The organism is Klebsiella sp. K5-45 (assembly GCF_030128605.1).
Lineage (GTDB): Bacteria > Pseudomonadota > Gammaproteobacteria > Enterobacterales > Enterobacteriaceae > Klebsiella > Klebsiella quasipneumoniae.
Genome location: NZ_JAKUZW010000004.1, coordinates 339,965 through 455,307 on the forward strand (window position 1 = coordinate 339,965; position 115,343 = coordinate 455,307).

A 115,343-nucleotide genomic window follows, 5' to 3' on the forward strand; every position below is an offset into this window, starting at 1 on the left:
ATTTCCTTCAACAACTTACTAGTAAACGAGAAGTTGGCTTTCGTGAATATAAACGTCGCAGATTTGTTAAACGGGAATTACATCCTGTTATTATTCGTTGTACTTGCATTAGGACTATGCCTGGGAAAACTGCGTCTCGGCTCAGTACAACTTGGTAATTCCATTGGCGTTTTAGTCGTTTCTCTATTATTAGGTCAGCAGCATTTCGCGATTAACACCGATGCCCTTAATCTCGGCTTTATGCTGTTTATTTTTTGCGTCGGCGTGGAAGCCGGTCCTAACTTTTTTTCGATTTTTTTCCGTGACGGGAAAAACTATCTGATGCTGGCGCTGGTGATGGTCGGCAGCGCGATGCTGATCGCCATGGTGTTGGGTAAAGTGTTCGGCTGGGATATCGGGCTCACCGCCGGTATGCTGGCGGGGGCGATGACCTCCACCCCGGTGCTGGTGGGCGCGGGGGACACTCTGCGCCATTTCGGCCTGCCCAGCGATCAGCTGGCGCAGTCGCTTGACCATCTGAGCCTCGGCTATGCCCTGACCTACCTGGTTGGTCTGGTGAGCCTCATCGTAGGCGCCCGCTATATGCCCAAGCTGCAGCATCAGGATCTGCAGACCAGCGCCCAGCAAATCGCCCGCGAGCGCGGCCTCGATACCGATTCCAAACGTAAAGTTTACCTGCCGGTGATCCGCGCCTATCGCGTCGGCCCGGAACTGGTGGCGTGGGCGGATGGCAAAAATCTGCGCGAGCTGGGCATTTATCGCCAGACTGGCTGCTATATCGAACGCATCCGCCGCAACGGCATTCTGGCCAACCCGGACGGCGACGCGGTGCTGCAGATGGGCGACGATATTGCGCTGGTGGGCTACCCGGACGCGCACGCTCGCCTCGACCCGAGCTTCCGCAACGGTAAAGAGGTGTTCGACCGCGATCTGCTCGACATGCGCATCGTCACCGAAGAGATTGTGGTTAAGAATCACAACGCCGTCGGCCGCCGCCTGGCGCAGCTCAAGCTCACCGACCACGGCTGCTTCCTGAACCGGGTTATTCGCAGCCAGATCGAGATGCCTATCGACGACAACGTGGTGCTGAACAAAGGCGACGTGCTGCAGGTCAGCGGCGACGCCCGCCGCGTGAAGACCGTAGCCGACCGCATCGGCTTTATCTCCATTCACAGCCAGGTGACCGACCTGCTGGCCTTCTGCGCCTTCTTTATCGTCGGCCTGATGATCGGCATGATCACCTTCCAGTTCAGCTCCTTCAGCTTCGGCATCGGCAACGCCGCCGGCCTGCTGTTCGCCGGCATCATGCTTGGCTTCCTGCGCGCCAACCACCCAACCTTCGGCTATATCCCGCAGGGGGCGCTGAACATGGTGAAAGAGTTTGGCCTGATGGTGTTTATGGCCGGGGTCGGGCTCAGCGCCGGGGCCGGGATCAATAACGGGCTGGGCGCCGTCGGCGGCCAGATGCTGGCGGCAGGGCTTATCGTTAGCCTGGTGCCGGTGGTGATCTGCTTCCTGTTTGGCGCCTATGTGCTGCGCATGAACCGGGCGATGCTGTTCGGCGCCATGATGGGGGCGCGCACCTGCGCCCCGGCGATGGAGATCATTAGCGATACCGCGCGCAGCAACATTCCGGCGCTCGGCTATGCGGGCACCTACGCCATCGCCAACGTGCTGCTCACCCTCGCCGGGACGCTCATCGTGATCATCTGGCCGGGGCTACAATAAATTTTTTGCGAAAAAAGCCGCCACAGGTAGAACTTTTTCTCAGGGCATCAGTCATAAGTAATGCCACTGCTTTTCTTTGATGTCCCCATTTTGTGGAGCCCATCAACCCCGCCACTTCGGTTCAAGGTTGATGGGTTTTTTGTTGCCTGCGTTTAGCCATTCCGGGTGAAACGCCGCCTCAGCACTCCTCTTCCTGCGCCCTCTCCCCCGCCAGCTGCCCGACCATCATGCGGATCGCCGCCTTCGACAGCGGCGCGCGGTCGGTGACAAAGTGCAGGGTCATCCCTTCAATAAAGGCGTCGAGGCCGCGGGCGGTGTCAGGGGCAAACCACTGCTCCAGCGTCTGCTGGCTGCGCCGCATCCAGTTCTGCATCACCGCCTTCAGCGCTGGCTGGCTGCTACAGAACGCATACAGCTGGTACATCAGCTCCATATTGCGCGCCGTGGTCACCTGGGCGCTGAAGATCAGCTCCGCGATGGCATCGCAGGCTTGTTGCCGGTTCGCTACCCCGGCGAAGCTTTGCTGATACTGCGCCGACATCTCGGCGGTAAACAGGCTGAACGCCTCCTCGATCAGCGCCTCGATGCCGCTGAAATAGTAGGTCAGCGACCCCAGCGGCACATTCGCGCAGGTGGCGATTTTACGGTGCGTCACCGCATGGACGCCGTGCGCCGCGATGGTGTCCAGCGTCGCCTGCAGGATGCGCTCGCGGCGCTGCGGATCGTTCGGTCTACGGGCCATGATTTTCCTCTTCCGGTTTATGTACAAATGTACACATGCTTGCTACTGTTGTCTTCATTCTTCTCCTTTAAGGCGTTTACGGATGACGACGCAATCTTCGCGCAGAGCGCTCCAGCTTCGACTGTGGGCGCTGTTTATGTTCTTTTTCATCCCTGGCTTATTAATGGCCTCCTGGGCCACCCGCACGCCGGCGATCCGCGATCTGCTGGCGCTTTCTACCGCAGAGATGGGCGTCGTGCTGTTTGGCCTGTCGGTGGGGTCGATGAGCGGTATTCTCTGCTCGGCGTGGCTGGTGAAGCGCTTTGGCACCCGCAAGGTCATCCGCACCACCATGTCCTTCGCCGTACTCGGCATGCTGGTGCTCAGCCTGGCGCTGTGGCTTGCCTCCGCCCCGCTGTTCGCCTTCGGTCTGGCCATCTTTGGCGCCAGCTTTGGCTCGGCAGAGGTCGCCATTAACGTCGAAGGCGCGGCGGTTGAGCGGGAGATGAATAAAACGGTGCTGCCGATGATGCACGGCTTCTACAGCTTTGGCACCCTGTTCGGCGCCGGGGTGGGCATGGCGGTGACCGGGTTCGGCCTTCCCGCCGCCCCGCATATCCTGGCGGCCGCGCTGGTGGCCATCCTGCCCATCGCCATTGCTATCCGTGCCATTCCGGAGGGTACCGGTAAAAATGCCGCCGAAGCCGCCCACGGCGAGGCGAAAGGTCTGCCGGTATGGCGCGATGCGCAGCTGCTGCTTATCGGGGTTATCGTCCTGGCGATGGCCTTCGCCGAAGGCTCAGCCAATGACTGGCTGCCGCTGCTGATGGTGGACGGCCACGGCTTTAGCCCCACCTCCGGCTCGCTGATCTATGCCGGCTTCACCCTCGGCATGACGCTGGGCCGCTTTACCGGCGGCTGGTTTATCGATCGCTACAGCCGGGTGACGGTGGTTCGTGGCAGCGCGGTGATGGGCGCTCTGGGCATTGGCCTGATTATCTTCGTCGACAACCCCTGGGTGGCGGGCATTTCGGTGCTGCTGTGGGGCATTGGCGCCTCGCTCGGCTTCCCGTTGACCATCTCCGCCGCCAGCGATACCGGTCCGGATGCCCCTAAGCGCGTCAGCGTGGTGGCGATTACCGGGTATCTTGCTTTCCTCGTCGGGCCGCCGCTGCTGGGCTTCCTCGGCGAGCATTTCGGCCTGCGCAGCGCCATGATGGTGGTGCTGGGCCTGGTGATGGTGGCGGCGCTGGTCGCCCGCGCGGTGGCTAAGCCACAGTCTGAACCCGTTATGGAGAACAGCTAATGAGCATCAAACTGATTGCGGTGGATATGGACGGCACCTTTTTAAGCGATGCCAAAACTTACAACCGGCCGCGCTTCCTCGCCCAGTATCAGCGGATGCGCGAGCAAAACATTCGCTTCGTGGTCGCCAGCGGCAACCAGTACTACCAGCTGATCTCCTTCTTCCCGGAGATCGCCCACCAGATCGCCTTCGTGGCGGAAAACGGCGGCTGGGTGGTGAGCGACAATGAAGACGTCTTCAACTGCCAGCTGCCGGTTCACCATTTCAACGCCGTGGTCGACCATCTGCAGACGCTGCCGAATATCGAAATCATCGCCTGCGGGAAGCGCAGCGCCTACACCCTCAACCGCTACAACGACGCGCTGAAGACGGTGGCGGCGAAGTATTATCACCGCCTTGAACTGGTGGATGATTTTAACCATCTCGATGACACCATCCTCAAATTTGGTCTCAACGTGCCGGACCGCCTGATCCCGGAGATTCAGCCGAAGCTGCACGCGGCGCTGGGGGACATGGTGACCGCGGTAGCCACCGGCTACGGTAGCATCGACTTAATTATCCCGGGGGTGCACAAAGCCAACGGCCTGCGTATTTTGCAACAGCGCTGGGGTATTGAAGATCACGAGGTGGTGGCGTTCGGCGACAGCGGCAACGATATCGAAATGCTGCAGCACGCCGGATTTGGCTTCGCCATGGCCAACGCCCGGGAAGACGTCAAAGCCGTCGCCCGCTATCACGCGCCGCACAATAACGAAGAGGGTGTTCTGCAGATTATCGATAAGGTATTGGATCGCGAAGCGCCATTCGCCTGATAAGACCCGGATGCGAGCGCATCCGGGTTTTCAACCGGTTATCCCTGCTGCGAATTGCCGACGCTTTTATCTTTCAGGAAGTAGATCATCAGCCCCAGCCACAGTACCCCGCCCAACAGGTTAAACAGGCTGAACAGCCCGTTGCCGCCGAGCTCGTAAGCATGTTTGCTGAGCTCGATGCCGACGGTGAAGATCAGCATCTGCAGCATCCCCATCGCCGCCGAAACCGTGCCTTTGCTCATCTCGCTGGCGAACAGGGTTAAGCGCACCAGGCCGGCGTTCGCCAGGCCAATCCCGAAGGCGTAGAAGCTCAGACCGGCGGTCATCCACAGATAGGCGTGGGAAGAGACCACCGTCGCCGCCGCGGAGAGGAGCAGGCCAAACACGATCGGCCAGCCGCCCATGATAATCAGCGAGCGCACGGTACGGCGCGAAGTCAGGCGCGCCAGCACCAGGTTGCCGGCAATCAGCGCGCCGAAAATCGGCACCTGCAGCATGCCATACTCATAGCTTGTCGCCTGTTCGCCGCTGATAATAATCACCGGCGACTGGGCGATCCACGCCAGCAGCGGCAGGCTGACAAAGCCGGTAGCCAGCGCGCCGGCGACGAAGCGCAGGTTCTTTAGCACCAGCCGATAGTCGCGGCCCAGCTCTTTGACCGACAGCTTTTCACCCAGTCGCGTCGCGGTTTCCGGCATCGCCCGCTGCAGGCCGACAAACGAGATAGCCGCCAGCACGGCGAACAGCACGAACATCATCTCCCACGGCAGGATATGCACCCAGGCGGCGCCCACCAGCGGCCCCAGCAGCGGGGCAATCAGCGCCACGTTGGCCATCAGGGCGGTGATTTTAATACACACCGCCTCCTCAAAGGACTCCTGGATCGCCGCGTAGCCGACCGCGCCGATAAAACACAGGCTGATCCCCTGCAGGAAGCGCAGCAGGGTGAACTGTTCAATGGTCTGCGCCAGCAGCGTCGCCAGGCAGGTGACGATAAACCACACCACCCCGGTCAACATCACCGGACGGCGGCCAATACGGTCCGACAGCGGCCCCAGCAGCCACTGTAGAAACATGCCGCCGGCCAGATAAGCGGTCATCGAGGTGGGTACCCACTCGTTGCCCACCTGAAACTCCTGAACCACGGCCAGCATACCCGGCTGGATCATATCGTTGCCGATATAGGTGGAAAACTCGTACAGCACCAGACATAGCGGGAACAGCAGCGCCTGCCTTCCGAGGCGGCGACCTGAAAGCGAATAATTTTGCATGAAATCTCTTATCTATCAAAAATCGCGCAAAGTGTAATGAAACTCCCGGCGCGGAGATAGTGAATTGTGGGTGACACCGCACAATATTGCGAGTTGCGCGCCAGCGTCAGGGCTCGCCTTAGCAATTCACTCTGCGTATATATTCCGTTTATGTTTCAGCCATGTGACAAAGGATATACTGACGCTTTTCAGGGGGTTAGCGCCGCACCTCAGAAGGCGACATTTCTTAACAACCTGATATTTAAGACAATGCTGCTTTATCTCCGCACCGCTTTTATTTAGGGTAAGCGGCTTATTTGCTATCGGACCAACGAGCCTGGAAGTCTATGCTGGAAAATATTAACTACGCGCTGTTCGCCCTGCTCAACGCGACCCCGGCCTCGCCGCAGTGGGCCATTGAGGTGGCGATTTTCATCGCTAAAGATCTGATTCTGATCGTGCCCCTGCTGGTGGTGACCTTGTGGCTGTGGGGGCCTGCCCAGCGGCAGATGGTGTTTAAGCTGATGCTGGCGCTGAGCATCAGCCTGACCGTCTCATGGGCGATCGGCCACCTCTATCCGCACGATCGGCCGTTTGTCGCTGGCGTGGGCTATAACTTCCTGCACCACGCGGCGGACGATTCCTTCCCCAGCGACCACGGCACCGTCAGCTTTACCTTTGCCCTGGCCTTCCTGTTCTGGCACCGCGTCTGGTCCGGCGCCCTGCTGATGGCCCTTGCCGCCGCCATCGCGTGGTCCCGCGTCTATCTCGGCGTCCACTGGCCGCTGGACATGGTCGGCGGCCTGCTGGCCGGGATGTGCGGCTGCCTTGGCGCGGCGCTAATCTGGCATACTGTCGGCTCGGCGCTGTACCGTCAGCTGCAGCGCCTCTATCGCCTCTGCTTCTCCCTGCCGATCCGCAAAGGCTGGGTGCGCGGCTAAACGCCGACCGTCGTGGCGGCGACCGCGTGACTAACCCGCAAGCGACAGGTAAAATCCCGCTAACGCCCTGCCTCCGCAGGGCGATTTTAGCGCAGAGGGAATATGGAAACTCGCCGTGACGAACGCATCAGTCAGCTCATTCAGGCACTCAAGCGCAGCGATAAGCTGCATCTGAAAGAAGCGGCCTCCCTGCTCGGGGTGTCGGAAATGACCATTCGTCGCGACCTCAACGGCCACAGCGGTCCGGTCGTGCTGCTCGGCGGATACATTGTGCTGGAGCCGCGCAGCGCCACCCATTACCTGCTCAGCGACCAAAAAACCCGGCTGGTCGAGGAAAAACGCCGCGCCGCCCGCCATGCGGCCGCGCTGCTGGAGGCCCATCAGATGGCCTTCTTCGACTGCGGAACCACCACCCCGTGGATCATCGACGCCATTGACGACGCCCTGCCCTTCACTGGCGTCTGCTACTCCCTGAACACCTTTCTGGCCCTGCAGGAAAAGCCCCAGTGCCGCGCGGTCCTGTGCGGTGGGGAATTTCATGCCAGCAACGCGATTTTTATGCCGCTGAGCCTTGAGGATACCCTCAGCCATCTGAGCCCTGACATCGCCTTTTACTCGGCGGCGGGCATTGACTGCGAGCAAGGGGCAACCTGCTATAACCTGGAGGAACTGCCGGTCAAGCACTGGGCGATGCGACACGCGCGCTACCACGTGCTGGTGGTAGACCACAGCAAGTTTGGCAAAGTGCGTCCGGCGCGCATGGGGGCGTTAGCGAAGTTTGACGTGATCGCCAGCGATATCTGCCCGGATGATGAGCTGGTGGCGCTGGCGAAGGCACAGCAGATCTCCCTGCTGTATTGAAGCGTCACTATAGAAGCGTAACTGACCGCGCCCCGCCGGGCGCGGTCATGGCATCAGGAGAACCAGCTGCCGAACCAGCCGTGCAGTTTCATCAGTACGAAGTCGATCATCCGGCTGAAGAAGCCGCCCTCTTTCACCGGCTCCATGACGATCAGCGGGCGCTGCTCGATGGTTTTATCATTCAGCTTAAAGTCGATAGTCCCGACCACCTGCCCCTTCTCCAGCGGCGCGGTAAGCTGCGGCTGGTTTAAGGTGTAGCTGGCTTTCAGGTTTTTCAGCTGCCCCTTCGGCAGGGTGATAGAGCCCGCTTCGCCAGCCCCCAGTTTCGCTTCGCTGCTGTCGCCAAACCACACGCGCTGAGTGACGAAGGTGGCATCCGGTTTAATCGGCGTCACGGTTTCATAGAAGCGGAAGCCCCAGGTCAGCAGTTTTTCTGACTCGTTAAAACGAATGCGGTCGGTTTTGGTCCCCAGCACCACGGCAATCAGACGCATATCGCCCTGCGTGGCCGAAGAAACCAGGTTATAGCCGGCCCCGGCGGTGGTCCCGGTTTTCACGCCATCGGCGTTGAGGTTGGTGCTCCACAGCAGACGGTTACGGTTTGGCTGACGAATTTTATTAAAGGTGAACTCTTTCTCTTTATGTACCGCGTACTCTTCCGGTACATCGTGGATCATCGCTTTGGTCAACAACGCCATATCGCGAGCGGTACTGAACTGCCCCGGCGCATCAAGGCCGTGAACGGTCATAAAGGTGGTGTTGGTCAGCCCCATTTTTTTGGCGTAGCCGTTCATCAGGCTGACGAAAGCGTCCTGGCTGCCCGCCACGTAGTCCGCAATGGCAATGCTGGCGTCGTTACCGGACTGAATGATGACCCCTTTGTTCAGATCTTCCACGGAAACCTGCATGCCGGGCTTGAGGAACATCACCGATGAGCCGCGCAGCGCCGGGTTGCCGGTCGCCCAGGCATCGCGCCCGACGGTCACCATATCGGTCAGTTTAATTTTTCCCGCTTTTATCGCCTGCCCCACCACGTAGCTGGTCATGATCTTCGTCAGACTGGCCGGGTCGAGTTTTTCATCGGCATTGCCTTCGCTCAGCACCTTCCCGCTGGCGTAGTCCATCAGGATCCAGGCGCGAGCGTCAATCGAAGGGGCGTCGGGGAGTTGTTCTGCAGCCTGCACCGCAGGTGCGACAAGAAATAACAGCGCGCAACCTGCCGCGAGGCCGCGAAGGGAAAAAGCGTCATGCATCATAAGAGCCACCCAAGTATCCTTTCCAAACAAAATATGCCGCGCCACTCTGACCGCGCCGCAGCAACCGGTGAGTAAAGCGTACAAATGACCTTAAAGAAACAGCGAGTTGGTAAAGTTTTTAAAGTTTACGCAATAACATGCCGCCGTGCTTTAATCAGAACAATTTTTTTGATCGTGATTGCCTAAATATTAACTTTATCCCAACATGATCGCCGATCGCGCTGCAACGGCAGTGAAACAAACTCAGGAGCGAAAATGATTACACTGTGGGGACGTAATAATTCGACCAACGTGAAGAAAGTGCGCTGGGTGCTGGAGGAGCTGGATCTTCCGTATGAGCAGATCCTCGCCGGGCTGGAGTTTGGTCTCAATCATGACCCGGAATATCTGGCGATGAACCCCAACGGGCTGGTGCCGCTGTTAAAGGACGATGCCACCTGGGTGGTGTTGTGGGAATCAAATACGATTATTCGCTACCTTGCCGCCCAGTATGGCGTTGACCGTCTGTGGCTGGCCGCGCCGGCGCAGCGCGCGCAAGGCGAAAAGTGGATGGACTGGTCCAACGGCACCCTCTCTCCCGCCCATCGCCCGGTGTTAATGGGCCTGGTGAGGACGCCGCCGGAGCAACGCGACCCGGCGGCCATAGCCGCGGGGATCAGCGCCTGCGAAGCGCTATTCGCCATGCTGGATGACGAACTGGCCAAAATGCCGTGGCTCTCTGGCGAGCAGTTCGGCCTTGGCGATATTGCCGTCGCCCCCTTCGTCTACAACCTGTTGTCGATCCTCGACAGCTGGCAACCGCGGCCCCATCTGCAGCGCTGGTATCAGCAAATTAGCCAGCGTCCCGCCTGGCGCGAAGTGGTGCAGATCCCGGTCACCTGACGCTACTTCTCCGGACTCAGCCGCAATAGCTCGCCGTTAGACTCGTCGGTTAACACATACAGATAGCCGTCGGGTCCCACGCGAACGTCGCGGATGCGTTTCCCGCGCGCCTCCAGCAGGCGCCCCTCCTCGCGGACCTGGTTGCCGTCCACCGCCAGAACAATCAGCGACGTCTCCTTCAGCGCGCCGATAAACAGCTTATGTTGCCACTGGGGAAAGGTCTGCGCCGCGTAGAAGGCCATCCCGCTTACCCCGGGTGAGACCGGCCAGACATACAGGGGAGGCTCGGTTCCCGGAACCGTTTTGCCCCTGGCCTCCGGAATGGGCAGGCCGCTGTAGTTAATGCCGTGCGTCGCCAGCGGCCAGCCGTAGTTTTTTCCCGCCTGCGGGATATTAATTTCATCCCCGCCGCGCGGGCCGTGCTCGTTCAGCCACAGCGCCCCGCTCCACGGATTTATCGCCATTCCCTGCGGGTTGCGGATGCCGTAGGCCCAGATCTCCGGCCTCACGTCGGCCCGGCCAACAAAGGGATTATCCGGCGGCACACCCCCGTTCTCCGTCAGGCGGACCACTTTTCCCTGCAGCTTGTCGAGATCCTGAGCGGTGGGACGCTGATTGTTCTCCCCGAGGCCAATAAAGAGATGCCCTTTGCCGTCAAACACCAGCCGGCCGCCAAAATGATTGCCGACGGAGAGTTTCGGCTGCTGGCGAAACACCACGGTGAAATTCGTCAGTTGGGTGGCATCCTGGCTCAACTGCCCGTAGCCCACCGCGGTGCCCGCTTTGCCGCTGGCGTCGCTTTCCGCATAGCTTAGCCACACCCGCCGCGACTGCGCGAAATCCGGGGCCAGCGCCACGTCCAGTAAGCCCCCCTGGCCGTTGGCCCACACCTGCGGCACGCCGGCTATCGGCGCCGACAGGCCTTTACCCGGTTGCCAGCGCTTGAGCTCGCCGCCACGCAGGGTGATCAACATGCCCTGGTCGCCGGGGAGAAATGCCAGGCTCCACGGATGGGCCAGCCGGTTCTGCAATACCTCCACCCGCGCCGCGGCCTGGCTCAGGGCCGGCAGCGACAGGGCGCTCAATAGCAACAGCAGCGGGATCGGACGCATGGCATTCTCCTTTCGTCAGCTCTGCGCTAAAGGGTAGCCAGCGGGGAAATTTGCGCGGGGATTTTTACATAACCTTTAACAGGGGAAGCATCCACTTCCCCTGGGTTTCAGCCGATCAGGCATGAGGAATTGGCGACAATTTATTCAATTTATGAATATTTGAAGTCAATCCTGTCAGACAGCGTTCTAGCTTCTCTACGTTAACAGCGATGTACAGCGGACAATCATGATGCCCGCTCATCAGGCATACTGCAGCGGCGGCGACGGACTCGCCGGCCAAACGAAGGGCATCCTTTTCCTCCGGTGAAATGACATGCTGCAGGCGCGGCGCCTGGGCACGCATTTCACGGCAAAGCTCAAACAAGTTTTCACGCAGATGGTCATTTTCGCTGACTGACATGTAGCCTTTGGCCTTCCGCAGCTGCAGATAGGCGTCAATATCGATATTGGCGTTAATGAGCTTCTGCAAAAGGTGGCGGTATAGTCTGTCAACGGTCATCACGGTTCCTCCTCTGTCGTCCTTTACCCTATCCATAATACGGTTATTTTTTGTACAAAATGATGCGCCAGGTCAATTATTCCCAAGACTTTAACACCCTTTACAATTTGACAACCTTGCCGCTTTGTCAGGTCTATAACAAAAATAATGTCACACGATCACATTTAATTTCGCAAAGAAACAAAATCGCCATAATCGCCATTAAGTGGCCAAAATAGTGCTGCAATGATCACATTATATCGCAGACGCTATTGCACGATCGTAAGACAGAATGCCATAACAAATCATTAATGTAATACGTATAACATTTAATAAAAACAGCGACCGCGGCCGCGGTTCGCTGATAATCTCTCTGCCCGTTTGCAAGGAACTGAACCATGACGCCCGGTAAAAGAAACTACCTTCTGTTGAGTCTATTCGATTTCCTCTACCTGTTCGCCTGGTCGTCGACCATGGCTTTCTTTGTCATTTGGACCACCCAGCATCTTGGCATCAGCGCCACGAAGACCGGCCTGCTCTACTCGGTCAACGCCTTTATCGCCCTGCTGATGCAACCTTTCTTCGGCTTTATCTCCGACAAGTTCGGCCTGAAAAAACGGCTTATCTGGCTGCTGGTCGCCCTGCTCCTGCCGGTGGGCCCCTTCTTTATCTATGTTTACGCGCCGCTGCTGGTGCACAATTTCTGGTTCGGCGCGCTGCTGGGGGGGATCTATCTGGGGATCATCTTTAACTCCGGCTGCGGGGTGATCGACTCTTACATCGATAAGATTTCCCGTCGCTACCAGTTCGAATACGGTCGGGTGCGGATGTGGGGCTCGTTAGGCTGGGCAGCGGCGGCCTGGATTGTGGGTAAATATATCGACAGCAATCCTAATCTGGCCTTCTGGCTCGCCAGCCTCGCCATCGTCATCGCCGCCGTCTGCTTTATGCTGACCAAAATTGAATTAACCGACGCTGATGTGGCGCGAAGCGAATCGCTGAAGGTCTCCCATGCCCTCGAGCTGGCGAAGAATGGTCAGTTCTGGATGCTGCTGCTCTTTACCCTGTTCGTCACGCAGATTTATGACACCTACGATCAGCAGTTTGCCCAGTACTTCTCGCAACAGTTCCCGACGCCGGAGGAAGGCAACCGCTGGTATGGTATCCTCGCCTCCATTCAGGTGTGCGGCGAAACGCTGTTCTTATGCCTGATGCCGTGGTTTGTTAACCGGACCGGCGCCAAGTGGGCGCTGATCATTGCCGGGCTGATCATGTCGGTACGTATTGTTGGTTCGGCGGTGCCTCTTGGCCCGGTGTGGATTGGCGCAGTAAAAATGATGCATGCCCTGGAGAAACCGTTAATTCTGGTGTCGGTCTTTAAATTCATCGCCGCCAACTTCGACCACAAGCTCTCTTCGACAGTCTATTTACTGGTGCTGTTTGTCGCCTCGATCGCCACCGCCATTTACTCCCCGCTGGCTGGCTATCTGTACGATACCATTGGCTTCGCCGACACCTATCTGATCCTCGGCGGCATCGCCGGGCTCTTTACTTTGATCTCTGTCTTCACGCTGCAGGATAAGCGCGAGCCGAAAAAGCCCGGCGCCGCCCCCTCCGGAGCCGTCACCCCGGCGCAATAAGTCTCTGCCCGGCAGCAACGCTGGGCGTGAATCGCCGCCTGCGCGCACGGCTTGCCGGAAGCGTTTCCCGCCCCTCTGCTCCGGGGCGTGCGGGATCCGCTTTAGCGGCAGGGGCATGAAAGGCAGGGCTGGGTGCGCTTTTTCACCATTAACCGTGACGGAGCTATACTCTTTTTCGCAAAGATCTGTAGAATTCCTGCCCTGACCATTCCAATAATTGAACACTTTTTAAGCTATGAGCAATGTCACGCACCAGCCGAAAATCGGCTTCGTCTCCCTGGGCTGCCCGAAAAACCTCGTGGACTCAGAGCGTATCCTGACCGAACTGCGCACCGAAGGTTATGACGTCGTCCCTACCTACGACAACGCCGATATGGTGATCGTTAATACCTGCGGCTTTATCGACAGCGCTGTGCAGGAATCGCTGGAAGCGATCGGCGAAGCGTTGAAAGAGAACGGCAAGGTGATCGTCACCGGCTGTCTCGGCGCAAAAGAGGATCAGATCCGTGAAGTGCACCCGAAGGTGCTGGAGATCACCGGTCCGCACAGCTATGAGCAGGTGCTGGAGCACGTCCACCACTATACGCCAAAGCCGAAGCACAACCCGTTCCTGAGCCTGGTGCCGGAACAGGGCGTTAAGCTGACGCCGCGCCACTACGCCTACTTAAAAATTTCTGAAGGCTGCAACCATCGCTGCACCTTCTGCATTATTCCGTCCATGCGCGGCGACCTGGTGAGCCGTCCGATTGGCGAAGTGCTGGCGGAAGCCAAACGCCTCGCTGACGCTGGCGTGAAAGAGCTGCTGGTGATTTCGCAGGACACCTCCGCCTACGGCGTCGACGTCAAGCACCGCACTGGTTTCCACAACGGTATGCCGGTGAAGACCAGCATGGTCAGCCTGTGCGAAGAGCTGGCGAAGCTCGGCATCTGGGTGCGCCTGCACTATGTCTACCCGTACCCGCACGTTGACGATGTGATCCCGCTGATGGCAGAAGGCAAAATTCTGCCGTACCTCGATATTCCGCTGCAGCACGCCAGCCCGCGCATCCTGAAGCTGATGAAGCGTCCAGGTTCCGCTGACCGTCAGTTGGCGCGCATCAAGCAGTGGCGTGAAATCTGCCCGGATCTGACCCTGCGCTCCACCTTTATCGTGGGCTTCCCGGGGGAAACGGAAGAAGATTTCCAGATGCTGCTCGACTTCCTGAAAGAGGCGCGTCTCGACCGCGTCGGCTGCTTCAAGTACAGCCCGGTTGAAGGCGCCACCGCCAATGAGCTGGCGGACCAGGTGCCGGAAGAGGTGAAAGAGGAGCGCTGGAACCGCTTTATGCAGCTGCAGCAGCAGATCTCTGCCGAGCGTCTGCAGGAAAAAGTGGGTCGCGAAATCCTGGTGCTGGTGGATGAAGTTGATGAAGAAGGCGCCATTGGCCGCAGCATGGCCGACGCCCCGGAAATCGACGGCGCGGTCTACCTGAACGGCGAAACCGGCGTCAAGCCGGGTGACGTGGTGCGGGTGAAAGTCGAGCACGCCGACGAATACGACCTGTGGGGAACCCGGGTCTAGTCCAGCTTCCCGGATAGCGGCTTAGCGCATTCCCCGGCCTACGGGGTCCTCCCGTAGGCTCCCCCCCAGGCCCGCGCAAGCGCAGCGCTGCCGGGCAAGCGTTGATGACCTTCCAGGCAACCCTGTTGCGCCGTTATTTTGCCGGGTGGCGCTACGCTTACCCGGCCTACGTTCGTACGACCTGTCGTTAATTTATTCACCATTGTTGCTGAAACTGCCGGGGCTGGCGGCCTCAACATCGCTGAGACGTTCCCGGAAGGCCGGGGCAGCCAACATGGATGCGGGCTGAGGGCCGTGTTTTGCACGGACGCTGCCTCGGCCCGACCCGCAGCCTGCAGGGATAAGTCGAAGGCACCACGCAGTGGCGATGTTGCTGGCCGGAGCCCGGGGTACAGGGGCGGCGGCGACTGGCCGCCCCCTGTGCGCTCCCTGCGCTATGAGAGACATAACGCAGAAGATTAACCGGGAGCGCAATGTGCGCTGAAGCCACAAATAATATAAAGCACCGCACGGCGGTGCTTTCCCTCACCCTACCCCTTTAACTTCGGATCCAGCGCATCGCGCAGGCCATCCCCCAGCAGATTAAACGCCAGCACGGTCACGAAAATCGCCACCGCCGGAAACAGCGCCACGTGCGGGGACATCACCATATCCGCCCGCGCCTCGTTGAGCATCGCGCCCCACTCCGGCGTGGGCGGCTGCGCGCCGAGACCGAGAAACGACAGACTGGCCGCCGAAATAATCGATACCCCAATGCGCATGGTGAAATAAACCACGATCGACGACACCGTCCCCGGCAGGATGTGGTGGAAGAGGATGGTGGCATCGCTGGCGCCAATGCTGCGCGCCGATTCAATAAAGGTCTGCTGCTTTAATACCAGGGTGTTGCCCCGCACCAGCCGGGCGAAAGCCGGGACCGAGAAGATCGCCACGGCGATAATCACGTTGGCCATCCCGCTGCCCATGACGGCGACCACCGCGATCGCCAGCAGGATCCCCGGAAAGGCGAACAGCACGTCGCACAGACGCATAATCAGCCGGTCCCACCAGCCCTCATAGTAGCCGGCCAGCAGCCCAAGCACCGTGCCGATGGCCGCGCCAATCAGCACCGCCAGCACCCCGGCGGCCAGCGAGATCTGCGCCCCCACCAGCACCCGGCTGAAAATATCGCGCCCCAAAGAGTCGACACCGAACCAGTGCACCAGCGAAGGCCCCTCGTTAAGCCGGTCGTAGTCGAAATAATTTTCCGCATCGTACGGCGCTATCCATGGGGCGACGATGGCCACCGCAATCAGCAACAGCACGAAAATACCGGCGCCCATGGCCACCGGCTGACGCCGAAAGCGCCGCCAGAACTCATGCCAGGGGGTATGGATTTCGCCGGGCCTGATGCCCGGCATGGCGTTCAGCGCCGCCTGCCTTCTCCAGTTAAGCAATCGCACCTTACTTATACCTGATAGCCGGGTTTATGGCCGCGTACAGCACATCCACCACTAAATTGATAAGAATAAACTCCAGCGAAAAGAGCAGCACTTCCGCCTGAATCACCGGGTAATCGCGCATTTCTACCGAATCGACCAGCAGTCGCCCCAGCCCGGGCCAGTTGAAGACCTTCTCCACGACGATCGAGCCGCCGAGCAGGAAACCGAACTGCAGCCCCATCATGGTGACCACCGGGATCATCGCATTGCGCAGACCATGCTTGAGCACCACCCGCGTTTCGCTCACCCCTTTCGCCCGGGCGGTACGCATATAGTCTTCATGCAGCACATCGACGAACGACGCGCGGGTAAAGCGCGCCATCACCGCCGCCACCGCCGCGCCGAGGGTCAGCGACGGCAAAATATAGTGCCGCCAGCTGTCGGCGCCCACCGTCGGCAGCCAGCCCAGCTCAACCGAAAACACCTGCATCAGCAGCATGCCGAGGGCAAAGGCCGGAAACGAAATACCGCTCACCGCCAGCGCCATTCCCAGACGGTCAGGCCAGCGATTGCGCCACACCGCCGCCGCGATCCCCGCCGCCATGCCAAACAGCACCGCCCAGCTCATGCTGGCCAGCGTCAGCCACAGGGTGGGCATAAAGCGGCTGGCTATCTCACTGGCAACGGGACGCCGCGAGGCCATGGACATGCCAAAATCGCCGCGCAGCACGTTGGTGATGTAGTGCCAGAACTGGACGTGCAGCGGCTGGTCAAGCCCCAGCTGCTGGCGCACCATCGCCACCACCTGGGCATCGGCCTCTGGTCCGGCAATCAGCCGCGCCGGGTCGCCGGGCAGCATATGGACGAAGAGAAACACCAGCACCGCGACGATTAGCAGGGTGGGGATCAGCCCCAGCAGGCGCTTAATCACATAGTTGAGCATCGTACCTCCACAACCCGCCCCGCGGAAAAACCGCCCTCCGCCCACTAGCGCCGGAGGGCATCATCTCGACCTTCACGGTGTTAAATCTGCCTGTTCGAAGCTGAAGCCGGTGTCCGGCTGGATATAAAAGCCGGTGAGGTTCTTGCTGTGGGCGGAGACCAGTTTCTCCACCACCAGCGGCACCCACGGCGACTCTTTCCAGATAATATCCTGCGCCGCTTTGTAGAGTTTGGTTTTCTCTTGCGGATCGGTGGTTTTCAGCGCCTCGCTCAGCGCGCTATCAACCTGCGGGTTGCTGTAAAAAGCGGTGTTAAACAGGGTCGGCGGCCAGTTTTGGGAAGCAAACAGAGGCGACAGCGCCCAGTCGGCTTCGCCAGTGGAGGCGGACCAGCCGGTATAGAACATCCGTACCCCGCTCTCTTTCTGCCCTTTACCTTCCACTTCCGCCGCCCGCTGACCGGCGTCCATCGCCGTCACCTGCGCCTTTATGCCCACCTGCGCCAACTGCTGCTGGGTAAACTGCAGCACTTTCTGCGCGGTGCTGTGGTTATGTGACGACCACAGCGTAGTGCTAAACCCGTTGGGGTAGCCGGCCTCTTTTAGCAGCTGGCGCGCTTTCGCCGGATCGTAAGGCCACGCGGGGTAGCTCTGAGCGTAGGCAATCGATGGCGGCACCACGCCGGTCGCCGGGGTGGCATAGCCGGCAAACGCCACCTTGACCAGCGCCTGGCGGTTGATGGCGTAGTTGATCGCTTCGCGCACCTTCGGATTATCGAACGGTTTCTGCGTCACGTTCATGCTGATGTAACGCTGCATGATCGACGGACTGGCCACCAGCTCCAGTTTGCTGTTTTTCGCCAGCAGCGGCGCCTGCTCATAGGGGATCGGGAAGGCAAACTGCGCCTCGCCGGTCTGCAGCATCGCCGCCCGGGTATTGTTATCGACCACCGGTCGCCAGGTAATGGAATCCAGCTTCGGCAGCCCCGGCTGCCAGTAGCCATCGAACTTGCTGACCTTCACGAAATCGGTCTGGTTCCAGGTATCGAGCTTATACGGCCCGGTGCCCACCGGGTGGAAGCCGATATCCTTGCCATATTTTTTCAGCGCCGTCGGCGAAATCATCGCTGTCGCCGGATGGGCGAGAATATTAATAAACGCCGAGAACGGCTGTTTAAGGATGATTTTCACCGTGGTCGGATCAACCGCCTCGGTGCTGGCGATATTTTTATACAGGTTATAGCGCTTGAGATGGTTTTCCGGGTTGCTGGCGCGGTCGAGGTTAGCCTTGACCGCCTCGGCGTTAAAGTCGGTGCCATCCTGGAATTTCACCCCGCTGTGCAGCTTGATGGTGTACACCAGGCCATCCGGCGACACGGTGTAGCTCTCGGCAAGGACATTTTGCAGCTTCATCTCTTTATCAAGGCCGAACAGGCCTTGATAAAAGGACTTCGCCACCGCCTGCGACAGAGTATCGTTAGCATCATAGGGGTCGAGCGTCGTGAAGTTAGACCCGACCGCCACCACTACATCTTTGGCAGCAAAAGCGGGGGCGCTCGCCAGGGCCGCCGCGATACTCAGCGCCAGCCACCATTTGCGTGAAACAGGTTGTGTCATCGTGTTCTCCTGAAAAGGTGCGTTATGTGTTGTTATGTTCTGCCCAGCACGTCGGCGGCGTCGCGGGCGACGAAGTGGCCCGGCCCAACTTGCTGCAATGGCGGGCTGGCGATCTCCTCGCCCCGCTTATAGATATTGCCCGGGACGTCATCAGACAGCAGGACCCGCTGCGGATGACGGTAGGCCGGGTCGGCCACCGGTACGGCAGCCATGAGCTTACGGGTATAGGGGTGCTGCGGGTTTTCAAACACTGCGCCGCGCGGGCCGATTTCGACAATCCGGCCGCGATACATCACCGCCACGCGGTGGCTGATGCGCTCCACCACCGCCATATCATGGGAAATAAACAGAAACGCGATGCCCATCTCGCGCTGCAGGTCGAGCATCAGATTGATAATCTGCGCACGAATGGAGACATCCAGGGCCGACACCGACTCATCGGCAATCACCACCTTCGGATTCAGCGCCAGCGCGCGGGCAATGCAGATCCGCTGCCGCTGGCCGCCGGAAAAGGCGTGGGGGTAGCGCCAGGCATGCTCCGACTGCAGCCCCACGCGCTTCAGCAGCCAGGCGACCCGCTCGCGCGCCGCCTCCCTGTCCAGCAGGCCATGCACCCGCAGCGGCTCCATAATCGAATCGCCGACCGTCTGGCGCGGATCGAGCGAGGCGTAAGGATCCTGAAAAATAAACTGAATATTGCGCCGCAGGGACTGCAGCTTGCTGCCGGAGAGGGTATCGATCCGCTGACCGTCGAAGGTAATGGTGCCACCCTGAGTCTCAACCAGCCTCAGCAGCGCCCGGCCGGTGGTCGACTTGCCGCAGCCGGACTCCCCCACCAGAGAGAGGGTCTCTCCCGGCCAGAGATCAAAACTCACCTTCTCCACCGCATGCACTTCGCGCGTCACGCGATTGAGCAGCCCGCCGCGCACCGGGAAACGGGCCACCAGATCGCGCACCTGCAGAATCGGCTCCCCCGCCACCACCGTGTCTGGCGTTTCTGTCTCCGCCAGCGGCTGCCCCGGCAGCGGAAAGCGGCGCGGCAGATCCCGACCGCGCATCTCACCCAGCCGGGGGACCGCCGCCAGCAGGGACTGCGTATAAGGGTGCTGCGGTGAACGGAAAATCTCCTCGACGCTGCCGGTCTCCACCGCCTCGCCGCGATACATGACCAGCACCCGATCGGCGATATCGGCCACCACCCCCATGTCATGGGTGATAAAGATTACCCCCATCGCCATCTCCTTTTGCAGGACGGCGATAAGTTGCAAAATTTGCGCCTGGATGGTGACATCCAGCGCCGTGGTCGGCTCGTCGGCAATCAGCACCGCCGGCCGACAGGAGAGCGCCATGGCGATCATCACCCGCTGGCGCATGCCGCCGGAGAGCTGGTGCGGATAGCGTGAGAGCATCTCTTCCGCCTGGGGAATACGCACCTGGTCGAGCATCTTTTTTGCCGCGCGCAGCGCCTCTTCGCGCCCCAGCCCCTGGTGCAGACGCAGGGATTCGGCGATCTGCTCGCCGATGGTGAACACCGGGTTCAGCGAAGTCATCGGCTCCTGAAAAATCATCGCCAGGTCCGCGCCGCGTACCCGGCGCATTTCGGCCTCCGATTGCTCATTGAGCGCGATCACCTGCCGGTTGCGCCGTCGCAGCCACAGCCCCTCGCTGCTCACCTCGCTGCTGGCGGCGTCAAGCAGACGCATCAGCGCCAGAGCGGTGACCGATTTTCCCGAACCAGACTCCCCGACAATCGCCAGCGTCTCGCCGCGGCGCAGGCTGAAGGAAAGCTGACGCACGGCCTGCACCTCTGGCGCATCCTGCTGGCGAAACGCCACGTTCAGGTTGCGCACCACCAGTACTTCGCAGGTATCCGTTTCGTGAGTTTGCGGCACTCTCCCTCTCCCTTGTTCTATTCGCGATAAATGCCAATGGTCGGCGTATCGCCGGCATAGCACCAGGCGCGGTACATGCCTTCGCTGTTAAACGGTAAAACGACGTTGCCTTCGCGATCGACGGCAATCAGTCCGCCGCTGCCGCCGAGGGCCGGCAGCTTCTCCATCACCACCCGCTCGCAGGCAGAATAGAGACTGAGCTGACCGTACTCCATCAGGGCGGCGATATCGTAGGCCGCCAGAGTACGCATAAAGACTTCGCCGGTGCCGGTGCAGGAGACCGCCACGATGGCGTTGTTGGCGTAGCACCCCGCGCCCGGCAGCGGGCTGTCGCCAACGCGTCCGGGCAGTTTGTTGGTCATGCCGCCGGTGGAGGTCGCCGCCGCCAGATTGCCGGCCAGATCGAGCGCCACCGCCCCGACGGTGCCCATTTTCTGGCGTTCGTCGAGCGGAGCGGCATGGTGGTCAAGGATGATCTCCCCACCCGCTTTCGCCTCCTGCAGCTGCAGCAGGCGCTCGGGGGTGGAAAAGAGATCGTTATCGACGCGCGCCATTCCGTGGGAGAAGGCGAAATTTTCCGCCCCCTCACCGATCAGCAGCACGTGCGGGCTCTTCTCCAGCACCAGACGCGCCGCCAGCACCGGATTACGTAAATGTTTGACCCCGGCCACCGCCCCCGCCTGCAGGCTGTAGCCGTCCATCACGCAGGCGTCCAGTTCGTGGGTTTGATCGTGGGTAAATACCGAGCCGATCCCGGCGTTAAACAGCGGACACTCCTCCAGCAGACGGACGGCCTCGGTCACGGCATCCAGCGCACTGGCGCCCGCAGCCAACATTTTCTGTCCGCTTTCGACGATAGCCGACAGCGCCGCCACGTACTCCCGCTCCCGCTCCGGCGTCATCTGCGCGCGAGAAATCGCCCCTGCGCCGCCGTGAATTGCTATAACCGCCTTGCCCATTTCGCCAGTCCTTAACGATGAAGTGGATAGCCCCCGCCCTGTCGTAGCGCGTCGCGGCGCCGGTCACGTCAGGAATAAGGGTATTGATATCATTATATTGCTGAATGTCTTATACAATTTTTGAATATAGAAAGAGCGGCGGGCGATGTAAAGCCTCGTACCCAGGTGGCATACAGCCCGCGCCGCTTTTCTGCCATAATAGGCGTTTTCGCCGTTTTGCCCGCAGGAGTGACCCATGGATTTTACCGCCGGACTGATGCCGCTCGACACAGCCCTCACCCAGATGCTCGATCGTATTACGCCGCTGAGCGCCACGGAAACTGTACCGCTGTTGCAGGCCTTCGCGCGCGTTACCGCCCATGACATTATCTCCCCGCTGGATGTCCCCGGCTTTGATAACGCGGCGATGGATGGCTATGCCGTCCGGTTGAGCGACCTTCGCGACGGCGCGGCCCTGCCGGTCGCCGGGAAGGCCTTCGCCGGCCAGCCGTTTCACGACGCCTGGCCCACCGGCACCTGTATCCGCATTATGACCGGCGCGCCGGTGCCTGCAGGCTGCGACGCGGTAGTCATGCAGGAAGAGACTGAACAGACCGACGCCGGCGTGCGCTTTACCGCGCCGGTGAAAGCCGGGCAGCATATTCGCCGCCGCGGAGAAGATATCGCCCACGGCGCGGTGGTCTTCCCGGCGGGAACGCCGCTGACGGTAGCCGAGCTGCCGGTGCTGGCCTCGCTGGGCATTGCCGACGTCGAGGTGGTGCGCAAGATTCGCGTCGCGGTCTTCTCGACCGGCGATGAGCTGCAGCTGCCGGGTCAACCGCTCGGCGACGGCCAGATTTACGATACCAACCGTCTGGCGGTGCATCTGATGCTCGAACAGCTGGGCTGCGAGGTCATTAATCTCGGCATTATTCCTGACGATCCGGCGCAACTGCGTGAGGCCTTTATCGCCGCCGACCAGCAGGCCGACGTGGTTATCAGCTCCGGGGGCGTCTCGGTGGGCGAAGCCGACTACACCAAAACCATTCTTGAAGAGCTGGGGGAGATCGGTTTCTGGAAGCTGGCGATCAAGCCGGGCAAACCCTTCGCCTTCGGCAAGCTCAGCAGCAGCTGGTTCTGCGGCCTACCGGGCAACCCGGTTTCCGCCACCGTCACCTTCTGTCAGCTGGTGCAGCCGCTGCTGGCGAAGCTCTCGGGCAAGTACGGCCCGCTTCAGGCAACCCGCCTGCGGGTACGCGCCGCCACACGACTGAAAAAGTCGCCGGGCCGCCTCGATTTTCAACGCGGTATTCTGCAGCGCAACCCGGACGGCGAGCTGGTGGTGACCACCACCGGCCATCAGGGCTCGCACATTTTCAGCTCTTTCAGCCTCGGCAACTGCTTTATCGTGCTGGAGCGCGAGCGCGGCCACGTTGAAGCGGGCGAATGGGTTGACGTCGAACCGTTCAGCCATCTGTTTGGGGGGCTGTAATGGCCGTGGAGCTGAGCGATGAAGAGATGCTGCGCTATAACCGGCAGATTGTTTTGCGCGGTTTTGATTTTGACGGCCAGGAGCGGCTAAAGGCCGCTCGGGTGCTGGTGGTCGGCCTCGGCGGGCTTGGCTGCGCCGCCGCGCAGTATCTGGCCGCCGCCGGGGTGGGGCAGCTCACCCTGCTCGATTTCGACACCGTCTCGCTCTCCAATCTGCAGCGCCAGACGCTGCACAGCGATGCCACCCTCGGCCAGCCTAAGGTGGATTCCGCCCGCGAGGCGCTGGCGCGCATTAATCCGCACGTTCATCTGGTGCCGCTCAATGCCTTACTGGACGAACCGGCGCTGGCGGCGCAGATTGCCGGGCACGATCTGGTGCTCGACTGCACTGACAACGTCGCCATCCGTAACCAGCTCAACGCCGGCTGCTTCCGCCACCAAACCCCGCTGGTTTCCGGGGCGGCGATCCGCATGGAGGGGCAGATCAGCGTCTTCACCTATCAGCAGGGCGAACCCTGCTACCGCTGCCTGAGCCGCCTGTTTGGCGAAAATGCCCTCACCTGCGTCGAAGCCGGCGTGATGGCCCCGCTGGTGGGCACTATCGGTTCTCTGCAGGCGATGGAGGCCATTAAGCTGCTGACTGGCTACGGCACGCCCGCCAGCGGAAAAATCGTGATGTACGACGCCATGACCTGCCAGTTTCGTGAAATGAAGCTGATGCGCCACCCGCAGTGCGAGGTATGCGGCTCGCACTAATCCCCCTACCGGCGACGAGAGTCGCCGGTGGTTTTATGACCGCTCTCGTTATTTTCTCCCCTCTGACTTATCCCCATCCCGCTTGTTGATTTGCGTCAATATAACTTTCATTCGAAAGTGTTTTTATATTCATACGCAAAAAAGAGGGTAAGCCATGATCTTCAATATCCAGCGCTATTCCACCCATGACGGCCCAGGGATCCGCACCGTCGTCTTCCTGAAAGGCTGCTCGCTGGGCTGCCGCTGGTGTCAGAACCCGGAGAGCCGCGCCCGTAGCGAAGATCTGCTGTATGACCCGCGGCTGTGCCTGGCCGGCTGCGAGCTGTGCCAGCAGGCGGCGCCGGCGGTTATCACCCGCACCCTCGATGGCCTGATCATTCACCGGCAAAACGTTAACGACAGCCATATCGCCGCGCTGCGCGACTGCTGCCCCACCACCGCGCTCACGGTGTGCGGCGAGGAGAAGAGCGTCGAGGAGATCATGGCGACGGTGCTGCGTGATAAACCATTCTACGATCGCAGCGGCGGCGGCATCACTCTTTCCGGCGGCGAACCCTTTATGAACCCAACGCTGGCGCAAGCGCTGTTCGAAGCCAGTCATCAGGCAGGCATTCACACCGCCGTGGAAACCTGCCTGCACGTGCCGTGGAAATACATTGAACCGTCTTTACCCTTTGTCGACCTGTTTCTCGCCGACCTGAAGCATGTCGACGAGGCCGTTTTCCGGCAGTGGACCGACGGCAGCGCCCGCCGGGTGCTGGACAACCTGCAGCGTCTGGCGCAGGCGGGGAAAAACATGATTATTCGCGTGCCGCTGATCCAGGGATTCAACGCCAGCGAAGCCGACATCACCGCCATCACTGATTTTGCCGCCGACCGCCTGCGGGTCAGCGAAATCCATTTCCTGCCCTACCACACGCTGGGAATGAATAAATACCAGTTACTCAGTCAGCCCTACACCGCACCGGATAAACCGCTGGATGCTCCCGAGCTGCTCGCCTTTGCGCAGGATTATGCGCGGAGCAAGGGGCTAACGGCGATCTTACGAGGATAACCTTATGACGACTCTGAAACTCAACACCCTCAGCGCCCGCATCCAGGCCCATAAAATGGCGCTGGTGCATATTGTCAAGCCACCGGTCTGTACCGAACGCGCCCGCCACTACACCGAGATGTATCAGCAGCATCTTGATAAGCCAATCCCGGTGCGTCGTGCCCTGGCGCTGGCGCATCACCTTGCCGAGCGCACCATCTGGATCAAGCACGATGAGCTGATCGTCGGCAACCAGGCCAGCGAAGTGCGCGCCGCGCCGATCTTCCCGGAATACACCGTCAGCTGGATCGAAAAAGAGATCGACGATCTCGCCGACCGCCCCGGCGCCGGCTTCGCGGTCAGCGAAGAGAACAAGCGCGTGCTGCATGAAGTGTGCCCGTGGTGGCGCGGCCAGACCGTACAGGACCGCTGCTACGGCATGTTTACCGATGAGCAGAAAGCGCTGCTCGCCACCGGCATTATTAAGGCAGAGGGCAATATGACCTCCGGCGACGCCCACCTGGCGGTCAACTACCCGCTGCTGCTGGAGAAAGGCCTGGACGGCCTGCGCGCGAAAGTCGCCGAACGCCGGTCGCGCATCAATCTGACGGTGCTGGAAGACCTGCACGGCGAACAATTCCTGAAAGCGATTGATATTGTGCTGGCGGCGGTCAGCGACCACAGCAAACGCTTCGCCGCGCTGGCGCGCGAGATGGCGACGGCAGAATCCCGTGACGCACGCCGCGAGGAGCTGCTGACGATTGCCGAAAACTGCGACATCATCGCCCATGAGCCGCCGAAGACCTTCTGGCAGGCGCTGCAGCTGTGCTACTTCATTCAGCTGATCCTGCAGATTGAATCCAATGGCCACTCGGTCTCGTTTGGCCGCATGGACCAGTACCTCTATCCGTACTACCGCCGCGACGTTGAGCTGCAGCAATCGTTGGATCGCGAACAGGCCATTGAGCTGCTGCACAGCTGCTGGCTGAAGCTGCTGGAGGTTAACAAGATCCGCTCCGGCTCGCACTCCAAGGCCTCGGCCGGCAGCCCGCTGTATCAGAACGTCACCATCGGCGGCCAGAACCTGGTGGATGGCCAGCCGCAGGACGCGGTCAACCCGCTGTCGTATGCCATCCTGGAATCCTGCGGTCGTCTGCGTTCGACCCAGCCGAACCTCAGCGTGCGCTACCACGCCGGAATGAGCAACGATTTCCTCGACGCCTGCGTTCAGGTGATCCGCTGTGGCTTCGGTATGCCAGCGTTTAATAACGACGAAATCGTGATCCCGGAATTTATCAAGCTGGGTATTGAGCCGCAGGACGCCTACGATTATGCGGCCATCGGCTGTATCGAAACCGCGGTCGGCGGCAAATGGGGCTATCGCTGCACCGGCATGAGCTTTATCAACTTCGCGCGGGTGATGCTGGCGACGCTGGAAGGCGGCCGCGATGCCACCAGCGGCCAGGTGTTTCTGCCGCAGGAGCACGCCCTGTCGAAAGGCAACTTCGCTAACTTCGACGAGGTGCTGGCCGACTGGGACCGCCAGATCCGCTACTACACCCGTAAGTCGATTGAGATTGAGTACGTGGTCGATACCATGCTGGAAGAGAACGTCCACGATATTCTCTGTTCGGCGCTGGTGGACGACTGCATCGAACGGGCGAAGAGTATCAAGCAAGGCGGCGCGAAATATGACTGGGTGTCCGGTCTGCAGGTGGGCATCGCCAACCTCGGCAACAGCCTGGCGGCGGTGAAAAAGCTGGTCTTCGATCAGGGCGTTATCGGCCAGCAGGAGCTGGCGAAGGCGCTGGCGGAAGATTTCGACGGCCTGACCCACGAGCAGCTGCGCCAGCGGTTGATCAACGGCGCGCCGAAGTACGGTAACGATGATGACAGCGTGGACACGTTGCTGGCGCGGGCCTACCAGACCTATATCGACGAGCTGAAGCAGTATCACAACCCGCGCTATGGCCGCGGCCCGATCGGCGGCAACTATTACGCCGGCACGTCGTCTATCTCCGCCAACGTGCCGTTCGGCGCGCAGACCATGGCGACGCCGGATGGCCGTAAAGCGCACACCCCGCTGGCGGAAGGGGCCAGCCCGGCTTCCGGAACCGACCATCTGGGGCCGACGGCGGTCATCAGTTCGGTGGGTAAACTGCCCACCGGGGCGATCCTCGGCGGCGTGCTGCTTAATCAGAAGCTGAATCCGTCCACCCTGGAGAACGAGTCCGATAAGCAGAAGCTGATGGTGCTGCTGCGCACCTTCTTCGAGGTGCATAAAGGCTGGCATATCCAGTACAACATTGTCTCGCGCGACACGCTGCTGGAGGCGAAGAAACACCCCGACCAGTACCGCGATTTGGTGGTGCGCGTCGCCGGGTACTCGGCGTTCTTTACCGCCCTGTCGCCGGATACCCAGGACGATATCATCGCCCGTACCGAGCATACGCTCTAACCCCTCAGGCCCGCTGGCGCGACGCTTAGCGGGCCTTCCCTGTCCTGCAGGCCGGGAAAGGCAACGCCGCCTCCCGGCATTTTCTGAATGCATGAACTTTCATTCGAAATAAATTTGTGCTCCCCATCACATTGTAATTAGAATGTTACTGGTCGAAGTTAAGCCAGGAGCACCCCCTTATGACCGTTAAAGTTATCGTCACCGATATGGACGGAACTTTTCTCAATGACGCCAAAACCTACGATCGTGCACGGTTTCTGGCGCAATTCGCCCAGCTGCAGCAGCGCGGCATTGAATTCGTTGTCGCCAGCGGCAACCAGTACTATCAGCTGATCTCCTTCTTCCCGGAGATCCGCGAGCAGATCTCGTTCGTCGCCGAAAACGGCGCGCTGGTCTTTGCGCATGGTAAGCAGCTGTTCCACGGCGAACTGACCCGCCACGAATCGCAGGTGGTGATTGGCGAACTACTCAAAGATCCGCAGCTGAACTTCGTCGCCTGCGGCCTGCAGAGCGCTTACGTCAGCGATAACGCCCCGGATGCCTTCGTCGACCTGATGTCAAAGCACTACCACCGTCTGCAGCGGGTAAGCGACTATCACGCCATCGACGATACGCTGTTCAAATTCTCTCTGAACCTGCCGGACAGTGAGATCCCGCAGCTGATCGATAAACTGCACGTGTCGCTCGACGGCATTATGAAGCCGGTCACCAGCGGCTTTGGCTTTGTCGATTTGATTATTCCCGGCCTGCATAAAGCCAACGGCATCAGCCGCCTGCTCAAGCGCTGGAACCTGTCGCCGCAGCAGTGCGTGGCCATCGGCGACAGCGGCAACGACGCCGAAATGCTGAAGCTGGTGAAATACGCTTTCGCCATGGGTAACGCCGCCGACAGCATTAAGGCTATCGCCGGATACGCGACCGACGATAATAACCATGACGGCGCGCTGAACGTCATTCAGGCCGTCCTCGATAACAGCGCTCCCTTCAACGATTGACCTCTCTCCGGGGCTGCGCGCCCCGGCTTGTCCATTTTGTGCGCCGCAGCAAGATTTTAAACTTGCATTAACTCCATTTTAACTTAAATTAACGTTTGTAAGATTTAATACTTTCGAATGAAAGATACAGCGAGGTTATTATGGCTGCTCTCCCGACCCACGAAACACTCCCCGCCGACCACAAAGCGGCGATTCGCCAGATGAAGCAGGCGCTGCGGGCGCAAATCGGCGACGTCCAGGCGGTGTTCGATAAGCTCTCAGCGCGCATCAGCGAGCGCCTGCAGGAGATTGAGACGCTGAAAGCCGCAGGCCAGGAGGTCTGGCCAACCATTCCGTTCCGCGATATCGCCGAGGGAACCGTGAGCGATGCCCAGCGCGCGGCCATTAAGCGCCGGGGCTGCGCGGTGATCAAAGGCCACTTTCCGCGCGAACAGGCGCTGGCCTGGGATACCGCGATGCTGGAATATCTGGATCTGAACCATTTCGACGAGGTCTACAAAGGGCCAGGCGACAGCTTCTTCGGTACGCTTGAGGCTTCGCGGCCGGAAATCTATCCCATCTACTGGTCGCCCTCGCAAATGCAGGCCCGCCAGAGCGATGAAATGGCCGCGGCGCAGTCCTTCCTCAACCGCCTGTGGCGCTTTGAGCAGGACGGCAAGCGCTGGTTCGATCCGGACGTCAGCGTCATTTACCCTGACCGCATTCGCCGCCGTCCGCCGGGAACCACCTCGAAGGGGCTGGGCGCGCATACCGATTCCGGTGCGCTGGAGCGCTGGCTGCTCCCCGCCTACCAGCAGGTCTTCGCCAACGTGTTTAACGGTCATGTCGACGCTTACGATCCGTGGGACGCCGCGCACCGTACTGAAGTGGAAGAGTACACCGTCGACAACACCACCAAATGCTCAGTGTTCCGCACTTTCCAGGGCTGGACCGCGCTGTCGGACATGATCCCGGGTCAGGGGCTACTGCACGTGGTGCCGATCCCCGAGGCGATGGCTTATGTTCTGCTGCGCCCACTGCTTGACGATGTGCCGGAAGATGAGCTGTGCGGCGTCGCGCCGGGCAGAGTACTGCCGATCTCTGAGCAGTGGCACCCGCTGCTGATCAAAGCCCTCAGTTCGATTCCGGCGCTGAACGCTGGCGATTCCGTCTGGTGGCACTGCGACGTCATTCACTCGGTGGCGCCGGTGGAAAATCAGCAGGGCTGGGGCAATGTGATGTACATTCCGGCAGCGCCGATGTGCGAAAAGAACCTCGCCTACGCGCAGAAAGTGAAAATTGCTCTGGAAAAAGGGGCCTCGCCGGGGGATTTCCCGCGCGAGGACTATGAGGCCAGCTGGCAGGGGCGCTTCACTCTGGAAGATCTGAACATCCACGGCAAGCGGGCGCTGGGTATCCCGGTTTAATCGTCATACAGCCCCTGCGGCTCCACGGCCGTATGGCCTTTGCCCGGCCGGATCCGCCGTACCGAATCGCGCACCACCAGCGTGCCGTGCAGCAGCAGCGAACCGTGCGGCGCCTCCGGGCGCAGCAGGCGCTGCTGCAGGAGATGCACCGCCTCGCTGCCCAGTTCATCCCGCGGCACATGCACCGCGGTCAGCGGCACCTCCTGGATCGCCGCCAGATTAAACCCGTCGATGCTCATCACCGAGACATCCTGCGGCACCCGCAGGCCGCGCTTTTGCAATGCGCTGACCGTGCCGGCGGCCATGAAATCGCCGCCCACCAGGAAGGCGGTGGGCAACGGCCTGCCCTGTAAGCCATCAAGCCAGGCCCCCACCTGCTCTTCGGTCTCTCTGGCGCTAAAGTTGGCGACGCTGATGAGATCCCGGCTGGCGGTAAAGCGCAAATTGCGCGCGCGCCACGCCTCCTCGATCCCCCCCAGCCGCAGCTCCATGGTATAGCGGCGCAAACACATGACGTTCATCACCACCCGATGCCCCATATCAAACAGATAGCGGGCGGCGCACTGGCCAATCAAACGATGATCGGGGGCAATGGACGGCAACCGCATCCCTTCATCCCGACAGTTTATCAAGACGCAGGGTTTACCCAGATCCGCCGCCAGGCCATGAATATGCGGATCGTCGATCCCCAGCAGCACCGCGGCCTGGGTTTCCGCTTCGTTCATGCGGGCAAGAAACAGATTGGCGTCGCTGTCGTTTTCGTCCAGCGCGCAGTAGCGCAGGCGCACTTCATGCGCCGCCAGCGCGTTATTAATGCTCTGGATCACCCGGTAGTAGAAGATATCCGACCGCTCATCGAAGGCGCGCTGCGGGGCAAACACCAGCAGATTATTGAGCAGCAGACGCCCGGCGGCCAGCCCCTGCATGACCCCCAGCTCGCGGGCGCACTCCAGCACCGCCCGGCGCGCCTTGTCGCTGGTATTCGCCTTTCCGGCCAGGACGCGCGAAACGGTACTGGCCGACAGCCCAGTGCGGGCAGCGATTTCGGCGACGCGCAGCTTTTTATCCATTTTGTGATCCAGCTCCGATTGGAAAATGAAAGAATTTTCATAATCGCCAAAGCGCTCCCTGTAAGCAAATGACAGAGCAAAATTTGAGATCCCGGTCATTTCATGAAAAAACTTGCATAAATAGCACTTTGCCCGCCGTTTTTTCTCCCTTAGCCTGAATTGGTCCAACATCTCCCATACTAGTTATACCAATGATGTTGAGATAAAAAAATAGACTATTCAAATAGTTAATAACACTACGTGGCCACTCAAGGATTGAGGTCGTCACTTTCCCCCTACTAACGTCATGTGGAGTGTGCTATGAGTCAAGGCCTCAACAATGATATCGCGGTCAGCAAAACGCGCCGGGTGGTAAAAAACCTGCGCTGGTGGGTGCTGGTCCTGTTTTTACTTGGCGTCACCGTCAACTACATCACACGCAACTCGCTGGGGATTATCGCCCCGGAACTGAAAGCGACGCTCGGCATTACCACCGAACAATATTCCTGGATCGTCGGCGCGTTTCAGCTGGCTTACACGATTTTCCAGCCGCTCTGTGGCTGGCTTATCGACGTCATCGGCCTGAAGCTCGGGTTTATGATCTGCGCCACCTTGTGGGCGCTGGCCTGTATCGCCCACGCCGGGGCCGGCAGCTGGCTGCACCTGGCGATATTGCGCTTCTTTATGGGCGGGGCCGAGGCGGCCGCCACCCCGGCCAACGCCAAAACCATCGGCGAGTGGTTTCCGAAGTCTGAACGGCCAATCGCCGCCGGCTGGGCTGGCGTCGGGTTCTCTATCGGCGCAATGCTCGCCCCGCCGATTATCTACTTCGCCCACGCTTCCTTCGGCTGGCAGGGGGCGTTTATGTTTACCGGCGCGCTGGCCCTGCTGTGGGTGGTGCTGTGGTGGGCCTTCTATCAGAACCCGGAAAAGCACCCCAACCTCAGCAAAAGCGAGCTGGAGTACATCAAGCAGGATAACGAAGCGCCGCCGGTGAAACAGCCCTTCTTTACCGCACTCAAAACCGTCTCGAAGAATAAACGTTTCTACGGGATCGCCATTCCCGCGTTTATGGCCGAGCCCGCCTGGGCGGTGCTGAGCTTCTGGGTACCGCTGTACCTGGCCAAAGAGCACGGCATGGATCTCAAGCAGATCGCCATGTTCGCCTGGCTGCCTTTCCTCGCCGCCGACCTCGGCAGCGTGGTCAGCGGCTACCTCACCCGCCTGTACGTTCGCTGGTTCGGCTGTACGCGAGTCAACTCAGTGATCGCCAGCTCGGTGACCGGCGCATTTCTGATGATCTCCCTGGCCCTCGTCGCTATCACCCGCGATCCCTATATCACCATCGTCCTGATCTCCATTGGCGGCTTCGGACATCAGATCATCTCCTGCATGCTCAGCGCGCTGGTGGTGGAGTCGTTCGACAAGGGACAAATGGCGACGGTAAACGGTATGCGCGGATCCGCGGCGTGGATCGCCAGCTTCCTGTTCTCGTTATTAATCGGGGTGACCGCCGACAAAATTGGCTTCAACCCGCTGTTCATCGCCATGGGTTTCTTTGACCTGATTGGCGCCGTTTTCCTGGTGGCATTTATTGCTGAACGTCGCGCCAAGCGCGCCTGAGAGTGGATGTAAGATATGAAAACGTTGAAACACTGGAGTTTACATCAACAGCTGGAGCATCACGTTGAACTGACGGTCGATGGCCAGCACACCCTGTGCCTGTACGTACTGGAAGAGAATTTATTCCGCGTGCTGCTGAAACGCCAGGGCCAGCTGGCGCTGGATCGCACCTGGAGTATCGCTCCGCAGCAGGATGTGCCGTGGGAAGGCCGCGCCCGGGATGACCTCAGCGGTTTTAGTCTCCCGGCCTGGCAGCTGACACAGGAGGCCGATACGCTGACCATCGCCACCCGCCAGCTGCGCGTCACCGTCCATCAGCCGCTGTGGCTGGAGTGGAGCTATCGCGACGACGCCGGGGAATGGCAGCAGCTTGCTAACGACCGCCCCACCAGCGCCTATCTGGCCAATGCCCACGGCGACGGCGTCGCCCACTATCTGAGCCGCCGGAAAGACGAGCGTTTCTATGGCCTGGGCGAAAAGGCCGGCGATCTGCAGCGCACCGGTAAGCGTTATGAGATGCGCAACCTCGACGCCATGGGCTACAACGCCGCCAGCACCGACCCGCTGTATAAACATATTCCGTTCACCATCACCCAGCGCAGCGACGTCAGCTATGGTCTGTTTTACGACAACCTGAGCAGCTGCTGGCTGGATTTGGGTAACGAAATCGACAACTACCACACCGCCTACCGCCGCTGGCAGGCGGAAGCCGGCGATATCGATTACTACCTGTTCACCGGTAAACAGGTGCTGGATGTCACCAAAGCCTTTGTACGTCTGACCGGTAAAACCCTGTTCGGGCCAAAATGGAGCCTCGGCTACAGCGGCTCGACCATGCACTACACCGACGCGCCGGATGCGCAAAATCAGCTGATGAACTTCATCCGCCTGTGCGATGAGCACGCTATTCCGTGCGATTCGTTCCAGCTCTCATCCGGCTATACCTCGATTAACGGCAAGCGCTACGTCTTTAACTGGAACTACGACAAGGTGCCGCAGCCGAAAGTGATGAGCCAGTCGTTTCACGACGCCGGGCTGAAGCTGGCCGCCAATATCAAACCCTGCCTGCTGCAGGACCATCCGCGCTATGGCGAGGTGGCGGAGCGCGGCCTTTTCGTTCGCGATTCGCAAACCGACGCTCCGGAGCGCTCCAGCTTCTGGGACGATGAAGGATCGCACCTCGACTTCACCAATCCGCAAACCGTGGCCTGGTGGCAGGAAGGGGTCACCAGCCAGCTGCTGGAGATGGGCATAGATTCGACCTGGAACGATAATAACGAGTATGAGGTGTGGGACGGCGAAGCGCGCTGCTACGGCTTTGGCCGCGAAATCGCCATCAAGCATATTCGCCCGGTGATGCCGCTGCTGATGATGCGCGCCTCGATGGAAGCCCAGCAGCGCTTTGCGCCGGAAAAGCGCCCGTATCTCATCTCTCGCTCCGGCTGCGCCGGTATGCAGCGCTACGTCCAGACCTGGAGCGGCGATAACCGCACCAACTGGGATACGCTGCGCTATAACATCCGCATGGGGCTGGGCATGAGCCTTTCCGGGCTGTTTAACGTCGGTCACGACGTCGGCGGTTTCTCCGGCGATAAACCGGAGCCGGAGCTGTTTGTGCGCTGGGTACAAAACGGCGTGATGCACCCGCGCTTTACCATTCACTCATGGAATGACGACCAGACGGTCAACGAAGCCTGGATGTATCCGGCCGTTACCCCGGCCATTCGTTCCGCGATTGAGCTGCGCTACCGCCTGCTGCCCTATCTGTATACCCTGCTGTGGCAGGCGCATGCTGACGACGAACCGATGCTGCGCCCGACCTTCCTCGATCATCAACACGACGCGCAGACCTTCGCCGAATGCGATGACTTCCTGCTGGGGCGCGACCTGCTGGTGGCCAGCGTGGTCGAGCCTGACGCCCGTCAGCGTGAGGTGTGGCTGCCGGATAATCAGGCCGGCTGGTACGATTTCTACAGCCACCAGTGGTTCGCCGGCGGCCAGTGGGTCACCCTCGACGCGCCGCTGGAAAAGCTGCCGCTGCTGGTCCGCGCCGGGGCCGGTCTGCCGCTCAGCGAGCGCATCCGTCATGTTGCGGCGCAACAGGACGATCGTCGCGAACTGCAGCTGTTCCCGCTGAAAGGCGTCGGGACCTCTTCGGGTCTGCTGTTTGAGGATGACGGCGAAAGCTGGGGCTATAAACAGGGCGATGCGCTATGGCTGGAGTGGGAAATGGCGTGCGACAGCAGCACCATCAACCTGAAGGTCAACGCCCGCGGCAACTATCGCCCGGCGTGGAAAGCGCTGAAGCTGTCATTACCGGCAGGAGAAAAACGCAAACTGCTGGTGAATGGCGTTGAAGGAGCGGAGTGGAGGCGCTAAGCGATATGCCGGGCGGCGGCTTACGCCTTGCCCGGCCTGGATTTAATGATGTTCCCGGATTGCGCTACGCTAATCCGGGCTACAAACGGGTGGCCTCAAAACCCCCGGTGGCGCTACCGCTTACCGGGGCTACAGCACTGTGCGGTTTGGTAGCCCCGGTAACGGACAGTTCCAGTAACCATGGGTACAAGATAGGGCTCTTAAGCTCACAATAGCACCGACCGTAGGCCGGATAAGGCGCAGCCGCCATCCGGCGCGAAAGTGGCTCTTTACCCGCGGTTATTGCCCGGCGGCGCTACGCTTGCACGGGCCTACAGATCCCATGCCAGGCGTAGCCCGGGTAAGGCATAGCCGCTACCCGGGTAACGAAGAGGGATTACTCGATACCTTTGCTGCGCAGGTAGTCTTCGTAGTTGCCGCTGAAGTCGATCACCCGTTCCGGGGTAATCTCCAGCACGCGGGTGGCCAGCGAGCTGACGAACTCACGGTCGTGGGAGACGAATATCAGGGTACCCTGATACATCTCCAGCGCCATGTTCAGCGATTCGATGGATTCCATATCCAGGTGGTTGGTCGGTTCGTCCATGATCAGGATGTTTGGCTTCTGCATCATCAGCTTACCAAACAGCATCCGCCCCTTCTCACCACCGGACAGTACTTTCGCCGGCTTCTTGATGTCATCCTGGCTAAACAGCAGTCGACCAAGGATACTGCGCACCGCCTGCTCGTCGTCGCCTTCCTGTTTCCACTGGCTCATCCACTCGAAGACCGTCAGGTCGTTTTCGAACTCGTATTCATGATCCTGCGCGTAGTAGCCAAGTTGCGCGTTTTCAGACCATTTCACGGTGCCGTTATCGGGCTGCAGTTCGCCCACCAGGGTTTTCAGCATCGTGGATTTACCCACGCCGTTGGCGCCCAGAATGGCAATCTTCTCGCCCACTTCCAGCAGCAGGTTGACGTTTTTGAACAGCGGACCTTCTTCAAAGCCTTTGGTGAGGGCTTCCACTTCCAGCGCGTTACGGAACAGTTTCTTGTCCTGCTCGAAGCGGATAAACGGGTTCTGACGGCTGGAGGCTTTAACCTCTTCCAGCTTGATCTTGTCAATCTGGCGCGCGCGCGAGGTGGCCTGACGCGATTTAGAGGCGTTGGCGCTGAAGCGGCTAACGAAGGACTGCAGGTCGGCAATCTGCGCTTTTTTCTTGGCGTTGTCCGCCAGCAGACGCTCACGCGCCTGGGTGGCCGCCGTCATGTATTCGTCGTAGTTGCCCGGATAGACGCGCAGCTCGCCGTAGTCCAGATCCGCCATGTGCGTACAGACCATGTTCAGGAAGTGACGGTCGTGCGAGATGATAATCATCGTGCTGTCGCGGTCGTTCAGCGTCTGCTCCAGCCAGCGAATGGTGTCGATGTCCAGGTTGTTGGTCGGTTCGTCGAGCAACAGAATGTCCGGGTTAGAGAACAGCGCCTGCGCCAACAGGACGCGCAGCTTCCAGCCCGGGGCGACTTCGCTCATCGGGCCGTAATGTTGTTCAACCGGAATGCCCACGCCCAGCAGCAGTTCGCCCGCGCGCGCTTCAGCAGAGTAGCCGTCCATTTCGCCATATTTAACTTCCAGGTCGGCCACTTTATAGCCATCTTCTTCGCTCATCTCAGCGAGGGCGTAGATGCGATCGCGCTCCTGCTTCACTTCCCACAGCTCGCTGTGGCCCATGATCACCGTATCCAGCACGGTGAACGCCTCAAAGGCGAACTGATCCTGACGCAGCTTACCGATGCGCTCGTTCGGGTCGAGAGAAACGTTGCCCAGCGTCGGTTCGAGATCGCCGCCGAGGATCTTCATAAAGGTCGATTTACCGCTGCCGTTGGCGCCGATCAGACCATAACGGTTGCCGCCGCCAAATTTAACGGAGATATTTTCGAACAGCGGCTTACTGCCAAACTGCATGGTAACGTTGCTGGATACTAGCACGGGGATATCCTGAAAAAAGAGTATGAGGGGTGTGATACAGCAGACATTATGCCAGTAAATGACGCACTTTTCACGGTCTGCGGTAAATTCCGCCGCGGCGCTTGTGCTATGGTCTTTGTCAGATGCGCCAGAAACCTGCGCGCAAACCGTTATTCTGTACGTGATGATGAGGAGTCCCATGACCACCAGCCTACCGCGACATCCGGCCTTTTTATCCCTGCAGGGCGGCATCAATTTTCGCGACCTGGGCGGCCAGCGCACCGCCGACGGACGCCGGGTACGCAGCGGCAAGCTGCTGCGCTCCGGCGCGCTAAACCGGCTTACGGCTGAGGATCTCAACCACCTGGATACCCTGCCGCTCAGCCGGGTGCTCGACTACCGCGACCCCGGTGAAGTGCAGCGCACCCCGGACAAACTGAGCCCGCTCACCCACTATCTCAACGCGCCGGCCAATCCGCCGCTCGGCGAGGTCAATGCGAAGGTCACCGAGCTGAATGCCGCCACCCTTAATGCGCTGAACGGCGAGCAGTTTATGCTGCAACTCTATCGCCAGCTGCCGTTTAACAACCCGGCCTATCGCCAGCTCGCCGCGTGGCTGACGACCCCTTTCGACGGCGCCTTGCTGCAACACTGCGCGGTCGGTAAAGATCGCACCGGCGTCGGCTGCGCGTTAACCCTGTTCGCCGTCGGATGCGACAGCGAGACGGTGATGGAGGAGTATCTCCTCACCCATGGCATGCTGACGCAGGTGGAGGCCTGGATGCTGGAGATGCTCGGCAACGACCTGACGGCCCAGGGGCGCCAGAGCCTGGCGGACATCCTGACGGTGAAAGAGTCCTATCTCGCCGCCGCGCTGTCGGCCATTCAGCAGCGCTATGGCAATGTCGACGCCTGGCTGGCGGAAGAGTATCAGCTCACCGCCCCGGCCCGCGTCGCGCTGCAGGCCCGGCTGCTGGAAGACTAACCCCTGTCGCCCCCAACGCCAGGGCGCGGCAGCCGAGGCGACAGGGAAAAAAATGTGATTTCGTACACATCTGATTTACCTGTTCAGCGGAATGCACATATAATGCGCTCCCATCTACTGTCTCAATCATTAACAAAGGCCTGTGTGGCGTTGATTTCGCACACGACATTAAAAACTATGAAATTATCTACACTCTTAGCGGCAGCCTTCGCCATCGTAGGCTTTTGCAATACAGCGTCTGCTGTCACCTATCCTTTGCCAACCGATGGCAGCCGTTTGGTTGGTCAGAACCAGGTCATCACCATTCCGGATGATAACAAGCAGCCGCTGGAATACTTCGCGGCCAAATATCAGATGGGGCTTTCCAACATGCTGGAAGCCAACCCGGGGGTGGATACCTATCTGCCGAAGGGCGGTAGCGTCCTGAACATCCCTCAGCAGCTGATCCTGCCGGATACCGTGCATGAAGGGATCATCATCAACAGCGCGGAAATGCGTCTGTACTACTACCCGAAAGGCACCAATACCGTGATCGTTCTGCCGATCGGCATCGGCCAGTTGGGTAAAGATACGCCAATCAACTGGACCACCAAAGTCGAACGTAAGAAGGCCGGTCCGACCTGGACGCCGACCGCCAAGATGCATGCGGAATACGCTGCCGCCGGCAACCCGCTGCCTGCCGTCGTACCGGCCGGTCCGGATAACCCGATGGGTCTGTACGCGCTGTATATCGGCCGCCTGTACGCCATCCACGGTACCAACGCTAACTTCGGTATCGGCCTGCGCGTGAGCCACGGCTGCGTGCGTCTGCGCAACGATGACATCAAATTCCTGTTTGAGAACGTGCCGGTCGGCACCCGCGTGCAGTTTATCGATGAGCCGGTAAAAGCCACCACCGAGCCGGACGGCAGCCGTTACATCGAGGTTCATAACCCGCTGTCGACCACCGAAGCCCAGTTCCAGGGCGGCGAGATCGTGCCGATCACCCTGACTCAGCCGGTACAGGCGATCACCAGCCAGTCTGATGTCGATCAGAGCGTGGTTGAGCAGGCTATCCAGAACCGCTCCGGTATGCCGGTGCGTCTGAACTAAGTTCAGCATGACAGCAAAAACGGCGGGCCTGATGCCCGCCGTTTTTTTATCTGTATTGTCTCTGGCTGCGGCTGGCTAAACCTGACAACACCGTGGCCCTGCTGAGCGCTGCGCCGGCAGGGTCCCCCGGTCTAGCCGTTATTCACCAGAATAATCCCGCCGTGGTCGTAGCGATAGTGGCAGTGGGCGTACTCCAGCGGCGTGCCGTCTTCCAGATAGATAACCTGTTCCACCTCCAGCACCGGATCGGTGGCCTCGCAGTGAAGATGCTGTTTATCCAGTTCGTCCGGCTTCATCGCCCGCACCACGCGGTAAGATCCCATCAGCTTCAGCCCCAGCGTCTCCTGCACGTAGCGAAACACCGACCCCTCCAGATGGCTTTTGGTTAACCCCGGCACCAGCCCCACCGGCATGACCGTCAAATCCAGCGACACCGGCTCGCCGTTGAGCAGCCGCAGGCGGACAAAGTCATACACCGGGGCATCGGCGTCGATCAGCAGCGAACTCTGCTCCTTCTCAGTGGGAAAACGCACCTCGAAGCGCACCACTTCGCTTTGCACCTCGCCAAGATGTTCCCAGGTTTTGGTGGCGCCGAAATAGTCGCTACCGGGCAGCTCCCACTGCGACAGCTGAAGGAAATTTTTCCGCACAAAGGTGCCCTGCCCTTTGCGAGTATAGATAAGCCCTTCGACGATTAACTGGCGCATCGCCTGCTGGATGGTCATCCGGCTGGTGTTGAACTCCGCCGCCAGCGCAAACTGGTCGGGTAGCGGCGCGCTGGCAGGATACTGCTGGCTGATGATGCGTTTTTTTATTTCCCGCGCAATTTGCAGATACTTCGCCGTCATTCCCGGTCCTTTTACATTCTGTGAGTGACTGGCGGGCAGCATACTTGACCTGACCGCCAGAACATCGTTACATCACGTCGCCGTTGCTGTGGATCACCTGCTTCAGCCACGCATAGCTCTTCTTCTGCACCCGCCGCAGATCCTTGAGGTCATGGTTCTCGCGATTGACGTAGACCACGCCGTAGCGCTTACGCATATCACCCTGCGAGCTCAGGATATCGATTAATCCCCAACCGAGATAGCCGATCACCTGCGCCCCATCCTCAAACATGGCCGCTTTCATGGCGTTGATATGGTCGCGATGGTAGGCGATGCGGTAATCGTCGGCAACCGGATGTTCACCGTCCCACGACTCAATCACCCCGATGCCGTTTTCAATCGGGAACACCGGCAGGCGCCAGTCGTTATAATAGCGGGTGATGATGGTCCGGAAGCCTAGCGGATCGATCTGCCAGTTCCATTCTGTCGCTTTCAGGAACGGGTTATCCTGATTGCCAAACAGCATATAGTTGTTAACCGCCGTTCCCGCCGGGATGGTGTCGCTGTTCAGCGTCCGGCTGGCGTAATAGCTGAACGCCAGATAATCGACCTTCACCGTCGCCATCAGCGCCAGATCCTCAGGACGATAGATATCATCGAACCCTTCAGCGGCGACAAAATGCATCACTTCCGGGCTGTAGCCCTCCCCGGCGTAAGCCCGCAGCAGGTTCTGGTTTAAAAACTCGTCCAGCTGCTGGGCGCACAGGATATCGCGCGGTTTGCAGGTCGCCGGATAAACCAGGGCGTGGGCCAGCATTCCGCCCATCAGACACTGCGGCTTCGTCTGATGCAGGTGATCGGTCAGATGGACGTGCGCCATCATCACATGATGCTGGATCAGATACAGCTCGCGCAGGGTCTTCTCCCCCTGCAGGTAGCCGGAAATCAGAAACGCTTCCGGCGAATGGTACAGATTCTGTTCATTAAAGGTGAGCCAGTATTTCACCTTGTCGCCATAGCAGGCGATCATCTTCTGGCCATAGCGAATAAAGGCGTCCATCACCCGGCGGTCGGTGAATCCGTTGTAGCGCTCCGCCAGCGAGAGCGGCATATCGAAGTGGTACAGGCAGATCATCGGCTCGATGCCGCGGGCGATCAGTTCATCAATAAACTGATGGTAGAAGGCGATGCCCTCTTCATTAAATTCGCCGTCTCCCTCAGGACACACCCGGCTCCAGGCTATCTGAAAACGGTAGCAGTTCATGCCCAGATCCTGCATCAGATCGAAATCTTCCCGATAGCGATGATAGGAGTCGGTCGCCACCTTCCAGTCGGAAGCGAATTCCGCCGGTTGCCGGATATCGTACACCGACATCCCCTTGCCGCCCTCGTTCCACGCCCCCTCCGTCTGCATGCTGGAGACGGAATTACCCCATAAGAAATCTGCCGGTAGTCTGTTCTTCATCCTGCGCCTCGGTATATGACTAGTCATTTAAATTTCATGACTAGTCATATACCGAAAAGCGAACGGATGCGCAAAGCCAGGGATCGTTTTCTGTGAGCCGGGCAAAAAAAAGATCGCCCCGAGGGGCGATCCTGTCGAACGGCGTGGAGGGCGGCGTACCGCTGCGGAAATCAGGCGCAGAGTTTGAAGAGCCAATAGCCGGTAAGGGCCGCCCACAGCAGCATGGGAATGGAGTAGAGATGGAAACGCCACCAGATCCGCCGATCGCCTGCCATGCGCAGCGCGATGATATTGGCCAGCGAGCCCGGCAGCAGACCAAAGCCGCCCACGTTAACCGCCCAGGCGAGCAGGATCGAAGGCGGGACATAGTTGAGCAGCAGAATGGTCGAGGGCACATTGCTGATCACCTGCGACAGGCCGATGGCGGTCAGCCACAGTCCACCGCCGGAGAGCGTCCCGACCCCGCTCAGCACCTGGTGCAGCGCCGGAAGCTGGGTCAGCAGATGGACGTCGATAAACATCACCATAAACACCAGCAGCAGCGACCAGTCCACATGGACGATCACCGCCCGGGCCAGTATCAGGAAGCCCAGCAGCACCAGCGCCAGCCCCCACAGCGCCTGATTCATCTCCAGCGCGGTCAGGAACACCAGATACAATCCCAGACAGCTCCAGACCAGCTTTGGCTGCCACGATGGCGCCTTATCGCTACTCTGGTAGTTGAGCCGGTTTGCCGGGAAACAGAACCAGCACAGCGCCAGCAGGGTCAGCATCATTGCCGCCGCCAGCGGTAGCATCTGGCCGATGAATCCAGGGAAAGAGAGACCGGAGCGTCCCCACAGTAAGATATTCTGCGGGTTGCCGATCGGCGTCAGCAGCGACCCGGCGTTCACCGCCAGCGCTTCGAAAATAATCAGCCGGTTCACCGGGATGGCGCACCACTTCTTCAGCGTCAGGGTCAGGGGCACCACGATAAACAGCGCGACGTCGTTGGTGAGGAAGGTGGATAGCAGCGCCGCCGCCAGCACCATAAACATAGCCAGCTGGCGTTCGGTGACAAAGCGGCGGGCCATTTTACGCCCCAGCACGTCAAAATAACCGCTCAGTTCAATCCCCTTGGTCAACAGCATCAGGCCGCTGAGGGTGATGATAGTATGCCAGTCAATGGCCGCCGGCCAGCTTGCCGGGACAAACGGCACCATCACGCTGAGTACGCAGGCGATAATCAGCAGCAGATGGAGAAAACGGTCGCGCAGCAGCGACTGGACGAAGGGAAGAGTCATGCTTCCTGAGATCCCCGTGTTTGGGTAAATTTCAGGAACATCGCCAGCGTCTCCTCGCTCACGTGATGCTCCATTCCCTCCGCATCGCGGCGGGCAATCTCCGGGCTGACGCCGATAGCCAGCAGGAAGTTCTCCACGATTTGATGGCGCTCGCGGCTCTCCTGGGCCAGCTTCTCACCCTCCGCGGTTAAGAATATGCCGCGCCACGGGATCTGTTCGATAAGGCCGACACTGGCCAGCCGTTTGAGCATCTTGGCGACGGTGGGCTGCGAGACCCCCAGCCGGGCGGCCATATCCACCTGACGCGCCTCGCCCATCTCGCGGATGAGATCGGAAATCAGTTCAACATAGTCGTCAATCAGCTCGCGTCGATGCGCTTCCCGCACCTGACGGAACCCTTCAACGTGCTCTTCAACATTTACCAACTGCGTCACTTTTTTTGTTATTGGCTTACCTGCGCGACGGTTCATTGTGCTTCCTCATTCGTGTGACGCGTCAAGCATCATATAAAAAGATCCACATTGTAATGGATTGCGCCAAGAGCACAAAAAATTAACGTTTTAGCCATAGCTATAAAATATAGCCTGTGCTATATCTGTATATAATGCAAACATCCATCAGGGAATGATGGAGCGAACAGGCAGGAGGAGAGCAGATGAACGAATTCAAGAGGTGCTTAAACGTGTTTAGTCATTCCCCCTTTAAAGTACGCTTAATGCTGCTCGGTATGCTGTGCGAGATGATCAACGGTAAACCGCAGCAGGACAAACCCCATTCCTGAGGCGGCGTCGCGGTACGCCGCTTCATTTTTCTGTCATCATCCGCCGCTAAACTGACCGGTTTATCCCGTTCCCCCCACCTTTTTTCAAGTTTTGTAAGCGCCCTCGCAAAACAATCTGTTATGTCTGGTTGACCTTACCATTTACAAGCCCTATCTTTGCACAGCCCTGCCACATTCGCGGCTCGCAGAGACCCTCTTCACGCACTGTCCAGCAGGTTTTACCCCTTGACGCCAGGGGATGCGCATGGCCTCTTTTTGATTGTTTACTATGAATGTCACCACCCTGAAAGATACGCTGGTCGCCCGCCGACTGGCACTGAACCCATGGACAGGATTCTACTTTTTACAATCGCTGTTGATTAACCTGGCGCTGGGCTATGAATTTAGCCTGCTCTATACCGTGGCATTTACCTGCGTGTTACATCTTCTGTGGCGCGCCTTTCCGCGCGTGCAGAAAGGGGTGGTCGGCGCCTATTCTCTGCTGGCGGCCCTCTACTACCCGTTTGGCCAGGCTTACGGCGCGCCCAACTTCAACACCCTGCTGGCGCTGCACGCCACCAACGTGGAAGAGTCCACCGAAATTCTCACTATCTTCCCGTGGTACAACTATCTGCTGGCGGTATTTATCTTCGCGCTGGGGATCATTGCGGTCCGCCGCAGGATCGTCGAGCAGACCCGCTGGGGAAAAATGGAGACCCTGGGCCTGCTGTTCAGCATCGGGATCTTCTTTCTCCAGCCGGTGCAAAATCTCGCCTGGGGCGGGGTATTCAAGGTAATCGATACCGGTTACCCGGCCTTCCGTTTTGTCAAAGACGTGGTGGTGAATAATAACGAGGTGCTGGACGAGCAGGCGCGGATGGCGCAGCTGGCCGGCATGAAAGACAGCTGGCACGTGCTGGCGGTGAAGCCGAAGTACCATCTCTATGTGGTGGTGATCGGTGAAAGCGCCCGCCGCGACGCCCTCGGCGCCTTCGGCGGCCACTGGGACAACACGCCGTTTGCCAGTTCGGTGAACGGGTATCTGTTTAACAACTACGTCGCCGCCAGCGGCTCGACGCAAAAATCCCTCGGCCTGACGCTTAACCGGGTGGTCGATGGCAAACCGCAGTTTCAGGATAACTTTGTCACCCTCGCCAACCGTGCCGGTTTCCAGACCTGGTGGTTCTCCAATCAGGGACAGATCGGCGAGTACGACACCGCTATCGCCAGTATCGCCAAACGGGCGGACGAAGTGCAGTTCCTGAAAAACGGCGATTTCGAAGCCAATAAAAACACCCAGGACGAGCAGTTACTCAAGTTGACCGAGCAGGTACTCTCCACCCAGCGCACCCAGCCGCAGCTGATTGTTCTGCACTTGATGGGCTCGCACCCGCAGGCCTGCGACCGAACCAAAGGCAAATACACGGTTTTCGTCCAGTCGAAAGAGACCTCCTGCTATCTCTACAGCATGACGCAAACCGATACCCTGCTGGCTAAGCTCTACAGTCAGTTGCAAAATTCCGGCGCCACCTTTTCCCTGACCTACTTTTCCGATCATGGTCTGGCGTTCAAGGAGCGAGGCAAAGAGGTGCAGTATCTGGCGCACGACGATAAGTTCCAGCAGAACTTCCAGGTGCCGTTTATGGTGCTCTCCAGCGATGACAAAGCGCATAAAGTGATTAAGGCGCAGCGCTCGGCGAATGATTTCCTCAGCTTCTTCTCGCAATGGACCGGAATCAAGGCGGCGGAAATCGCCCCGCGCTATCGGTTTATCTCTGAGCAGAAGGCCGGCCCGGTGTATATCACCAACTTCCAGCTGCAGAAGGTAGACTATTCACACCTCGGCAGCGATGAGTTCACCATCAACTAAAACGACGCGTTCAGCGCCGGCCAACCGGCCGGGCTGGCGATCGCCAGGCAAAAAAAATCCGCCCCGGAAGGCGGATTTTTTATATCACCGGAGTGATTAGAAGCGGTAACCCACGCCAGCAATCCAGGTGCCGACGTCAACGTTACGAATACGAGACTGCTCGTAGGAGAAGTCCAGGGCAACGTTTTCGATCGGGTTGAACTGCAGACCAGCACCGTAGGAGAAACCGTAGTCGCTCATATCGGATTTATTAGGGAAGTTGTTGTTCTGGAATTTACCGTAACCAACACCCACTACGCCGTAGATGCTTGCCCAGTCGTTCAGACGGTAAGCCGGACCTGCGGTGATGCCGTAGTACTGACCTTTGTTGTAAGTACCGTTGCTGTTGTTATCCTTCTCGGTGTAGGTGAAGGAACCGATAACACCCAGCGGGTTGTTATCTTGCTCGTAACGGTATTTCAGGTTGAAACCGCCAGCTTTGTTCGCTTTACCCTGCATGTCGCTCTGCGCGTAACCGCCGGTTACAGTAGAAGTTGCAGCAAATGCAGTGGTACCTACGGATGCAGCCAGAACAACGGCCAGTGCTGAAAGACGTGCAATTTTATTCATAACCACCTCAAATGTGTTTCTAATAAGTCCTAAGCCTTAAATATATCAAAAACTTTTGGGAAACTCTTTGGAGTTTACATTGTCTAACATACTTTTTCATGTAACCAAAAGTTTCCATATTTCTATAACAATATGGAAAACAACAGTTTTTGGCGTTAACTTACAGTTTAACGCTCATTAAGAAATTCGCAAGCATCCAGATTAATCCTAATCACCTGGTGAATTTCTCAGCAACGTTCGCCATTGTACTGTTTTTGCCCCTGTTTTTTTCAACATTAGCTCAACCGCCAGCAGCTAATTCCAGTACACTGGAACTTTTACCCCTTTTGACAAAAACTGACAGGAGAAAGGATGCCCGGTCCATCCCGAAAAGCGGCGGCATGGTTGCCAATAGTGGTGATTTTAATCGCTATGACCTCGATTCAGAGCGGCGCATCGCTCGCCAAATCGCTGTTCCCGGTGGTCGGCGCCCCGGGGGTTACCGCCCTGCGCCTGGCGCTCGGGACGCTGATCCTGGTGGTGGTGTTCAAGCCCTGGCGGCTGCGTTTCTCTCCGGCCCAGCGCGTGCCGCTGCTGCTGTACGGCCTGGCGCTCGGGGCGATGAACTATCTGTTTTATTTATCCCTGCAGCGTATTCCGCTCGGCGTGGCGGTAGCCCTCGAGTTTACCGGCCCGCTGGCGGTGGCGCTTTTCGGCTCGCGCCGCCCGCTGGATTTTGTCTGGGTGGCGCTGGCGATCCTCGGGCTGTGGTATCTCCTGCCGCTGGGCCAGAACGTGGCGCAGGTGGATTTAACCGGCGCGCTGTTCGCTCTCGGCGCCGGAGCCTGTTGGGCGGTCTATATTCTGACCGGCCAGCGCGCGGGCGAGGAGCATGGTCCAGCCACGGTGGCGATGGGGTCGCTTATCGCCTCGCTGGTCTTTGTCCCGTTAGGCATGGCGCAAGCTACCGATACGCTGTGGCAATGGTCGCTGCTGCCCCTGGGGCTGGGGATTGCCATTCTCTCCACTGCACTCCCCTACTCCCTGGAGATGATGGCCCTGACGCGCCTGCCGACGCGCACCTTCGGCACGCTGATGAGCCTCGAGCCAGCGCTAGCCGCCCTGTCCGGTATGGTCTTCCTCGGCGAAACCCTGAATCTCTCCCAGACCCTGGCGCTGGGCGCTATTATCATCGCCTCAATGGGCGCCACGCTGACCATGCAGCGGCAGAGCAAAATTAAGCAAGTCGATATCAATTAACATTCTGTTACGGCGGCGGCCCGCGCGAGTTACGGGCCCGCCAGCCTCCGCTAACCTTCTGACTTAGCTTGTTTTTTCAAATAGCCAACCACTTTACGCTATCGGAGTAATATGGCCTGCCGATGCCTCATACTTTAAAACCCTTGCTATACTTAGTCCCGAAGTTACCTGGGACAACGCTCCACATCATTCAGCTTTGAAGTGTGACGAGCATCAATATCAAGAGGATATGAAACGATGAGTACCGCTAAACTGGTTAAATCAAAAGCATCTAATCTGGTCTATACCCGCAACGATGTCGCTGACAGCGAAAAGAAAGCGACCATTGAGCTGTTGAATCGCCAGGTGATCCAGTTCATTGACCTGTCCCTTATCACCAAGCAGGCACACTGGAATATGCGCGGTGCGAACTTTATCGCCGTGCACGAAATGCTGGATGGCTTCCGTACCGCGCTCACTGAGCATCTGGATACCATGGCGGAGCGCGCCGTACAGCTGGGCGGCGTCGCCCTGGGCACCACTCAGGTGATCAACAGCAAAACCCCGCTGCAGAGCTATCCGCTGGATATCCATCATGTTCAGGATCACCTGAAAGCGCTGGCGGACCGTTACGCGGTAGTGGCGAACGATGTGCGCAAAGCGATCGGTGAAGCCAAAGACGAAGATACCGCAGATATCTTCACCGCCGCTTCCCGCGACCTGGATAAATTCCTGTGGTTTATTGAAGCGAACATCGAGTAAGGCTTTGCCGTCGGCCGTAGCGCGGTCGACGGCGCCTTTGCTTTCCCATCCCAACCATTGCTGTTTTTCCCCTCCGCCTTTCCCTCACCCGCTGTCCTTGCACCATTTCAGGGCGTCAAATTGATGAAAATGCGCACAAAAGTAAAACAATTGTAATAATCACCTCACACAATCGTTACACCGAGATTGTTTTCCCATCAGGGTTTGCGCTAAAAATGGGCTCGTTATTCAGCGACCTCAGGATGCACCAAAATAACGCCCCGTTATGGTGCACTCTTTGCCTGAAATGATCGATATTGTGCAGCGGCTACCGCTTCGTTTGTTTAAAAACAACAGGTTGTAAAAGTGGCACGATTTTTTCATTAGGCTAGTCGTTCTCGCAGGGGATCGTCCCGTGGATATAAAAGGAAATGCTATGAAGTCTGTATTTAAAGTTTCACTGGCTGCACTGACCCTGGCTTTTGCGGTTTCTTCCCATGCCGCCAATAAGACCCTGGTTGTCGCCACCGATACGGCGTTCGTCCCGTTCGAATTTAAGCAAGGCGATAAGTATGTGGGTTTTGACGTTGACCTGTGGGCGGCCATCGCCAAAGAGCTGAAGCTCGACTACACCCTGAAGCCGATGGACTTCAGCGGCATTATCCCGGCGCTGCAAACCAAAAATATCGATCTGGCGTTGGCGGGGATCACCATTACCGACGAGCGTAAAAAAGCCATCGACTTCTCTGACGGCTACTACAAAAGCGGCCTGCTGGTGATGGTCAACGCCAATAATAACGACATCAAAGATGTGAAAGATCTGAACGGCAAAGTGGTCGCGGTGAAGAGCGGCACCGGCTCCGTTGACTACGCCAAAGCTAATATCAAAACCAAAGATCTGCGTCAGTTCCCGAACATCGATAACGCCTATATGGAGCTGGGTACCGGCCGCGCGGATGCCGTCCTGCACGATACGCCGAACATCCTCTACTTCATCAAAACTGCGGGCAACGGCAAATTCAAAGCGGTAGGTGAATCACTGGAAGCGCAAAACTACGGTATCGCCTTCCCGAAAGGCAGCGACGAGCTGCGTGAGAAAGTGAACGGTGCGCTGAAAACGCTGCGCGAGAACGGCACCTACAACGAAATTTATAAAAAATGGTTCGGCACTGAACCAAAATAATAAAAATGTCCTTCGCCGGGCGCAGGCCCGGCGACATCACAACGGTCTTCCGGCACAGACGCTGCGGAAGACCGTATTTTGGCGGAGGCTTTCCTCTGCTCTCGACACGGTAACAGGAACGTATTATGCAGTTTGACTGGAGTGCCATCTGGCCCGCCATTCCGATTTTGCTGGAAGGCGCCAAAATGACGCTGTGGATTTCCGTCCTCGGCCTGGCCGGCGGCCTGATCATCGGTCTGGTGGCCGGTTTCGCCCGCTGCTTCGGCGGCTGGATCGCCAACCACATCGCGCTGGTGTTTATTGAAATCATTCGCGGCACCCCGATTGTGGTGCAGGTTATGTTCATCTACTTTGCGCTGCCGATGGCCTTTAGCGATCTGCGCATTGACCCCTTCTCCGCGGCGGTAGTGACCATCATGATTAACTCGGGCGCCTATATCGCGGAAATTACCCGCGGCGCGGTGCTCTCCATTCATAAAGGCTTCCGCGAAGCGGGCCTGGCGCTCGGCCTGTCGCGTCGCGAAACCATTCGCCACGTGATCCTGCCACTGGCGCTGCGCCGCATGCTGCCGCCGCTGGGCAACCAGTGGATCATCAGCATCAAGGATACCTCGCTGTTCATCGTCATCGGCGTCGCCGAACTGACCCGTCAGGGACAGGAGATCATCGCCGGCAACTTCCGCGCGCTGGAAATCTGGAGCGCCGTTGCCGTGATCTACCTGATCATCACCCTGGTCTTGAGCTTTATTCTGCGTCGTCTTGAAAGAAGGATGAAAATCCTGTGATTGAATTTAAAAACGTCTCCAAGCACTTTGGCCCAACCCAGGTGCTGCACGATATCTCTCTGAAAATCAATCAGGGTGAAGTGGTGGTCATCATCGGCCCGTCCGGCTCCGGTAAATCGACGATGCTGCGCTGTATCAATAAACTGGAAGAGATCACCAGCGGCGATCTGATTGTCGATGGCCTGAAGGTCAACGATCCAAAGGTGGACGAACGTCTGATTCGTCAGGAAGCAGGAATGGTGTTCCAGCAGTTTTACCTGTTCCCGCACCTGACGGCGCTGGAAAACGTGATGTTTGGCCCGCTGCGGGTACGCGGCGCCAGCAAACAGGCAGCGGAGAAGCTGGCGAAAGATCTGCTGGCGAAAGTCGGTCTGGCTGAGCGCGCGCATCACTATCCGTCTGAACTCTCCGGCGGCCAGCAGCAGCGTGTGGCCATCGCCCGCGCGCTGGCGGTGAAGCCGAAGATGATGCTGTTTGATGAGCCCACCTCCGCGCTCGACCCGGAACTGCGCCATGAAGTGCTCAAGGTGATGCAGGATCTGGCGGAAGAGGGTATGACGATGGTGATTGTGACCCACGAAATCGGCTTTGCCGAAAAAGTGGCCTCGCGACTGATCTTTATCGACAAAGGACGAATTGCCGAAGACGGCAATCCACAGGAGTTGGTGAACAACCCGCCAAGCCCGCGTCTGCGCGAATTCCTGCAGCACGTCGCCTGACCCACAACGGCTCTCTCCCTCGCGGAGAGAGCCGCTTTCCAGATTCCTCTTCCCTCCCCTTCCGCCAGCGGCTTCTATACTTACCCGTTTACGTTGCAACGGAGGTGCCCATGCCGTGGATCCTGCTTTTGCTCGCTGCACTGTTTACTGCCCCGCTTTCCGCCGCCGCCCTGCCCGGCGTGCCGACCGCTAACGCCGATAAAACCAGCGCCAGCGAACCCGATATAGAACAGAAAAGAGCGGCCTATGCCGCGCTGGCCGACGTGCTGGCCAACGACGCCGCCCGCCAAGAGCTCATTGACCAGCTGCGTAAAGCGGCCGCCACGCCGCCGCCCGACAGCACCCCGACGCTGACGCCGCCGGCGGTGAAAGAAGAGACCACCGTGCTGGAGAACGTCACGCAGATCAGCCGGGAATATGGCGATGAGCTCTCATCGCGCTTTTCCCAGCTGTGGCGCAATATTACCGGCTCGCCGCATAAGCCCTTTAATCCACAAACCTTTACCAGCGCCGCCTGGCATTTTTTACTGCTGGCCGGGCTGGTGTTTGCCTTCTGGTGGCTGGTACGCCTCGCGGCGCTGCCGCTGTATCGTAAAATGGGCGAATGGGGACGGCATAAAAACCGCGATCGCGGAAACTGGCTCCAGCTGCCGTTGACCATCGCCGGGGCGTTTATTATCGATCTGCTGCTGCTGGCGCTGACCCTGTTTGTCGGTCAGCTGTTGAGCGATCGTCTGGATGGCAACAACCCCACTATCGCCTTTCAGCAGAGCCTTTTCCTCAACGCCTTCGCGCTGATCGAGTTCTTTAAAGCCATCCTGCGGCTCATTTTCTGCCCGCGCATTCCAGCGCTCAGGCCCTTTAACCTCAGCGACGAGGCCGCCTCCTACTGGAGTCTGCGCCTGAGCGCCCTCAGCAGCCTGATCGGCTACGGCCTGATCGTCGCGGTGCCGATTATCTCTAACCAGGTGAATGTTCAGGTCGGCGCGCTGGCTAACGTCATCATCATGCTGTGCATTACGCTGTGGGCGCTGTATCTGATTTTTCATAACAAAGCGGTGATTACGCAGGGGCTGATCCATCTGGCTGACCGCTCGCTCTCCTTTTTTAGCCTGTTTATCCGCGCCTTCGCCCTGATCTGGCACTGGCTGGCCTGCGCCTACTTTGTGGTGCTCTTCTTCTTTTCCCTGTTCGACCCAGGCAACAGCCTGAAATTTATGATGGGCGCCACCCTGCGCAGCCTGGCGATTATCGGCGGCGCGGCGCTGGTGTCCGGCATCCTGTCGCGCTGGATAGCCAAAACCATCACTCTCTCCCCTGCCACCCAGCGCAACTATCCTGAGCTGCAAAAGCGGCTGAACGGCTGGATCTCCGCCTCGCTGAAGGCAGCGCGCATTCTCACCGTCTGTGTCGCCATAATGCTGCTCCTGAGCGCCTGGGGGCTGTTTGACTTCCGCGAATGGCTGCACAACGATGCCGGGCAAAAAACGGTGGATGTGCTGATCCGTATCGCTCTTATCCTCTTCTTCTCCGCTATCGGCTGGACGGTGCTGGCCAGCCTGATCGAAAACCGTCTGGCCTCGGATATCCATGGCCGTCCGCTGCCCAGCGCGCGGGCCCGTACGCTGCTAACCCTGTTTCGCAACGCGCTGGCGGTGGTGATCAGCACCATCACGGTGATGATTTTGCTCTCGGAGATTGGGGTCAATATCGCGCCGCTGCTGGCGGGCGCCGGGGCGTTAGGGCTGGCCATCTCGTTTGGCGCGCAAACCCTGGTTAAAGACATTATCACCGGCATTTTTATCCAGTTTGAGAACGGGATGAATACCGGCGACCTGGTCACCATCGGGCCTTTGACCGGCACGGTGGAACGGATGTCGATTCGCTCAGTGGGGGTGCGCCAGGATACCGGCGCCTATCACATTATTCCCTGGTCCTCGATCACCACCTTTGCCAACTTCGTGCGCGGCATTGGCTCGGTGGTGGCTAACTATGACGTCGATCGCCATGAGGATCTGGATAAAGCCAGCCAGGCGCTGAAGGCGGCAGTGGACGATCTGCTGGCCCAGGAGGAGATCCGCGGCCTGATCATTGGCGAACCGTCGTTCGCCGGGCTGGTGGGGTTGAGCAATACCGCCTTTACGCTGCGCGTCAGCTTCACCACCCTGCCGCTGAAGCAGTGGACGGTGCGCTTTGCCCTTGATACCCAGGTGAAAAAGCACTTCGATCGCGCCGGGGTTCGCGCCCCGGTACAGACCTGGCAGCAATTGCCGATGCCGGGCGCCGACAGCCCGGCCGTGGAGTAGTTAGAACGGACGGCGGCGTTTGGCGTCGTCCATAAAGCTCCAGGCGATAAAGCGGCTCTGCTTTTGCCCCTGGGCCATCTCTTTTTTCACCACTTTCACTGCCCCGACCTCGGTCAGCAGGCGGTAGAGCGGCGGCAGATTGTCGCCGCGCGACACCAGCGAGGTAAACCATTTCACCTGGCGGGCGAAGGCCTGACTTTCGCGGATCATCTGCGAGATAAAGGCCACTTCGCCCCCCTCGCACCACAGCTCCTGCTGCTGACCGCCAAAGTTAAGCCCGCTGTCGGCGCCGAGTCCGAGATTGCGGCGCTTGCGCTCGCCGCCCGCCCGGGCGCTCTCTGCGGAGTCATGGAACGGCGGATTGCACAGGGTGGCGTCATAGGTCTCGTTTTTGTGGATCACGCCGTGGAAGATGGCCTGGCTCTCTTTTTGCCGACGCAGACGGATCTGCCGGGTCAATCCCGGGTTGCCATTAACAATCGACTGCGCGCTGGCGAAGGCTTCCGGGCTGATTTCGCTGCCGGTAAAGCGCCAGCCGTATTCGTGAACGCCGATCAGGGGATAGATGAGGTTGGCGCCGGTGCCAATATCGAGGATCGTGGCTTGCTTCGGCACTTCGCCGCTGTCCCCGGCCAGCAGATCCGCCAGATGATGAATATAATCGGCCCGCCCGGGCACCGGCGGACAGAGAAAACCGTCAGGAATGTCCCAGTGTTTGACCGCGTAGAAATGCGCCAGCAGCGCTTTATTCAACGCCTTAACCGCCTGCGGATTGGCAAAATCAATGGTCTGCTCACCCCGCGGATTGAGCGTAATGTATCCCTGCAGGTCAGGATGAGCCTGGCAGAGCGCGGGCAGGTCGTAGCGTTGATGGTGGCGGTTACGCGGGTGTAACCCCGGTTTCTGGGCTTTCATGACAATCTCCTTTGAACAGCCGCGTAAGATACCCGTTGACGGCGGCGCGGTAAATAAGGGAGTCTGGATATCTCCTTTATCCGTGACAGGTGCAGCATGTACTTTTATCAACCTTCGCAGGGCCACGGCCTGCCGCATGACCCGCTGAACGCGATAATCGGGCCTCGCCCGATAGGCTGGATCGCCTCGCAGGACGCCGAGGGCCAGCATAATCTGGCGCCATACAGCTTTTTTAACTGTTTTAACTATCGCCCGCCGATCATTGGTTTCGCCAGCAGCGGCTGGAAAGACAGCGTGCGAAATATCGTCGAAACGAAGGAGTTCGTGTGGAACCTGGCGACGCGCCCGCTGGCCGAAGCGATGAACGAAACCTCCGCCTCGATCCCGCACCATGAGGATGAATTCGTGCGCGCCGGGCTCACCGCCGCCGCCAGCCGCCTGGTCAAGGCCCCCCGGGTGGCGGAGAGCCCGGTGAACTTTGAGTGCCGCCTGTCGCAATGTATTCAGCTCGCCACCGCCGACGGCAATCTTGTCGATACATGGCTGGTGCTCGGCGAAGTGGTCGCCGTGCATATCGATGAATCACTGCTGGATAACGGCATCTATCAAACCGCCCGCGCTCAGCCGATCCTGCGCGCCGGAGGTCCGAGCGCCTATTACAGTATTGATGACAGCCTGCGTTTTGACATGATCCGCCCGGACGCCCGCTAAATAATTTACCGGCCAGAGTATCGCTACCCTGCGCCGGTAGCATGCAAAACGCCTTGTTTTTGCATAAAAAATTCCCTGCTGCGCGGTCTGGAAAGGCCTACACTTAAGCTATGTCCCATGCTGTTTATGAGGATATGCTGATGAAAATCACCTCGCTGCTGTTTGCCGCTGCGCTTGCCGCTCAGGCCAATGCGGCCTCTTCCCTGCCGCTGACACCTGAACTGCCCTATGACGGGCCGCTGCGCCCTGTCGGCACCGTCTCCGCCTCCGGCGCCCGTACCCTTGACGACCTGGTGGCTGCCCTCGCGGATAAGGCCCACCGCCGTGGGGCGATAGCCTGGCGGGTCAATGCCGCCAGCAGCGGTAACCGGCTGTACGGTTCAGCTATAATTTATCAATAACCTTTTACAGGAGGCAGACGATGGCATCAGGTTGGGCAGGCGACGGCGCCGTTCAGGATCAGATCGACAGCACCATTGACGATGCGGTGGCTCGCGCCCGCCGCGAGCTTCCACGCGGCGAAAGCAACAAATTTTGTGATGAATGCGGAGAACCGATTCCGGAGGCTCGCCGACAGGCTATTCCTGGCGTCAGATACTGCGTGAAGTGCCAACAGGAGAAAGATTTACATAACAATACATTTTCAGGATATAATCGCCGTGGTTCCAAGGATAGCCAGCTACGCTGACTTTCCTTTACCGTTCATGACAGCTTTTCGCATTATCTTTTCGCGCACATTTTTTGGCGATAAATGTCGCAATATGTGCCCTTAAGCGTGCCGGTCTCCCTCGCTCCGCCATCAGACGAAAAGAATCAGAAATAATTTATTAATAATCAGTAAATTATTAGTCATTCAAAAAAATCGATGAAGACTGTGAATTTCCTTCGATTTTATCTCCCGCAAAAAAGCGTGATACTTATCACATCGACGGAACATCGTCCCCTGAACAGAACAACCTGCGAGAGATTAACTATGAAAAACATCAAATATGCTGCCGCTGCCATCGCTCTGACCGCCCTTTCCTTCGGCGCCTTTGCCGCCGAGCCGGTTACCCCCGCTCAGGCTGAAAGCATGAATAAGATCGGTGTGGTGTCTGCGCAAGGCGCAACCACGTTAGATGGTCTGGAAGCGAAACTGGCTGCTAAAGCCGAAGCCGCTGGCGCAACCGGCTATAGCATCACTTCCGCTAACACCAACAACAAACTGAGCGGTACCGCGGTTATCTATAAATAATCGCAACTCAACCCTGTAAGCCACTGAATTAACCCTGAAAAGACCTTTAATACCCTTGCCTTGCCCGTCCGAGCCACCGGACGGGCTTTTTTTTATCCTGCCGATCCGCTCACCAGCAGTCGTTGACGCGGCTGAGACCCTGCTCCAGGGTTGAGACCTCGCCGCAGGCCAGCAGACAGCAGGCGAGCTGGATCTTCAGCGAGTGGGGTACCGGTTCGACGCCGGCGACGCAGCGCTCGATCCAGCGCGCGGTCACTTCGGGATCTTTCGAGGCCGGCAGAATAACTTCCGCCGCCGCCTCGGTCTGGCGGTCGCACAGCACCCGCACGCCCTGGTCATCAATCAGGCTGATCTGCGGGCAGCGCTGCGGGTTGGCGTACACTTCGCCTTCGGTACCGTGCATCAGCAGCGCGCGGCCACCGGTCTCGCGAAAGAAGCCCGCCACCCGGGGAACATATTCCGGATGCGACACGCTGGAGAGGCGTAGCGCCTCCCCTTCGCCAAACGGCGTGGCCAGTTTGGCCAGCGTATGGGCGCTGTTGCGTACGCCCATCCGCCAGCGCATCGCCAGCTGTTTCTCCAGCGGCGGGCAGAAGGCGCCCACCGGGATATACACCGGTTCATGCCCCTCCAGCTGCGCCTGCGCCTGACCGGCATGCCGGGTAGCCGGAATGTCCAGCAGGGTAAAAATGGTCTCGGTCAGCACCCGGGTCGGATCGTGACTGACGCCGTGAACCACGACCGGAAACCCCAGCTTATGCAGGAGCATCGCCAGCAGCGGCGTCAGGTTCGCCTGCTTGCGCGCGCCATTGTAGCTGGGGATAACGATCGGCATCGGCTTGCCTGCCGGCGGGGTCAGGCGCAGCGTATGCTGCTGCATCGCGGCGTAAAAGCCTTTCATCTCCGCTTCGCCTTCGCCTTTGATGCGCAGGGCGATTAATATTCCTCCCAGCTCCAGCTCCGGCACCTCGCCGTTCAGCATCCGCGCGTAGAGCGCACGGGCGGTCTCTTCATCCAGGTCGCGGGCATGATTCTTACCGCGGCCCACCTCTTTTATAATTTTGCTGTACTCCATGGCTCCCCCTGGTGCAACGCGCCGTCGTCAGCGACGTTTGCGGCCTGTCTGTTTTGCTGTCTGTTTTGCTTTCCGTTTTACTATAACCTCCGGAACGCCCGGCTGCTCTATGGGAAAAACAGGTAACGCGTTCAGTAGACGCGCGCCGTAGTTTTTGGTCAACAGACGCTTATCGTAAATTACCACCTCTCCCCAGCAGTGATGGCTACGGATCAAACGCCCCACCTGCTGAATAAGATTAAAGGAGGCGCTGGGCAAACTCTGTACCTCGAAGGGATAACGATTGAGGCTTTTCAGCCATTCGCCTTCGGTGATCACTACCGGGCTGTCGATGGGCGGAAAGGCGATTTTATGGATATGTACCTGGCTTAACAGATCGCCCTTTAAATCGAGACCTTCGGCAAAGGACTGCAGGCCCACCAGCACGCTGCGCTCGCCGCTTTCCACCCGTTTGCGATGCAGCTCCACCAGCCGGTAGCGCGGCTGGTCGCCCTGCACCAGCAGCATCAGACGCAGGTCGGTCACATGCTCCAGGAAGCGATTCATCGCTCGCCCACTGGCAAACAGCACCAGCATCCCGAGATGCTTCTTGCTCTCCACCTGCTGGCGAAAATAGGCCGCCATCTCGGCAATGTGCTGCTCTTCGTTATCCATCAACGGTTCATAGCGCATTTGAGGAATAATAATTTTCCCCTGCTCCACGTGGTTGAACGGCGAATCCAGCGCCACGAAGCGGTCACCCGCTTTTTCCTTCAGGCCGCTCATCTCCTGCAGGCGCGAGAAGCTGTTAAGAGAGCGCAGCGTCGCTGACGTCACCACGATATGCGGCACGCTGCGCCACAGCAGCCGCTCAAGCTGATCGCTGACGCGGATGCCGACGCAGTGGAACCAGACGTGGATCTGGCCGTCTCGCACTACCCGCGTCGCCCATTTGGTCACCGGCGCGCCAGAGGACTGCGCCAGCGACGCCAGACGCCACAGCTTGCTTTGGCTTTCAAACATGCCGAGGGCGCGGTTCATCTGCAGCAGCACCCGATGCAGACGCACCACGTCATGGCTGCCGGTCTTTTCGCTGAGATCGTTAAGAAACAGCTCCGCCAGCCCGCGCAGCGTCTCGGTGAGCTTCGCCAGCCGCTGGCAGATCTCCATCACCTCCTGCGGCAGTTCGCCCATCGGGAAGCGATGCTCCGCTTCCTGGCCGGCGGGCATGTAGAGATTGAGAATATTATTCAACGACGCAATCAGCTCGAACAGCTCTTCGCAATGGCCGGCGAGCCGCTCCGGATTGGCCAGCGGCGGCGTGGTTTTCGGGCGGAACTGCTCCATGCAGGTAGCCACCAGCTTGCAGAACAGATCCAGCTGCAGGCGAAACCAGGGGGCGGTGATCTCGGCGCTCATCTCCAACGCGTCGCGGGCGACGTCCGGCAGATGATGGCCTTCATCAAGGACCAGCAGCAGGTTTTTCGGCTCCGGCAGCACCGCCTCGCTCTCCATCGCCGCCATCACCAGCGCATGGTTGGCTACCACCACTTCCGCCTCCTGAATTTCCCGCCGCGCCACAAAGAACGGACACTCGCGATAATAGTGGCAGTTGCGGTTCAGGCAGCTGGCCTTATCGGTGCTCAGCCGGCTCCATAGTCCATCGTCGATGGGTTTGTCGGTATGGTCGCGCAGGCCGTCCCAGCGATAGCTGTCAAGGTCCTGCTTCAGCGTCGCGCACAGTTTCTGCTCCGCCTGGTTGTTCGGGGTGAGATCGTCGTCGAGGAAAGCCAGCAGATCCTGCTGCGTCGGCTCGGTGCTGGCCAGCGCCGCCAGGTTGCGCGGGCAGACGTAGCGTCCGCGACCAAAGGCGGCGGTGAAGCGCAGGTCGGGGATAATCTTGCGCAGCAGCGGCAGGTCTTTACTGTAGATTTGATCCTGCAGGGCGACGTTGGCGGTGCTGACCACCAGCGTTTTTTGTTCCTCACGGGCGATGGCAATGCCAGGGATAAGGTATGACAGCGTTTTACCGACGCCGGTCGGCGCTTCGATAGCCAGATGCCTGCCCTCATCCCCGGCGAGGGTTTTCGCCACATCAGCGATCATCTGCCGCTGCGGGGGGCGGGGAATAAAGTCCGGGATCTGTTCCTGAAGCGCCTTATACCAGGCGGCGATTTGCGCTTTCAGCGCAGCGGTCAAAGCCATGAGAAAACCTGAATACTGTATAAACAGCCACTATTGTGCCATTTTTACCCGTCCGGAGGTATTGCTTTCTGCTGTGTGTGGAAGCGTGCTCGACAAATAGTGTAATGGAAAGAAAAAGGCCCGCCGCCGCGTAGCGGACAGACGGGCCTGAGCCGTGCTTAACCGCGTTATCGCGGCCCGGGCATCAGCCTGTTATTCGCCAGCCGGCTTACGCGGGCGACGGCGGCGCGGCGGTTTGCCGTCCTGAGTGCGCGCTTTCGGCGCCTCGCCGTCCTGGCGACGCGGGGCGCTGCTCTGGCTGCGCGGCTGTCCGCTGCGCCCCTGCCCCTGGCCGCCGCGTCCCTGCCCCTGACCACGACCGCCGCCGCGCTGCTGGCGACCGTTCTGGATAGGTTCGGCTTTAATCGACGGGTCCGGCTCATAGCCGGCAATCGCGATGCGCGGAATCTCTTTTTTCAGCAGGCGCTCGATATCGCGCAGCAGCTTGTGCTCATCGACGCACACCAGCGACAAGGCTTCGCCGGTGGCCGCCGCGCGACCGGTACGCCCAATACGGTGGACATAATCTTCCGGCACGTTCGGCAGCTCGTAGTTCACCACGTGCGGCAGCTCTTCGATATCCAGTCCGCGGGCGGCGATATCGGTCGCCACCAGCACGCGAATGCCGCCGGATTTAAAGTCGGCCAGCGCGCGGGTACGCGCCCCCTGGCTCTTGTTGCCATGGATCGCCGCGCTGCGGATGCCGTCTTTGTTGAGCTGCTCCGCGAGGTGGTTGGCGCCATGCTTGGTGCGGGTAAAGACCAGCACCTGCTGCCAGTTGCCTTCGCCGATAAGCTGCGACAGCAGTTCGCGCTTGCGGTTCTTATCAACAAAATGGACGTGCTGGGTGATCTGCTCGGAGGCGGTGTTGCGACGCGCCACTTCCACTTCCAGCGGGTTGTGCAGCAGTTTCTCCGCCAGGCCTTTGATCTCGTCGGAGAAGGTCGCCGAGAACAGCAGGTTCTGCCGACGCGGCGGCAGTTTCGCCAGTACGCGGCGAATGTCATGGATAAAGCCCATATCCAGCATGCGGTCCGCTTCATCCAGTACGAGGATTTCCACTTTATCGAGGCTGACGGCGTTCTGATGTTCGAGGTCCAGCAGACGGCCCGGGGTGGCGACGAGGATATCGACGCCGCCGCGCAGCTTCATCATCTGCGGGTTGATACTCACGCCGCCGAACACCACCAGCGAGCGAATATTCAGATATTTGCTGTAATCCCGCACGTTCTCGCCCACCTGCGCCGCCAGCTCGCGGGTCGGGGTCAGGATCAGCGCGCGCACCGGACGACGGCCCTTCGCGTGCGGCTCGTTCTGGATCAGGCGCTGCAGCAGCGGCAGAGTAAAGCCCGCCGTTTTACCGGTGCCGGTCTGGGCGCTGGCCATCAGGTCGCGGCCCTGCAGTACCGCCGGGATCGCCTGCTGCTGGATAGGGGTCGGCTCAACGTAGCCCTGCTCAGCGACAGCGCGCAGGATATCGGGATTCAGGCCAAGGGAATCAAAAGACATAACAACTCCGAACCGCCCCGGCCCGGTGAAGGGCGTAGTTTTCAGGGAGATTATTGCGATAAGAGATGGCAAAAACCACAATGCCATGAAGGGGCGCAGTCTAGCAGATTTTGTGACAGGCCGCATAAAATCTGTAAAAGAATGCCGCGCCTGGCTGGCGGGAGGAAGAAGGCCGCTGAGAGCGCTCAGCGGCCAGGCGCGTCGCCGCAGCGCGGTTAACGCAGACGATACTTAATCTTTTCGACGATCTTCGTGGTGGAAATGCCGTAGCGATCGTGGAGGGTCGGCAGCGCGCCGGCCAACAGAAACGCGTCAGGCAGACCAACGGTATCCAGCTCGCAGCGAACCCCCTTGCGCATCAGCAGGGCGGCCACCGCCTCCCCTAACCCGCCGACAGCGGTGTGGTTTTCGGCGGTGACCACCAGCCGACCCGGCTTCGACGCCTGTTCAATAATCGCTTTTTCATCCAGCGGTTTGATGGTCGGCACGTGCAGGACCGCCACGCTGATATTATCGGCCCGCAGCTTTTCAACTGCCTCCAGGGCGCGCATGGTCATCAGCCCGGAGGAGATAATCAGCACGTCGTTGCCGTCCTCCAGCAGCTTCGCTTTGCCCAGTTCGAACTGATAGTCGTATTTATCCAGCACCAGCGGCACCTTTCCGCGCAGCAGGCGCATATACACCGGACCCTGGTGATCGGCAATGGCCGGTACCGCCTGCTCAATCTCCAGCGCATCGCAGGGATCGACGATGACCATGCCGGGGATACCGCGCATGATCGCCAGATCTTCGGTGGCCTGATGGCTGGGGCCATAGCCGGTCGTCAGGCCCGGCAGCGCCGCGCAGATCTTGACGTTCAGATGTTCCTCAGCGATCACCTGATGAATAAAATCATAGGCGCGACGGGTCGCAAAGGCGGCATAGGTGGTGGCGAAGGGAATAAATCCCTCCTTCGCCATGCCTCCCGCCGCCGCCATCAGCAGCTGCTCCGCCATTCCCATCTGGAAAAAACGATCCGGGAAGGCCTGGGCGAAAATATGCAGGTCAGTATATTTTGACAGGTCCGCGGTCATACCGACGATTTCAGGGCGCTGCGCCGCCAGTTTCGACAGCGCGACGCCGAAGGGCGCAGAGACGGTCGCCTGGCCTTCATCGGCAATCGAAGCAATCATCGCCGACGTTTTTAAACGGGGTTTACTCTGGCTCATTACAGCACTCCTTCCGGTTTGTTAGCGTCCAGCACCGCAATCGCTTTTTGCCATTCGTCGGCATCGACGCGAATAAAATGGTTCTTATCGCGGGTTTCGAGGAACGGCACCCCTTTGCCCATCAGCGTGTCGCATAAAATGACCCGCGGCTGGTTGCCGGAATAACTTTTCGCGTTGTCAAAGGCGGCCATCACCGCCGGCAGATCGTTACCGTCTACGCGCTGTACGTACCACCCGAAGGCGGCCCATTTATCCTGCAGCGGCTCAAAGCCGAGGATCTTGCGTGAATCGCCGTCGGCCTGCTGTTTGTTGACGTCGACAAGGTTAATCAGGTTGGTCAGGCCATAGTGAGCCGCCGACATCGCCGCTTCCCAGGTCGAACCTTCGTCCAGCTCCCCATCGGACATCGAGTTATAGACCCAGGCCTTGCTCTGTTTCTGCCGCAGCCCGAGCGCCATGCCGACGGCGATAGACAGTCCCTGCCCCAGCGAGCCGCCGGACATCTCCATCCCCGGCGTGTAGGTCGCCATGCCGGACATCGGCAGGCGGCTGTCGTCGGAGCCGTAGGTTTCCAGTTCCGCTTCCGGAATAATGCCCGCCTCCAGCAGCGCGGCATAATAAGCGATAGCGTAATGGCCATGAGAAAGCAGGAACCGATCGCGCCCCTCCCACTCAGGATCTTCCGGGCGATAGGTCATGGCGTGGCTGAAGGCGGTAGCCAGCACATCGGCATACCCCAGCGCCTGGCCAATATAGCCCTGCCCCTGCACTTCACCCATTTGCAGGGCGTAGCGGCGGATACGCCACGCCGCCGCAGCGACTTTTTGTGATTCGGTGATCTTCATCTCTGTGCCTCGCTTAGTGAATTAACATGCCGCCGTTAACGTCCAGGGTGATACCGGTGGAGTAGGAAGAGAGGTCGCTGCCGAGGAACAGCGCGGCGCGGGCGATGTCCACCGCGTCGCCGAGGCGGTTCATCGGAATGCCGGCAAGAATATTGGCCGTCATGTCGTCCGTCAGCTTGCCGGCGGTGATGTCGGTCTGAATCAGCCCTGGGGTAATGCAGTTAACGCGGACGTTATCCGGGCCAAGTTCGCGCGCCATCGCTCGCGCCAGGCCGAGCACGCCGGCTTTTGCCGCGCTGTAGTGCGGACCGCCGAAGATACCGCCGCCGCGCTGGGCGGAAACGGACGAGATGCAGACGATGCTGCCGGATTTTTGCGCCCGCATCGTGGGGATCACCGCCTGTGACATCAGCAGCGTGCCGCGCAGGCTGACATCGAGCACCGCGTCATAGTTGGCGCGCTTGATATCCATCAGCTTCAGCGGCTGGGTGATCCCGGCGTTATTGACCAGCACATCGACCCGGCCGTATTTCGCCAAAATTTGTTCGATGGCCGCCTGCACCTGCACTTCGTCGGCGACGTTCGCCGCCAGGCCGAGATGGCCTTCGCCCAGGGCCGCCGCGGCGGTTTTACTGGCTTCGCCATTGAGGTCGATAATGACCACTTTCGCGCCGTTTTCGGCGAATAATTTCGCAGTCGCAAAACCCAAACCGCGTGCGGAGGCCGCGCCAGTAATAATGGCGACTTTATCTTTTAATAACATAGTTTCACTCCATGACATTACGTCATATTAATTAACAGGATCTATTTTCGTTATTGTGGCTCATCGAGGAAAAGAATCACCACCAAACCCAATGCGGCGCAGATACCAAAATAGGTAAATACAGAATTAAAGCTCCCCGTCTTATCCAGTAAGAAACCGGCCACCATCGGCGCTACAAATCCGCCGAGGTTACCGCCGCTATTTATAATAGAAGAGGCAATGGGATAAGTTTTCGTATCCGAAACCGCCATACCGTAGGCGGTAAAAGCCGGCCAGCCGATATTCAAACAGAAACCGACAAAGAATAAACCAATACAGACCGCCAGGGTGCTTGCCGGTATATTTAGCATAATTAACATCATGACTACGGTTGATACCGCTGTGAATATCATGGTGGGTTTGCGCCGGCGGCCTAATAATTTATCCGAAATCCATCCGCCGCCAATCGCGCCAATAAAGCCGCCAATGCACGGCATACTGGCTACGAAGCCCATACTCATCACATCGAAACCGCGCTCTTTCACTAAATACAGCGGAATCCAGGTTAATAACCCATATAACACGCTGACCATCATAAAATAGGCCAGGCAGTCTCCGAGAATATTTTTTGAGGTAAATAAGCCCTTCGCCGTATCCACAGGCGCCATTTTTTTCACCCGAATAATTTTATCCAGCCAGGTGAAGCGATCGGCGATTAATATATTTTCGCGTACACCGTCGTTATGATGGCTGTCGCGCCCGGCGTTGATCTCTGCCAGTTCGCTTTGAGATACAAATCCGCTCTCCGCGGGCTTTGACTTGACCAACAGGTACCACGCTATCGCCGCCACGATCCCGGGAATGGCAAAGGAGAAAAAGACCCACCGCCAGCCCCAGGTCACCGCAATCCACACCGCCAGCGGCGGCACGATAATCGGCGCAAACATGGTCGCCGCGATGTAAACGCCGGTTGCTGTGGCTTTCTCTTTCGGCGGAAACCAGTTATTTATCGTCGACGCCAGCCCCACCGGGCAGGGACCTTCGCTCAGCCCCAAGCCCAGCCGCACCAGCTTCAGGCCAAACACGGAGCTCACCGTGCCCATCAGCCAGGTAAAAGCGGAAAAGCCGAAAATGGATAGTGAAACCAGCCCCCGGGTGCCGCGTCTGGCGATGAAAAAGCCGGCCGGGATCTGGCTGACCGCATAGCCGAGGAAAAACATACTGGCAATCGCCCCGGCCTCAAAATTATTGATATGAAATTCATCAATGATAAACGGCAGTACCGCGCCGATATTCGTTCTGTCGGCGTAATTGATGGCATACACCAGGAAAATCATCGTCAAAACCACAAAACGATATTTTGTTTTCCTGGCGTCAGTACAGACCAACGTATCTATACGTGACATAGGGTTTCCTCATCTTATACCTCATCCACTTCGCCGTAGGTTGCCGTCTGGGTCGCCGCGTTTCACGCGCCCCGGCGCAACAAGAGAGACATGTCTTTTTGCACAGCGAAACAGGTGGTTAGGTGTTTTATTATTGCGATCCAAGCGCATCGCAGTTTGTGATCAGGCCTGTGAGGGGAATATAACAACCCAAAAATGAAAAGGTATTCAAAAAAGCTCAATTATGATTGAGAAAAATTGAGTTAGTGACTCCCCGCAAATTTTTAATGTTTACTGAGAGGCGTGCTTTTAACGAGATAAATTGTTAAGCCCATCACAAATTAAAATGGTTTTTTCGCTTTTCCCTGGGCTGTTCATCACGGCTGCGCCACGCTGTTCGCCATTTTCTTTTATTCGCGCCCCGCGCAGGATGCCGCCATGAGTCAACCACTGCCCAATAAAAATCTGCCGATGCCCTCTTTACGCAATATCCAGGCTTTTATTGAAGTCGCCGCGACCGGCAGCCTCAACCTGGCGGCAGAGAATCTCAACATTACCGCCTCGGCGGTCAGCCATCAGATAGCCAGTCTGGAGCACTTGCTGGGAAAAAAACTGTTCTCCCGCAGCAGCAAAGGCGTGATGTTAACCGCGGTGGGAGAAAAATATCTCAAAGAGGTCTCCGGAGCGCTGAATATGATTGGCCAGGCCACCAGCCAGGTGATTAACGATATTCATCAGGATTATTTACGCATTCACTCGGCGCCGAGCTTCGGCCTGCTGTGGCTAATGCCGCGGCTGGATAAATTCCGTCAGGCGTGGCCGGAGTTAAAAATCAGCCTCACCTGCTCTTACGAAAGCATCCAGTTTTCCCGGGATAATATTGATATCGATATTCGCCACGGGCTGTCGCAGTGGCCGACGCTGCTGGTCAGAACCATTAAAAATGAGTGCGTCCTGCCCTACAGCGCCGCCTCTTATTTAACCCGCCATGCGGTTCACGCCCCGGAAGATCTGCTGGCCTGCGATCTGATCCATTCCGACAGCACCTTAATTAACTGGAGCAACTGGCTGTCGTGGCACAAGGTCCGCGGCTGGCACAAAAACTTTATCTTTAATTTCGACCGGTCGTACATGAGCATCGAGGCGGCCCGGATGGGGATGGGGGTGATCCTGGAAAGCAATCTGCTGGCCGGCGGCCATGTGCGCCAGGGACAGCTGACGCCGGTGTTTGCCGACGAGCGGAGCATGCCGGTCGGCGCGCACCACTTCGTCCTTCCCCACGCTAATGAACAGAAGGAGAAGGTCCAGCGCTTCTTCGCCTGGGTCGCCGGTGAGCTAGAGGAAGACGGCTTTCATATTTAGCCCTGGCGGGTGGACAAAGCGCCAGTCGACGCCTAAAGTTAATCAATCGATTGATTAATTTTTAAGAGCGCGATGACCAGTAAAGGCGAACAGGCAAAAAGTCAGCTTATCGCGGCCGCTATCGCCCAGTTTGGCGAGTATGGCCAGCACGCCACCACCCGCGACATCGCCGCCCAGGCCGGGCAGAATATCGCCGCTATCACCTACTATTTTGGCTCGAAAGACGACCTGTATCTCGCCTGCGGCCAGTGGATCGCCGATTTTATCGGTGACAATTTTCGCCCGCACGCCGAAGCGGCGGAGGCCCTGCTCGCCGGAGAGTCGCCGGATCGCCAGGCGATCCGCGCCCTTATCCTCAGCGCCTGCCATAACATGATCCTGCTGCTGACCCAGGAGGATACGGTCAACTTGAGCAAATTTATTTCCCGGGAACAGCTGGCGCCCACCGCCGCGTACCATCTGATCCACCAGCAGGTGATCGCCCCCCTGCACCACTATCTCACCCGGCTAATCGCCGCCTGGACCGGCCGCGATGCCGGTGATACGCAAATGATCCTTCATACCCACGCCCTGCTGGGCGAGGTGCTCGCTTTCCGTCTCGGGCGTGAAACTATCCTGCTGCGCACCGGCTGGACGCAGTTTGACGCGCAAAAAACCGAACAGATTTTTGAGGTCATTACCTGTCATATCGATTTCATCCTGCATGGGTTATCGCAAAGGAGTTTGGGCTGATGAAAAAACCCGTCGTCGTCATTCTGCTGATCGTGATTCTTCTCGCCGCGCTGGGCGGCGGCTGGTGGTGGTACCAGAGCAGCCGGCAGCAGCCGCTGACCCTGTATGGCAATGTCGATATCCGCACCGTCAATATGAGCTTCCGCGTTGGCGGCAGGCTGGCCTCGCTGACCGTCGACGAAGGCGACAGCATCCGCGCCGGGCAAACCCTCGGCGCGCTTGACCGAGCTCCCTATGAAAACGCCCTGCTGCAGGCGCAGGCCAACGTCTCCACCGCCCAGGCGCAGTATGACCTGATGATGGCCGGCTACCGCTCGGAAGAGATTGCCCAGGCCGCGGCGGCGGTAAATCAGGCGCAGGCCGCTTACGACTACGCGCAAAACTTTTATCAGCGCCAGCTGGGTTTACGCGCCAGCAGCGCCATTTCCGCCAACGATCTGGAGAACGCCCGCTCCTCGCGCGACCAGGCGCAGGCAACGCTGAAGTCAGCGCAGGATAAACTGCGTCAATACCGCGCCGGCAACCGTCCGCAGGAGATAGCCCAGGCCAAAGCCAGCCTCGAACAGGCGCAGGCAGCGCTGGCGCAGGCCAAACTGGACCTGCACGATACGGTGCTGACCGCCCCTTCCGACGGCACGCTGATGACCCGCGCCGTCGAGCCCGGCACCATGCTCAACGCCGGCAGCACGGTGCTGACGCTGTCATTAACCCATCCGGTATGGGTCCGGGCCTACGTTGATGAGACAAACCTCGGCCAGGCGCAGCCGGGACAAGAGGTGTTGCTCTATACCGACAGCCGGCCGGATAAGCCCTATCACGGCAAAATCGGCTTTGTCTCGCCAAGCGCTGAATTCACGCCGAAGACCGTTGAAACGCCGGATCTGCGTACCGACCTCGTTTATCGTCTGCGTATTGTGGTGACCGATGCCGACGGCGCCCTGCGCCAGGGGATGCCGGTGACCGTCTCCTTTAACCACGGGAACGGACATGAGTGAGGCCGTCATCGCCTTAAACGGCCTGAGCCGCCGTTTCCCCGGGATGGACAGGCCAGCGGTGGCGCCGCTGACCTGTACGATCCGCGCCGGCTACGTCACCGGGCTGGTAGGCCCCGACGGCGCAGGGAAAACCACCCTGATGCGGATGCTCGCCGGGTTGCTCAAGCCTGATGAGGGCAGCGCCAGGGTGATCGGCTTTGATCCGCTAAAAGACGACAGCGCTCTGCACGCGGTGCTCGGCTATATGCCGCAGAAGTTCGGCCTGTATGAAGATCTGACGGTGATGGAAAACCTGACCCTGTACGCCGACCTGCGCAGCGTCACCGGCGAGGCACGGAAGAAAATTTTCGACCGCCTGCTGGATTTTACCGCCCTTGGCCCGTTCACCGAACGGCTGGCGGGCAAGCTCTCCGGCGGTATGAAGCAAAAACTGGGGCTCGCCTGTACCCTTGTGGGTGACCCGAAGGTGCTGCTGCTGGATGAACCCGGCGTCGGCGTCGACCCGATCTCCCGCCGCGAGCTATGGCAGATGGTGCACGAGCTGGCCGGCGACGGCATGTTGATCCTGTGGAGCACCTCTTATCTCGATGAAGCCGAGCAGTGTCGCGATGTGCTGCTGATGAACGAAGGCAAATTGCTTTATCAAGGAGAGCCGACGGCCCTGACGCAAACCATGGCCGGGCGCAGCTTTCTGGTCTCCAGCCCGCAGGAGAACAACCGCCGCCTGCTGCAGCGGGCGCTGAAGCTGCCGCAGGTTAGCGACGGCGTGATTCAGGGCAAATCGGTGCGTCTGATCCTGAAAAAGGAGGCCCGCATCGATGAGGTTCAGGAACATGACGATATGCCGCCGCTGCAGGTGGCCGACACCGCGCCGCGCTTTGAAGACGCCTTTATCGACCTGCTTGGCGGCGCCGGCACCGCCGAATCGCCGCTGGGGGCGATTATCCATCGCGTTGACGGCAGTAAAGACGAAACGGTGATTGAGGCGCAGTCGCTGACGAAAAAATTTGGCGATTTCGCCGCCACCGACCACGTCGATTTCCAGGTCAAGCGCGGCGAGATCTTCGGCCTGCTCGGCCCCAACGGCGCCGGTAAATCCACCACCTTCAAAATGATGTGCGGCCTGCTGGTGCCCACCTCCGGCAAAGCGCTGGTGCTGGGGATGGATCTTAAGGTCAGCTCCGGCAAGGCGCGTCAGCATCTGGGCTATATGGCGCAAAAATTTTCGCTGTACGGCAACCTCAGCGTCGAGCAGAACCTGCGCTTTTTCTCCGGCGTCTACGGCCTGCGCGGTCGGGCGCAAAATGACAAAATCGCCCGCATGAGCGATGCCTTCGGTCTGAACAGCATTGCCCGCCACGCCGCCGACGAGCTGCCGCTCGGCTATAAGCAGCGGCTGGCGTTGGCCTGCTCGCTGATGCATGAGCCCGACATTCTGTTTCTCGACGAACCCACCTCCGGGGTCGATCCCCTCACTCGTCGCGAGTTCTGGCTGCATATTAACAGCATGGTGGATAAAGGGGTGACGGTGATGGTCACCACTCACTTTATGGATGAGGCGGAGTATTGCGACCGCATTGGGCTGGTCTATCACGGCAAGCTTATCGCCAGCGGCACCCCGGACGCGCTGAAGGCCCAGGCGGCGGATGACAACCAGACGGACCCGACCATGGAGCAGGCGTTTATTACCCTGATTAACCGTTGGGATAAGGAGAATGGCCATGAGCAGTAACCTTCTCTCCTGGCGACGGGTCCGCGCCCTGTGCGTGAAAGAGACCCGGCAGATCGTCCGCGATCCCAGCAGCTGGCTGATTGCGGTGGTGATCCCGCTATTGCTGCTGTTTATCTTCGGCTACGGCATTAACCTCGACTCCAGCAAGCTGCGGGTGGGGGTTCTGCTGGAGCAGCAGAGCGAAGAGGCGCTGGATTTCGTCCATACCATGACCGGCTCACCCTACATCGACGCCACCGTCAGCGATAATCGCCAGCAGTTAATTCAGCTGATGCAGGCCGGTCGCATCCGCGCCATGGTGGTCATTCCGGTGGACTTCGACCGCCAGATGGCCCGCCCCGGCGCCAGCGCGCCGCTCCAGCTCATCACCGACGGCAGCGAGCCCAATACCGCTAACTTCGCCCAGGGCTACGTGGAGGGGATCTGGCAGATCTGGCAGCAGCAGCGGGCGGAAGATCGCGGCGAGACCTTTGAACCGCTGATCGACGTGCAGATGCGCTACTGGTTTAACCCGGCGGCTATCAGCCAGCACTTTATTATCCCCGGGGCGATCACCATTATCATGACCGTAGTCGGCGCGATACTGACCTCGCTGGTGGTGGCGCGGGAATGGGAGCGCGGCACCATGGAGGCGCTACTGTCGACGGAGATCACCCGCGCCGAACTGCTGCTGTGCAAGCTCATTCCCTACTACTTCCTCGGCATGCTGGCGATGCTGCTGTGTATGCTGGTGTCAGTATTTATTCTCGGCGTGCCCTATCGCGGTTCGCTGCCGATCCTGTTTGTCATCACCAGTCTGTTTTTGCTCAGCACCCTGGGGATGGGGCTGCTTATCTCAACCATTACCCGCAACCAGTTTAACGCCGCGCAGGTGGCGCTGAACGCCGCGTTTTTACCGTCGATTATGCTGTCCGGGTTTATTTTCCAGATAGATAGTATGCCGGCGGTGATCCGCGCCGTGACCTACGTGATCCCGGCGCGCTATTTCGTCAACACCCTGCAAAGCCTGTTTCTGGCGGGCAATATTCCAGTGGTACTGCTGGTGAATGTGCTGTTTTTGATTGCTTCGGCGGTGATGTTTATCGGTCTGACATGGTTGAAAACCAAGCGGCGTCTGGATTAGGTTTTGCCCGGTGGCGCTGTGCTGACCGGGCCTACGGTTTAACCAACATCGATTATACGGTTCGCCGATCCTCCCAGGCCGGGCAAACGCAGTGCCGCCCGGCGTTGTTGAATGGGCCAAAGGAGCTATTATGTTTCACCGTTTATGGACATTGATTCGCAAAGAGCTGCAGTCGCTGCTGCGCGAACCACAGACGCGGGCAATTTTAATCATGCCGGTGCTGATTCAGGTGCTGCTGTTTCCCTTTGCCGCGACGCTGGAGGTGACCAACGCCACCATCGCCATCTACAACGAAGACAGCGGTCGCCACGCGGTGGAACTCACTCAGCGCTTCGCCCGCGCCAAAGCCTTTACCCACGTCCTGCTGCTGAAAAGCCCGCAGGCGATCCAGCCGACCATCGATGAACAAAAAGCCCTGCTGGTGGTGCGCTTCCCGGCGGATTTCTCTCGCAACCTCGACAACTATCAAACCGCCCCGCTGCAGCTCCTGCTCGACGGGCGCAACTCCAACAGCGCGCAAATCGCCGCCAACTATCTGCAACAGGTCGTGAAAAATTATCAGCAGGAACTGCTGGAGGACAAAGCGAAGCCGAACAACAGCGAACTGGTGGTGCGCAACTGGTATAACCCGAATCTCGACTACAAATGGTTCGTGGTGCCGTCGCTCATCGCCATGATCACCACCATCGGAGTGATGATCGTCACCTCGCTGTCGGTGGCCCGCGAGCGCGAGCAGGGCACCCTCGATCAGCTGCTGGTCTCGCCCCTCGCCACCTGGCAAATCTTTGTCGGTAAAGCGGTACCGGCGCTGATCGTCGCCACCCTGCAGGCGACTATCGTGCTGGCGATTGGTATCTGGGCCTATCAGATCCCGTTTGCCGGCTCGCTGCTGCTGTTCTATTTCACCATGGTGATTTACGGTCTGTCGCTGGTGGGATTTGGCTTATTGATCTCATCGCTATGTTCAACGCAACAGCAGGCGTTTATTGGCGTGTTCGTCTTTATGATGCCGGCGATTCTTCTCTCCGGCTATGTTTCACCGGTGGAAAACATGCCGCAGTGGCTGCAGGATCTGACGTGGATAAACCCGATCCGCCACTTTACCGATATCACCAAGCAAATTTATTTGAAGGATGCGAGTCTGGAGATTGTGTGGGGAAGTTTGTGGCCGCTACTGGTCATAGCGGCCACCACCGGCTCAGCGGCGTATGCGATGTTCCGAAGAAAGATTGCGTAATTTTTTATCTTTCGCCAGCAGCGAGACCACCGCCGGGCCTGCCAGTATCACCAGCCCGGCGAGGGCCAGCAGCAGGTTGTTGTGCAGCACGCGCGACAGCAACCACAGCGCTATCATGGCGGCGCCGAAGTACCAGGTGGTGGTGAGCTCCTCAAGGAAGTCTCCCACATCGCGCCAGCGCGCCTCATGGTGACGCTGCAGAAACAGCATCGCCAGCAGCGTGACGCTGTAGAGGACGCACAGCCCTAATCCGACGCGCACCAGCGCGCCGCTCATCCATCCCATCACCAGCACTGCCACGACCAGTAGATGCAACATAATCTGCCAGCAACTAAGACCTGTTGCGACGCGTACACGTTGTTGCCACTTCATGGCTTCTCTCCTGAAGGATTTTTCTCTGCTACTCAGAGTACCGCACTTTACGGAAAATTCCGTATCACCGCATCTTTTTGTGACCTCTACTACACTATTTTATTCAGGAAAGTGACATTTACTGGAGAATTATGGCTGAGCCAACGTCGGGATTTTCGTTGAACGTGCTGACAATTAACACCCATAAAGGCTTTACGGCGTTTAATCGGCGTTTTATTTTGCCCGAGCTGCGCGAAGCCGTTCGCAGCGTCAGCGCTGACATAGTTTGCCTGCAGGAAGTGATGGGCGCTCACGAAGTTCACCCGCTGCATATCGAAAACTGGCCAGATAAGACCCATTACGAATTTCTTGCCGACACCATGTGGAGCGACTACGCCTACGGGCGCAACGCGGTCTATCCGGAAGGTCACCACGGGAATGCCGTGCTGTCGCGCTTTCCGATTGAATACTATGAAAATCGCGATATCTCGGTCGGCAACGGGGAGAAACGCGGCCTGCTGTACTGCCGCATCGTACCGCCGCAGAGCGGCGTTACGATTCACGTCATTTGCGTCCATCTCGGACTGCGTGCCGACCAGCGGCAGGCGCAGCTGGCGATGCTGGCGGAGTGGGTCAATACCCTACCCGCCGGCGAGCCGGTGGTGGTGGCCGGAGATTTTAACGACTGGCGTCAGCAGGCTAACCAGCCGTTAAAGGTCCAGGCAGGGCTGGAAGAGATCTTTACCCGCGCCCGCGGACGGCCGGCGCGCACCTTTCCGGTCAGTTTTCCGCTGCTGCGCCTCGATCGCATTTACGTCAAGAACGCCCACGCCAGCCGCCCGAAGGCGCTGGCCCTCAAACAGTGGCGGCATCTGTCCGATCATGCACCCCTTAGCGTGGAGATTCATTTGTGAAATGTCGTTGGCAGGAAGGCAACCGCATTACGCTACTGGAGAACGGCGACCAGTATTACCCGGCGCTGTTTGCGGCCATCGGTCGCGCCAGCCGGCGGGTGATCCTCGAATCCTTTATCTGGTTTGAAGATGAGGTCGGCTGGCGGCTGCACGCGGTTCTGCTGAAGGCAGCCCGCCGCGGCATCCAGGTGGAAGTGCTGCTTGACGGCTACGGCTCGCCGGATCTTAGCGATGAGTTTGTCGGTGAACTGACCGCCGCGGGGGTGATTTTCCGCTATTACGACCCGCGCCCTAAGCTGATGGGAATGCGTACCAACCTGTTCCGTCGCATGCACCGTAAAATCGTGGTGATCGACGACACCACCGCCTTTGTCGGCGGCATCAACTACTCCGCCGAACATATGAGCGACTATGGCCCGGAGGCCAAACAGGATTACACGGTGCAGGTCGAAGGGCCGGTGGTGCTCGATATTCTGCAGTTCGAACTGGAGAATCTGCCCAACAGCGAAACCGCCCGCCGCTGGTGGCGCCGTCGTCGCCATCAGCCGGAGATCAACCAGACCCCCGGCGAGGCGCAGGCGCTGTTCGTCTGGCGCGATAACCAGGATCACCGCGACGATATCGAACGCCACTACCTGAAGATGCTGACCAGCGCCCGCCGGGAGGTGATAATCGCGAACGCCTATTTTTTCCCCGGCTACCGTCTGTTGCATGCGATGCGCAATGCCGCGCGGCGCGGGGTGCGGGTGAAGCTGATCGTCCAGGGCGAACCGGATATTCCGATTGTGAAGTTCGGCGCCCACCTGCTCTACCACTACCTCGTCAAAGGCGGCGTGCAGATCTACGAATATCGCCGCCGTCCGCTGCATGGCAAAGTCGCCCTCGCGGACGACCACTGGGCCACCGTCGGGTCGAGCAACCTCGATCCGCTCAGCCTGTCGTTGAATCTGGAAGCCAATCTGATCATCCACGACCGGGTGTTTAACCAGACGCTGCGCGATAATCTTAACGGGCTTATCGCCCGGGATTGTCAGCGGATCGATAAAACGATGCTGCCGAAACGCAACTGGTGGCGGCTGGGGGTGAGCGTGATGGCCTTCCACTTTCTGCGCCACTTTCCGGCGTGGGTCGGCTGGCTGCCGGCCCATACTCCGCGGCTGGCCAGGGTCAGCCCGCCGGTGCAGCCGGAGATTGAAACTCAGGATCGCGTCGAGTCACCTACCAGGGATAATCCACTATGAGCAAATCGCACCCTCGCTGGCGGATGGCAAAAAGAGTGCTGACCGTACTCTTTTTTATCGCCGTGATCGTCCTGCTGGTGATTTACGCGCAGAAGGTCGACTGGCAGGAAGTATGGAAGGTGATCCGCGGCTATGATCGGCTGGCCTTGTTCAGCGCCATTGCGCTGGTCATCGTCAGCTATCTGATCTACGGCTGCTACGATCTGCTTGGCCGGGCCTATTGTGGGCATAAGCTGGCGAAACGCCAGGTGATGCTGGTGTCGTTTATCTGCTATGCCTTCAACCTGACCCTCAGCACCTGGGTCGGCGGCATCGGCATGCGCTACCGGCTGTACTCGCGGCTGGGGCTCAACGGCGGCACCATCACCCGTATTTTTTCATTAAGCATCACCACCAACTGGCTGGGCTATATCCTGCTCGGTGGGGTGATATTTACAGCGGATCTGGTGAAGCTGCCGCCGCACTGGTACATCAGCCAGACCACCCTGCGCATTATCGGCGGAGTGATGCTGTTTCTCACGCTGTGCTATCTGTTTGGCTGCGCCTTCGCCAAACGCCGTCACCTGACGATCAAAGGTCAGCGGCTGGTGCTGCCCTCCTGGCGATTCGCGCTGCTGCAGATGGGGGTCTCGGCGGCGAACTGGATGGCGATGGGGGCGATCATCTGGCTGCTGTTGGGCAGCGAGATTAACTATTTCCTTGTATTGGGGGTACTGCTGGTGAGCAGTATCGCCGGGGTGATTATCCACATTCCGGCCGGGATTGGCGTGCTGGAGGCGGTGTTCATCGCCATGCTCTCCGGGGAAGAGATTTCGAAGGGAGCGATCATCGCCGCTCTCCTCGCCTGGCGCGCGCTCTATTATTTCCTGCCGCTGCTGCTAGCGACGGTAGCCTATTTGCTGCTGGAGAGTCGGGCGAAAAAGTTGCGGCAAAAGAACCAGCGCAAGCTGGCCCGCGAATGAAATCGCCCGGCGGCGCTGCGCTTGCGCGGGCCTACGGGGTGTGAGCCTGTGAGGGGGGTCCTCCAGGCCGGGTAAGGCGCAGCCGCCACCCGGAAACATCCCGGGTACCGCGCCTGACGTCTCGCCCGGCGGCGCTGCGCTTGCGCGGGCCTACGGGGTGTGAGCCTGTGAGAGGGTCCTCCAGGCCGGGTAAGGCGCAGCCGTCACCCGGCAACATCACGGGTACCGCGCCTGACGTCTCGCCCGGCGGCGCTGCGCTTGCATGGGCCTGAACGCCAGCCGGACTGTTTCCGGGAGAGGGGAAGCACTGCCGTGTGGTTGTTTATGTTATCTGTGGCTTCAGCGTAGTTTGCGCTCCCGGCTAGTCTTCTGCGTTATGTCTCTTACGGCGCGGGGAGCGCACAGGGGGCGGCCAGTCGCCGCCGCCCCCTGTACCCCCGGGCTCCGGCCAGCAAAATCGCCACTGCGTGGTCCCTTCGACTTATCCCTGCAGGCTTCGGGTCGGGCCGAGGCAGCATCCATGCAAAACACGGCCCTCAGCCCGCATCCATGCGGGCTGCCCCGGCCTTCCGGGAACGTCTCAGCGATTTTGAGGCCGTCAGCACCGGCAGTTTCAGCAAGGCTGGTGAACAAATGAACGACACCCTGTAGGCCGGGTCAGGCGCAGCCGCCACCCGGCAAAAAAACGGCGCAACAGGGTTGCCTGGAAGGTAATCAAGCTCGCCCGGCGGCGCTGCGCTTGCCGGGCGGTAGGGGATGCAACCTTTTGATATAAACAGGTTAGCGGCGGTTGCCCATAATACGCAGCAGCATCAGGAACAGGTTGATGAAATCCAGATACAGCGTTAAGGCGCCGAGGATCGAGTATTTACGCAGATTGGCACTGTCGCGGGTATCAATCTGCTCGCCGATGTTTTTCAGCTTCTGGGTGTCGTAGGCGGTCAGGCCGACAAACAGCACCACCCCGATGTAGGTCACGGCCCACATCAGCGCCTCGCTCTTCAGCCACAGGTTAACCAGCGACGCCAACACGATGCCAATCAGCCCCATAAACAGCATGCTGCCGAAGCCGCTCAGGTCGCGCTTGGTGGTGTATCCGTACAGACTCATCGCCCCGAACATCCCGCCGGTGACCACAAAGGTGCTGGCGATGGAGGAGTAGGTGTAGGCGATAAAAATGCTCGACAGCGTCAACCCGGTGAGCGCCGAATAGAGCATAAACAGGGTGGTCGCCATCCCGGAGCTCAGCCGCTGCACCATCCCCGACAGCACAAACACCAGCGCCAGCTGGGCGATGATCAGCCCGAAAAAGGTGATTTTGCTCGAAAAGACGAACATCATCACCGCCGGGGTATTCGCCGCAAACCACGCGATAAACGCCGTCAGCAGCAGGCCAACCGTCATCCAGCCGTACACCTGCGCCATATAAGTCTGCAGGCCGCTGCGGCCCTGCACTATTGAATCGGAACGCGGATATCTGTCCATGACTCTCTCCTGATTAACAAAGTTTCACTCTGTAAGCGTATCACACTACCAGCGCTCTGCCGCCTGACGATCGCTGTCGCGGGCATCGACCCAGCGCTCGCCCTCCGGTGTCGCCTCGCGTTTCCAGAACGGCGCGCGGGTTTTCAGGTAGTCCATCATAAACTCGCCGGCGGCGAAGGCGCTGCCGCGGTGGGCGCTGGTGACGCCGACAAACACAATCTCTTCCCCCGGCCACATTTCGCCGATGCGATGGATAATGGTCACCCGGCCCAGCGGCCAGCGCTCGCGCGCCTGGTCGACAATCTCCGCCAGCGATTTCTCGGTCATCCCCGGATAGTGCTCAAGAGTCAGCGCTTTCACGCTGTCGCCGAGGTTGTGATTGCGCACTTTGCCGGTGAAGGTAACCACCGCGCCGTCTTCATCGCGTTCGGCCAGCCAGAGATACTCCTCGCCAACGCTAAAGCGCGCCGGGCTAACGACGATACGAGTTTGCGTCATGTCAGCCCCCGGTGACCGGTGGGAAGAACGCCACTTCATCCCCGCTGGCGACAGGATGGTCAAAGGCGGTCAGCGTCTGGTTAACCGCCGCCAGCAGCTTGCCCTCCTCCAGGGCCAGCGCCCAGCGATCGCCGCGAGCGGCAAGCTGCTGACGCACAGCCTCAACGGTGGCCAGCTCGCTGGCGTCGAGAGTCAGCGAATCAGTACCCACCAGCTCGCGCACCTGGGCAAAAAACAGAACCTTAATCATGGCGTTCGTCCACCTTAAAATCGCCGGACTTGCCGCCGCTTTTCGCCAGCAGGCGCACCGGGCCAATCACCATATCCTTCTGCACCGCCTTGCACATATCGTAAATGGTCAGCGCGGCAACCGAGGCGGCGGTAAGGGCTTCCATCTCGACGCCGGTTTTGCCGGTCAGGCGGCAGAGCGATTCGATGCGCACCCGGTTATGTTCCGGCTGCGCCTGCAAATTGACTTCCACTTTGCTGAGCATCAGCGGATGGCACAGCGGGATCAGCTCCCAGGTGCGCTTGGCCGCCTGGATCCCGGCGATACGCGCGGTGGCGAAAACGTCGCCTTTATGATGGCTGCCGTCGATAATCATCGCCAGGGTTGTCGCCTGCATCTCGACATAAGCCTCGGCGCGCGCTTCGCGTACCGTTTCCGCTTTGCCGGAGACATCCACCATATGGGCTTCGCCCGCGGCGTTAATATGGGTCAGTTGTGACATACATTATTTCTTCAGGTGAGGAATAAAATTACAAGGACGGGTGCGGGCATCCAGCTGCGGGGCAATGATGTTGTCCCACGCCGTGCGGCAGGCTTTCGTCGAGCCCGGCATAGCGAAGATCAGCGTGTGGTTAGCGACGCCGGCCACGGCCCGGGACTGCAGCGTCGAGGTGCCGATCTCTTCGAACGACAGCATGCGGAACACTTCGCCAAAACCTTCCACCTCACGGTCAAACAGCGGCAGCAGCGCTTCCGGCGCCTGGTCCCCTTCGGTGAACCCGGTCCCGCCGGTGATCAGCACCACCTGAACCTCATCGCTGGCGATCCACACCGATACCTGGGCGCGGATGGCGTAGCGGTTCTCTTTGACTATCGCCTTATCGACGACATGGTGCCCCGCCTCCTGCGCCGCCTCACGCAGCCAGTGGCCGGAAGTGTCGTCCGCTTCGCCGCGACGACTGGAAACGGTAAGAATAGCAATACGGGTCGGAATAAACTCAGCGCTAGCCTGGCTCATCTGAATGCTCCTTTCGAAAACGATTATCCGCCAATATAGGACAGGTTCTGCGTAATACCGGTGTTGCCCTGATGCAGGAAATGGGTCTGCTTTTTATGGGTTAAGGCTTCGGCGATCCGCGCTTCCAGCGCGGCCTGCTGCCGATCATCGGCCATCAGGTCGCGCAGGTCGACGCCGCCTTCGCCAAACAGGCACAGGTGCAATTTGCCGACGGAGGAGACGCGCAGACGGTTGCAGGTGGTGCAGAAGTCTTTTTCGTACGGCATGATGAGGCCGATCTCGCCGGCGTAGTCCGGATGACAAAAGACCTGCGCCGGACCATCGCTGCGCTGGCGGATCTGGTGGATCCAGCCGCGACGCAGCAGCTCGTCGCGCAACACCATGCCGGAGAGATGGTGACGGCGGAACAGGTCGCTGCCCTCGCCGGTTTCCATCAGCTCAATAAAACGCAGCTGAATACGACGCGGCTGGATCCAGGCGAGGAAGGTATCAAGCTGATGATGATTAACATCGCGCATCAGTACGGTATTCACCTTCACCTTGTCAAAGCCCGCGGCGAAGGCGGCGTCAATCCCGTCCATCACCTGGTGGAATTTATCCTGGCCGGTGATGGCATGGAACTGGCGGGCGTCGAGGCTATCGACGCTGACGTTGATCGCCGTCAGCCCGGCATCGCGCCAGCGTTCGACATCGCGCGCCAGGCGATAACCGTTAGTGGTGACGGCAATCTGACGGATCGCCGGGTTTTCACGCACGGCGGCGATGATCTCGGTGAAGTCACGGCGCAGGGAGGGTTCCCCACCGGTGAGGCGAACTTTTTCAGTGCCTAGCGCGGAGAAAGCGCGCGTGACCCGGCGCACTTCGTCTACGCTAAGAAAGCCGTTGTTATTGACGGCGCCGGGCTTGTAGCCATCCGGCAGGCAGTAGGTGCAACGGAAATTGCACACATCGGTAATCGACAGACGCAGGTAATAAAACTTACGCGCGAATGCATCGGTAAGCTGTGAGGCCATATACACCTTTCCAAATACGGGAGACGCGGTCATTTCTTCCCACGCCCTGGCGACAACCGGCGGCGTCGCGGCCAAACCGCCATATCTTTTGACACAGGCGAAGAGGCTAGAGTGTTAACAGGTTATGCCGATAGTAGCGCGTTCCAGGCGGTTTCGCCATTTGCGATTTCGCTATATATTCTTGTATATATCGCTACCTTCGTGCATTTTCGCTACAGAATAGCCATAAATCATCTTTTTGCCTTGATATCGGTCAGTTTGTCGGGCTCCTCCCATCGTCTTTTAGGGGTAGATCGGGTAGTGTGTGGCCGTTTATATGAAATAAGGAATTTCTATGCGCAATCGTACATTCGCTGACCTGGATCGGGTGGTGGCGCTCGGCGGCGGGCATGGTCTGGGTCGGGTAATGTCCTCCCTCTCCTCGCTGGGCTCACGGCTGACTGGCATTGTGACCACCACCGACAACGGGGGATCCACCGGGCGGATCCGCCGCTCGGAAGGCGGCATTGCCTGGGGCGATATGCGCAACTGCATCAATCAGTTAATCGCCGAGCCGAGCGTGGCGTCGGCGATGTTTGAGTACCGTTTTAGCGGCAATGGCGAGCTTTCCGGCCATAACCTGGGAAATCTGATGTTAAAGGCGCTGGATCACCTCAGCGTGCGGCCGTTGGAAGCGATCAATTTGATCAGAAACCTGCTCAAAGTGGACGCTTTTCTTATTCCGATGTCGGAACAACCGGTGGATTTGATGGCGCTCGATCATGAAGGCCATGAAGTTTACGGTGAAGTCAATATCGATCAGCTCGATAGCGTGCCGCAGGAGCTGATGCTCACCCCGCCGGTACCGGCCACCCGTGAGGCGGTGGAGGCCATCGCCGAAGCCGATCTGATCCTTATCGGCCCGGGCAGTTTCTATACCAGCCTGCTGCCAATCCTGCTGCTTGACGAGATGGCCCAGGCGCTGCGTCGCACTCCGGCGCCAATGGTGTTTATCGATAACCTCGGCAAAGAGCACAGCCCGGCCGCGAAGCTGTCGCTGGCGGAGCGCATCGCAATTATGGAGCGCTATGTGGGCAAGCGGGTGGTGGATGCGGTTATCGCCGGCCCAAAAGCCGATATCAGCGGCATCGACAACAGGCTGGTGATTCAGACGCCGCTGGAGGCCAGCGACGTTCCCTATCGCCATGACCGGGCGCTGCTTCGCGGGGCGCTGGAGAAAGCGCTCCAGCTGCCGGGCTGATCCTGCGCGCCGGAGGATCGGCTTTCGGCGCACCTTAAAATCTTAAGGTTGTCTTAAAACAGAGCTGGCATTATACCCATATCTCTTTCTGTAGGTAGGTGTTATGTCTTTATTGCCTCTGCGTCGGCCCGTTCTCAGCCGCACAACGTATCTGATTCTCTTTGCTTGCTATATCGGTATCTTTCTCAACCTGGCTTTTTATCGCCAGGTTTTCCCGCTACTGCCGGTAAATAGCCTGCATAACTGGCTGGTATTCCTCAGTATGCCAATCGTGGCCATTTGCGTGATGAATATCCTCACCACCCTCGCCTCGTTCCTGAAGCTGGACCGGCTGGTGATTAGCCTTTTTATTCTACTCAGCGCTTCGGCTCAGTACTTTATCTGGTCCTTCGGCGTGGTGATTGACCGTTCGATGATCGCCAATATCTTCGATACCACCCCGGCGGAAAGCTTCGCTCTGCTGTCGACGAAAATGGTCATCGTGCTTGGGGTTTCCGGCCTGTTGATGGTTCTGGTGGCCTGGTGGATTAAAGTTCGTAAACCTGCCTCTTTCTGGCGCGGCGCGGCGATGCGGCTGCTCAATATCGCCGTTTCGGCACTACTGATAATTCTGGTGGCCGCGCTGTTCTACAAAGATTACGCCTCGGTGTTCCGTAACAACAAAGAGCTGGTGAAATCCCTGAGCCCCTCCAACAGCATTGTGGCGCTGAACTCCTGGTATGCGCACCATCGCATGGACAACCTGCCTCTGGTGAAGATTGGCGAAGATGCCAAACAGAAACCAGTGATGCATAACGGTCCCCGTAAGAACCTGACGATTGTGGTACTGGGTGAAACCTCGCGCGCCGAGAACTTCTCGCTGGGCGGCTACGATCGGGAGACTAACCCGCGCCTGCAACAGGACAACGTGGTGTACTTCCCGAAAACCACCTCCTGCGGCACAGCAACTGCGGTTTCCGTGCCCTGCATGTTCTCCAATATGCCGCGCGCGCGCTATGACGAAGAGCTGGCCCATCACCAGGAAGGCGTCCTGGATATTCTGCAGCGCGCTGGCATCCAGGTGCTGTGGAACGACAACGATGGCGGCTGCAAGGGGGCATGCGATCGGGTACCGCACCAGAACGTGACCGATCTGAAGCTAACCGGACAGTGCATCGACGGCGAGTGCTACGACGACGTGCTGTTCCATAATCTCGACAGCTATATCGATAACCTGCAACAGGATGGCATTATTGTGCTGCATACCATCGGCAGCCACGGCCCAACCTATTACAATCGCTATCCGGCTGAATTCAAAAAATTCACCCCAACCTGCGATACCAATGAAATCCAAAGTTGTACGCAACAACAGTTGACCAATACCTACGATAACACCATTCTGTATGTCGACTATGTCGTTGATAAAGCGATAAAACTACTGCAATCTAAACAGGACAAATTCACCACTAGCCTGGTTTATTTGTCCGACCACGGCGAATCGCTGGGCGAAAATGGCGTCTATTTGCATGGTCTGCCGTACTCCATTGCGCCGGATACGCAAAAGCACGTGCCCATGCTGCTGTGGCTGTCGCCGGATTACCAGCAACGTTACGGTGTTTCCAGCCAGTGTTTGCAACAACAGGCTAAGACGAAGGATTATTCACAAGATAATCTGTTCTCCACCCTGCTCGGCCTGCTCGGCGTCAGCACCCACGAGTACCAGGCGGCAGATGATATTTTAACGCCATGTAGAGAGGCTGGTTGATGAAAATCTTAGTCATTGAAGACGATGCGCTGCTGTTGCAGGGGTTGATTCTGGCAATGCAAAGTGAAGGATACGTGTGCGACGGCGTCTCCACGGCGCACGAAGCGGCGCTGTCGCTGGCCAGCAATCACTACAGCCTGATCGTACTCGACCTCGGCCTGCCGGACGAAGACGGCCTGCATTTTCTCGCCCGTATGCGGCGGGAGAAAATGACCCAGCCGGTGCTGATCCTCACCGCCCGCGATACCCTTGAGGATCGCATTAGCGGTCTCGACACCGGCGCGGATGACTATCTGGTGAAACCCTTTGCCCTGGAAGAGCTAAACGCGCGCATTCGCGCCCTGCTCCGTCGGCATAATAATCAGGGCGATAACGAAATCAGCGTCGGCGATCTGCGCCTCAACGTCACCCGCCGCCAGGTGTGGCTCGGTGAGACGGCGCTGGATCTGACGCCGAAGGAGTATGCCCTGCTGTCGCGGCTGATGATGAAAGCCGGCAGCCCGGTACATCGCGAGATCCTCTACAACGATATCTACAGCTGGGACAATGAGCCAGCGACCAATACCCTGGAAGTGCATATCCATAACCTGCGCGATAAGATTGGCAAATCGCGGATCCGCACCGTCAGGGGCTTCGGCTATATGCTGGCTAACCATATCGATACGGAATAGACCATGGCTCTGTTTGCAACCGAAAACTGGACCATGCGTCACCGGCTGCTGTTGACCATCGGCGCCATTCTGGTGGTCTGCCAGCTGATCAGCGTCTTCTGGCTATGGCATGAGAGCAAAGAGCAGATCCAGCTGCTGGTGGCCAGCGCCATCGAAGGGCACAACAACCAGAAGCATGTGGAGCATGAGGTTCGGGAAGCGGTCGCCAGCCTGCTGGTGCCGAGCCTGCTGATCGTGGGTCTGGCGCTGTATATCAGCATGCTGGCGGTACGCAAAATCACCCGCCCGCTGTCACGTCTGCAAAGCGAGCTGGAGAGTCGTACCCCGGACAACCTCACCCCCATCGTGCTCAGCGAATCGGTGCCCGAGGTGACGGCGGTGACCACCGCCCTGAATCAGCTGGTTTCCCGCCTCAATCTGACTCTCGATCGCGAACGGCTGTTTACCGCCGACGTGGCGCACGAGCTGCGCACCCCGCTGGCCGGGCTGCGGCTGCACCTTGAGCTGCTGGCGAAAGTGCACGGCATGGGCGTCGACCCGCTGATCCAGCGGCTCGACCAGATGACCACCAGCATTTCGCAGCTGCTGCAGCTGGCGCGCGTCGGTCAGTCCTTTTCCGCCGGCAGCTATCAGCAGGTGCTGCTGCTGGATGACGTGGTCAAACCGCTGCAGGATGAGCTGGAGACCATGCTGGCCGAGCGCCAGCAACGGCTGCTGCTGACGGATGTCGAAAGCGAGGCCGTCGTCTCTGGCGACGCGACGCTCATCCGCGTCATTCTGCGCAATCTGGTGGAGAATGCCCATCGCTACAGCCCGCAAGGGTCGACGATCCGCGTGTCGGTGAAAGCGGGTCTGATGCCGGTGATGGCAGTGGAAGATGAAGGACCGGGAATTGATGAGGCGAAAAGCGGCGAACTCAGTAAGGCCTTCGTGCGCATGGACAGTCGCTACGGCGGTATAGGGCTAGGACTGAGCATCGTCACGCGCATCGCTCAGCTGCATGACGCCCAGTTCTTTTTACATAACCGCCAGCCGGGGCCAGGGGTCCGCGCGTGGGTGTTATTCCCGCGGCGCGCGGGTCAGAACGTCAGCACCCACTGATGGAAGAAGGCAACAATAATGACCAGGGCGGTGGCGACCGCCAGATATTCACGGAAGTTGATTTTTTGCATGGGCACTATCCTCATCAGGTTGAGGATAGTGTCGCCTGGCGAGATTAAGCAAACATTAAGAAGGCCGCTTTGCGGCCTTTTTTCTTCACCGCGAATGGTTATCTGGCTGCGGAACAGGGCCACGCCTTGTCTGCTTCCCGCACGTCCACCTCCCGGCAGTACACGCCGGCACTCAGGAGGCGGCGATAAACAGTTCGCGCAGCTGATGCAGCTGGTCGCGAATTTGCGCCGCCTCTTCGAACTCGAGGTTCTGCGCGTGCTGCATCATCTGCCCTTCCAGCTCGTGGATTTTCTGCTGCAGCGCTTTTGGCGTCATATCCACGCCGCTGAGCCCGGCAGGCTCGACGGCCTTCGCTTTACCGCGCCCTTTAGCTTTGGTTTTCGCCAGGCTCTGGCCCAGCTGCAGGATATCCACCACTTTCTTGTTGAGCCCCTGCGGCACAATGCCGTGCTCTTCGTTATAGCGCTGCTGTTTCTCACGTCGACGCTCCGTCTCGCCGATGGCTTTCGCCATCGAGGGGGTGATCTTATCGCCGTACAGGATAGCCTTGCCGTTGACGTTGCGCGCCGCGCGGCCGATGGTCTGGATCAGCGAGCGTTCGGAGCGCAGGAAGCCCTCTTTGTCCGCATCCAGGATCGCCACCAGCGACACCTCCGGCATATCCAGCCCCTCACGCAGCAGGTTGATCCCCACCAGCACGTCAAACTCGCCAAGACGCAGGTCGCGGATAATCTCCATACGTTCGACGGTGTCGATATCCGAGTGCAGATAGCGCACCCGCTCGCCGTGCTCCTCAAGGTACTCGGTTAAGTCTTCCGCCATCCGCTTGGTGAGGGTGGTGACCAGCACGCGCTCGTTGATGGCCGTGCGCAGGCGGATCTCCGACAGCAGATCGTCGACCTGGGTCGCCACCGGCCGCACTTCGATGATCGGATCCAGCAGACCGGTCGGCCGCACCACCTGATCCACCACCTCGCCGCCGGATTTATCCAGCTCGTAGGCGCCGGGGGTCGCCGACACGTAGATGGTTTGCGGCGCCAGCGCTTCGAATTCTTCAAACTTCATCGGCCGGTTATCCAGCGCCGACGGCAGGCGGAAGCCGTACTCCACCAGCGTCTCTTTGCGCGCCCGGTCGCCGCGGTACATACCGCCGATCTGCGGCACCGTGACGTGAGATTCGTCAATCACCAGCAGGCCGTCTGCCGGCAGGTAGTCGAACAGGGTGGGCGGCGGCTCGCCGGGGCCGCGCCCGGAGAGGAAGCGCGAGTAGTTTTCAATGCCCGAGCAGTAGCCCAGCTCGTTCATCATTTCGAGGTCGAACTGGGTGCGCTGGGTTAAGCGCTGCTCTTCCAGCAGCTTGTTGTTGGCCAGCAGCACCTTGCGCCGCTCCGCCAGTTCCAGCTTAATCTCTTCCATCGCCTGGACAATGCGCTCCCGCGGCGTCACGTAGTGGGTCTTGGGATAAATGGTGTAGCGCGGCACCGTCGATTCCACATGGCCGGTGAGCGGGTCGAACAGCGACAGGCGCTCAACTTCTTCGTCAAACAGCTCAATGCGCAGGGCGATATCGTCCGATTCCGCCGGGAAGACGTCGATCACCTCGCCGCGCACCCGGAAGGTGCCGCGCTGGAAGGCCTGATCGTTGCGGGTATACTGCAGTTCGGCCAGGCGGCGCAGGATCGCCCGCTGGTCAATCAGCATCCCCACCGTCAGATGCAACATCATTTTCAGATACAGGTCCGGGTCGCCGAGGCCGTAAATAGCCGAGACCGAGGCCACCACCACCACATCGCGCCGCTCAAGCAGCGCTTTGGTGGCCGACAGGCGCATCTGCTCGATATGTTCGTTTACCGAGGCATCTTTCTCAATGAAGGTATCTGAGCTGGGGACATAGGCTTCCGGCTGATAGTAATCGTAGTAGGAGACGAAATACTCGACGGCATTCTCCGGGAAAAACTCTTTCATCTCGCCGTAGAGCTGGGCCGCCAGAGTTTTGTTTGGCGCCAGCACCATCGTCGGCCGCTGCAGATCGGCAATCACGTTGGCGATGGTAAAGGTCTTACCGGAGCCGGTGACCCCCAGCAGCGTTTGATGCGCGAGCCCATCCTCCAGCCCCTCTTCCAGGCGGCGGATGGCTTCCGGTTGGTCTCCGGAGGGGCGAAAGGCGGAATGCAGAACAAACGATTTACTCATCAATCAGAACCTGAAAAAGATTTAGCGGCCGGTGTTTAATTCTACCCCCCGGGCCGTTTTTTGCCAATAAATTATACTGGATATTTAAACAGTGCGTGCTTATGATAGCGCCACAATATGGCCTTTTTTGCCGGTAAGCAGGGTATAAAACGCGCGCCGGGCGGAATAATCCTCCGGCCGTCAGGGTTATCCCCAGAAATTTTTACCTTTTAACATTTGTCAAGCGGACGGGTGAAAGTTTTATGGCAGCAGATGACGCTTTTCTTACACCCATTGATTTTATCTAACAAGCTGATATTTAATGTTTTTAAAGAAAAGACGCCTTTCGCGCCAATTCAGCCGCAAGCCGCGTACGCTCTAGCTTACCGCAGGTTTTCTAACTCTAATACACAAGGTTATCCACAGGAATAGTGGATAACTGTCTGCAGCCCAAGACCGCCGCCGCCCGGCGCAAATCGTCTGGCGGCCTTAATCACGTGGCGAAAAATTTTTATCGAACTATTTTTGATAACTATCCGCTTAAAGCCGCTCGATTTTTGCTGCTTTTTGCACCACCCTTTAGCGTCGGGCACCGGAAAAGTGCACCCCAGGCGCTGGCTGTGCCTGATGGTATCGGCATTTAGCGTTTTTTTCCGAGCGTTCTTTTTCCTGGCAAGAGTTTTGCAGCATCTTTCTGTCGCCCTGACGCCAGGATAAGGAGAAAACGTCCATGTTGAATTTACAGGCAGTAAATCACTTTTACGGCAACCAGCATTCGCTGTGGAATGTCGATCTTGAACTACGCCCGGGGGAGTGCATTGGCGTACTGGGACGCGAGGGCATGGGAAAAACCACCCTGGTTAACTGCATTGCCGGGCACCTGCCGGTGGCCAGCGGCCGGATGACCTGGCATGACATTGGCGCCCCGCCGCAGGATCTCACGCCCCTGTCGGCCCAGTCGCGCAGCGCCATCGGTATCGGCTATGTGCCGCAGGATAAACGCATCTTTTCGCAGCTCAGCGTGGAAGAGAATCTGCATATTGCCCTCGCGGCCGGGAAACCCGGGGCTAACGCCAGCGGCGGCGAGATCTATGAACATTTTCCCGAACTCTATGCCCTACGGCAGCGCAAAGGCGCCTCGCTGAGCGACGACGATCAGTACCAACTGGCGCTGGCCAGGGCGCTGATTGTCCAGCCACGGCTGCTGATCCTTGATGAACCCTCGCGCGGCAGAGGGCCGCGCTGTCTGCAAAAGCTGGCGGATCTGCTGCTGCGGTTGAATCGCGATATCGGCCTGACGGTGCTGCTCGCCGAGCAGCACCTGCCCTTTATCCGCCGGGTGGCGGATCGTTTCTGTGTTTTGCACCGGGGTCGTAACGTCGCCGAAGGCGATATTATGGCGCTGGATGAACCGCTGCTGGCGCAGTGGATGACGCCGGATCCAGCGCCCTGAGATCCAGATGCTGGCCGAGATCGTCGCGCTGCGCGATATCGGCAAGCCACGGTATTTCGCCGAGGAACGGCGCGGCCAGCCGGTTTTTCAGCGTCGCCAGATACTCGGCGTGACGCTTGCCCGGCGGCTGCACGTCATTGGCGATCCACCCCGCGAGCGGCAGCCCTGCCTGGCGTACCGCCTGGGCGGTAAGCATCGCGTGATTGATGCAGCCGAGCTTGACGCCCACCACCAGAATCACCGGCAGCTGCTCCGCCTGCGCCCAGTCGGCAAAGGTCAGGGTTTCCGACAGCGGCGTAAACCAGCCGCCGGCCCCTTCCACCAGCACCCAGTCGGCGAGGCGTTCTAACTCGCGCAGCCCGCTGGAGAGCCTCGCCGCGGCGATCGGCCGCCCTTCGTCGGCGCTGATGATGTGCGGTGAGGTCGGCTCGGCGAAGGTATACGGGTTAACCTGTTCATAGCGCAGCGCGACCCGGCTATGACGCTGCAGCGCCAGGGCGTCTTCATTACGCAGCCCTGCGGCGGTAAGCTCGCTGCCGGAAGCCACCGGCTTGTAGCCAGCGGTGTGAAAACCCAGCTGATTCGCCGCCTGCAGCAGGGCGCTGCTGGCGATGGTTTTCCCGACTTCAGTATCGGTCCCGGTGACAAAAAAACGTTTAGTCACGCTCAATGACTCCTGTAAAAAGAGAATACGTCAGCGGGCAGACGCCCTGCCGCTGCGGCCAGGCCAGCTGTAGCTCGCGCAGTTTGCCGCGGCCAAGCGGGGCTGATGCCCGCCCCTGGTGCAAATGGGTGGCGCCGATGCCCTTCAGCGATCGCATGGCGCTCAGCGCGTCGGCGAACGGCAGGCTAATCTGATGCACCTCGCCGGACGCCCGCAGGCCGCTCAGCGCCGCGCGCACCGCCGCTTCGCTGAGAAAACGGTTGGCATGCGGCCGGTCGTCGATGGCCTGCCACGCCTGATTGAGCTCCGGCAGCGAGTCGGCCAGCAGCGTGCTAAACGCCACCCTGCCGCCGGGGCGCACCACCCGGTACAGCTCGCCAAGGGCGGCGCGCAGATCGTCGCACCACTGCACCGCCAGATTGCTCCACGCCAGATCGACGCAGGCGTCCGGCAGCGGCAGCGCCTCAATGTCGCCCAGCAGGTAATACTGGGCGGCGTCGTTACGCTGCGCCTGGGCCAGCATCCCGGGGGAGAGATCCAGCGCGGTCACCACGCTGCCCGCCTCACGCCAGCGGCGGCTCATGCCGCCGGGGCCGCAGCCAGCATCCAGCACCCGGGGAAAATCGCGACGCGCCAGCTGGCGCAGCAGCAATTCCGCGCTGCGCCGCTGCAGTTCATCATGTTGCGAATAGCCGCCGGCCGCCCGGCCAAACGCCGCGGCCACCGCCTGCTTATTCACCGTGGCCATGCAGCACCTCCAGTAAACGGTTAATGTCCTCAGCCTGATGGGCGGCGGTCAGGGTCAGGCGCAGACGAGCGCTGCCGACCGGCACCGTCGGTGGACGGATCGCCGTCGTCCAGCAGCCCGCGTCGCGCAGACGTGCGGCCAGGCTCAGCGCCCGGCCGTTATCGCCGACGATCAGCGGCTGGATCGCGCTGACGGAGTCGGTCAACCCCAGCGACACCTCGCCCATCCCCTCACGGAACTGACGGATGCGGGCGGCCAGGATGTCGCGACGCTGCTGTCCTTCATTGCTGCGAATGATCCGCAGGGCGGCGCTCAGCGCCACCGCCTGGGCGGGCGGCATCGCGGTGCTGTAGATCAAATGACGGGCAAACTGCAGCAGATAATCGGCCATTGCTTCGTCGCACAGCACCGCCGCGCCGCTGACGCCGAAGGCCTTGCCGAAGGTAACCACCAGCAGCTCAGGGCGCACCGCCTGTGCGGCGCAGCTCCCGCGTCCTTCGTCGCCGACCACGCCGACGCCGTGGGCGTCATCCACCAGCAACAATGCCCCTGCTGCCTGCGCCGCGGCGTGAATGGCCGCCAGCGGCGCGCTGTCGCCATCCATGCTGAAAATGCCTTCAGTGACCGCCAATTGTTCGCCCGCCAGCGGCTTAGCCAGCAGTTGCGCGAGCTGCTGCGGATCGTTGTGGGCGAAACGGCGTAGCTGCGCCGGGCTGAGGCTTGCCGCCTCCAGCAGGGAGGCGTGGCTCAGGCGGTCGGCCACGATCCGATCCTCTTTATCCGCCAGGGCGGCGATCAGCGCCTGATTGGCGGCAAAGCCGGAGATAAACAGCAACGCGCGCGGATAGCCCAGCCAGTCGGCAAGTTCCTCTTCCAGCGCGCGGTGGGCCTCGTTATAGCCGCTTACGTGTCCCGAACCGCCGGAACCGACGCCATAACGTTCCGCCCCCTGCTGCCAGGCGGCGATAATCGCCGGATGCTGGCTCAGGCCAAGATAGTCATTACTGGAGAAGTTAAGCCAGCGCTCCCCTTCCCGCGCCAGCCAGCGCCCGGCGCCGTGCGTCACCGGCAGGCGGCGGCGAAGAGCATCCGCCGCCCGTCGCTCGTCCAGCGCCCGATCGATTCGCTGCCGCCAGGTCATAGCACCGCCGCGTTGTAGTATTCCTCAGTGTCCGGGGTGAGTAAGGCCTGCTCCAGACGCTGCTGCTGCTCATTATCACCTTCCAGCACCGCCGTCTGCTGCGGGTTGATCCCCAGCTTGCGGAACAGTTGCAGGTCTTTATCTTCTTCCGGATTAGGCGTCGTCAGCAGTTTGCAGCCATAGAAAATCGAGTTCGCCCCGGCCATAAAGCACATCGCCTGGGTCTGCTCGTTCATCTGCTCGCGGCCGGCGGAGAGACGCACGTAAGAGGTGGGCATCATGATGCGCGCGATGGCGATAGTGCGAATAAAATCGAAAGCGTCGACATCGTCGTTATCCGCCAGCGGCGTACCTTTGACCTTCACCAACATGTTGATCGGTACGCTTTCCGGCGGCGTGGGCAGGTTAGCCAACTGCAGCAGCAGGCCGGCGCGGTCTTTCACGGTCTCCCCCAGCCCGACGATACCGCCGGAGCAGACTTTGATCCCGGCGTCACGCACTTTGTCCAGGGTATCCAGGCGCTCCTGGTAGGTGCGGGTGGTGATGATGTTGCCGTAAAATTCCGGCGAGGTATCGAGGTTGTGGTTGTAGTAATCGAGGCCCGCCTCGGCCAGGCGCTGCGCCTGGCTGTCTGTCAGAGTGCCAAGCGTCATGCACGACTCCAGCCCCAGGGCCTTCACCCCTTTCACCATCTGCTCCAGATACGGCATATCGCGGTCATTGGGGTTTTTCCACGCCGCGCCCATGCAGAAGCGGGTCGAGCCGGCGTTTTTCGCCTGACGCGCTGATTCCAGCACCTGCTCGACTTCCATCAGGCGCTCGGTTTCGAGCCCGGTTTTATAGCGCGCGCTCTGCGGACAATATTTACAATCTTCCGGGCAAGCGCCGGTTTTGATCGACAGCAGGGTGCTGACCTGCACCTGGCGCGGATCAAAGTGTTGCCGGTGGATTTGCTGCGCTTCGAATAACAGATCGATGAGTGGTTTATTAAATAATTCAGTTACTTGCGACATTGTCCAACGTACGTGGTGAGCCATTGGCTTCTCCAAAGGGTTTTGTTAATTTACGGTTCGGTTTATACTCGTAAACCTAAATGTTTTCAAAATGGTTTACAAGTCACTTATGACCCTGGACGATCTCGCCTTCGATCGGCGCCACATCTGGCACCCCTACACCTCTATGACTTCCCCCCTGCCGGTCTACCCGGTGGTTTCCGCCCACGGTTGCGAGCTGTCCCTCGCCGGCGGCGAACAGTTGGTTGACGGTATGTCCTCCTGGTGGGCGGCAATCCACGGCTACAATCACCCGCGCCTGAATGCGGCGATGAAAGCGCAAATCGACCAGATGTCGCACGTCATGTTCGGCGGGATCACTCACCCCTCGGCGGTGGCCCTGTGCCGCCAGCTGGTGGCAATGACTCCGGAATCGCTGGAGTGCGTTTTCCTCGCTGATTCCGGTTCGGTGGCGGTTGAGGTGGCGATGAAAATGGCCCTGCAGTACTGGCAGGCGAAAGGCCAACCGCGTCGACGTTTCCTGACCTTCCGCAATGGCTATCACGGCGATACCTTCGGCGCGATGTCGGTCTGCGATCCGCAGAACTCGATGCACAGCCTGTGGCAGGGCTATCTGCCGGATAACCTGTTCGCCCCCGCGCCGCAGAGCCGCTTTGACGGCGAGTGGGATGAAATGGATATGGTGCCCTTTGCCCGCCTGATGGCCGCGCACCGTCACGACATCGCCGCGGTGATCCTCGAACCGATCGTACAGGGCGCGGGCGGGATGCGGATGTACCATCCGGAGTGGCTGAAGCGGGTGCGTAAAATGTGCGACCGGGAAGGGATACTGCTGATCGCCGATGAGATTGCCACCGGCTTTGGCCGCACCGGCAAGCTGTTCGCCTGTGAACACGCCGGGATTACCGCCGACATACTGTGTCTGGGCAAGGCGTTGACCGGCGGCACCATGACCCTCTCCGCCGCGCTGACCACCCGCGAGGTGGCGGAAACCATCAGCAACGGTGAAGCCGGCTGCTTTATGCACGGCCCGACATTTATGGGCAACCCGCTGGCCTGCGCGGTGGCCAGCGAAAGCCTGCGCCTGCTGGAGAGCGGCGAATGGCAGCGGCAAGTGGCGGCGATTGAAGCCCAGCTGCTGGCCGAGCTGGCGCCGGCGCGGGGATCCGCCCTGGTCGCCGATGTCCGCGTGCTGGGCGCTATTGGCGTGGTTGAAACCCGTCGCCCGGTCAATATGGCTGCCCTGCAGCGCTTTTTCGTCGAGCAGGGGGTATGGATCCGCCCGTTTGGCCGCCTGATCTATTTGATGCCGCCGTACATCATCGCGCCTGACCAGCTGTCCCGCCTGACCCGCGCCGTTAACCTGGCGGTGCAGGACGAAACATTTTTTAGCGAATAAATAGCGGAATTGCGTCGTGGTGCAGGCTACACTTCCAGGTTAATCAGCGCATTATCAATGAGGATGAAGCATGAAACTGATCAGTCACGATCTCCAGGACGGCGGTAAGCTGCCTAATCGTCACGTCTTCAACGGCATGGGCTACGATGGCGACAATATTTCGCCGCATCTGATGTGGGATGATGTGCCCGCGGGAACCAAAAGCTTTGTGGTGACCTGCTACGATCCGGATGCGCCGACCGGCTCCGGCTGGTGGCACTGGGTGGTGGCTAACCTGCCTGCGGATACCCGCGTCCTGCCGCAAGGGGCCGGTTCCGGTCAGGCGGAGCTGCCGGAAGAGGCCGTTCAGACCCGCACCGATTTTGGCAAGGCGGGATACGGCGGCGCAGCCCCGCCGAAGGGCGAAACCCACCGCTATATCTTTACCGTCCACGCCCTGGACGTCGAAAAAATTGAAGTGGATGCCGAGGCCAGCGGCGCAATGGTCGGCTTTAACGTCCATTTCCATTCCCTCGCCAGCGCCTCCATCACCGCCCTGTTCAGTTAATCTCCCCCCGGATAGCGGCTGTCGCCTTATCCGGGCTACTTGCGGCGCCATTTGTTTTTCGGGTGGCGCTGCGCTTACCCGACCTACAATCCCCCCAGGCCCACGCAAGCGCAGCGCCGCCGGGCGATTGCCGCGGGCACGGAGCCGCTTTTATGCCGGGCGGCGGCTGACGCCTTGCCCGGCCTACGGTCCGTGCCATTTGTAGCCCCGGTAAGCGCAGCGCCACCGGGGAAATTGGCCTTACTGTTCAGTGGCTACCTGCAGCGCCGTTTTACGCACCCGCGCGTACCACACCACCGTCAGCAGCCCGAGCCAGACCAGGCCGGCAATCAGCGCCATCCGCGTCTCAGCAAACATCCCCAGCACCGCGATAACCAGCCCCATAAACAGCAGCGTCAACAGCGGCGCAACTGGCCAGAACGGGACGGGGAAGGCAATCTGGCTGCGCTCTTCGGCAGACAAACTACGGCGCATGGCGAAATGGGACAGCAGAATCATCAACCACACCCACACCGTGGCGAATGCCGCCAGCGAAGCAATCAGCACAAAGACCTGCTCGGGGATCAGATAGTTCAGCACCACCGCCGCCAGCAGCGCGCCGCCCATGACCACCACCGTCATCCAGGGTACGCCGTTGCTGGCGATGCGCTGGAAGCTTTTCGGCGCCAGCCCCTCTTTCGACATGCCGTACATCATGCGCCCGGCGCCGAAGATATCGCTGTTAATTGCCGAAATGCTGGCGCTGATCACGATGATGTTAAGGATTGTCGCCGCCGCCGGGATCCCCAGACCGTCGAAAATCAGCACAAACGGACTCCCCTGCTCGCCAAAGCTGTTCCACGGGAAAATCGCCATCAGCACCGCCAGGGTGCAGACGTAGAACAGGATAATACGCAGCGGAATGGTATTGATGGCCTGCGGGATGACCTTTTTCGGATCTTTCGCTTCCGCGGCGGTGACGCCGATAATCTCCACCCCGCCGAAAGCGAACATCACGATGCCAAGCGAAGCGATAACGCCCTGCCAGCCGTTAGGAGCAAAGCCGCCGTGGCTCCACAGATTTTCCAGCCCGGTAGCCGGGAAGCTATGGCCGAAGCCAAAGAAGATGATCCCGGCGCCCGCCAGCATCATGGCGATAATCGCCACCACCTTCACCAGCGACAGCCAGAACTCCATCTCGCCGAACACCCGCACGTTGCACAGGTTCATGGCGCCGATAAAGAAGATGATGCTGAGGATCCAGATCCAGCGCGGGACATCGGGATACCACAATCCCATATAGATGCCGAAGGCGGTGACGTCGGCCAGGGCGACGATCACCATTTCAAAAGTATAGGTCCAGCCGGTAATAAACCCGGCCAGCGGCCCGAGATACTGGCGGGCATAGCTGCCGAAGGAGCCGGAAACCGGGTTGCGCACCGCCATCTCGCCCAGCGCGCGCATGACGATAAACACCGCCGCGCCGCCAATCAGATAGGCCAGCAGCACCGCCGGGCCCGCCGCCTTGATGGCGGAGGCCGAGCCGTAGAACAGCCCGGTGCCGATAGCGGAGCCGAGCGCAATAAATCGAATGTGTCGGGCATTGAGCCCGCGCAGCAGATGTGGCTTGTGTTGTTGTTGCATATACAGGTGTCCTGGTTTTTTTATATGACGACAAATATGCGATGTAGGGCGGTCGGGGGAATGACTTCCCCCGACGCGGGTACAGAGAACAACGGTGATTAGTGCAGGCCTGGCAGTACGGCAGGCAGCAGACGCGTCAGATGACGGGCCGCCAGAAGCGCAATGGCATTATCGATATCCGGGGCGAAGTAGCGATCCTGCGTATAATGAGGGACACGTTCGCGCAGCAGATGACGCGCTTCTTCCAGCAGTGGGCTGGTGGTCAGCCCTTCGCGCATATCCAGCCCCTGCGCCGCCGCCAGCCACTCAACGGCCAATACGCCGCGGGTGTTCTCGGCCATCGCCCACAGGCGGCGACCGGCCGCCGGCGCCATCGAGACGTGGTCTTCCTGGTTGGCGGAGGTCGGCAAGCTGTCGACGCTGTGCGGGTGCGACAGCGCTTTGTTTTCACTGGCCAGCGCCGCCGCCGTGACCTGGGCAATCATAAACCCGGAGTTCACCCCGCCATTTTTCACGAGGAACGGCGGCAGCTGCGACATATGGCTGTCCATCATCAGCGCGATGCGGCGCTCGGAGAGCGAGCCGATTTCGGCGATCGCCAGCGCGATATTATCCGCGGCCATCGCCACCGGTTCGGCGTGGAAGTTGCCGCCGGAGATGACGTCATTTTCGGCGGCGAAGACCAGCGGGTTATCAGAGACCGCGTTGGCTTCGGCCAGCAGCACTTCCGCCGCCTGGCGGATCTGGGTCAGGCAGGCGCCCATCACCTGCGGCTGACAGCGCAGGGAGTACGGGTCCTGCACCTTGCTGCAGTTATGGTGCGACTGCGAGATCGCGCTATCGTCGGTCAGCAGATGGCGATACAGCGCCGCCGCATCAATCTGCCCGCGCTGGCCGCGTACCTCATGAATACGCGCATCGAACGGACGACGCGAACCCAGCGCCGCTTCGGTGGTTAACGCCCCGCAAACGACCGCGGAGGCGAACAGATCTTCGGCTTCGAACAAACCGCGCAGGGCAAAAGCGGTCGAGGCCTGGGTGCCGTTGAGTAGCGCCAGCCCCTCTTTCGCCGCCAGGGTAATCGGCTCCAGCCCAACCTGACGCAGCGCTTCGGTGGCCGGAAGCCATTCGCCGCCGCGTACCCGCGCTTTGCCTTCGCCAAGCAGGGTCAGCGACATATGCGCCAGCGGCGCGAGGTCGCCGGAGGCGCCGACGGAACCTTTCGTCGGGATCCATGGCGTCACGCCGGCATTCACCAGGCCAATCAGCGCCTGGATCACGCTCAGGCGGATCCCGGAGAAACCGCGGGACAGGCTGTTAATCTTCAGCACCATAATCAGCCGCGCCAGATCATCGTCCAGCGGCTCGCCAACGCCCGCCGCATGGGACAACACCAGCGAACGCTGCAGGTTCTCCAGATCTTCCGTCGAGATCCGGGTCTGCGCCAGCAGGCCAAAACCAGTGTTGATGCCGTAGGCGGTCCGCCCTTCGGCAAGGATGGCGTTGACGCAGGCCACGCTCTCGTCAATGGCGGCAAACGCGCCGCTGTCGAGGGTAATATTCACCGGGTGGCTGTAGATGTCGCGGAGCTGCGACAGGCTGAGTTGACCCGGGATCAGAGTTAAAGATTTCATTTCGTGTTCCCCTGCGTTGCCGCGACCATCGGAAGATTGAGACCCTGTTCTGCTGCGCATTCAATGGCAATCTCGTACCCCGCGTCGGCATGACGCATCACACCGGTGGCCGGGTCGTTGTGCAGGACGCGGGCGATACGCGCCGCCGCTTCATCGGTACCATCGCAGACGATAACCATCCCGGAGTGTTGCGAGAAGCCCATGCCTACCCCGCCGCCGTGGTGCAGCGACACCCAGGTCGCGCCGCTGGCGGTGTTGAGCAGGGCGTTGAGCAGCGGCCAGTCGGAGACCGCGTCAGAGCCGTCGCGCATCGCTTCGGTTTCGCGGTTTGGGCTGGCGACGGAGCCGGAGTCAAGGTGATCGCGGCCAATGACGATCGGCGCGGAGACTTCGCCGCTGCGCACCATTTCGTTAAACGCCAGGCCCAGCTTCTGCCGCCATTCCAGACCGACCCAGCAGATACGCGCCGGCAGCCCCTGGAAGCTGATGCGCTCGCGCGCCATATCCAGCCAGTGGTGCAGATGCTTATCATCCTTAATGATCTCTTTCACTTTGGCGTCGGTTTTGTAGATATCCTGCGGATCGCCGGAGAGCGCTACCCAGCGGAACGGTCCGATACCCCGACAGAACAGCGGGCGGATATAGGCCGGCACGAAGCCCGGGAAATCAAAGGCGTTGCTGACGCCCACTTCCTGAGCCATCTGGCGAATGTTGTTACCGTAGTCAAAGGTCGGGACCCCCATCTCATGGAAGGCCAGCATCGCCTGCACGTGGTCGGCCATCGAGCGTTTCGCCGCCAGAATGGTGCCCTGCGGATCGGATTCGGCTTTCTGCTGATACTCTTCCCAGCTCCAGCCTTTCGGCAGATAGCCGTGCAGCGGGTCGTGGGCGCTGGTCTGGTCGGTGACCATATCCGGGCGCACGCCGCGTTTCACCAGCTCCGGCACGATCTCCGCGGCGTTGCCGCACAGGGCGATGGAGATAGCGCGACCTTCGGCAGTGTATTTCTTGATGCGCGCCAGGGCGTCATCCAGAGAAGTAGCTTGTTCGTCCACATAGCGAGTGCGCAGACGGAAATCGATGCGGCTCTGCTGGCATTCAATGTTCAGCGAGCAGGCCCCGGCCAGCGTCGCGGCCAGCGGCTGCGCGCCGCCCATGCCGCCCAGCCCGGCGGTTAGCACCCAGCGGCCTTTCAGGCTGCCCTGATAGTGCTGACGACCGGCTTCGACGAAGGTTTCGTAGGTGCCCTGCACGATGCCCTGGCTGCCAATGTAGATCCAGCTGCCAGCGGTCATCTGGCCGTACATCGCCAGCCCTTTGGCATCCAGCTCGTTGAAGTGTTCCCAGGTCGCCCAGTGCGGGACCAGGTTAGAGTTAGCGATCAGCACGCGCGGCGAGTTTTCATGGGTTTTGAAAACGCCCACCGGCTTGCCGGACTGGACCAGCAGGGTTTCGTCGCTTTCCAGGTTCTTCAGCGCCTTCACGATAGCGTCATAGCATTCCCAGTTGCGCGCTGCGCGACCAATACCGCCATAGACCACCAGCTCGTGCGGGTTTTCGGCGACATCGGGATCGAGGTTATTCATTAACATACGCAGCGGGGCTTCGGTCAACCAGCTCTTCGCGGTCAGCGTCGTGCCTCTTGGCGCACGGACGTCCAGCTGGCGATATTTGCTTTGCGACATCGGGGTTTCTCCTGACAATGAACGTTGTTTACGTAGATACATATACTTGTCTATACAAGCATGCGCAAGGCAGGATTTAACAGAAATGATACAATTTTGTTATATTGCGTCAGCAATCACGTTTTGCTGACGCCAGAGTGGATCAGGAGCCAAAGCGGCCCTGCAGACGATAACGGCTGCCGGGGAACAGCAGGCGCGCGTGGGAAACGATATGGGTTGTCGACCAAGTGCGGCGACGGATCAGCAGGCAGGGATCGTGGGCGTGAATATGCAGCAGCGCGCACTCTTCCGCTGTGGCCTGCACCGCTTCAACAATATGTTCACCTTCGGTTAACGGGGCGATCAGCGACAGATAATCATGGGGCGTGGTGGCGGTATAATCCTGCTGGAGATAGTCCGGCACCACCGCGGCATTGACGCAGCGATCTTCGATTTGTACCGGCACCTCGTTTTCGTAATGCACCATCAGCGAGTGAAAGATGCGGGTGCCTTCCGCTACGCTGAGCGCCGTCGCCTGAATATGATCCGCCCGGGTCTCCTCCAGCAGCAGCACCTCGCAGCGGTGCTGATGGTGACGGGCAAGAATTTCTTCGGCAATGCTGCGCACCTCAAACAGCGCCGACTGCCCTTTCGGCTCGGCGACAAAGGTCCCCACCCCTTGCAACCTGACCAGCAGGCCTTCATCCGTTAGCTCGCGCAGCGCGCGGTTGATGGTCATCCGGCTGAAGCCGAACTGGGCCACCAGCTCCGCTTCCGAAGGGATACGGTCATGCGGTCGCCAGACGCCGCTGTGAATTTTTTCACCGATAGCCTGCTTCACCTTCTCATAAAAAGGCGCGGGCGCGGAACGGGGTTGCTGTGAAAACATAGCCTGGCTTTCCTTTTGCAAAATGGGCGGCGAAACACCCAGAATATACCGGAATGGCTACTGCCACCAATGGGCGATTTGCCATGCCAGACGGGCCGCCGCGCGGGCGCCCTGACCGTCAATGTCAAACTGCGGGTTGAACTCCACCAGATCCACCGCCTGCAGCTTACCGCTGCGGCACAACGGCTCTACGATGCGCAGCAGGGTCGCCAGCGGCACGCCCAGCGCCGCCGGCGCGGATACCGCCGGCATTTCGCGCGCCGGCAGCACGTCGAGATCGATAGTCAGATACAGACGGTCGAATTGCGCGATATTGCGCTCAAGCTCCGCCAGCACCCGGGTTTCAAAGGCCTCTAATACCTGTAGATCCTCCACAATAGCCACCTCGCGCCGCGCCGCTTCCTCCCAGAGCGCCTGGGTGTTTGCCGCCCGACTGACCCCGATGCAGGTATAGTGAAAACCGCGCTGCTGCGCGTCACACTCCAGCGCCAGCTGGCGGAACGGCGTCCCGTAGCTGGCGCACTCGGCAAAGCGCAGATCCAGATGCGCATCGAGGTTAATAATGCCCACTTTTTCGCCGGGGAAGGCATCCAGTATCCCGGCGCCGTGACCGAAGGCGGTCTCGTGGCCGCCGCCCAGTACCAGCGTGCGTTTGCCGGCGCGCTGGCAGGCGGTCACCGCCTCGCGCAGCGCCTGATGCGCAGCTTCCAGCTGGTCGCCATCGACGCTAATCGTGCCCATATCCACGCAGCGGTCGTGGCCCTGATGGCTGGCCATATTGGCCAGCGCCCGGCGTAGGGTCGCCGGGCCGTCAGCCGCTCCGGTACGCCCTTTGTTGCGCCGGACGCCTTCGTCACAGGCGAAGCCGAGCAGCGCGATATCGCCGGGCATCTCCTGCGGCGCGAAGCGTTCGGCGCGGGGAATGGTCTGGAACAGACGCAGCGCATTCGGCGCTTCCGCGCTGTCGTCGCGACCTTGCCAAAGGTTAGCGGGGGTAGCTTGCCACAACATCATTGTAGTTCTCCTCGTACCACACGCTGCCAGAGCGGACTGCGCCCCGGCTCATACACCATCTCGACCGGATGCTCAGCATCCCAGATGGCAAAGTTCGCCACAAAGCCCGCCGCCAGCTGGCCGTGGCTGTTCTGCCGCCCCAGCGCCCGCGCGGCATGGCGCGTCACGCCGGCCCACGCCTCTTCCGGCGTCAGGCCAAATTTGACGCAGGCCATGTTCATCGCCAGATGCAGGCTGGCGAAGGGGCTGGTGCCGGGGTTGAAATCCGTCGCCACCGCCATCGGCACCTGGTACTTGCGCAACAGTTCCACCGGCGGTTTGCGGGTTTCATTGAGGAAGTAGAACGCGCCGGGCAGCAGGGCCGCCACGGTGCCGCTCTCGCGCATCGCCGCCACCCCCTCTTCCGTCAGATATTCGATATGGTCGGCGGACAGTCCGTGATAACGGCTCACCAGCTGCGCGCCGCCCAGCGAGGAGAGCTGCTCAACGTGACCTTTAACCGGAATGCCTAGCGCCTGCGCCGCCTGAAACACCCGCTCGGTTTGCTGCGGGCTGAAACCGACGTTTTCGCAGAAGACGTCGACGCTTTCAAACAGCCCCTCCCGCCACAGCGTCGGCAGGATCGTCTCGCAGACCAGCGTAATATAGCCGTCGGCGTCGCCTTGATATTCCGGCGGCGTGGCGTGGGCAGAGAGCAGCGTCGCCGAAAGCTCGACGCCATTGTCGTCGGCCAGCTGGCGGGCGACCCGCAGCATTTTGCGCTCGTTTTGCAGATCGAGACCGTAGCCGGATTTGATCTCCAGAGTGGTCACCCCTTCACGCAGCAGGCGGGCCAGACGCGGCTGGGCCAGCGCCAGCAGCTCGGCTTCGCTGCTGTCGCGGGTGGCGCGCACGGTGGCATTAATCCCCCCGCCGCTGGCGCTGATGGTCTGATAGGAGACGCCGTTCAGACGCTGCTCCCACTCCTGGGCCCGGCTGCCGCCGAAGACGAGATGGGTGTGGCAGTCGATTAATCCCGGCGTGACCAGCCGGCCTTCGAGATCGATCCTGCGCCCGCTGGGAAGGTCATCTTCGGCGACGATCGCCGCAATGCGACCGTCGCGGACCAGCAGCGCGTGGCGCTCCAGCAGACCGTACGGTTGAGCGTGGTCGGGGTTCAAGGTGGCGAGACGGGCGTTTCGCCAGATAACGAGTTCGGAAGTGGCTTCAGTCATAGCGCTTAACTTGTCATGGGTTGTATAGACATTTATTTTCATAACGCCGGGAATGTCAACAAAAGCGCGACTAAATGTTATTTATTTGTGACTAGGGACCGTCCCGGAAAAGCGTTCATTGCGTAAAGAAGGTAAGTTTTTCAGCCCGCATCTTCCCGTTTCGTTCAAGTTAGTATAAAACAGCAGGTTTTAAAGGACTTATACCCTGGCGTCTCAGCCGGGGTATTTCACTACGCTTAATTTTGCCCGGAGCAACATGAACACATATTCCGTTTCCCGTCTGGCGCTGGCGCTGGCCTTCGGCGTGACGCTGTCCGCCTGTAGCTCGACGCCTGCCGATCAACAGCCCTCAACGCAGACTGCACCGGGCACCACCGCGCGTCCCATTCTGAACGCCGATGAAGCGAAAAACTTTACCCCGGCGGCCTATTTCCAGTCGCTGAACCCCAATGCCGCGGCCTGGACGCCGTCCGCCATCAGCCTGCCGGCGCAGCCTGACTTTATCGTCGGCCCGGCGGGAACCCAGGGCGTGACCCATACTACCGTCCAGGCAGCGGTGGATGCGGCAATTGCCCGCCACTCTAACCGTCGCCTGTTTATCGCCATCATGCCGGGCGAATACCCGGGCACCGTCTACGTTCCGGCGGCGCCGGGCGCCCTGACTCTGTATGGTACCGGCGATAAACCGATTGACGTAAAAATCAGCGAAGCCATTGATTCTGAGATGGATCGCAACACCTGGCGTCGTCTGGTCAATCCGGGTGGCAAATACATGCCGGGCAAACCGGCGTGGTATATGTTCGACAGCTGTCAGAGCAAATCCACCGCCACCGTCGGCGTGATGTGCTCCGCGGTCTTCTGGTCGCAGAATAACGGCCTGCAGCTGCAGAACCTGACCATCGCCAACAACCTTGGCGACAGCGTCGATGCCGGTACCCACCAGGCCGTTGCCCTGCGCAGCGATGGCGACCAGGTGCAGATCGATAAGGTGAACATTCTTGGCCGCCAGAACACCTTCTTCGTGACCAACAGCGGTGTGCAGAACCGTCTGCAGGACAACCGCCAGACTCGCACCCTGGTAACCAACAGCTATATTGAAGGCGACGTGGATATCGTTTCTGGCCGTGGCGCCGTGGTGTTTGATAACACCGACTTCCGCGTGGTGAACTCCCGTACTCAGAAAGAAGCCTATGTCTTCGCGCCGGCCACCCTGAAGAGCGTGACCTACGGCTTCCTGGCGACTAACAGCCGCTTCACCGCCTCCGGGGATAACGTCGCGCAGCTCGGCCGCGCGCTGGATGTTGACGGCAACAGCAACGGTCAGGTCGTGATCCGCGACAGCGCCATCAATGAAGGCTTTAACATCGCCCAGCCGTGGGCGGCAGCGGTAGGCTCCGGCCGTCCGTTCAGCGGCAACACCGGCAGCGCGGATGACAAAGGCAATCTGCAGCGCAACCTCAACGACAACAGCTTCAACCGCATGTGGGAATATAACAACCGCGGCGTGGGAAGCAGCGTGGTCGCCGAGCCGAAACAGTAAAGCGCAACAAGCGTGAAGCATAATAAAAGAGGGGGCGATGCCCCCTCTTTCCTTTTTCGTTCAGCGCTTCACGCCGTCAGGCGGTTCGCCATTTGCGGGTCAGCGGTTTTTCCAGTTCCACGATCAGGAACATGGCGAAGCCGATGATAAAGGTGATCACCCAGTAGCGGAACGGCAGCCCGGTGGTGCCAAACAGCATCTGCATAAACGGCGCATAGATAATCAGCAGCTGCAGCACCAGCAGCACGCCGCTGACGATCCAGATCCCCTTGTTAGCCAGCAGACCTTTGGTTAACGAGAAACCATCCGATACGCGGCAGTTCAGCATATAGAACCACTGGGCGGTGACCAGGGTCTGCAACAGCACGGTACGGATAAACTCCGGCGAATAGCCGCGCGGCTGCAGCCAGGCTTCGAGAATAAAGGCGCTGACCGCAATCATCGACCCCACAAACGCCACGCGCCAGATGGCAAACCCGTCCATGACGTGAATTTTCGGGTCGCGCGGCGGCCGCCGCATAATATTTTTCTCACCGGCTTCAAACGCCAGACCAAACGACAGCGTGGCGGAGGTGGCCATGTTCATCCACAGGATCAGCACCGGCGTCAGCGGCAGTACGTTGCCTGCCAGCAGCGCGATCACGATCAGTAAACCCTGCGCAAGGTTGGTCGGCATGACAAAAAGAATGGTTTTCTTCAGGTTGTCATACACCCGGCGCCCCTCGCGAACCGCGCTGGCGATGGTGGCGAAGTTGTCGTCGGTCAACACCATATCGGCGGCTTCCTTGGTGACTTCGGTTCCCTTGATCCCCATCGCCACGCCGACGTCAGCCTGCTTCAGCGCCGGGGCATCGTTCACCCCGTCTCCGGTCATGCCGACAATCTCTTTCTTGCTCTGCAGAGCCTGCACCAGACGGAACTTATCTTCCGGGCTGGTGCGGGCGAAGATATCGAACTGCTGCGCGGCGACGCTAAGCTGCGCGTCATCCATCACCTCCAGCTCGCGCCCGGTGATGGCGTTACCCGCATTGCCAATCCCCAACATTTTGCCGATGCTCATCGCCGTTTGCGGGTGGTCGCCGGTGATCATCTTCACGCGGATCCCGGCCTGCAGGCAGTCGGCAATCGCCGTGATCGCTTCCGGACGTGGCGGATCCATCATCCCGGCAACCCCTAATAAAATGACCCCCTGCTGCAGATCCTGATGGGTCAGCTCGGTCTGGCCTGCGGCAGCCGGCTTCCAGGCCGCGGCCACCATGCGCAGCCCCTCCCGGGCGTACTCTTCAATTTTGCTTTCCCAGTACGGGAGATCCAGCGGCTGTAGTCCGCTGTCGCTCTGCTGATACTGGCACAGGCGGAACAGAACGTCCGGCGCGCCGGTGACCAGCACCACCTCCTCTTCGCCCAGCCGGTAAAGCGTCGACATGTATTTATATTGCGAATCAAAAGGAATTTTACTACGCAGCTCGCTGGGCTGCGGCGGCAGGGTTATCTTCGCCGCCAGCACCTTCAATGCCCCCTCGGTGGGGCCGCCGGTAATTTTCCACAGCCCGCCTTCCTCTTTGATAAGCTGGCTGTCGTTACACAGATCGATAGTGCGCAGATAGCGCTCAAGAAGCGATCCTGGCGCCACGGCGATCGGCGTCGGGTCGTCGATGGCATGGATTTTACCGACCGGCTCATAGCTGTCCCCTTCCACCCGATAGACGCTGTCCGCGGTGATCACCGCCTTCACCGTCATTTCGTTCATGGTCAGGGTCCCGGTTTTATCCGAGCAGATAACGGTCATCGCACCGAGGGTTTCCACCGTCGGCAGCTTGCGGATAATCGCTTTCTGACGGGCCATCGCCTGCACGCCGAGCGACAGAATAATCGAGATGATCGCCGGCAACCCTTCCGGGACCGACGCCACCGCGAGGCTAATCAACGACAGCATCAGTTCGGAGACCGGCATATCGCGGAACAGCAGGCTAAAGACGAACAGCGCCGCCATCATCACCAGAATGAGGATAAAAATGGCTTTGCCCAGCTTATCCATCTGCACCAGCAGCGGCGTGCGATGTTTCTCAATGCCCGCCATCATCTGGTTGATGTGGCCCAGCTCGGTATCGCCGCCGGTGGCCACCACGATCCCTTTCCCCGCCCCTGAGCTGACGGTGGTCCCGGAAAACACCAGGTTGCTGCGATCGCCGAGCGGCAAATCACCGCTTAGCGGCTCGGTGGTTTTTTCCACCACCGTCGACTCGCCGGTGAGGATCGCCTCTTCCACCCGCAGGTTGTGCGCCTCAATCACCCGTAAATCGGCGGGGATTCGGTCGCCGGCGCGGATCACCACGATATCGCCGGGCACCAGCGAGGTGGTGGGGATGGTTTCATGGTTGCCCTGGCGGATCACCACCGCCTCGCTGGAGAGCATATTGCGGATACTCTGCAGCGATTTTTCCGCATTACTCTCCTGAATGAAGCCGATCAGCGCATTGACCACCGCCACCGCGAGGATCACTGACATGTCGATCCAGTGGCCCATTACCGCCTTGAGCAGCGCCGCCGCCAGCAGGACGTAGATCAGCACATCGTTAAAATGCACAATAAAACGCAGCCAGGCGGGTTTACCCGGCTTCTGCGGCAGGGCGTTTTCGCCATACTGCTGCAGGCGCGTGGCCGCCTCTGTTCCGCTAATCCCGTCCGGCGAACTCTGCACGCTGGCGAGCGTCTCCTCGACGGAGCGCTGATAGTAGGGCGCCCCCGGTTTATCTGTATTCATACTCTCTCCCTCGATTTATGAAGCGGAAGTCAGGACGACATCCCGCCGTCATCAGCGCACAACGAAAACCGGTACATGGGCATAGCGCACGATATTGGCCGCTTCCGAGCCCAGCAGGTGAGTCTGGATCCCCGGATTGCGTGAACCGACAATCACTACGTCCGCTTTTAGCTCATCGGCCAGGGCGATCACTTGATCGCGAACATTGCCACTGCGCACATAAAGATGGCTGGCGTCTTCCGCCAGGCCATTTTTTTTGACCAGCTCGGTCAGTTTTTCCTTAGCGGTAGTAATCAAATGGTCTTCCATCTTTCGGGCATCAGAGATAAATCCACGCGTTAACACCGGAGAGAATGCCGGAATGACATGGACAAGATGAATTTGCCCGGCAGAATGTTGGGCAAGGAATTTTGCATGAGAGAGCGCTTTGTCGGCCAGGCCTGCATCAAAAACGTCAACGGGAACAACGATATTTTTATACATGAGATAATCCTTTTATTACCAATACAATGCGTAGTGATGAATAACCCCATACTTGGGGAGGAACGAAATCTCAACAACAGAAGCGGCGAGCGGAATAGATGTTATTAAACGTAGCACAGGAAAATTAACATTAGAAAATGACGGATTAATAGACTGAAAAATATTATAAAAAGCTCTTATCACCTGCGAATCTCCTGCCCTTTCCCCAACGATGCCGCCAACGCTCGGGGTATTCACTTTTTTAACACTTCACCTTTTCTCCGACTATGCTGATTACAAGCAGGAGTGCCGCTCCGAATGTCCAGTGGTCACAGCGAGGGCCGAATTAAATGACATTCGCGGTTCGGGTGGGTGTTAAGGGAGAAAATCATGTTTGGTTATAGCCTGTTACGTCTGGGATTCTTTGTCGCGCTGGCCATTGTCGCCTGCACGCTGGTGGGACTATTCACCTATCTGGTTGTCGCCGCCCTCGCCGAATAAGCGTGCGCCGCGTAATAAAAATGTAAAATAAATCCTGAATCTGAGGGGAATACTGTGAACCGTTATTTTTCTCTCATCCCGGTTGTTATTTTATTGGCAACCGCTTGCGATCAGAAATCGCCGTCCGTCGAGTCCGCCCCGCGCATGGTCAAGGTGGCGCAGGTGACCGCCGTGGGCAATACCCAGCAGCGAACGTTTCCGGCACGTATCGAGTCTGGCGACTCCACCGAGCTGTCGTTTAAGCGGGGGGGCCAGGTGGAATCGCTGGATATTCGCCAGGGGGCGACCATCGCTCAGGGACAAACGCTGGCGCGCCTGAATGCCCGCGAGGCCCAACAGCGGGTCAATGAGCGACAAACGGCGGCCACCCTCGCCCAGCGTCAGTTCGACCGCTTCCAGACCCTGGCGGGACGTCAGGCCATCTCCCAGGCGGAAATGGACGTGCAGCGCGCCAATCGCGATGCCGCCAACGCGGCCTTAAAAATCGCCCGTGAAGAGCTGGCGCAAATGAGCCTCACCGCGCCCTTCGGCGGGATTGCCGCCGGCGTGCATATCCGCAACCATCAGGTGGTCGCCGCCGGCCAGCCGGTGATCACCCTGACGCGGACCGACCTGCTGGATGTAGTCTTCAGCATTCCCGAAAATCTGTTCACCTCCCTGGATATCCGTAATACCGCCTACCGTCCCGTCGTCAGGATCAATACCCTGCCGGGCCGCGAATTTACGGCGGAATACAAAGAGCATACCGGCAGCAGCGATAACAGCACCCTCACCTGGCAGATCATTTTAACCATGCCGCGGCCGGATGATTTTCCCACCGTCGGCGGGGTTAGCGGCACCGTGACGGTCAACCTTGGCAATTTACCGGCCAGCGCCGGAAAGGAAACCCTCGTGGTGCCAGTGGAGGCGGTGTTTAACCCGGATAACCGGCCGAAGAATGAACCCATCGTCTGGGTGGTGAAAGGCGACAATGCGCATCGGTTTCTTGAAGAGCGCAAAGTCACCGTCGGCGAGGTGACCGCGCAGGGAGTGACTATCACCGACGGTCTCCACGCGGGTGAGCAGGTGGTCGCGGCGGGCGTGAGCGAGCTGCATGCCGGGCAGCCGGTGCGGATCTGGACGCGTGAACGAGGATTATAAATGGACATTTCCCGTCAGTTTATTAATAACCCGACCCGCGTCTGGTTAGCCATTCTGCTGTTGGGGGTGGGGGGTCTGTTCGCCCTGCTCAATATCGGCCGTCTGGAAGATCCGGCCTTCACCATTAAAACGGCGGTGATCGTCACCCACTACCCTGGCGCGTCCGCTCAGCAGGTGGAGGAGGAGGTGACCCTGCCGCTGGAAAATGCGATTCAGCAGCTTCCCTCACTGGATAACGTCAGCTCCATCTCCTCAAATGGCTTATCGCAAATTACGGTGAATATCGCTTCGCAGTACCATTCCAGCGAGCTGCCGCAAATCTGGGATGAGCTACGTCGCCGCGTCGGTGACGCCAGCCGACTTTTCCCGCCTGGCGTCGTGACCCCCTTCGTCAATGACGACTTTGGCGATGTGTTTGGCTTTTTCTTCGCCATCTCGGGCGACAGTTTTACCAACCCCGAACTGGTGCGCTATGCCGAACAGCTGCGTCGGGAGCTGGTGCTGGTTCCTGGGGTCGGTAAAGTCGCTATCGGCGGCGTCATTCCGCAACAGATCAATGTTGATATCTCGCTGGCGAAGATGGCGGCGCGCGGGATCACGCTCAACCAGCTCGCCGCTATCCTGACCCGGCTCAACGTGGTGTCCAGCGCCGGAGAGATCCGCGTTGGCAGCGAATCGATCCGCCTTCACCCCACCGGGGAGTTTCAGAGCATCGATGAGCTGGGGGATCTGCTGGTCAGCCCTCACGGCGCCAGCGCCACCACCCGACTGCGGGATATTGCCACACTGTCGCGCGGGCTGACCGACTCGCCGTCCAGTACCTATCATGCCAACGGCCGCCAGGCGGTGACCATGGGGGTCTCTTTTATTCCTGGCGTCAACGTCATTGACGTCGGGCACGCCCTTGAAGCCCGCCTCCAGCAGATGGCCGCCGACAAACCGGCGGGGATCGACATCGCCATTTTTTACGATCAAGCGGCAGAGGTCGCCCACTCGGTCAATGGCTTTATTACCAACTTCCTGATGGCCCTGGCGATCGTGGTCGGCGTGCTGCTGGTGTTCATGGGGGTACGCAGCGGGATCATTATCGCTCTGTCGCTGGCGCTCAACGTTCTCGGCACCCTGCTTATCATGTATATCTGGGGGATAGAGTTACAGCGGATCTCCCTCGGGGCGCTGATCATCGCCCTGAGTATGCTGGTGGACAATGCCATCGTCATTGTCGAAGGGGTGCTGATCGCCCGCCAGCAAGGTTCGCCGCTGCTGGGCGCCATTAACTATGTGATCCGCCGCTCCGCCCTGCCGCTGCTCGGCGCCACGATCATCGCCATCCTCGCCTTCGCGCCGATTGGCCTCTCGCAGGACTCCACCGGGGAGTATTGCAAATCCCTGTTCCAGGTGCTGCTGATCTCGCTGATGCTAAGCTGGTTCTCCGCCCTGACCATCACGCCGGTACTCATTAAGTGGTGGTTGTTTAAGCACGCCCCGTCGGCCGCCGCGTCGGCGGAAAAAGCCGATCCATACCGCGGCCGCTTTTATCGCGGCTATCAGCAGACGCTGCGAATACTGCTGCAGCAAAAGACCGTGACCCTGGTGCTGATGGGCGCCCTGCTGGCCGCGGCTATCTGGGGCTTCACCTTCGTTCGGCAGAATTTCTTTCCGTCATCGAATACGCCCATTTTCTTTGTCGACCTGTGGCTCCCCTACGGTACCGATATTAACGCCACCGAGCAGATGACCCGCGATATTGAGCGGTCGATCGCCGGCCAGCCGGGGGTAGTCACCACCGTCGCCACCATTGGCCAGGGCAGTATGCGTTTTATTCTTACCTACAGCGGCCAGCGGCAGTACAGCAACTACGCGCAAATTATGGTGCGGATGGACGACCAGCGCGGCATCGCCCCCGTCACCCGCCACGTGGAAGCCTGGATCGCCAGAAACTACCCGCAGGTGAACGCCAGCACTAAACGCATTATGTTCGGCCCCTCCGGGGATAGCGCAATTGAGGTGCGCATTAAGGGCCCTGACCCGGATACGCTGCGCGCGCTGGCCAGTCAGGTGAGCGATATTCTCGCCGAAGATCCGGCCACCGACAGCGTGCGTAACGACTGGCAGAACCGCAGCAAGGTGATCCGCCCACAGTACTCCCCGGCGCTGGGGCGCGAGCTGGGGGTGGATAAACAGGACATTGATCATGCGCTGGAGATGAATTTCTCCGGCAGTCGCGCCGGGTTATATCGCGAGGGCGCCGATCTGCTGCCGGTGATCGTCCGGCCGCCGGCAACGGAGCGACAGGATGCCAACCACCTGAATAACGTGCTGGTCTGGAGCCAGAGCCGCCAGCAGTATATCCCGTTGAGTAACGTCATCCATGGCTTCTCACTGGAGTGGGAAGATCCATTGATTCTCCGCCGGGATCGCACCCGGGTGCTGACGGTCCAGACCGACCCCAGTCCGCCAAGCGGCCAAACCTCGGGTGATATTCTCGCCCGAGTGAAACCACGCATTGACGCATTGACGCTGCCGCATGGCTACCGTATCGAATGGGGCGGCGATGCGGAGAATTCCAGTGAGGCGCAGCAAGGGCTGTTCACGACCCTACCGCTTGGCTATCTGGTGATGTTTATCATTACGGTGCTGATGTTCAGTTCGCTAAAAAACGCCGTCGCCATCTGGCTGACCGTGCCGCTGGCGCTGATCGGCGTCACGCCCGGCTTTTTGCTGACCGGCATTCCCTTCGGCTTTATGGCCTTAATCGGCCTTCTCAGCCTCAGCGGCATGCTGATCCGCAACGGCATTGTGCTGGTGGAAGAGATAGAGCAACAAAAACAAGAGAAAGATCAACGACAAACGATCATTGATGCGGCAACATCCCGTCTGCGGCCAATCCTGCTGACCGCCTTCACCACCGTGCTTGGCCTTGCCCCGCTGCTGCGCGATGTTTTTTTCCAGAGTATGGCGGTGGTGATTATGTTCGGTCTGGCCTTCGCCACCGTGCTGACGCTGCTGGTTCTGCCGGTGATTTACGCCTGCTTTCACCATAAGGATATGACGCCTCAACGATGAACAGTACCGGTCTGAGCATTATTAAGACACTCGGCTGTATGACAGCGGTGACTTTTTTCACCATCTATAACACCTGGGATCGCTTTGATTATGACTATCACTGGATCCTCGGGCTGCTGACCTTCGTCTCGACCATCGCCACGCCGCTGTTTTTTGTGGTAGCCGGCTATCTTGACGCGCAGACGCGCCACGACGCCAACTGGCAAATTGGCAAAATTAAAAGCGTGGTGATCGTCTTTCTGTTTTGGATGACGGTCTATTATGTCTGGGAGCCTTATCAGCGCGGCTACCTGATCCAGCCCTGGTTTATTTTCGCCCTGATCGTCATCTATACCTTCCATCCCCTGATTGCCTGGCTCAGTCAGCGGCGCGGCCTGTTTTTCACCGTGGTCCTGACGCTGCTGTGCTGCTCTTATGGTTACGACCTGCTCTCAGTGCTCTATCCGGAAAGACATCTTTTCAGCCTGGCGCCGCAGTATCGTCTGTGGACATGGCTACTTTTTTATTTAACCGGGCAGTTGTTTAACGATCCGCGAGTCACGGAGTGGATACGCGACCCGCGGGTCATTAAAGGGTCGATTATCGCCCTGCCCTTTGTCTATTTATTTACCTGGTTTTATGAGCGCCACTTTTTCTTCGCGCTGTTTAAAGCCGATCGCAATGCGTTCATTCTGACGGGGTCGCAGATTTATATTCTGATCGTCCTGCTGGTGATCGCCGCTAACGCCGTGCAGTTTAAAAAGAACCGCGAACTGAAGGAGGCGGTACTGGCGACGGTTAGCAAAGCGATGACCGGGGTCTATATTCTGCACTACTCCGTTTTTCACCTGCTGGTGATGCTGATCCCTATACACTCGTTAGCCACCAAGCTGGGAGTGATTGCGCTAACGTTTGTCCTGTCGGTGCTCATTTCCCTTGCCGCGCTCTCCAGTACGCTGCTCAAGAAGGTGATAACCCTGTAACCGACAACGCGGCGATTTAGCGGAAGCTCCACTGAATGCTGATCACAAACACGCTGGGAATAATGATGCCACTCTCAAGAGCGAAATAGTCGGTAAAGTTGTACTGGATAGCATGGTAAATATAGGGTGAAAAGCCGATCCCGGTGGCATCCTTAAAATCTTTATAGGAGCCATGATCGCCGCAATGCTCGAAGGCGTCGAAGAAGAATTCGCCGGTATAGCCGTAAACGCCTTTGAAGGTCCATCCGCTGCCGTTGTGGTACCAGTCTCTTCTCACGCCCAGCGCCAGGCAGCGATCGTCGAAGCTATTATTCATAGTGCCAATCAGCAGACTGTATTTCGAGTCTTCTGAGAATTTACGTTCCACTGAGAAAAAGTGGTTTTCGAAATTCTCAGTATATTGCCCATGGTTATTGGTCAAATGGTAAACATAGGAACCGGTATTCATCGAATAGAGGTTAATCTCTTTCGCCTGCGCGAGAGTCGCTAACCCGGCAAGGAGCATTACGGTTCTACCGCGCATTTTCCCTCCTCAGTCTTCAAGGCCTGTCCATGGACAGATAGCTTCTGCCATATTTATCCGTCGGGACAAGGGGAAAAGCCCGAGAGGGAAATGGGGGAAAGATAACGATGCCGAACCGCCACATCGGTATTAAAAAGCGTAGCACACCCCTTATCCGCCAACAAACTGAGCAAACCGACAACGAAATGACCGATGTGTTTCCCTTTACCTAATTGTGCAAAAAAAAGACAAAACCTCACCTGCTTTTCGTTATGATTAGCGTCCGACGCGGAAGAAAGCCATCTGTCGACGACAGAGTTGCTGTGTACCCCTTCCTGCGTCGGCGCTATTTCATCCAGCACGCCGGTCAAAACATCACCTTCTCATTATCGTCAGCCTCTTCCCGCCAGTTTTACAAAGGTATCTTGCACAAACCGGATTTTATGTACAAGTAATGCAAACAACAAAATTCTTTAAAATCAATCAATTAATACAAAATACAAAAATAAGTCGTTCCGTTGTACATATAGTCCTGAAAAAAGTTGTACATAGCAGAATCACCGTCTATAGTTTTGGAGTGTTAACTGCTTGTTGCGCAACGAAGCGGGGATGTTTAACGGTGGCGCGGCAAGTCAGGCGGTGGTTCCTGGTTTTGCATTTCCTGTTCGTGACTTAGCGCGTACCAATGGTACGTAGCGACTTTTATTGTCAGTTTGCGTTATACGTGGGAGAGTTCGAGCTATGCATATTAAAAATACCATTCCAGCAGAGTTTGTCTTCAATTCGGCCCTGATGAAGAATATTGAAAATACGCTCATTAAGCAGCACAGAACGATAAATAATGAGCGGATGATTACGGAAATCCAGCATCGCCTGCAAACGGAAAGTAATGAAATACTTTCCGACCTCTATTTGCAGGCGCTGGATATGCTGTCCAGCAAACCTCATCATTAATTAACCCCGCGGAGCTGGCAGCAGGCTCACCCCCGCGGTGCCGGCACGCCTGGGTCTCTATCGGCTAACTGAGGCAAATAAAATGTCACACCATAATACCTGCTATCGTACTGAACATTACGATCTGTGGTTTGATAATCGTTTTCTTCTCTACGGGATGTCGCTGATCCTGAATAGTCTGCCGGCATCTTACTTTCGCAAAAAACATGTTTTCTTTACCAGCGACAATTATTTCGCAGTACTGCAGCACAACTATAACCGTCGGGATACGTTATTTATTCTGTTAACCGAAGGCAACGATCTTAATTTTCTGAGTGAACTGCCTATGCTGCGCTTACCGGCCAATTCAACGCCGGAAGAGTTAAAGATATTTCTGCACCAGCCCACCCGCTACTATAAAACCCACCCGGCGCCGGGCGCCTCGGTGCAGTTTACCGAGCGGGAAAAGAAAGTGATTCAACTTATCAGCAATGGCGAAGCGGTCGCCAGCATTGGCCGGTCGCTGAATCTGCATATTAAAACCATTTATCAGATCCGGCTGAATCTGATTAAAAAGCTCGGCTGTAGCGGTAGGACCGATTTTTTTAATATCAGCCGCAGCGAAACCTTTAAATCCTGGAGCCAGATCCACCTGTAACCCGGCGCGTTAGCCCCGGTCTGCTTTGCGGATCGGGGCGATTAATTATTACCGTGAAAATGGATGCTGAAGCCCTGCTCTTGCCAGTGGCTGAGCAGCTCTTCCTGCAGAGGGGTGGCAGCGCGTCCGGTCCAGACGAAGATATGCTGGCCGGGAAACAGCTCGGGCCGCGGCGACTCCAGCGGTTCGGCGAGGACGTTGACGTGCCAGCCACGCTGGGAAAGACGCCATGCTTCCAGCCACAGACGGGTCCTGTCCTCATTGCTCCAGCCCACCAGCAGCGTCTCCCTGCCGTTCTTCTTACGCGCTTCGGCAAGAAACAGCGCCACGCAGTCAATCAACAGACCATCCAGCATACTGCTAATCACCAGCGAGGTATTCTGATCGAGCTTCAGACGCTGACGTACCGGCACTAACAGGCTATCGATGAGCGTGTCGACGGGGTGTTGATGGCTTAGCGCCATTAATTTGGCACGGATTCTGGCAGGCTGCATATAACGCAGAATGGACATCATCTCTTCCTGAAGATGCGCGGATTCGTCGCGCGCCGCCGGCAGGTTATCCTCCAGCAGCGCTTTAACTTTCCCTACTGATACACCACGCTCTATCCAGCGCTTGATCTCTTCAATGCGCAGGATATCTTCTTCATCAAATTGTCGATGCCCGCCTTCGCTACGCTGCGGCTTCAGTAGCCCGTAACGACGCTGCCAGGCGCGCAGGGTGACCGGATTGATTCCGCAACGTTCGGCGACTTCACCGATACTGTAAAACGCCATAGCAGCCTCACATCAACCTGATACTTTAATACCTAAACTAACGAATTCAGGCATCCTGTACAACTCTATTTTCTTGTACAGATAAAGATATCAGGTTGTGGCTCACAGCGCTTGGGAAAAAGATGAAAAAATAATTAGCTGATTTCGAGATGGATCATTTTTTCTCTGGCCAGGCGACGGCAGGCAAGCCCCCCAGGCGCGCGCTGGCGAACAAATTCCCCTGAAACTGTGAAATACCGGCTGATTCCAGCCACATCCACTCTTCAGCGCGCTCAACGCCGACGGCTGAGACCGCAATCTCCAGTGAAAAACAGCATTTGATAATCGCCTGTACAATCGACTGGCGCGGCCCATCCTGGTGGATATTGCGGATCAGCTCATGGTCGATTTTAATTCTGTCGGGCTGGTATTGCGCCAGCAGTGACAGCCCCGCAAACCCGGCGCCGAAGTGATCGATGGCGAGATTGATGCCCGCCCCCTTTAGCTTTCGCACCGCATCGGTAAAATCATCCATCCGCGAAATCACTTCCCGCTCGGTAAACTCGACAATAATCTGCTCAGGAATAAGATCATTACGCTGAATTTGATCGAGCAGGAAACCCACCGCGTTCGGCGCTTTAACCAGCGTCATCGGTAGTAGATTAATACTTAACGCCTTATTACGTAAGCCTAATTTCCCTGCCAGCGACAGCGCCACCCGTTTACTGTGCAGATCGGCGAGATAAATGTCGTCCCCGGAAAGCCCGGCAAAATAGGCGCCAGGCGACTGGCCGTCCGGTGCGCGTAACAGCGCTTCCCACGAAATAATTTCGCAGGCGAAAGGGTCGACGATCGGCTGGAAGGCAAAGGACCAGCTTTCCTTATTATCAATTATCGGGGTATCAGGATAGAAAGTATTCTGATCGGGGATGAATACCCAGCTGTCAGCGGAAGGAATCTCAAAATAGTTCGCTTTTTCCG

General features: G+C 59.1%; 102 protein-coding genes, 1 pseudogene and 1 riboswitch (1 of these 104 cut by a window edge). Of the genes and pseudogenes, 53 read left to right on the top strand and 50 right to left on the bottom strand.

The genetic code is table 11. From position 1 onward, the window contains the following. Positions 1–42 precede the first annotated feature (42 nt). Positions 43–1,728, top strand: coding sequence for an aspartate:alanine antiporter (locus tag MKS11_RS10820; RefSeq protein ID WP_004179131.1), 1,686 nt, complete (start codon positions 43–45; stop codon positions 1,726–1,728). A gap of 178 nt (positions 1,729–1,906) precedes the next feature. On the opposite strand, the gene MKS11_RS10825 is transcribed toward MKS11_RS10820, so the two are convergent. Next, a complete protein-coding gene (locus MKS11_RS10825) occupies positions 1,907–2,470 on the bottom strand; it encodes a TetR/AcrR family transcriptional regulator (RefSeq protein WP_023320041.1) in 564 nt (187 codons plus the stop codon). A gap of 82 nt (positions 2,471–2,552) precedes the next feature. Between MKS11_RS10825 and MKS11_RS10830 the strand changes: the two genes are divergently transcribed. Beyond that, a complete protein-coding gene (locus tag MKS11_RS10830) occupies positions 2,553–3,755 on the top strand; it encodes an MFS transporter (RefSeq protein WP_017900139.1) in 1,203 nt (400 codons plus the stop codon). Beyond that, positions 3,755–4,567 carry a Cof-type HAD-IIB family hydrolase gene (locus tag MKS11_RS10835; RefSeq protein ID WP_017900140.1) on the top strand — a complete coding sequence of 271 codons (813 nt, stop codon included), beginning with the start codon at positions 3,755–3,757 and terminating at the stop codon, positions 4,565–4,567. The genes MKS11_RS10830 and MKS11_RS10835 overlap by 1 nt, the downstream gene beginning before the upstream one ends. Before the next feature lie 38 nt (positions 4,568–4,605). Here the strand turns inward: MKS11_RS10835 and kdeA are convergent, their stop codons facing one another. Beyond that, positions 4,606–5,838: a multidrug efflux MFS transporter KdeA gene (gene kdeA / locus MKS11_RS10840; RefSeq protein WP_004201293.1), complete on the bottom strand. Its 1,233-nt coding sequence runs from the start codon at positions 5,836–5,838 to the stop codon at positions 4,606–4,608. 326 nt (positions 5,839–6,164) lie between these two features. Here kdeA and ybjG point away from each other — a divergent pair, with 326 nt between their 5' ends. Together ybjG and deoR are read left to right on the top strand one after the other, a co-directional pair. Further along, the gene (gene ybjG, locus MKS11_RS10845; protein ID WP_004201292.1) at positions 6,165–6,758 is read left to right on the top strand and encodes an undecaprenyl-diphosphate phosphatase; all 594 of its coding nucleotides are present in this window, start codon (positions 6,165–6,167) and stop codon (positions 6,756–6,758) included. Between the two features lie 102 nt (positions 6,759–6,860). Continuing rightward, positions 6,861–7,619, top strand: coding sequence for a DNA-binding transcriptional repressor DeoR (deoR, locus tag MKS11_RS10850; protein WP_004151717.1), 759 nt, complete (start codon positions 6,861–6,863; stop codon positions 7,617–7,619). A gap of 53 nt (positions 7,620–7,672) precedes the next feature. Here deoR and dacC read toward each other — a convergent pair whose 3' ends face one another. After that, positions 7,673–8,875 carry a serine-type D-Ala-D-Ala carboxypeptidase gene (gene dacC / locus MKS11_RS10855; RefSeq protein ID WP_004201290.1) on the bottom strand — a complete coding sequence of 401 codons (1,203 nt, stop codon included), beginning with the start codon at positions 8,873–8,875 and terminating at the stop codon, positions 7,673–7,675. Between the two features lie 255 nt (positions 8,876–9,130). On the opposite strand from dacC, the gene MKS11_RS10860 reads away from it, so the two are divergent. After that, positions 9,131–9,757, top strand: a complete 627-nt coding sequence (locus MKS11_RS10860; RefSeq protein WP_087771572.1) for a glutathione S-transferase family protein — start codon at positions 9,131–9,133, stop codon at positions 9,755–9,757. 2 nt (positions 9,758–9,759) lie between these two features. Here the strand turns inward: MKS11_RS10860 and MKS11_RS10865 are convergent, their stop codons facing one another. Both MKS11_RS10865 and bssR read right to left on the bottom strand, forming a co-directional pair. Further along, positions 9,760–10,869 (bottom strand): PQQ-dependent sugar dehydrogenase, encoded by a 1,110-nt coding sequence (locus tag MKS11_RS10865; RefSeq protein WP_004201287.1) that lies wholly within the window; start codon positions 10,867–10,869, stop codon positions 9,760–9,762. Positions 10,870–10,984: 115 nt separating this feature from the next. After that, a complete protein-coding gene (gene bssR, locus MKS11_RS10870) occupies positions 10,985–11,368 on the bottom strand; it encodes a biofilm formation regulator BssR (protein WP_004201285.1) in 384 nt (127 codons plus the stop codon). Positions 11,369–11,745: 377 nt separating this feature from the next. Here bssR and MKS11_RS10875 point away from each other — a divergent pair, with 377 nt between their 5' ends. Further along, positions 11,746–12,987 carry an oligosaccharide MFS transporter gene (locus MKS11_RS10875; RefSeq protein ID WP_049092602.1) on the top strand — a complete coding sequence of 414 codons (1,242 nt, stop codon included), beginning with the start codon at positions 11,746–11,748 and terminating at the stop codon, positions 12,985–12,987. A gap of 235 nt (positions 12,988–13,222) precedes the next feature. Then, positions 13,223–14,548: a 30S ribosomal protein S12 methylthiotransferase RimO gene (gene rimO / locus MKS11_RS10880; protein WP_048294427.1), complete on the top strand. Its 1,326-nt coding sequence runs from the start codon at positions 13,223–13,225 to the stop codon at positions 14,546–14,548. Positions 14,549–15,078: 530 nt separating this feature from the next. Here rimO and gsiD read toward each other — a convergent pair. The 5 genes from gsiD to iaaA all read right to left on the bottom strand — a co-directional run bounded on the left by gsiD (position 15,079) and on the right by iaaA (position 21,377). After that, positions 15,079–15,990: a glutathione ABC transporter permease GsiD gene (gene gsiD, locus MKS11_RS10885; protein WP_064189334.1), complete on the bottom strand. Its 912-nt coding sequence runs from the start codon at positions 15,988–15,990 to the stop codon at positions 15,079–15,081. Between the two features lies 1 nt (position 15,991). Further along, entirely contained in the window at positions 15,992–16,912 is a 921-nt protein-coding gene (gene gsiC / locus MKS11_RS10890; RefSeq protein WP_004886274.1) for a glutathione ABC transporter permease GsiC, read from the bottom strand. A 72-nt stretch (positions 16,913–16,984) separates the two neighbouring features. Then, the gene (gene gsiB / locus MKS11_RS10895; RefSeq protein WP_032455764.1) at positions 16,985–18,526 is read right to left on the bottom strand and encodes a glutathione ABC transporter substrate-binding protein GsiB; all 1,542 of its coding nucleotides are present in this window, start codon (positions 18,524–18,526) and stop codon (positions 16,985–16,987) included. A 32-nt stretch (positions 18,527–18,558) separates the two neighbouring features. Next, positions 18,559–20,418, bottom strand: coding sequence for a glutathione ABC transporter ATP-binding protein GsiA (gene gsiA / locus MKS11_RS10900; RefSeq protein ID WP_064189335.1), 1,860 nt, complete (start codon positions 20,416–20,418; stop codon positions 18,559–18,561). Between the two features lie 17 nt (positions 20,419–20,435). Next, positions 20,436–21,377, bottom strand: coding sequence for a beta-aspartyl-peptidase (gene iaaA / locus MKS11_RS10905; protein ID WP_284109529.1), 942 nt, complete (start codon positions 21,375–21,377; stop codon positions 20,436–20,438). Between the two features lie 235 nt (positions 21,378–21,612). Here iaaA and moeA point away from each other — a divergent pair, with 235 nt between their 5' ends. From moeA to MKS11_RS10935, 6 genes are all read left to right on the top strand, one after another. Next, positions 21,613–22,848 (top strand): molybdopterin molybdotransferase MoeA, encoded by a 1,236-nt coding sequence (moeA, locus tag MKS11_RS10910; RefSeq protein ID WP_064150411.1) that lies wholly within the window; start codon positions 21,613–21,615, stop codon positions 22,846–22,848. Continuing rightward, positions 22,848–23,603 (top strand): molybdopterin-synthase adenylyltransferase MoeB, encoded by a 756-nt coding sequence (gene moeB, locus MKS11_RS10915; RefSeq protein WP_060656372.1) that lies wholly within the window; start codon positions 22,848–22,850, stop codon positions 23,601–23,603. Before moeA ends, moeB begins: the two co-directional genes overlap by 1 nt. 154 nt (positions 23,604–23,757) lie before the next feature. Next, on the top strand, positions 23,758–24,657 hold the full coding sequence (locus MKS11_RS10920) for a glycyl-radical enzyme activating protein (RefSeq protein ID WP_064178098.1): 900 nt from the start codon (positions 23,758–23,760) through the stop codon (positions 24,655–24,657). A gap of 4 nt (positions 24,658–24,661) precedes the next feature. Continuing rightward, positions 24,662–27,094, top strand: a complete 2,433-nt coding sequence (locus MKS11_RS10925) for a formate C-acetyltransferase/glycerol dehydratase family glycyl radical enzyme (protein ID WP_004886253.1) — start codon at positions 24,662–24,664, stop codon at positions 27,092–27,094. A gap of 179 nt (positions 27,095–27,273) precedes the next feature. Next, positions 27,274–28,089 (top strand): Cof-type HAD-IIB family hydrolase, encoded by an 816-nt coding sequence (locus MKS11_RS10930; protein WP_032455759.1) that lies wholly within the window; start codon positions 27,274–27,276, stop codon positions 28,087–28,089. 140 nt (positions 28,090–28,229) lie between these two features. Beyond that, positions 28,230–29,495: a DUF1479 domain-containing protein gene (locus MKS11_RS10935; protein WP_017900150.1), complete on the top strand. Its 1,266-nt coding sequence runs from the start codon at positions 28,230–28,232 to the stop codon at positions 29,493–29,495. Here MKS11_RS10935 and MKS11_RS10940 read toward each other — a convergent pair. Beyond that, a complete protein-coding gene (locus tag MKS11_RS10940; protein ID WP_004886244.1) occupies positions 29,492–30,565 on the bottom strand; it encodes a LacI family DNA-binding transcriptional regulator in 1,074 nt (357 codons plus the stop codon). The genes MKS11_RS10935 and MKS11_RS10940 overlap by 4 nt on opposite strands. Positions 30,566–30,865: 300 nt before the next feature. On the opposite strand from MKS11_RS10940, the gene MKS11_RS10945 reads away from it, so the two are divergent. Both MKS11_RS10945 and MKS11_RS10950 read left to right on the top strand, forming a co-directional pair. Continuing rightward, complete coding sequence (locus tag MKS11_RS10945; RefSeq protein ID WP_004886240.1) at positions 30,866–32,167, top strand: MFS transporter; 1,302 nt, start codon at positions 30,866–30,868, stop codon at positions 32,165–32,167. Positions 32,168–32,182: 15 nt separating this feature from the next. Next, a complete protein-coding gene (locus tag MKS11_RS10950) occupies positions 32,183–34,546 on the top strand; it encodes a glycoside hydrolase family 31 protein (RefSeq protein ID WP_087771576.1) in 2,364 nt (787 codons plus the stop codon). Positions 34,547–34,922: 376 nt separating this feature from the next. Here MKS11_RS10950 and MKS11_RS10955 read toward each other — a convergent pair whose 3' ends face one another. Beyond that, positions 34,923–36,515, bottom strand: coding sequence for an ABC-F family ATPase (locus tag MKS11_RS10955; protein WP_004886235.1), 1,593 nt, complete (start codon positions 36,513–36,515; stop codon positions 34,923–34,925). Between the two features lie 48 nt (positions 36,516–36,563). On the opposite strand from MKS11_RS10955, the pseudogene MKS11_RS10960 reads away from it, so the two are divergent. Both MKS11_RS10960 and ldtB read left to right on the top strand, forming a co-directional pair. Then, a pseudogene (locus MKS11_RS10960) lies at positions 36,564–37,479 on the top strand (tyrosine-protein phosphatase). A 177-nt stretch (positions 37,480–37,656) separates the two neighbouring features. Next, positions 37,657–38,571, top strand: coding sequence for a L,D-transpeptidase (gene ldtB / locus MKS11_RS10965; protein WP_004886230.1), 915 nt, complete (start codon positions 37,657–37,659; stop codon positions 38,569–38,571). A 131-nt stretch (positions 38,572–38,702) separates the two neighbouring features. Here the strand turns inward: ldtB and MKS11_RS10970 are convergent, their stop codons facing one another. From MKS11_RS10970 to mntR, 4 genes are all read right to left on the bottom strand, one after another. Next, entirely contained in the window at positions 38,703–39,419 is a 717-nt protein-coding gene (locus MKS11_RS10970) for a GntR family transcriptional regulator (RefSeq protein ID WP_065802257.1), read from the bottom strand. A 67-nt stretch (positions 39,420–39,486) separates the two neighbouring features. After that, positions 39,487–40,863, bottom strand: coding sequence for a glycoside hydrolase family 1 protein (locus MKS11_RS10975; RefSeq protein WP_284109530.1), 1,377 nt, complete (start codon positions 40,861–40,863; stop codon positions 39,487–39,489). Positions 40,864–41,033: 170 nt separating this feature from the next. After that, positions 41,034–42,146, bottom strand: coding sequence for an anion transporter (locus MKS11_RS10980; protein ID WP_004886219.1), 1,113 nt, complete (start codon positions 42,144–42,146; stop codon positions 41,034–41,036). Beyond that, positions 42,143–42,616, bottom strand: a complete 474-nt coding sequence (gene mntR, locus MKS11_RS10985) for a manganese-binding transcriptional regulator MntR (RefSeq protein WP_087771577.1) — start codon at positions 42,614–42,616, stop codon at positions 42,143–42,145. The genes MKS11_RS10980 and mntR overlap by 4 nt, the downstream gene beginning before the upstream one ends. Positions 42,617–42,801: 185 nt before the next feature. Here mntR and mntS point away from each other — a divergent pair, with 185 nt between their 5' ends. Both mntS and MKS11_RS10995 read left to right on the top strand, forming a co-directional pair. Further along, the gene (gene mntS / locus MKS11_RS10990; protein WP_004886214.1) at positions 42,802–42,927 is read left to right on the top strand and encodes a manganase accumulation protein MntS; all 126 of its coding nucleotides are present in this window, start codon (positions 42,802–42,804) and stop codon (positions 42,925–42,927) included. Positions 42,928–43,195: 268 nt separating this feature from the next. After that, the gene (locus MKS11_RS10995; RefSeq protein ID WP_004886211.1) at positions 43,196–44,776 is read left to right on the top strand and encodes a phosphoethanolamine transferase; all 1,581 of its coding nucleotides are present in this window, start codon (positions 43,196–43,198) and stop codon (positions 44,774–44,776) included. A gap of 96 nt (positions 44,777–44,872) precedes the next feature. Here the strand turns inward: MKS11_RS10995 and ompX are convergent, their stop codons facing one another. Next, on the bottom strand, positions 44,873–45,385 hold the full coding sequence (gene ompX / locus MKS11_RS11000) for an outer membrane protein OmpX (protein WP_004886207.1): 513 nt from the start codon (positions 45,383–45,385) through the stop codon (positions 44,873–44,875). A 351-nt stretch (positions 45,386–45,736) separates the two neighbouring features. On the opposite strand from ompX, the gene rhtA reads away from it, so the two are divergent. The 6 genes from rhtA to ybiO all read left to right on the top strand — a co-directional run bounded on the left by rhtA (position 45,737) and on the right by ybiO (position 52,337). Next, positions 45,737–46,624: a threonine/homoserine exporter RhtA gene (gene rhtA, locus MKS11_RS11005; RefSeq protein ID WP_004886203.1), complete on the top strand. Its 888-nt coding sequence runs from the start codon at positions 45,737–45,739 to the stop codon at positions 46,622–46,624. 237 nt (positions 46,625–46,861) lie between these two features. Next, complete coding sequence (gene dps, locus MKS11_RS11010) at positions 46,862–47,365, top strand: DNA starvation/stationary phase protection protein Dps (RefSeq protein ID WP_004886200.1); 504 nt, start codon at positions 46,862–46,864, stop codon at positions 47,363–47,365. 415 nt (positions 47,366–47,780) lie between these two features. Further along, positions 47,781–48,527 (top strand): glutamine ABC transporter substrate-binding protein GlnH, encoded by a 747-nt coding sequence (glnH, locus tag MKS11_RS11015; RefSeq protein ID WP_004886198.1) that lies wholly within the window; start codon positions 47,781–47,783, stop codon positions 48,525–48,527. 125 nt (positions 48,528–48,652) lie between these two features. After that, positions 48,653–49,312 carry a glutamine ABC transporter permease GlnP gene (gene glnP, locus MKS11_RS11020; protein WP_002895837.1) on the top strand — a complete coding sequence of 220 codons (660 nt, stop codon included), beginning with the start codon at positions 48,653–48,655 and terminating at the stop codon, positions 49,310–49,312. Continuing rightward, positions 49,309–50,031: a glutamine ABC transporter ATP-binding protein GlnQ gene (gene glnQ / locus MKS11_RS11025; RefSeq protein WP_004212183.1), complete on the top strand. Its 723-nt coding sequence runs from the start codon at positions 49,309–49,311 to the stop codon at positions 50,029–50,031. Before glnP ends, glnQ begins: the two co-directional genes overlap by 4 nt. A 110-nt stretch (positions 50,032–50,141) precedes the next feature. Then, positions 50,142–52,337 carry a mechanosensitive channel protein gene (ybiO, locus tag MKS11_RS11030; protein WP_087771578.1) on the top strand — a complete coding sequence of 732 codons (2,196 nt, stop codon included), beginning with the start codon at positions 50,142–50,144 and terminating at the stop codon, positions 52,335–52,337. Here the strand turns inward: ybiO and rlmF are convergent, their stop codons facing one another. After that, the gene (gene rlmF, locus MKS11_RS11035; protein WP_284109531.1) at positions 52,338–53,252 is read right to left on the bottom strand and encodes a 23S rRNA (adenine(1618)-N(6))-methyltransferase RlmF; all 915 of its coding nucleotides are present in this window, start codon (positions 53,250–53,252) and stop codon (positions 52,338–52,340) included. A gap of 96 nt (positions 53,253–53,348) precedes the next feature. On the opposite strand from rlmF, the gene MKS11_RS11040 reads away from it, so the two are divergent. The 4 genes from MKS11_RS11040 to ybiJ all read left to right on the top strand — a co-directional run bounded on the left by MKS11_RS11040 (position 53,349) and on the right by ybiJ (position 55,197). Further along, positions 53,349–53,963 (top strand): flavin reductase family protein, encoded by a 615-nt coding sequence (locus MKS11_RS11040; protein WP_004886190.1) that lies wholly within the window; start codon positions 53,349–53,351, stop codon positions 53,961–53,963. Between the two features lie 140 nt (positions 53,964–54,103). Next, entirely contained in the window at positions 54,104–54,364 is a 261-nt protein-coding gene (locus tag MKS11_RS11045; protein WP_023320022.1) for a DUF1471 domain-containing protein, read from the top strand. Positions 54,365–54,384: 20 nt separating this feature from the next. Beyond that, a complete protein-coding gene (locus MKS11_RS11050) occupies positions 54,385–54,651 on the top strand; it encodes a DksA/TraR family C4-type zinc finger protein (RefSeq protein ID WP_002895824.1) in 267 nt (88 codons plus the stop codon). Positions 54,652–54,936: 285 nt separating this feature from the next. Continuing rightward, positions 54,937–55,197, top strand: coding sequence for a DUF1471 family protein YbiJ (ybiJ, locus tag MKS11_RS11055; RefSeq protein WP_004176772.1), 261 nt, complete (start codon positions 54,937–54,939; stop codon positions 55,195–55,197). 109 nt (positions 55,198–55,306) lie between these two features. Here ybiJ and ybiB read toward each other — a convergent pair whose 3' ends face one another. The 8 genes from ybiB to MKS11_RS11095 all read right to left on the bottom strand — a co-directional run bounded on the left by ybiB (position 55,307) and on the right by MKS11_RS11095 (position 64,631). Then, complete coding sequence (gene ybiB, locus MKS11_RS11060; protein WP_004886183.1) at positions 55,307–56,272, bottom strand: DNA-binding protein YbiB; 966 nt, start codon at positions 56,270–56,272, stop codon at positions 55,307–55,309. 27 nt (positions 56,273–56,299) lie between these two features. After that, on the bottom strand, positions 56,300–58,456 hold the full coding sequence (gene dinG / locus MKS11_RS11065; protein WP_048294418.1) for an ATP-dependent DNA helicase DinG: 2,157 nt from the start codon (positions 58,454–58,456) through the stop codon (positions 56,300–56,302). A 192-nt stretch (positions 58,457–58,648) separates the two neighbouring features. Beyond that, on the bottom strand, positions 58,649–60,004 hold the full coding sequence (rhlE, locus tag MKS11_RS11070) for an ATP-dependent RNA helicase RhlE (RefSeq protein WP_004886179.1): 1,356 nt from the start codon (positions 60,002–60,004) through the stop codon (positions 58,649–58,651). A gap of 215 nt (positions 60,005–60,219) precedes the next feature. After that, the gene (locus tag MKS11_RS11075) at positions 60,220–61,212 is read right to left on the bottom strand and encodes a transketolase family protein (protein ID WP_032455750.1); all 993 of its coding nucleotides are present in this window, start codon (positions 61,210–61,212) and stop codon (positions 60,220–60,222) included. Beyond that, positions 61,212–62,057 (bottom strand): transketolase, encoded by an 846-nt coding sequence (locus MKS11_RS11080; RefSeq protein ID WP_062914585.1) that lies wholly within the window; start codon positions 62,055–62,057, stop codon positions 61,212–61,214. The genes MKS11_RS11075 and MKS11_RS11080 overlap by 1 nt, the downstream gene beginning before the upstream one ends. A 13-nt stretch (positions 62,058–62,070) precedes the next feature. Beyond that, positions 62,071–62,820: an SDR family NAD(P)-dependent oxidoreductase gene (locus MKS11_RS11085; protein WP_004886175.1), complete on the bottom strand. Its 750-nt coding sequence runs from the start codon at positions 62,818–62,820 to the stop codon at positions 62,071–62,073. Positions 62,821–62,870: 50 nt separating this feature from the next. Next, complete coding sequence (locus tag MKS11_RS11090) at positions 62,871–64,205, bottom strand: MFS transporter (protein ID WP_004886173.1); 1,335 nt, start codon at positions 64,203–64,205, stop codon at positions 62,871–62,873. Between the two features lie 288 nt (positions 64,206–64,493). Beyond that, positions 64,494–64,631 (bottom strand): hypothetical protein, encoded by a 138-nt coding sequence (locus tag MKS11_RS11095; protein ID WP_032431308.1) that lies wholly within the window; start codon positions 64,629–64,631, stop codon positions 64,494–64,496. On the opposite strand from MKS11_RS11095, the gene MKS11_RS11100 reads away from it, so the two are divergent. The 6 genes from MKS11_RS11100 (at position 64,623) to MKS11_RS11125 (ending at position 71,365) form a co-directional block, all read left to right on the top strand. Continuing rightward, positions 64,623–65,546, top strand: coding sequence for a LysR substrate-binding domain-containing protein (locus MKS11_RS11100; protein WP_023320018.1), 924 nt, complete (start codon positions 64,623–64,625; stop codon positions 65,544–65,546). The genes MKS11_RS11095 and MKS11_RS11100 overlap by 9 nt on opposite strands. A gap of 57 nt (positions 65,547–65,603) precedes the next feature. Further along, positions 65,604–66,278, top strand: coding sequence for a transcriptional regulator CecR (cecR, locus tag MKS11_RS11105; protein ID WP_085956527.1), 675 nt, complete (start codon positions 65,604–65,606; stop codon positions 66,276–66,278). Further along, positions 66,278–67,273 (top strand): secretion protein HlyD, encoded by a 996-nt coding sequence (gene hlyD, locus MKS11_RS11110; RefSeq protein WP_048294415.1) that lies wholly within the window; start codon positions 66,278–66,280, stop codon positions 67,271–67,273. The genes cecR and hlyD overlap by 1 nt, the downstream gene beginning before the upstream one ends. Beyond that, a complete protein-coding gene (locus tag MKS11_RS11115) occupies positions 67,266–69,005 on the top strand; it encodes an ATP-binding cassette domain-containing protein (RefSeq protein ID WP_032455747.1) in 1,740 nt (579 codons plus the stop codon). The genes hlyD and MKS11_RS11115 overlap by 8 nt, the downstream gene beginning before the upstream one ends. Then, positions 68,995–70,128 carry an ABC transporter permease gene (locus MKS11_RS11120; RefSeq protein ID WP_004886164.1) on the top strand — a complete coding sequence of 378 codons (1,134 nt, stop codon included), beginning with the start codon at positions 68,995–68,997 and terminating at the stop codon, positions 70,126–70,128. Before MKS11_RS11115 ends, MKS11_RS11120 begins: the two co-directional genes overlap by 11 nt. A 130-nt stretch (positions 70,129–70,258) precedes the next feature. Beyond that, the gene (locus tag MKS11_RS11125; protein ID WP_004886162.1) at positions 70,259–71,365 is read left to right on the top strand and encodes an ABC transporter permease; all 1,107 of its coding nucleotides are present in this window, start codon (positions 70,259–70,261) and stop codon (positions 71,363–71,365) included. Here the strand turns inward: MKS11_RS11125 and MKS11_RS11130 are convergent. Continuing rightward, positions 71,327–71,737, bottom strand: a complete 411-nt coding sequence (locus tag MKS11_RS11130; RefSeq protein ID WP_012542390.1) for a YbhQ family protein — start codon at positions 71,735–71,737, stop codon at positions 71,327–71,329. The two genes, MKS11_RS11125 and MKS11_RS11130, sit on opposite strands and share 39 nt — an antisense overlap. Before the next feature lie 131 nt (positions 71,738–71,868). Between MKS11_RS11130 and MKS11_RS11135 the strand changes: the two genes are divergently transcribed. From MKS11_RS11135 to MKS11_RS11145, 3 genes are read left to right on the top strand one after another with little or no spacing between them, the layout of a single operon-like run. Then, on the top strand, positions 71,869–72,630 hold the full coding sequence (locus MKS11_RS11135; protein WP_017900168.1) for an endonuclease/exonuclease/phosphatase family protein: 762 nt from the start codon (positions 71,869–71,871) through the stop codon (positions 72,628–72,630). Then, complete coding sequence (gene clsB / locus MKS11_RS11140; protein ID WP_004886156.1) at positions 72,627–73,871, top strand: cardiolipin synthase ClsB; 1,245 nt, start codon at positions 72,627–72,629, stop codon at positions 73,869–73,871. Before MKS11_RS11135 ends, clsB begins: the two co-directional genes overlap by 4 nt. Further along, the gene (locus MKS11_RS11145) at positions 73,868–74,833 is read left to right on the top strand and encodes a YbhN family protein (protein WP_017900169.1); all 966 of its coding nucleotides are present in this window, start codon (positions 73,868–73,870) and stop codon (positions 74,831–74,833) included. The genes clsB and MKS11_RS11145 overlap by 4 nt, the downstream gene beginning before the upstream one ends. Positions 74,834–75,613: 780 nt before the next feature. Here the strand turns inward: MKS11_RS11145 and MKS11_RS11150 are convergent. The 6 genes from MKS11_RS11150 to moaA form a co-directional block, all read right to left on the bottom strand. Beyond that, a complete protein-coding gene (locus MKS11_RS11150) occupies positions 75,614–76,318 on the bottom strand; it encodes a Bax inhibitor-1/YccA family protein (protein WP_048294413.1) in 705 nt (234 codons plus the stop codon). Positions 76,319–76,363: 45 nt separating this feature from the next. Continuing rightward, on the bottom strand, positions 76,364–76,816 hold the full coding sequence (gene moaE, locus MKS11_RS11155) for a molybdopterin synthase catalytic subunit MoaE (protein WP_004886150.1): 453 nt from the start codon (positions 76,814–76,816) through the stop codon (positions 76,364–76,366). Position 76,817: 1 nt separating this feature from the next. Next, on the bottom strand, positions 76,818–77,066 hold the full coding sequence (moaD, locus tag MKS11_RS11160) for a molybdopterin synthase sulfur carrier subunit (RefSeq protein ID WP_004886145.1): 249 nt from the start codon (positions 77,064–77,066) through the stop codon (positions 76,818–76,820). Next, positions 77,059–77,547 (bottom strand): cyclic pyranopterin monophosphate synthase MoaC, encoded by a 489-nt coding sequence (gene moaC, locus MKS11_RS11165; RefSeq protein WP_004886142.1) that lies wholly within the window; start codon positions 77,545–77,547, stop codon positions 77,059–77,061. Before moaC ends, moaD begins: the two co-directional genes overlap by 8 nt. 3 nt (positions 77,548–77,550) lie before the next feature. Continuing rightward, positions 77,551–78,063, bottom strand: coding sequence for a molybdenum cofactor biosynthesis protein B (moaB, locus tag MKS11_RS11170; RefSeq protein ID WP_004886139.1), 513 nt, complete (start codon positions 78,061–78,063; stop codon positions 77,551–77,553). A 23-nt stretch (positions 78,064–78,086) separates the two neighbouring features. Next, positions 78,087–79,076, bottom strand: coding sequence for a GTP 3',8-cyclase MoaA (gene moaA, locus MKS11_RS11175; protein ID WP_004886137.1), 990 nt, complete (start codon positions 79,074–79,076; stop codon positions 78,087–78,089). Beyond that, a riboswitch (molybdenum cofactor riboswitch) is annotated at positions 79,064–79,202 on the bottom strand. It overlaps the preceding gene by 13 nt. 208 nt (positions 79,203–79,410) lie before the next feature. Here moaA and yvcK point away from each other — a divergent pair. The 4 genes from yvcK (at position 79,411) to pmrB (ending at position 83,832) form a co-directional block, all read left to right on the top strand. Further along, positions 79,411–80,316 (top strand): uridine diphosphate-N-acetylglucosamine-binding protein YvcK, encoded by a 906-nt coding sequence (yvcK, locus tag MKS11_RS11180; RefSeq protein WP_087771580.1) that lies wholly within the window; start codon positions 79,411–79,413, stop codon positions 80,314–80,316. A 103-nt stretch (positions 80,317–80,419) separates the two neighbouring features. Further along, entirely contained in the window at positions 80,420–82,060 is a 1,641-nt protein-coding gene (gene eptA, locus MKS11_RS11185; protein WP_060656358.1) for a phosphoethanolamine transferase EptA, read from the top strand. Then, entirely contained in the window at positions 82,060–82,731 is a 672-nt protein-coding gene (gene pmrA, locus MKS11_RS11190; RefSeq protein ID WP_004886130.1) for a two-component system response regulator PmrA, read from the top strand. Before eptA ends, pmrA begins: the two co-directional genes overlap by 1 nt. Positions 82,732–82,734: 3 nt before the next feature. Next, entirely contained in the window at positions 82,735–83,832 is a 1,098-nt protein-coding gene (gene pmrB, locus MKS11_RS11195; protein WP_023288917.1) for a two-component system sensor histidine kinase PmrB, read from the top strand. Between the two features lie 243 nt (positions 83,833–84,075). Here pmrB and uvrB read toward each other — a convergent pair whose 3' ends face one another. Continuing rightward, positions 84,076–86,097, bottom strand: a complete 2,022-nt coding sequence (gene uvrB / locus MKS11_RS11200; protein ID WP_004886127.1) for an excinuclease ABC subunit UvrB — start codon at positions 86,095–86,097, stop codon at positions 84,076–84,078. A 410-nt stretch (positions 86,098–86,507) separates the two neighbouring features. Between uvrB and MKS11_RS11205 the strand changes: the two genes are divergently transcribed. Further along, the gene (locus tag MKS11_RS11205) at positions 86,508–86,720 is read left to right on the top strand and encodes a hypothetical protein (protein ID WP_004886124.1); all 213 of its coding nucleotides are present in this window, start codon (positions 86,508–86,510) and stop codon (positions 86,718–86,720) included. An 86-nt stretch (positions 86,721–86,806) separates the two neighbouring features. Further along, complete coding sequence (locus tag MKS11_RS11210; RefSeq protein ID WP_017900923.1) at positions 86,807–87,529, top strand: ABC transporter ATP-binding protein; 723 nt, start codon at positions 86,807–86,809, stop codon at positions 87,527–87,529. Here MKS11_RS11210 and bioD read toward each other — a convergent pair. From bioD to bioB, 4 genes are read right to left on the bottom strand one after another with little or no spacing between them, the layout of a single operon-like run. Further along, positions 87,471–88,193 carry a dethiobiotin synthase gene (gene bioD, locus MKS11_RS11215; RefSeq protein WP_004886117.1) on the bottom strand — a complete coding sequence of 241 codons (723 nt, stop codon included), beginning with the start codon at positions 88,191–88,193 and terminating at the stop codon, positions 87,471–87,473. The two genes, MKS11_RS11210 and bioD, sit on opposite strands and share 59 nt — an antisense overlap. Continuing rightward, complete coding sequence (gene bioC / locus MKS11_RS11220) at positions 88,186–88,941, bottom strand: malonyl-ACP O-methyltransferase BioC (RefSeq protein ID WP_023320009.1); 756 nt, start codon at positions 88,939–88,941, stop codon at positions 88,186–88,188. Before bioC ends, bioD begins: the two co-directional genes overlap by 8 nt. Further along, complete coding sequence (gene bioF, locus MKS11_RS11225; RefSeq protein ID WP_017900924.1) at positions 88,925–90,082, bottom strand: 8-amino-7-oxononanoate synthase; 1,158 nt, start codon at positions 90,080–90,082, stop codon at positions 88,925–88,927. Before bioF ends, bioC begins: the two co-directional genes overlap by 17 nt. After that, the gene (gene bioB, locus MKS11_RS11230; protein WP_004886109.1) at positions 90,079–91,119 is read right to left on the bottom strand and encodes a biotin synthase BioB; all 1,041 of its coding nucleotides are present in this window, start codon (positions 91,117–91,119) and stop codon (positions 90,079–90,081) included. Before bioB ends, bioF begins: the two co-directional genes overlap by 4 nt. A gap of 85 nt (positions 91,120–91,204) precedes the next feature. On the opposite strand from bioB, the gene bioA reads away from it, so the two are divergent. After that, positions 91,205–92,494, top strand: a complete 1,290-nt coding sequence (gene bioA / locus MKS11_RS11235) for an adenosylmethionine--8-amino-7-oxononanoate transaminase (protein ID WP_064178090.1) — start codon at positions 91,205–91,207, stop codon at positions 92,492–92,494. Positions 92,495–92,564: 70 nt separating this feature from the next. After that, positions 92,565–93,041 carry a kinase inhibitor gene (locus tag MKS11_RS11240; RefSeq protein ID WP_002895575.1) on the top strand — a complete coding sequence of 159 codons (477 nt, stop codon included), beginning with the start codon at positions 92,565–92,567 and terminating at the stop codon, positions 93,039–93,041. 240 nt (positions 93,042–93,281) lie between these two features. Here the strand turns inward: MKS11_RS11240 and MKS11_RS11245 are convergent, their stop codons facing one another. The 6 genes from MKS11_RS11245 to hutI form a co-directional block, all read right to left on the bottom strand. After that, complete coding sequence (locus MKS11_RS11245) at positions 93,282–94,664, bottom strand: amino acid permease (RefSeq protein ID WP_004886104.1); 1,383 nt, start codon at positions 94,662–94,664, stop codon at positions 93,282–93,284. Between the two features lie 98 nt (positions 94,665–94,762). Then, on the bottom strand, positions 94,763–96,298 hold the full coding sequence (gene hutH / locus MKS11_RS11250; protein ID WP_087771582.1) for a histidine ammonia-lyase: 1,536 nt from the start codon (positions 96,296–96,298) through the stop codon (positions 94,763–94,765). After that, complete coding sequence (gene hutU / locus MKS11_RS11255; protein WP_284109534.1) at positions 96,295–97,983, bottom strand: urocanate hydratase; 1,689 nt, start codon at positions 97,981–97,983, stop codon at positions 96,295–96,297. Before hutU ends, hutH begins: the two co-directional genes overlap by 4 nt. A 142-nt stretch (positions 97,984–98,125) precedes the next feature. Beyond that, positions 98,126–98,851, bottom strand: a complete 726-nt coding sequence (locus MKS11_RS11260) for a histidine utilization repressor (protein ID WP_043521795.1) — start codon at positions 98,849–98,851, stop codon at positions 98,126–98,128. Positions 98,852–98,908: 57 nt separating this feature from the next. Next, a complete protein-coding gene (gene hutG / locus MKS11_RS11265; protein ID WP_284109535.1) occupies positions 98,909–99,865 on the bottom strand; it encodes a formimidoylglutamase in 957 nt (318 codons plus the stop codon). Continuing rightward, positions 99,862–101,121 (bottom strand): imidazolonepropionase, encoded by a 1,260-nt coding sequence (hutI, locus tag MKS11_RS11270; protein WP_072500723.1) that lies wholly within the window; start codon positions 101,119–101,121, stop codon positions 99,862–99,864. Before hutI ends, hutG begins: the two co-directional genes overlap by 4 nt. A gap of 214 nt (positions 101,122–101,335) precedes the next feature. On the opposite strand from hutI, the gene MKS11_RS11275 reads away from it, so the two are divergent. Further along, on the top strand, positions 101,336–102,619 hold the full coding sequence (locus tag MKS11_RS11275; RefSeq protein WP_004886081.1) for a putative acyl-CoA thioester hydrolase: 1,284 nt from the start codon (positions 101,336–101,338) through the stop codon (positions 102,617–102,619). 76 nt (positions 102,620–102,695) lie between these two features. Here the strand turns inward: MKS11_RS11275 and MKS11_RS11280 are convergent, their stop codons facing one another. Together MKS11_RS11280 and MKS11_RS11285 are read right to left on the bottom strand one after the other, a co-directional pair. Then, on the bottom strand, positions 102,696–105,383 hold the full coding sequence (locus tag MKS11_RS11280) for a cation-transporting P-type ATPase (protein ID WP_032455738.1): 2,688 nt from the start codon (positions 105,381–105,383) through the stop codon (positions 102,696–102,698). 51 nt (positions 105,384–105,434) lie between these two features. Then, positions 105,435–105,866, bottom strand: a complete 432-nt coding sequence (locus tag MKS11_RS11285; protein ID WP_004886076.1) for a universal stress protein — start codon at positions 105,864–105,866, stop codon at positions 105,435–105,437. 534 nt (positions 105,867–106,400) lie between these two features. Here MKS11_RS11285 and MKS11_RS11290 point away from each other — a divergent pair. The 3 genes from MKS11_RS11290 to MKS11_RS11300 are packed head-to-tail and all read left to right on the top strand — an operon-like array spanning position 106,401 to position 111,514. Further along, a complete protein-coding gene (locus MKS11_RS11290) occupies positions 106,401–107,486 on the top strand; it encodes an efflux RND transporter periplasmic adaptor subunit (RefSeq protein ID WP_017899624.1) in 1,086 nt (361 codons plus the stop codon). Next, positions 107,487–110,552 carry an efflux RND transporter permease subunit gene (locus MKS11_RS11295; RefSeq protein WP_284109536.1) on the top strand — a complete coding sequence of 1,022 codons (3,066 nt, stop codon included), beginning with the start codon at positions 107,487–107,489 and terminating at the stop codon, positions 110,550–110,552. Between the two features lie 38 nt (positions 110,553–110,590). After that, entirely contained in the window at positions 110,591–111,514 is a 924-nt protein-coding gene (locus MKS11_RS11300) for an acyltransferase (protein WP_074186554.1), read from the top strand. A 16-nt stretch (positions 111,515–111,530) separates the two neighbouring features. Here MKS11_RS11300 and MKS11_RS11305 read toward each other — a convergent pair whose 3' ends face one another. Both MKS11_RS11305 and MKS11_RS11310 read right to left on the bottom strand, forming a co-directional pair. Beyond that, complete coding sequence (locus tag MKS11_RS11305; RefSeq protein ID WP_004886059.1) at positions 111,531–112,037, bottom strand: hypothetical protein; 507 nt, start codon at positions 112,035–112,037, stop codon at positions 111,531–111,533. A 53-nt stretch (positions 112,038–112,090) separates the two neighbouring features. Beyond that, positions 112,091–112,387: a hypothetical protein gene (locus tag MKS11_RS11310; protein ID WP_162304088.1), complete on the bottom strand. Its 297-nt coding sequence runs from the start codon at positions 112,385–112,387 to the stop codon at positions 112,091–112,093. 370 nt (positions 112,388–112,757) lie between these two features. On the opposite strand from MKS11_RS11310, the gene MKS11_RS11315 reads away from it, so the two are divergent. Both MKS11_RS11315 and MKS11_RS11320 read left to right on the top strand, forming a co-directional pair. Further along, positions 112,758–112,970: a biofilm development regulator YmgB/AriR family protein gene (locus MKS11_RS11315; RefSeq protein WP_004886058.1), complete on the top strand. Its 213-nt coding sequence runs from the start codon at positions 112,758–112,760 to the stop codon at positions 112,968–112,970. 82 nt (positions 112,971–113,052) lie between these two features. Then, positions 113,053–113,607, top strand: coding sequence for a helix-turn-helix transcriptional regulator (locus MKS11_RS11320; RefSeq protein ID WP_017899620.1), 555 nt, complete (start codon positions 113,053–113,055; stop codon positions 113,605–113,607). 41 nt (positions 113,608–113,648) lie between these two features. Here MKS11_RS11320 and MKS11_RS11325 read toward each other — a convergent pair whose 3' ends face one another. Then, complete coding sequence (locus tag MKS11_RS11325) at positions 113,649–114,383, bottom strand: MerR family transcriptional regulator (protein WP_017899619.1); 735 nt, start codon at positions 114,381–114,383, stop codon at positions 113,649–113,651. Positions 114,384–114,537: 154 nt separating this feature from the next. Then, on the bottom strand, positions 114,538–115,343 hold the 3' portion of the coding sequence (locus MKS11_RS11330) for a diguanylate phosphodiesterase (protein ID WP_004886055.1). 406 nt of this gene lie beyond the right edge of the window; the window shows 806 of its 1,212 coding nt (coding positions 407–1,212); its start codon lies off the right edge, out of view; its stop codon occupies positions 114,538–114,540.

What these genes read in the sequence shown, in the direction of transcription:
- MKS11_RS10825 (WP_023320041.1), bottom strand. Translation starts at nt 2,470, where the DNA reads ATGGCCCGTAGACCGAACGATCCGCAGCGCCGCGAGCGCATCCTGCAG.
- MKS11_RS10830 (WP_017900139.1), top strand. Translation starts at nt 2,553, where the DNA reads ATGACGACGCAATCTTCGCGCAGAGCGCTCCAGCTTCGACTGTGGGCG.
- MKS11_RS10835 (WP_017900140.1), top strand. Translation starts at nt 3,755, where the DNA reads ATGAGCATCAAACTGATTGCGGTGGATATGGACGGCACCTTTTTAAGC.
- kdeA (WP_004201293.1), bottom strand. Translation starts at nt 5,838, where the DNA reads ATGCAAAATTATTCGCTTTCAGGTCGCCGCCTCGGAAGGCAGGCGCTG.
- ybjG (WP_004201292.1), top strand. Translation starts at nt 6,165, where the DNA reads ATGCTGGAAAATATTAACTACGCGCTGTTCGCCCTGCTCAACGCGACC.
- deoR (WP_004151717.1), top strand. Translation starts at nt 6,861, where the DNA reads ATGGAAACTCGCCGTGACGAACGCATCAGTCAGCTCATTCAGGCACTC.
- dacC (WP_004201290.1), bottom strand. Translation starts at nt 8,875, where the DNA reads ATGATGCATGACGCTTTTTCCCTTCGCGGCCTCGCGGCAGGTTGCGCG.
- MKS11_RS10860 (WP_087771572.1), top strand. Translation starts at nt 9,131, where the DNA reads ATGATTACACTGTGGGGACGTAATAATTCGACCAACGTGAAGAAAGTG.
- MKS11_RS10865 (WP_004201287.1), bottom strand. Translation starts at nt 10,869, where the DNA reads ATGCGTCCGATCCCGCTGCTGTTGCTATTGAGCGCCCTGTCGCTGCCG.
- bssR (WP_004201285.1), bottom strand. Translation starts at nt 11,368, where the DNA reads ATGACCGTTGACAGACTATACCGCCACCTTTTGCAGAAGCTCATTAAC.
- MKS11_RS10875 (WP_049092602.1), top strand. Translation starts at nt 11,746, where the DNA reads ATGACGCCCGGTAAAAGAAACTACCTTCTGTTGAGTCTATTCGATTTC.
- rimO (WP_048294427.1), top strand. Translation starts at nt 13,223, where the DNA reads ATGAGCAATGTCACGCACCAGCCGAAAATCGGCTTCGTCTCCCTGGGC.
- gsiC (WP_004886274.1), bottom strand. Translation starts at nt 16,912, where the DNA reads ATGCTCAACTATGTGATTAAGCGCCTGCTGGGGCTGATCCCCACCCTG.
- gsiB (WP_032455764.1), bottom strand. Translation starts at nt 18,526, where the DNA reads ATGACACAACCTGTTTCACGCAAATGGTGGCTGGCGCTGAGTATCGCG.
- iaaA (WP_284109529.1), bottom strand. Translation starts at nt 21,377, where the DNA reads ATGGGCAAGGCGGTTATAGCAATTCACGGCGGCGCAGGGGCGATTTCT.
- moeA (WP_064150411.1), top strand. Translation starts at nt 21,613, where the DNA reads ATGGATTTTACCGCCGGACTGATGCCGCTCGACACAGCCCTCACCCAG.
- moeB (WP_060656372.1), top strand. Translation starts at nt 22,848, where the DNA reads ATGGCCGTGGAGCTGAGCGATGAAGAGATGCTGCGCTATAACCGGCAG.
- MKS11_RS10920 (WP_064178098.1), top strand. Translation starts at nt 23,758, where the DNA reads ATGATCTTCAATATCCAGCGCTATTCCACCCATGACGGCCCAGGGATC.
- MKS11_RS10925 (WP_004886253.1), top strand. Translation starts at nt 24,662, where the DNA reads ATGACGACTCTGAAACTCAACACCCTCAGCGCCCGCATCCAGGCCCAT.
- MKS11_RS10930 (WP_032455759.1), top strand. Translation starts at nt 27,274, where the DNA reads ATGACCGTTAAAGTTATCGTCACCGATATGGACGGAACTTTTCTCAAT.
- MKS11_RS10935 (WP_017900150.1), top strand. Translation starts at nt 28,230, where the DNA reads ATGGCTGCTCTCCCGACCCACGAAACACTCCCCGCCGACCACAAAGCG.
- MKS11_RS10940 (WP_004886244.1), bottom strand. Translation starts at nt 30,565, where the DNA reads ATGGATAAAAAGCTGCGCGTCGCCGAAATCGCTGCCCGCACTGGGCTG.
- MKS11_RS10945 (WP_004886240.1), top strand. Translation starts at nt 30,866, where the DNA reads ATGAGTCAAGGCCTCAACAATGATATCGCGGTCAGCAAAACGCGCCGG.
- MKS11_RS10950 (WP_087771576.1), top strand. Translation starts at nt 32,183, where the DNA reads ATGAAAACGTTGAAACACTGGAGTTTACATCAACAGCTGGAGCATCAC.
- ldtB (WP_004886230.1), top strand. Translation starts at nt 37,657, where the DNA reads ATGAAATTATCTACACTCTTAGCGGCAGCCTTCGCCATCGTAGGCTTT.
- MKS11_RS10970 (WP_065802257.1), bottom strand. Translation starts at nt 39,419, where the DNA reads ATGACGGCGAAGTATCTGCAAATTGCGCGGGAAATAAAAAAACGCATC.
- MKS11_RS10975 (WP_284109530.1), bottom strand. Translation starts at nt 40,863, where the DNA reads ATGAAGAACAGACTACCGGCAGATTTCTTATGGGGTAATTCCGTCTCC.
- MKS11_RS10980 (WP_004886219.1), bottom strand. Translation starts at nt 42,146, where the DNA reads ATGACTCTTCCCTTCGTCCAGTCGCTGCTGCGCGACCGTTTTCTCCAT.
- mntR (WP_087771577.1), bottom strand. Translation starts at nt 42,616, where the DNA reads ATGAACCGTCGCGCAGGTAAGCCAATAACAAAAAAAGTGACGCAGTTG.
- mntS (WP_004886214.1), top strand. Translation starts at nt 42,802, where the DNA reads ATGAACGAATTCAAGAGGTGCTTAAACGTGTTTAGTCATTCCCCCTTT.
- MKS11_RS10995 (WP_004886211.1), top strand. Translation starts at nt 43,196, where the DNA reads ATGAATGTCACCACCCTGAAAGATACGCTGGTCGCCCGCCGACTGGCA.
- ompX (WP_004886207.1), bottom strand. Translation starts at nt 45,385, where the DNA reads ATGAATAAAATTGCACGTCTTTCAGCACTGGCCGTTGTTCTGGCTGCA.
- rhtA (WP_004886203.1), top strand. Translation starts at nt 45,737, where the DNA reads ATGCCCGGTCCATCCCGAAAAGCGGCGGCATGGTTGCCAATAGTGGTG.
- dps (WP_004886200.1), top strand. Translation starts at nt 46,862, where the DNA reads ATGAGTACCGCTAAACTGGTTAAATCAAAAGCATCTAATCTGGTCTAT.
- glnH (WP_004886198.1), top strand. Translation starts at nt 47,781, where the DNA reads ATGAAGTCTGTATTTAAAGTTTCACTGGCTGCACTGACCCTGGCTTTT.
- glnP (WP_002895837.1), top strand. Translation starts at nt 48,653, where the DNA reads ATGCAGTTTGACTGGAGTGCCATCTGGCCCGCCATTCCGATTTTGCTG.
- ybiO (WP_087771578.1), top strand. Translation starts at nt 50,142, where the DNA reads ATGCCGTGGATCCTGCTTTTGCTCGCTGCACTGTTTACTGCCCCGCTT.
- rlmF (WP_284109531.1), bottom strand. Translation starts at nt 53,252, where the DNA reads ATGAAAGCCCAGAAACCGGGGTTACACCCGCGTAACCGCCACCATCAA.
- MKS11_RS11040 (WP_004886190.1), top strand. Translation starts at nt 53,349, where the DNA reads ATGTACTTTTATCAACCTTCGCAGGGCCACGGCCTGCCGCATGACCCG.
- MKS11_RS11045 (WP_023320022.1), top strand. Translation starts at nt 54,104, where the DNA reads ATGAAAATCACCTCGCTGCTGTTTGCCGCTGCGCTTGCCGCTCAGGCC.
- MKS11_RS11050 (WP_002895824.1), top strand. Translation starts at nt 54,385, where the DNA reads ATGGCATCAGGTTGGGCAGGCGACGGCGCCGTTCAGGATCAGATCGAC.
- ybiJ (WP_004176772.1), top strand. Translation starts at nt 54,937, where the DNA reads ATGAAAAACATCAAATATGCTGCCGCTGCCATCGCTCTGACCGCCCTT.
- ybiB (WP_004886183.1), bottom strand. Translation starts at nt 56,272, where the DNA reads ATGGAGTACAGCAAAATTATAAAAGAGGTGGGCCGCGGTAAGAATCAT.
- dinG (WP_048294418.1), bottom strand. Translation starts at nt 58,456, where the DNA reads ATGGCTTTGACCGCTGCGCTGAAAGCGCAAATCGCCGCCTGGTATAAG.
- rhlE (WP_004886179.1), bottom strand. Translation starts at nt 60,004, where the DNA reads ATGTCTTTTGATTCCCTTGGCCTGAATCCCGATATCCTGCGCGCTGTC.
- MKS11_RS11075 (WP_032455750.1), bottom strand. Translation starts at nt 61,212, where the DNA reads ATGAGCCAGAGTAAACCCCGTTTAAAAACGTCGGCGATGATTGCTTCG.
- MKS11_RS11080 (WP_062914585.1), bottom strand. Translation starts at nt 62,057, where the DNA reads ATGAAGATCACCGAATCACAAAAAGTCGCTGCGGCGGCGTGGCGTATC.
- MKS11_RS11085 (WP_004886175.1), bottom strand. Translation starts at nt 62,820, where the DNA reads ATGTTATTAAAAGATAAAGTCGCCATTATTACTGGCGCGGCCTCCGCA.
- MKS11_RS11090 (WP_004886173.1), bottom strand. Translation starts at nt 64,205, where the DNA reads ATGTCACGTATAGATACGTTGGTCTGTACTGACGCCAGGAAAACAAAA.
- MKS11_RS11100 (WP_023320018.1), top strand. Translation starts at nt 64,623, where the DNA reads ATGAGTCAACCACTGCCCAATAAAAATCTGCCGATGCCCTCTTTACGC.
- hlyD (WP_048294415.1), top strand. Translation starts at nt 66,278, where the DNA reads ATGAAAAAACCCGTCGTCGTCATTCTGCTGATCGTGATTCTTCTCGCC.
- MKS11_RS11115 (WP_032455747.1), top strand. Translation starts at nt 67,266, where the DNA reads ATGAGTGAGGCCGTCATCGCCTTAAACGGCCTGAGCCGCCGTTTCCCC.
- MKS11_RS11120 (WP_004886164.1), top strand. Translation starts at nt 68,995, where the DNA reads ATGAGCAGTAACCTTCTCTCCTGGCGACGGGTCCGCGCCCTGTGCGTG.
- MKS11_RS11125 (WP_004886162.1), top strand. Translation starts at nt 70,259, where the DNA reads ATGTTTCACCGTTTATGGACATTGATTCGCAAAGAGCTGCAGTCGCTG.
- MKS11_RS11130 (WP_012542390.1), bottom strand. Translation starts at nt 71,737, where the DNA reads ATGAAGTGGCAACAACGTGTACGCGTCGCAACAGGTCTTAGTTGCTGG.
- MKS11_RS11135 (WP_017900168.1), top strand. Translation starts at nt 71,869, where the DNA reads ATGGCTGAGCCAACGTCGGGATTTTCGTTGAACGTGCTGACAATTAAC.
- MKS11_RS11145 (WP_017900169.1), top strand. Translation starts at nt 73,868, where the DNA reads ATGAGCAAATCGCACCCTCGCTGGCGGATGGCAAAAAGAGTGCTGACC.
- MKS11_RS11150 (WP_048294413.1), bottom strand. Translation starts at nt 76,318, where the DNA reads ATGGACAGATATCCGCGTTCCGATTCAATAGTGCAGGGCCGCAGCGGC.
- moaE (WP_004886150.1), bottom strand. Translation starts at nt 76,816, where the DNA reads ATGACGCAAACTCGTATCGTCGTTAGCCCGGCGCGCTTTAGCGTTGGC.
- moaD (WP_004886145.1), bottom strand. Translation starts at nt 77,066, where the DNA reads ATGATTAAGGTTCTGTTTTTTGCCCAGGTGCGCGAGCTGGTGGGTACT.
- moaC (WP_004886142.1), bottom strand. Translation starts at nt 77,547, where the DNA reads ATGTCACAACTGACCCATATTAACGCCGCGGGCGAAGCCCATATGGTG.
- moaB (WP_004886139.1), bottom strand. Translation starts at nt 78,063, where the DNA reads ATGAGCCAGGCTAGCGCTGAGTTTATTCCGACCCGTATTGCTATTCTT.
- moaA (WP_004886137.1), bottom strand. Translation starts at nt 79,076, where the DNA reads ATGGCCTCACAGCTTACCGATGCATTCGCGCGTAAGTTTTATTACCTG.
- yvcK (WP_087771580.1), top strand. Translation starts at nt 79,411, where the DNA reads ATGCGCAATCGTACATTCGCTGACCTGGATCGGGTGGTGGCGCTCGGC.
- eptA (WP_060656358.1), top strand. Translation starts at nt 80,420, where the DNA reads ATGTCTTTATTGCCTCTGCGTCGGCCCGTTCTCAGCCGCACAACGTAT.
- pmrA (WP_004886130.1), top strand. Translation starts at nt 82,060, where the DNA reads ATGAAAATCTTAGTCATTGAAGACGATGCGCTGCTGTTGCAGGGGTTG.
- pmrB (WP_023288917.1), top strand. Translation starts at nt 82,735, where the DNA reads ATGGCTCTGTTTGCAACCGAAAACTGGACCATGCGTCACCGGCTGCTG.
- uvrB (WP_004886127.1), bottom strand. Translation starts at nt 86,097, where the DNA reads ATGAGTAAATCGTTTGTTCTGCATTCCGCCTTTCGCCCCTCCGGAGAC.
- MKS11_RS11210 (WP_017900923.1), top strand. Translation starts at nt 86,807, where the DNA reads ATGTTGAATTTACAGGCAGTAAATCACTTTTACGGCAACCAGCATTCG.
- bioC (WP_023320009.1), bottom strand. Translation starts at nt 88,941, where the DNA reads ATGGCCACGGTGAATAAGCAGGCGGTGGCCGCGGCGTTTGGCCGGGCG.
- bioF (WP_017900924.1), bottom strand. Translation starts at nt 90,082, where the DNA reads ATGACCTGGCGGCAGCGAATCGATCGGGCGCTGGACGAGCGACGGGCG.
- bioB (WP_004886109.1), bottom strand. Translation starts at nt 91,119, where the DNA reads ATGGCTCACCACGTACGTTGGACAATGTCGCAAGTAACTGAATTATTT.
- bioA (WP_064178090.1), top strand. Translation starts at nt 91,205, where the DNA reads ATGACCCTGGACGATCTCGCCTTCGATCGGCGCCACATCTGGCACCCC.
- MKS11_RS11240 (WP_002895575.1), top strand. Translation starts at nt 92,565, where the DNA reads ATGAAACTGATCAGTCACGATCTCCAGGACGGCGGTAAGCTGCCTAAT.
- MKS11_RS11245 (WP_004886104.1), bottom strand. Translation starts at nt 94,664, where the DNA reads ATGCAACAACAACACAAGCCACATCTGCTGCGCGGGCTCAATGCCCGA.
- hutH (WP_087771582.1), bottom strand. Translation starts at nt 96,298, where the DNA reads ATGAAATCTTTAACTCTGATCCCGGGTCAACTCAGCCTGTCGCAGCTC.
- hutU (WP_284109534.1), bottom strand. Translation starts at nt 97,983, where the DNA reads ATGTCGCAAAGCAAATATCGCCAGCTGGACGTCCGTGCGCCAAGAGGC.
- MKS11_RS11260 (WP_043521795.1), bottom strand. Translation starts at nt 98,851, where the DNA reads ATGTTTTCACAGCAACCCCGTTCCGCGCCCGCGCCTTTTTATGAGAAG.
- hutG (WP_284109535.1), bottom strand. Translation starts at nt 99,865, where the DNA reads ATGATGTTGTGGCAAGCTACCCCCGCTAACCTTTGGCAAGGTCGCGAC.
- hutI (WP_072500723.1), bottom strand. Translation starts at nt 101,121, where the DNA reads ATGAAAATAAATGTCTATACAACCCATGACAAGTTAAGCGCTATGACT.
- MKS11_RS11275 (WP_004886081.1), top strand. Translation starts at nt 101,336, where the DNA reads ATGAACACATATTCCGTTTCCCGTCTGGCGCTGGCGCTGGCCTTCGGC.
- MKS11_RS11280 (WP_032455738.1), bottom strand. Translation starts at nt 105,383, where the DNA reads ATGAATACAGATAAACCGGGGGCGCCCTACTATCAGCGCTCCGTCGAG.
- MKS11_RS11285 (WP_004886076.1), bottom strand. Translation starts at nt 105,866, where the DNA reads ATGTATAAAAATATCGTTGTTCCCGTTGACGTTTTTGATGCAGGCCTG.
- MKS11_RS11295 (WP_284109536.1), top strand. Translation starts at nt 107,487, where the DNA reads ATGGACATTTCCCGTCAGTTTATTAATAACCCGACCCGCGTCTGGTTA.
- MKS11_RS11300 (WP_074186554.1), top strand. Translation starts at nt 110,591, where the DNA reads ATGACAGCGGTGACTTTTTTCACCATCTATAACACCTGGGATCGCTTT.
- MKS11_RS11305 (WP_004886059.1), bottom strand. Translation starts at nt 112,037, where the DNA reads ATGCGCGGTAGAACCGTAATGCTCCTTGCCGGGTTAGCGACTCTCGCG.
- MKS11_RS11315 (WP_004886058.1), top strand. Translation starts at nt 112,758, where the DNA reads ATGCATATTAAAAATACCATTCCAGCAGAGTTTGTCTTCAATTCGGCC.
- MKS11_RS11320 (WP_017899620.1), top strand. Translation starts at nt 113,053, where the DNA reads ATGTCACACCATAATACCTGCTATCGTACTGAACATTACGATCTGTGG.
- MKS11_RS11325 (WP_017899619.1), bottom strand. Translation starts at nt 114,383, where the DNA reads ATGGCGTTTTACAGTATCGGTGAAGTCGCCGAACGTTGCGGAATCAAT.